Origin of the sequence: Flavobacterium seoulense (assembly GCF_000695795.1) — a bacterium.
In the GTDB taxonomy this organism is placed as follows: domain Bacteria; phylum Bacteroidota; class Bacteroidia; order Flavobacteriales; family Flavobacteriaceae; genus Flavobacterium; species Flavobacterium seoulense.
In genome coordinates this window covers 1-115,343 of sequence record NZ_JNCA01000016.1, presented here as the reverse complement: position 1 = coordinate 115,343, position 115,343 = coordinate 1, and the positions used below count along the sequence as shown (strand labels likewise).

Below are 115,343 nucleotides of genomic sequence, written 5' to 3'. Positions count from 1 at the left end.
ATATTTTTTTTGTCGTTTGATAATCCAAGGGCTGTTATTCGACCTAATTGCCACAGCAAACTAGCTGTCATTTTATTTTGAGTCATTATTTTTAGGGCTACAATTGTTATGGGAGTATAAAAATAAGTAATTTAAAATTGCTTTTTTTGCTTCTGGACTGATATGAATTAGAAATTACAAGAAATTCATTGGATGAATAATTAAAAAAAGTATTTTTACTTCATGTAAATTCTGGTTGATTTAAAACGTTTGAATTTTCAATAAGTTACAAAATAGCATTAAGAGCAGACAATAAATGGCAACAAAAATCACTTCAAATTCAGCAAATAAAAGACCTGTAAAAAAACGATCTGGAGGTTTTATGGGATGGTTAAAGGCGATTGTGATTAAAATATTTTTGTGGTTTATTGGACTTTCTGTGCTTTCTGTAGTGTTTTTTAAATTCGTTCCGGTGCCTTTTACACCTTTGATGTTAATTCGCGCTATAGAAAATAAGGTGGCAGGAAAGCCGGTTTATTTTAGTCATGACTGGGAACCTTTAGAAAATATTTCGGTTAATTTACAAAAAGCAGTTATTGCCAGCGAAGACGGAGCATTTCTAAGGCACAACGGATTTGATTTTAAAGCGATACAAAAAGCCTATAAAAACAACGAAAGAGGCCGAAGAATAAAAGGCGGAAGTACGATTTCGCAACAAACGGCTAAAAATGTTTTTTTATGGCAGGGCCGAAGCTACATCAGAAAAGGATTAGAGGCTTATTTTACAGTTTTAATCGAATTGATTTGGGGCAAAGAACGCATCATGGAAGTGTATCTTAATAGCATCGAAATGGGTGATGGGGTTTATGGAGCACAGGCTGCAGCTGAACATTGGTACCGAAAAGATGCAGCAAATTTAACACCAAGACAAGCCGCCGGAATTGCAGCTATTTTGCCAAGTCCCAGAAAATATACAGCAACAAGTTCTTCTTCTTATGTCAATAAAAGAAAAGATAAAATAGTACGTGTGATGCGTACTGTGGGAAAAATCGAATATTAAATGCGGTCAAAATCAGTACTTTTTATTTGTTTTTTCCTGTTGATTTCGGTTGTTTTACGCAGCCAGAATAAGAGCGTTGAAATAGGTGTTGTTACCGAAAATGATTTGTATACTTCATCAAAAAATGACCAGTATTATACCAATGGTCTGGAGATTTTCTACAGGTATTTATCTAAAAAAGAAAAACCTAATCTTTTAAAAAAAGTCAACGAAATCAGAGCAGGACAATATATGTACAGTCCGCGTGATATTTATAAGGATGAAGAAGAAATGTTTGACCGTCCTTTTGCAGGTTATCTTTTTGGCGAATTTAGAACTACGAATTTTTACGCTAATCAGGGAATTTTAAAAAAGTATTTTCAGGCAGGATATGTTGGTCCTAATTCTTTTGCCGATCAGGTGCAATCTACCACGCATCGAATGTTTAATTATACTGCTTTTGATGAATGGGATTACCAAATTAAAAATGCTTTGGCACTTCAGGTTTATGTCATGTACGCAAAACCATTTTTAGGCGGAATAAATAGTACAAGAATTGATTTTCAATGGCAATCGGAAGCTAAATTAGGAACGATATTTACTTCTTTTTCGGCTGGATTTGTAACCAGAATTGGTTTTAAGAAATTAGTTCCTCTTGTGGATTCTAATTTTTACGGAGCTTCATTAAATGCTGATGGAAAATCTCCGGAGAGTGAATTTTATTTTTACATGGCGCCTTATTTTAATTACCAGCTTTATGACGCCACGATACAAGGAAGTTTATTTAATGATAGTAGCCCTGTAACTTTTGATATTAAACCTTTCCGATTTAATGGAGAAGCAGGACTACGGTATAGAACCAAAAATCTGAATCTTTCCTATGCTTTTGTTTACAGAGGAAAAGAGCACAAATCAGAAAGAATGACTGGGTATTTTTATGGATCTATCGGAGTTTCTTATATTTTTAGGTAAATGAACAAGCCTTAAACAACATGTTTAAGGCTTGTTTGTGGAGAATACCGGATTCGAACCGGTCGCCTTCCCGATTGTTATCGGGACGCTTTATTCCTTATTTTCAATTAAACTTTCAATATATTTTCTACTTTTCATTCTTTTGATTTGCATTTCCCTTTGATAAGCTTCACTTCTAGAAGAATAGGTTTCAAAATATTTTAATTCCCAATCTTTAGCCTTTTTTGTGTATTTACTTCTACTGTTTAAATGATCTTTAAGTCGTTCTTGAACATCCTGACAAGAGCCAACATAATATTTATTAATACTCTTTGAATAAATGATGTAAGTATAAAACATATTGATAGAAATAAAAAAGACTCAAACATTGTTTGAGTCTTTGTGGAGAATACCGGATTCGAACCGGTCGCCTCTACGCTGCCAGCGTAGCGCTCTAGCCAAATGAGCTAATCCCCCAATTTTATTCTGAACGGTCGTCTTCCCGATACTGTCGGGACACTCTAGCCAAATGAGCTAATCCCTCAGGTTTGGCAAATATAGTATTTTAAAGATTCAAAAAACTATTCTTTCTGTCGAATATTTTTAACTTTACCTAAAAACTATTCCATGAATATACAAAGTTCTAGCGGCTCATTAATTACAACAATAGAAAATAGTATTGCTACGGTTGAATTTGGACATCCGGCGAGTAATTCTTTTCCACGTTTTTTGTTGGATTCTTTAACAAAAGAAATCAATAATTTAAGTGTTAATGATGGGGTTAATGGAATTGTTTTAAAGAGTAAAGGAACCGCCGCTTTTTGTGCCGGTGCTTCTTTTGATGAACTTTTGACTGTAACTAATGAAGAAGAAGGATTAGCATTTTTCTCTGGTTTTGCTCATTTAATCAATGCGATGCGTAACTGTTCTAAACTTATTGTGGGACGCATTCACGGAAAAGCAGTTGGAGGCGGAGTAGGTATTGCCGCTGCCTGCGATTATACTTTTGCAACAGCGGAAGCTTCAATAAAGTTATCTGAATTAGCGATAGGAATTGGTCCTTTTGTGATTGAACCAGCCGTGAGTAGAAAAATAGGAAAAACAGCAATGACCGAAATGACTTTAGCGGCTCACGAATGGAAATCGGCAGCCTGGGCACAACAAAAAGGATTGTATGCTGCCGTGTTTGAAACTACGGAATTGTTAGATGAGGCTATTGCCAATTTTACTTCCAAATTAGCTTCTTATAATCCAGATGCTTTATTCGAAATGAAGAAAATTATTTGGGAAGGAACTGAAAATTGGGAATCACTTTTGTTTGAAAGAGCTGCAATAACTGGACAATTAGTTTTGTCAGATTTTACTAAAAAGGCTTTGTTAGAATTTAAGAAATAAAAAAAGATTCCAATATTTTAAATTCCAAATTCCAAAAAACTCAAAACGATTGGAATTTGGAATTTTTTCTTTATTTGGAAATTATTATTTAAACGGTTATTAATTCGTAAATTTGCAGTCAAAAAAATCAAGGATGAGTAATATCAGAATTACAAAACAATTTAGTTTCGAAACCGGTCACGCCTTATACGGTTACGACGGAAAGTGTAAAAACGTACATGGTCATAGTTATAAATTGTCTGTAACGGTTATTGGTAAACCTATTACAAACCGTAATGATGTGAAATTTGGGATGGTAATTGATTTTTCTGATTTGAAAAAAATCGTGAAAGAAGAAATTGTAGATCAGTTTGATCATGCAACTGTTTTTAACGAAACTACGCCACATGTCGAATTAGCTCAGGAACTAAAAAATCGCGGACATCACGTAATTTTAGTGAATTACCAGCCCACAAGTGAGAATATGGTGGTTGATTTTGCTGAGAGAATCATAAGTAGATTACCAGCAGGAATCACACTTTTTTCTTTAAAATTACAAGAAACAGAATCTTCGTTTGCCGAATGGTTTGCGAGTGATAATCTCTAAATAAGTTGTACGTTAAGAGTTAGAAGTTAAGGGTTTTACATAACCTAATTCATAACTCATAACCCATAACCCATAACTAATCCTATGAAAAAAGTCTACTTTGCTTCTGACCAACATTTTGGAGCGCCAACAGCCGAATTGAGTTTTCCAAGAGAACAAAAATTTGTTGCCTGGCTTGACGAAGTGAAAAAAGATGCTGAAGCTATTTTTCTTTTAGGTGATTTATTCGATTTCTGGTTCGAATATAAAACGGTTATTCCTAAAGGATTCGTGAGGGTTTTAGGGAAATTGGCTGAAATTCGTGATAGTGGAATTCCGATTTATTTCTTTGTTGGAAATCACGATTTGTGGATGGAAGATTATTTCGAAAAAGAATTAAATATTCCTGTTTATCACGATAATCGGGAATTTACTTTTAATGGAAAAACCTTTCTTATAGGTCACGGAGACGGAAAAGGTCCTGGCGATTTAGGATACAAACGAATGAAAAAAGTGTTTACGAATCCTTTTTCTAAATGGCTTTTTAGATGGCTTCATCCGGATATTGGTGTTCGTTTAGCACAATATCTTTCGGTAAAAAATAAGCTGATTTCCGGAGAGTCAGATGTGAAATTTTTAGGTGAAGATAATGAATGGCTCATCTTGTATGCCAAGCGAAAATTAGAAACCAAACATTATAATTATCTAATTTTTGGGCATCGTCATTTACCAATGATTCATCCTGTAGGTAAAAATGCCGATTATGTCAATCTTGGTGATTGGATTACGTATTTTACTTATGGTGTTTTTGACGGAGAAAATTTTGAATTAAAGAAATTCGAAAGTTAATTTCTAGCATCTCCATTCAGATACATTTCCATTTTAATTCGAAACAGAGTACCATTTACTAAATCTTTCAGGTACTTTAATTCGCCAATTGAAACCGATAAATCAAGTTGGTAGATTGGTGTTTTCAATAAAAATTTGCAGTTACTGTTTTTTAGCGCACAGCCTTCGCAACAGTTATTTTTTGCAATACTTTCGTCGATTAAATATTCAAAATCGTTCAATTCGTCAATAGTAAAGAATAGCCCAATTTCTTTAAAAATCAATTGTACCCTGTGAGGTATAACTCCTTCTTCTTTTTCCCAGTAAAAAGTAATTCCCAGGCTATTTAAATAGATTTGTTGTATCTGTTCCATAATTTCTAATGTATGAAACAAATATAATTATTTATTTGTATTGATTCTAAATAAAAATAATGAAAATGAAACCAATTTTAATTTTATTGTTATTTCAAACGACTTTTTACAATTTCAATCATTGATTCGAGATTAGTAGTATTAGTATCAATGGCGATACTGTTATTGCCATAAGGCTCGTATTTTTCAGGAATAGTAACCGAAAATAATCCTAAAACTGGTGTTTGGGATGCACAGGCTAAGTGCATAATACCACTATCGGCACCAATAAAAACACTAGTGTTAGCAATAAAGGCAGCGATTTCGCGAACATCTTTGCTGTAAAAATGAGGTGCTTTAAAATCTATTTGGGATACATTTTCTACCGGTAAAACTTCGACGATATTATAATCAGGAAATGTGGCTTTCAGTTTTTCATAAACTGGATTCCACCATTCTGGTGTATAACATTTTGCTCCGGTTGCAAAAGTAAAAATGGCAATTGTTTTTTTGTCACTTGGAACTATTTCGTCAAGAACAAATTTTGCATCCTGAAGTTCTTTTTCGCTCAATTTGATATTGATAGTTGGAACTTCTTTTTGTGTATCAATATGACCAAGTTGGTTTAAATAATGACGAAATTCATAAACAGGATATTTAGCCATGTGCTTATAATCCGGATATTTTTGAATTATTTCGTCATTCAATTCGCCAAAAAATTTAAAATTAGCATTAGCAAATTGAGTTGATAATCGACCTGACGAAGAACCTTTGTCAATATTAATCACTAAATCGTATTTCTTTTTCTTGATTTTAAACCAAACACGAAAATACTTGATGAGGTTATCAAAAGGTTTTCTGGGTAAAACGATATAATTATCTACTGTAGGATAATTTTCGAAAATAATAGGAGCTAAGCCTCCTTTTACAAATAAATCGATTTTACAATCTGGGAAAACAGCGTTGATTTCCTGAACCAGAGGAGTTATCAATAATAAATTTCCTAATCGGTGATTAGGACGTGAAATTAAAACGTTTTTAAAATTTATTGTCGAATTTGCTTTGTAATCGAACTTGTTTTGTCCAATATTCTTGGTCAAACCACGTGTAATTTTTCTTCTTACTGCATTAATTTCGCATTTTAAACTCATATCGATTTCTTTAAAAAAAAGTTTGAAAGTACTATAATTCCAATTCAAACCAATTATTTTAGTATTAAGAATTGTCTTTTGAGTTAAAAATAATTAATTCTTTAAGATTTATCTTATATTTTAAATTATCTTAATTTTGTTAAATTGATGAGGAATTTTTAAATATAGTTATATAAAACGTGTGTTTTAATTTAAAAAATAAGGATTAGGCTTTTAATCTTCTTTTTCGTGTTCTTCGATATCTTTAGTTAAATCTAATCTTCTAAAAGTTGGAGAAATAATTCCGGTAGTTAAAACAACTAAAAGCGTCATGCTTCCGCCAAAAACAACAGCGGTTACTGTACCCATCAATCGGGCAGTTAGACCGCTTTCGAAGGCACCTAATTCATTTGAAGAACCTACAAACATTGAATTTACAGAGGAAACCCTTCCTCGCATATTATCGGGAGTTTTAATTTGTAAAATTGTTTGACGAATTACTACCGAAATTCCGTCAAAAACACCGCTAAAAAATAAAGCAACAAGCGAAACCCAAAACAAAGTCGAAAGTCCAAAAACAATGATACAAACTCCAAAACCAAAAATAGCAGTCAAAAGTTTCATTCCGGCATTTTTACTCAAAGGAACATAAGCCGTAATTAGCATTGTCAGGAAAGCGCCAACAGCAGGAGCAGCTCGTAAAAATCCAAAACCTTCCGGGCCTACTTTTAGAATATCCTGAGCAAAAATAGGTAATAAAGCTACTGCACCACCAAATAAAACGGCGACCATATCCAACGTAATTGCTCCTAAAACCGTTTTGTTGTTAAAAACAAATTTGATTCCTTCTGACAAGCTTTGCATCACAGGTTCGCCAATTTTTGGATTCAAAATAGGTTTTTTACTTATTTGAGATAAAGCCAGCAAAGCCATTAAAGAACAGCTAAAAACCAGACACAAAGACCAGTGAACACCAATTAATGTAATTGAAAATCCTGCTACAGCAGGTCCAACTACAGCAGCAATTTGCCAAACCGAACTACTCCAAGTAGCGGCATTAGGATATATTTTTTTAGGAACAATTAATGATAAAAGCGAAAAAATAGTAGGACCCAGAAAAGCCCTTACTAATCCGCCCAGAAATACCAGAAAATAGATGAGGTATAATATAATTTGTTTAGAAAAACCTTCAACTACAATAGGCCAGGTCAATAAAAATAGTCCAAAACTAATGACTGAAAAGCCGAAAATACATTTTACTAATAAACCTTTTTTTTCATTTTGATCTACAATATGACCCGCAAATAAGGCTAACGAAACGGCCGGAATTACTTCCATTAATCCAATAATTCCAAGCGAAAGAGCATCTTTTGTAATACTGTAAACCTGCCATTCGATAACAATAAATTGCATTGACCAGGCAAAAACCATCGCAAAACGCAGGAATAAAAAAGTATTGAATTCTTTGTAACGTAAGGCTGCGTAGGGATCTTTTTTGCCTATTTTTTTAAATTCCATTATTGAATGCTTTTTAATCGTAATTGTGTTGAAACTTTGCCATTCCATTCATTTTCATCAATGCAATAAGCGGCTTGAAATGCTTTTTGATTCGTAGTTAAATCAATTTTATTTCCTAGTCCAAAACCAATGGCGCCAATGCCTTCGGAGTTATTTTGTTTTACAAAAAGTTTTAAATGTTCTTCTGCTGCACCTAGTTTTTTTGCATAACCCGTATCAATAACATTTTTAGTTAAAAATACCGGAGTCATGTTTAGAGGACCAAAAGGTTCGAATTGTTTTAAAATGCGTGTCAGTTTGGGTGTAATATCCGAAAAATTGATTTCGGCATCAATTTCTATTTCCGGAACAAGTTGATCCGGATGAATGGTTTTTTGTACTTGTTTTTCAAATGCTTCTTTAAAAATAGGATAATTTTCGGCTTTTAGAGTCATTCCTGCGGCATACATGTGTCCGCCAAATTGCTCCAGATGTTCCGAGCATGCTTCCAGAGCATTATAAACATCAAATCCTTTGACTGAACGTGCCGAAGCAGCATATTTGTCGCCACTTTTTGTAAAAACCAATGTAGGGCGATAATAGGTTTCTATTAATCTCGACGCTACAATACCTATGACGCCTTTGTGCCAGTCTTCCTGAAAAACAACAGTTGTAAAACGTTGCTGTTCCTGATTTTGTTCAATTTGCTGAAAAGCTTCTTTAGTAATTTGTTTGTCTAAATCTTTTCTGTCAGCATTGTATTTTTCAATTTCGGAAGCAAATTGCTGTGCCTGATCGAAATTAAATTCGCTTAACAATTCTACCGCATGATTTCCATGTTTGATACGTCCGGCAGCATTGATTCTGGGTGCAATTATAAAAACAACATCGGTAATGTCTAATGTTTTTTTCTTTACCTGATGAACCAGAGCTTTAATTCCAGATCTTGGATTGTTGTTGATGACTTGTAATCCAAAATAAGCTAAAACCCTGTTTTCACCTGTCATTGGAACAATATCGGCAGCAATTGCAGTAGCAACTAAATCAAGATAAGGTACTAAATCTTCGATGGTTTGATTTCTATTCAATCCCAAAGCCTGAATGAGTTTAAATCCGATTCCGCAACCACATAATTCATCATAAGGATAGTTGCAATCGGCTCTTTTTGGGTCGAGAACAGCGACTGCTTCGGGTAAAGTTTCTCCGGGTCTATGGTGATCGCAAATAATGAAATCGATATTTCTTTCTTTGGCGTAAGCCACATGATCTATGGATTTAATACCGCAATCCAGAGCAATTATTAGCGAAAATTCATTGTCGCTGGCAAAATCAATTCCTTTAAAAGATACACCATAACCTTCGTCATAACGATCCGGAATATAAGTTGCCACGTGAGGGTAAAAGCTTTTTAAATAAGAAGAAACTAGTGAAACGGCCGTAGTTCCGTCAACATCATAATCGCCAAAAACCAGAATTCGTTCCTCGTTTTCTATAGCTTTTTCTATTCGTTCTACTGCTTTTTCCATATCTTTCATTAAATACGGATCATGCAGATGATCTAACGAAGGACGAAAAAAAGCACGGGCTTCTTCAAAAGTTTCAATACCGCGTTGCACTAATAACTGTGCAACAAAATCTTCTACATTCAAGGCCTGCGCCAAATGTTTGATTTTGTCTTCTGAAGGTTTGGGTTTGAGAGTCCAGCGCATTTTGATTCTAGATTTTAGATATCAGATTTCAGAATGTAGATTTTAGATTTCTACATTCTGAAATCTAAAATATTTTTATTTTGCTTCTAAAGCTTGTCCTTCAAATTCGATTCCGTCCCAACCGTGAATCATGAAGTTTCTAATATTTTGATGATTTGTTCCTTCCGGATCTCCTAAAACTTCGTCATTATAAAAAGCACCAAAACAGAATAAGGTTTCCGCTTGCGATAAGTTTTGTAATTGAGCAAAAGCAAACAATTTACAAGAACCTGAATTAGTTCCTGCAGGATTGTGCGTTTCTCCATTTTGGAAAGCCGTTGGCGTAAAATTGTAGTTTTCTTCGATTACGGCAATGGTTTCAGGAAATGTTATTGCTTCTGGTGTTTCTTTTAATTTTTCTAAAAAGGCTTGAATGCTCATGATTTTAAATTTGGATTTTTTTTACAGTCTAAATCTGTAACGGAATTTTTATTCTTCTCTTTCTTCTTTCGAAAATTTATTTTTCTTCGCTTCTTTAACGATTGTTTTTCCGGCAACTACCACAACGATTTCACCTCGTGGAGGAGTTTTTTCAAAATGTGCCAAAACTTCTTTTGCTGTTCCTCTTCGGTTTTCTTCGTGTAATTTAGAGAGTTCTCTGGAAACACATATTTGTCGGTCTTCACCAAAATAAGTCACAAATTCAGCTAATGTTTTCACTAATTTATGAGGCGAAACATAAAGAATCATTGTTCTGGTCTCTTCGGCTAATTCTAAGTATCGGGTTTGGCGGCCTTTTTTCTCAGGCAAAAAACCTTCGAAAACAAATTTGTCATTTGGTAAACCACTATTCACCAAAGCAGGAACAAATGCAGTAGCGCCTGGAAGACATTCTACAGCAATACCATTTTCGACACAGGCACGAGTCAGTAAAAAACCAGGGTCAGAAATAGCAGGTGTTCCCGCATCCGAAATAAGTGCAATATTTTCACCTGCTTTTAATCTCGAAATCAGATTCTCAATCGTTTTGTGCTCGTTGTGCATGTGATGACTGTGCATGTGCGTGCTAATCTCAAAATGTTTTAAGAGTTTTCCGCTGGTGCGTGTGTCTTCGGCAAGAATTAAATCTACTTCTTTTAGAATTCGAATAGCTCTAAAAGTCATATCCTCAAGATTGCCTATGGGCGTGGGCACGATGTATAATTTTGACATAAATTAATTGAAACAGAAGTTACTGTTTGTATTTTAAAGGAATTTTTTTTCGATTATTTCCATAAAACGATCTTCATATTCTTCTTTTCCTTCCCAGTTATTGTAATCTGGTTTTACCATTTCGTCTATGAAGCTTTTGGTTTCATAAAAATTATCATAAGTAATCAATTGGTTCATAACGCGATTATAATCTTCATTGCTGTTACCAAAAAGGTGTTTTACAAACGCAATGCGGTCATTCAGGTCAATTTCAATTCCTTTAGATAATTTATCATTCAAAGAAACAGATCTTGATGCTGTTTTTTCGGTAGTTTCAACTGCTTTTTGTACTGGAGTTGGTGGTACTGCTTCAGCTTTTTCAAAAACAATTTCTTTAGCTGGAGCTGGAACTTCGTCTAACTTTACAAATTCAGGTTCGCTATAACTTAATCCTAATAAATCTTCGAAAGAAATTTGTACCGTCTCCGATTTTTTAACTTCTGCTTGTACAGTTTCAGGTTCTTCGGTTAGTTCGAATGCGGCTTTAAATTCCGGGATTTCTTCAACTATAGTTTCTGCTTCAATTGCTTCTTCGGCTTCTGTTGTATCTTCAATTTCCGGTTCAGACTCTTGAAATTCAATTGTGTTTTCCTCAACTTCTGTTTCTTCTTCCGAAACTAATTCTTCCTCTTCATTTTCAACCTCTTCCACAGTAGTGATTTCATCTTCGGTTACTACTTCAGGAACAACAATATTTTCTGTTTCTTCTTTTGATTCCTCAACTTGTTCTTCTACGGTAGTGTCTTGAAACATGTTGCTTTCGGGCATTTCTATTTCTGTTTCAATTGGTAAAACAGCATCTTTATCATAGAAACTTTCTACTTCTTTTTCAATTTCACTATAGCTGCCAATAGTGGGTTTTGTATCAGCATAATTTTCCTCTACAAATTTTAAAACCGACAGTTTTTCGTATAATTTTTGGGTTTCCAAATACAGTTGATTCACATCAGATTTATCTTTTATTTGTAATATTCTGTGAGCGATGCTAATTAAATCGGCTTCTAATCTTTTTTTCATAATGGTTAAATTATAGTATGTATTTGGCGAATGACTTTTGTTTATTGAACACAGGGCGGGTTTTTGAGATTGTTTTTAATTAAGTACTCACAAACCTCCGAATTGCTAAAATTTTTCTACTTTTGAGAAAGTGTAAAAGTATAAAATCTTAAGCCGATTTATATGTTTACAAAGTAATAAAAACTATTCATTTTTTAAGTTAGAAAAATACAAAATGTTTCTCGAAAATACAGTAAATCATAAAGAGCAATTTGGTTGGATTGAAGTTATTTGCGGTTCGATGTTTTCGGGTAAAACAGAAGAATTGATTCGTAGATTAAAAAGAGCGCAATTTGCCAAACAAAAAATAGAAATTTTTAAACCCGAGCTTGATATTCGTTACCATCAGGATATGGTGGTTTCTCATGATGCTAATGAAATTCGTTCCACTCCGGTTCCAGCTGCAGCAAATATTGCAATTTTGGCACAAGGCTGTGATGTGGTGGGAATTGATGAAGCACAATTTTTTGACGACGAAATTGTTAGGGTTTGTAATGATTTGGCAAACCAAGGTGTTCGTGTTATTGTTGCAGGATTAGATATGGATTTTAAAGGAAATCCTTTTGGTCCAATGCCTGCCTTGATGGCGACAGCCGAATATGTGACCAAGGTACATGCGGTGTGTACCCGAACGGGAAATTTAGCTAATTATAGTTTTAGAAAAACAGCTAATGATAAATTAGTATTATTAGGAGAAACCGAAGAATACGAACCTTTAAGCCGTGCGGCATATTTTGAAGCAATGCAAAAAAATGAAGAGAAATAAAAAAATCTCTTCCAGTATTAAAAATCCTGAAAGAGATTAGTTTCTGTTTTAAATATATTTTTTCTAAATCAAGATTAGCTTGTGATTGCTATTCTAGTTTTCAAATTGTTATTTTACATTTTAAAATCCTCTATATAAAGCCCTTTAGCAGTGTTTGTAGGGTTGAAAGCAGCAAGATTATCCATTGAAGGCAATGAGGTTTCGGTATTTTTTCCTGTAGTTCGCATCGTTTGTCCCGTAATTAATTCTAGGGCTTTCTTTAAACTAGGGTCTTTTACGTTTCCAAATTCTACCAGATTCAAGAAAGCGCTGTAAGGATTAATTGCATAATCAGGTTTGATTTTCGATGGATTTGCATCTTTATCTTTGTTATAATAGGAGAAAGTAATGGGTTGCAATTGCCATTTGTGTTTGGTGCTTCTATCAGCATACGAAGTATAATTACTCGAAGGAGAATCGTATAAGGTATTAGATCCTACAAATTTCCCTGTAGTTTCTTCTCCAATTGTAACTACGCTAATATATTTTTTAAGACATTGAACGGTGAGTTCGCTGGCAGAAGCAGTTTGGAAACTAACCAAAACATATATTTTTGTCAAAGCAAGGCTGTTTATACTTTCTTCTCTTTGAAAAGTAGGTTCATTGTCAACTAAATTAAAAACTCTTACTTTTTCAGAAAGATTCTCGTATCCGTCATTACTATTATGTTTGTCATTGAAGTCCAAATAAACATATGGTTTATTAGTAAAGTTTCCGTTAATCATTTGTGCCAAAGCAACTGCAGTTTCTAACGAACCGCCTCCATTGTATCTTAAATCTAAAACCAATTCGTTAATTCCGTCCGATTTCATTTTGGCGAAAGTCGCATTGAGTTCATCATTATAATCTGATTTAAAGCCATTATAAACCAAATAACCAATGTTTTTACTGCCGTATACTTTCTTTTCGTAATAAGCAACTGGGTTTTCGTCAATTTCAGTTTTTGTTACCGTTACAGTTGTGCCTTTGTCTGTGGTTACTAAACTAGCGTTTATAAATTGCACGCTTGCTGCTATAGTAAGTGTCAGTTGTGCGTTTTCTAGCTGGTCATAATTACTTGAAGTAAGCTGGCTTCCATTTATTTTTGTAATAACGTCACCTCTTTTTAATCCTGCCAAAGCTGCTGGCGAACCAGGAACGACGTAATTAACCAAGGCTACCATATTTACACTAGATGCATCTTTAGGATAGACCCCGTAACTGAAACCACCTTTTTTTTCGATTTCTGCAATTTTTGAAACATGCACTATTTCATTACTGTTTTCAATCCAGGAGAATTTATCAATAGTTCCTCTTTGATACAGCAGCGAATAAAAAAGAGCATCAGGGGCTTTTCCATTAATAAATTTAGTGTAGGTGGCAGTAGAAGCGATTTTGCTATCAGACAAATCAGGAACATTGGGCTGCCAGTAATACCAGGAATTCATGGCTTTCCAAACAAAGTTGTTAATCTCGTCTGGTTCGGTAATAGCAGTTTCATTAGAATCAGAATCCTTACTGCAAGCTGTAAAAATCAATCCTAGAAGCAATGTCTTAATGACATATTTTAATTTCATTATTTTAGTCGTTAATTTTATTAAATTTGAAGCTGTTAAAGCGCATAAAAGTATGAAAATTAGTATTTCAAAATCCATCTTTTTATTATTTTCTTTTGGAGTTTTTTTTCTTTTTTCCTGTTCCAGACAACTATTAGATGTTAAAAACCAAACATATAAAAGTTATAATAGGAATAGTGAGAAAGGGTATGTGGTTTCTTTTGATCTAAACAACACTACTGCTGTCCCAAAATCGGTTGTGATTAATGGTATTATTCAAGATATCTCAGCAGCAAACAAAATTGCTAATACGTACCAGGTAAATGTAATTGCACAAACTACAGTAATTCATGGCTACCAAGTAAAATTAGAAGAAAAAGAAAACGGAATTTATTTTAAAAAAGATTCTAAAGTATTTTTTCAACCGGTGAAGTTCAAATTAATTACCGATAAGTAATTAGATAGTAGTGAATTTTATCTAATTCAAATATAACTGCACAATAAAACTGCCGAATTATAGTTTTTGTAAAATCGATAGTCAGAATTAAATTTTGTAAAAAATAAAAAGAATCATATAAAATAGATTAGATGAAGATGTTCGTATCTTTGTAAAGTATTAAATTTTTAAAATTGTAAGTCATGAAATATGTGTATGTAATGTTAGCTTCTTTAATGATAGTTTCTTGTAAAAAAGCTGAAACTGCAGGAGTTGTTGAAGATAGTCAAGCTAGGATCGATTCTATGAAAATGGAAATGGTCAAACAAAAAACGATTGACTCTATGAAAATAGAAATGGCTAAACAAGAAGCTTCTCAAGCGGTTAAAGAAAAGGAAAAAGAAGTAATTGTTGTTAAGGAAAATGCACAGCAAGCAGCGGCTCCGGCAGCCCCGGCTAAAAAGAAATGGAGTAGTACTGCTAAAGGTGCTGTTATAGGTGCAGGAGTAGGTGCAGCTACAGGAGCTATTATTAGTAAGAAAAAAGGTCAGGGTGCTATTATTGGTGGTTTGGCTGGTGCAGGTGTTGGTGCAGGTACGGGTGCTATTATTGACGGAAAGAAAAAAGAATAAAGAATCTGAAATTCGTATAAAGAGAAAGGCTGTTTTAATTGAAACAGCCTTTTTTTTGTTTTCGTTTAAATCGAAAATTATATCTTTTTACGCATTCTTGCTACAGGAATATCGAGTTGTTCTCGGTATTTAGCGATGGTTCTGCGGGCAATAGGATAGCCTTTTTCTTTTAATAATTCGGCTAACTGATCATCTGGAAGGGGTTTTCTTTTGTCTTCTTCTTCGATAATATTTTGCAGGATTTTTTTTATTTCCAATGTAGAAACATCTTCTCCCTGATCATTTTTCATGGCTTCTGAGAAGAACTCTTTAATTAATTTGGTTCCATAAGGAGTTTCTACATATTTACTGTTAGCAACACGGGAAACTGTCGAAATATCAAGACCTACAACATCAGCAATGTCTTTTAGGATCATTGGTTTTAACTTGGTTTCATCACCATCAAGAAAATATTCTTCCTGATAATGCATGATGGCATTCATGGTTACAAAAAGAGTTTCCTGACGCTGTTTGATAGCATCAATAAACCATTTGGCAGAATCTAACTTTTGTTTGATAAACTGAACGGCTTCTTTTTGAGAATTCGACTTATCACGAGAATCTTTATACGTTTGCATCATTTCCTGATAATCTTTAGAAACGTGTAAAGAAGGTGCATTTCGACCATTCAAGGTTAACTCTAATTCATTATCAATAATTCGGATAGCAAAATCAGGAACTACATTTTCGGTTATTTTATTATTTCCTGTAAAGCCACCTCCTGGTTTTGGATTTAATTTTTCTATTTCGTAAATCGCTTTTTTAAGCTGTTCATTCGAAATATTGAATTTTTGAATCAGTTTGTCGTAATGTTTTTTGGTAAAAGCATCAAACTGAGTTTCGATAATTTCGGCAGCTAATTCAACAGAGTCTGTTGGTGTTTTGTGTTTTAATTGCAACAATAAACATTCCTGTAAATCGCGTGCGCCAACACCTGAAGGTTCTAGTTGATGAATAACCTGCAGCATGCGTTCGACCATATACTCATCAGTATAAATGGCCTGAGTAAAAGCCATATCATCTACAATATCAGGAATGCTTCTGCGTATGTATCCCATGTCGTCAATGCTTCCTACAAGAAATTCAGCAATTTCCCTTTCGTGATCGTCAAGGATAAAGGTATTAAGCTGGTTAATCAAATCCTGATGAAAACTGATAGGTGCTGCCAGTGGTGATTCGCGAGATTCATCGTCATCACTGTAATTATTAGCCTGAGTTTTATAATCGGGCGTGTCATCGTCACTTAAATATTCGTCGATATTAATATCATCGGCATCAATACTTTCAGAGTCATCGTAATCATCATAATCTTCGTTTTCAAACTCGTCTTTTTCATATTCTTCCTCTTTTCCGGTTTCTAATGCCGGATTTTCGTTCATTTCTTCTAAAAGACGTTGTTCAAAAGCTTGCGTAGGCAATTGAATTAACTTCATCAGCTGGATTTGCTGTGGAGATAATTTCTGTGATAATTTTAAATTTAAGAATTGCTTTAGCATATTTCTAGTTACGGGTTATGAGTTATAGGTTATGAGTTGAGTATTGCTACTTCTTAACTCATGACTTTTAACTTTAACTTCTAATTTTTATTATTTGAAGTTCTGGTTTGAGATTTTGTTTAACTTCTAACCTCCAATCTTCTGACTTCTAACTTTATTTTTAAAATTCGGCATTCATTGGTGTTCTAGGAAACGGAATTACGTCACGAATATTGGACATTCCTGTAACAAAAAGTACTAATCTTTCAAATCCAAGTCCGAAACCAGAGTGAACAGCACTACCAAAACGTCGGGTATCTAAATACCAATATAATTCTTTTTCGTCGATTCCTAAATCCTTCATTTTTTCGATTAGTACATCATAACGTTCTTCTCTTTGGGATCCGCCTACAATTTCACCAATTCCAGGGAAAAGAATATCCATAGCGCGAACGGTTTTTCCGTCTTCGTTCAAACGCATGTAAAACGCTTTGATATTGGCTGGATAATCAAACAAAATTACAGGGCATTTAAAATGTTTTTCTACCAAATAACGCTCGTGTTCCGATTGTAAATCGGCGCCCCATTCGTTAATGATATAACTGAATTTCTTCTTTTTATTTGGAGTCGAATCTCTTAAAATGTCAATCGCTTCGGTATAAGAAACGCGTTTGAAATTATTTTCTAAAACAAAATTCAGTTTTTCAAGTAAAGTCATTTCACTTCTTTCCGCCTGTGGTTTTGATTTTTCTTCTTCCAGAAGTCTTGCTTCTAAAAACTTCAAATCATCAGCACAATTGTCCAGAGCATATTTGATTACATACTGAATAAAATCTTCTGCCAAATCCATATTGGCATCCAAATCATTAAAAGCCACTTCGGGTTCAATCATCCAAAATTCAGCCAAATGGCGGGAGGTATTCGAATTTTCGGCTCTGAATGTTGGTCCAAAAGTATAAATCTGTCCCAAAGCCATCGCAAAAGTTTCGCCTTCCAGTTGGCCTGAAACCGTTAGATTGGTATGTTTTCCAAAGAAATCTTTCTTGTAATCGATATTTCCTTCTTCTGTTTTTGGTAAATTGTCCAATGGCAACGAAGTTACCTGAAACATTTCGCCGGCACCTTCGGCATCAGCTCCAGTGATAATTGGTGTATTCACATATACAAAACCTTTTTGTTGGAAATAACTATGTACTGCAAACGACAATACCGAACGAATACGCATAATAGCACCAAAAGAATTCGTTCTTACTCGCAAATGTGCATTTTCACGCAGGAATTCCAGCGAATGTTTTTTCGGTTGCATCGGGAATTTCTCAGGATCTGAATCGCCAAGAATTTGCAGTTTCGCTACCTGAATTTCATATTGCTGACCAGCACCTTTACTTTCCGCCAAGGTCCCTGTTACCGAAATCGCTGCACCAGTGGTGATTCGTTTTAAAGTTTCTTCAGGAGTGTTTTCAAAATCAACCACACATTGAATGTTGTTAATAGTCGAACCATCATTCAAAGCAATAAATTGATTGTTTCTAAATGTTCTTACCCATCCTTTTGCATTTACTTCCTGTAACGTTATCGAACTATTAAGCAAGTCTTTAACTTTTGTATGCTTCATCTATGTATAAATAACAATTAAAATACTCTTGTTTCTCTGACACAAATATAATTCATTTTTTTAAAGCAGTAAATTCAATCTGTCTATTTAGGAGCTAATCCCGCTATTCGTTACAATCTTTTGTGTCTCGTCCGAAAAGACGAGATACAAAAGGATTTTCACTTCTATCGGGGCTAGGGAGTTGTGGAATTATAAATTGAATAGGAAATTGATTTATATGCCGTCCCTACGGGACTCTAAAAAATGAATCGATTTCTCCCCGAAATAAATTTCGGGGCTACAAAATAGGTCGTTCCTACGGAACTTTTCTGTGTAGATTTGGTAAAGAAATTTAATTCATTTTATAGAAGTATGTTAAAGAGCCGTAGGCTCGGCATATTTTATAGGGATGGATTTTAATGCATCCAAAAAATGATGGATACGGTTTTGAGTTTTTTTCCGAGTAGAAAATCCCATATTGTTCTTAAAACAAGACGGGATTTTTAAATATCTTAAAAATGAAAATTAACTATTCTTCTCTAATTCTAAAATTAAATTAGCAATCAAAGCGGTCCATCCGGTTTGATGTGAAGCACCGAGTCCTTTTCCATTGTCGCCATCAAAAAATTCATAGAATAAGTGTTCGTTTCTAAAATGTTCGTTGTTGGCAAAATGATTTTCGGAGTCATCAGCATGGTATTGAAATTTGCCTTCTGGATTTCTTTCGAATAATTTAATTAATCGTTTCGTTAGTTCGTTAGCAATTTCTTTTAAATTTAATTTATTGCCCGAACCCGTTGGGAATTCGTAGATATATGTTGGACCATAAAAAGTATAATATTTACGCAATGATTGAATAATCATATAGTTCAATGGCATCCAGATAGGACCACGCCAGTTGGAATTTCCGCCAAACATAGCCGAACGGCTTTCACCGGGTTCATACTGGATTTGGTGCGAACCGTTGAAAACAAATGGATGATCTTTGTGAAACTTAGAAAGCGAACGAATTCCAAACTCAGATAAAAACTCATTTTCATCTAACAAGCGTTTTAACAAATGTTCTAACCTGAAACCACGCATGATCGAGAATAGAAAATTACCCTCTTCATTGGTTTTTTCTAAATTAGAAATCAACGAAGCCAAATCAGGTCTTGTTCTTATAATTTCGTTGGCTCGTCTTCTAAAATCTTTCAATTCCTCAAACAAATCTTTATGCATGATTTCGACTGCAAACATAGGAATTACACCCACTAAAGAACGTACTTTTAAACGGTCGGTTTTTCCATTTGCCATTTCGACCACATCATAGTAGAAATTGTCTTCGTCATCCCAAAGCGAAATATCTTTTTTCCCAATATGGTGCATCGCCCAGGCAATATTTAAAAAGTGCCTGAAAAATTTAGCCGATACTTCTTCGTAGATTTTATTGGTTTTTGCCAGTTCGAGTGACATTCGAAGCATATTCAAAGAAAACATTGCCATCCAGCTCGTGGCATCAGCTTGTTGCATTTTCTTAATTCCTTCGGGCATGTGGTTGCGGTCGAAAACTCCAATGTTATCCAAACCTAAAAATCCACCTTCGAATAAATCAGTTCCGGAAGTATCTTTTTGGTTTACCCACCAGGTAAAATTGATTGTGAGTTTTAAGAATGCTTTTTCAAGAAAAGCAGTATCAGCTACACCGGTTCGGTTTTTATCTTTATCATAAACATGCCAAACCGCCCACGAATGCACAGGAGGATTCACATCGCTAAAATTCCATTCGTAAGCAGGAATTTGCCCGTTAGGATGCATGTAACTTTCCTGTAAAACTAACAGCAATTGTTGTTTGGCAAAATAAGGATCGATTTCTACAAAAGACGCCATGTGAAAAGCCAAATCCCAGGCGGCATACCAAGGGTATTCCCATTTGTCAGGCATGGAAATCACGTGACGGTTGTTGAGGTGCTGCCAGCTAAAATTACGCAGATTAGTTCTATTGGCCGGGTTTTCTTCAGTTCCGCCAAAAAGCCATTTGTGAATATTGAAATAATAAAACTGCTTGGTCCATAACAAACCTGAAAAGGCACTCTTGGCTATTGCTCTGTGTGCTTCAGGAATTTTTTCATTTATGGTTTCGTTATAAAAAGCTTCACATTCCTGTTTCTTTTGGTCAAATAGATTTTCAAAATCGGCCCAGGGATTTTCAAGTGAAGTATTGCTTAATCGTAATCTAATGGTTTTACTTTCGCCAGGTTTTAGATCCAGTTTGTACCATATAGCGGCTTTCGTTCCGGTTTTATTTGGATTTACTGATTCTGCTCCGTTGATAACGTGATTGTTGATTCCGTCTTTAACGTATTGGTATTCGTTTGGGACATTATAAATACGTTCGTTGTTAGTTTCATTTTCACAAAACAATTGTTGGCCATATTCATGATAAAGATAAAAATCACCAATTCGGCTGCTTTTAGAAAGTATCACATTTTCGGAAACTGATTCCATATCAGGTCGCGGATGCCTATTATTATGTTTCCAGAAATTACGAAACCAAAAATGAGGTAATACGTGTATGCTGGCATCATTTGCTGCTCGGTTCACCACGCTAACTTTCATTAAAATATCATCAATACCTGCTTTGGCATATTCGATATAGCAATCAAAATAAGCGTTGTCTTTAAAGGCTTCGCTGTCTAGTAATTCAAATTCGGTTTCCTCACGGCTTCGTCTGTTGTTATTAACTAAGTCGCTGTATGGAAATTCGTTTTGCGGATATTTGTAAAGGTATTTGTTGTAAGTATGTGTAGGGGTAGAAATCTGATGAAAATAGAGCTCTTTTACGTCCTCGCCATGATTTCCCTGATTATTGGTTAAACCAAATAAACGTTCTTTTAAAATAGGGTCTTTACCATTCCAAAAAGCAGGAGCCAGACACAAAATTTCGCGGGAATCACAAAAACCGCCGATACCTTCTTCGCCCCATCGGTAAGCATTACTGCGTGCCTTGTCGTGATCAATATATTCCCAGGCTTCCCCATATTGGCTATAATCTTCGCGAACGGTTCCCCATTGTCTTTCGGCCAGATAAGGTCCCCATTTTTTCCAGTTTTTATAGTTGTTAGCAACGGCTAGTCTTTCTGATTCTGAATTGGTATTCTCCATATTATTAGTATGCTATTTAGTGGTATTTAGTGCTAAGACCTGTTTTTAGAAAACTCATTTTTAAGCTAAGTTTCTATGAGGTCATTAGTAAAAATAAAAATTTTTTCCAGAACTGCACATCCGATGAAGAACTATTGTTTAATTGCTTATATAGTCAGGAATCTTTTAGATTATCTAAAATAAATCTGTTATTTTTTTGATGAAGTAGTACTCGTTTTATTCTACTAGAACACCATCACGATAACTGGATTTTTTTCTCCGTTGTTTTTGTATAGAATTCCGTTGAATTCTTTTCTGTCTTTCCATTCGCCTACGAATTTTTCTCCATTGGCGTAAAACATAGTTCCTTGACCAATTCGTTTATTTTTTATAAAAGAACCAATGTATTTATCGCCATTTGGCCAAGTATAAGTTCCTTGACCTGTTCGATAGCCTTCTTTCCATTCTCCGGTATATTTTTCTTTGTTTTCGTATGAAATTGTTCCTTGACCATTCATTCTGTTGTCTTTAAATTCCCCAATGTATTTTTGTTTTGTATCAATGTAAGTTCCTTTGCCGTTAAGCTTTCCGTCTTTCCAATCACCAATATAACTGAAGCCTATTGTAGTATTTGTAAGTGTACCTTTTCCATCAAATTTGCCTTCCTTCCATTGACCAGTATATTTCCGGCCATCTTTATAAGTTTCTATTCCTTGACCATTTGGTTTTCCATCTTTAAATGCACCTGTATAAACAGCTCCATTTGGGTATTTTCTAATTCCTTGACCATTTGATTTTCCATTTTTAAAATCGCCTGTATAAATATCTCCATTTTGGTTTATTCTAGTTCCTTTACCGTTATATTTGGTGCCGGTATACACTGAGTTTTTAATAAAAATAACAAATCCTAAGTCATTACCTATGCCAGAATTCCATTTGCCAGCATATTTAGTGCCATTTGATGTGTAAAAAACACCTTGTCCGTAGAATTTACTGTCTTTCCATTCGCCAATATATTTGTTGCCAATATTATAAGTTATTGAGCCTTGCCCGAAAAACTGGCCGTCTTTAAAATTGCCAATATATTTATATCCATTTTTAACTTCATAAGTTCCATAACCTTCTAGTCTATTGTTTTTCCAGTTGCCTTCTGCAATACCGCCACGTAAATTCGCTTTGCCTTTTCCATTGGCTTCATTTTTTTCGTTTTGAATGGTGTATCCTCCTTTATAATAACCACAATTGTTAGGAAAAGGACAAATTAAGATAGAGTCATTTTCTGTAGTATTAAGTTTTTCTTGAGTTGTTGTATTTTGTGCATTGCAAATAATACTAATTAGTAAAAGTAGAAGGATGAGGTTTTTGGTCATTTGGTTATGGTTTATTGAATTAGATTGGTATTCAAATATATAATTTTTTCGAATGTTTTGTAAGAAAAAACTATTTTTAAATAAAAAAACTTCCCAACTTGAATAAATTGGGAAGTTCTTTGTTTTATTTGTATATGCTTTTACTGAATAGGAGTGGTGCCAGGTGGTATAGGAATGTTGAGGTTGTAATTGCCAAATTTAGTATATACTTTTTCATTCATATCAAAAAACACCCCCCAGTAATCAGGGCTGTTAACCCAAACTCTCACTGTAAAATTAACCGAAGTATTAGCTAAAGCTGCAAGTCCTATAAAAGGAGCCGGATCTTTTAAAATTCTAGGGTCTTCAGCAATAAAATCCTGAATTGCTTTTTTTAGATTTTCTACGTTATCACCATAAGAAATACCGAAAGTCCAATCTACTCTTCGGGTTGATTCGGCAGAATAGTTAGTTAATGCTCCTGTTGAAAGTGGTCCATTAGGAATGATAACCAGTTTTTTATCGGCAGTGTTGAGTAATGTTGAGAAAATAGTAATTTCTTTTACTGTTCCTATAAATCCTTGCGCTTCGATAGTATCACCTATTTTAAAAGGTTTTAGGATTAAAATAATTACTCCTCCGGCAAAATTTTGAAGTGTTCCTGATAATGCCATACCTACGGCTAAACCTGCAGCTCCCAGAATTGCCACAAAAGAAGTCATTTGGATACCAATCATTCCCATTACCGTAACACCCACCAGCACTTTTAAAGTGATGTTAGTTAAACTTTTTAAAAATGGAACCAGAGATTGATCAATTTTTGATTTTTCTAATGATTTCCCAACGGCTTTAGTCACGATGTTAGTAAACCATAAACCTACCACAAGAACTATAATTCCACCAACTAATTTAGGAGCATATTCAACACCAAAATCGATAGTTTTTTCAATGTATTTGTTTACCAATGTAACTTGTTGGTCTATTGCCATTTTAATCTGTTTTTTTATTAGTTTTTAATTTGTTATCCGTTGAATACAACGGACTTTTTCGGCGACAAAAATAATAATTATGTCCTAATTTCAAGAAGTAAAATAAGTGTGTTTTTACTACTGCAATTCTGTTTCATTACAAAGTTTTTCTGTGTTATTACATAATTAAAGTACCGTTGTTGTGCCTCAGTTGATTTTGTTATAAAATTGTCCTGATTTTATTGAATAAACACTCTGATTGGACTGGTTTTTAACTACAAAAAGCCATTCATAAAAGAGAGTATTAAACTAAAAAATAGATGAAAAATTTAAGAAACAGTATTTTTTATGTAGGTATTATTGGTGGATTTTCCGTTTTAATGTATTGGATTGTTCTGATGGGAATAAAGCTGGAAACGGGAAGAAACCTTAAAATTCCAACATCAGACAAAAGTGAGTGGAGCGAATTTGTAGATTCTTTACTTAAAAACTTACATCATCCATTAGCACTTTTATTAGCTCAGATTGTTACCATCATTTTTGTTGCCCGTATTTTTGGATGGATTTGTATTAAAATAAAACAGCCTGCTGTAATTGGTGAAATGATTGCAGGTATCGTTATGGGACCATCGCTGGTAGGAATGTATCTGCCAGAGTTTTCGGCAGTATTATTTCCTGTAGAATCGCTTAGTAATCTTCAGTTTTTAAGCCAGATTGGTTTGATTTTGTTCATGTACATCGTGGGAATGGAGATTGATATGAAAATTTTAAGGAATAAAGCCCATGATGCTGTTGTAATAAGTCACGCCAGCATTATTATTCCTTTTGTTTTAGGAATGGGATTGGCTTATTTTATTTATGACGAATTTGCACCTGCCGATGTTCAGTTCATTTCCTTTGGTTTATTTGCCGGAATTGCCATGAGTATTACTGCTTTTCCTGTTTTGGCAAGGATTGTTCAGGAACGCGGAATTCATAAAACAAAACTGGGAACTGTTGTAATTACCTGTGCCGCTGCCGATGATATTACGGCCTGGTGTATCCTGGCAGTTGTAATTGCTATTGTAAAAGCAGGTTCTTTCGGGAGCGCTATTTACACGGTGCTTTTAGCCTTAGGTTATGTACTTTTAATGATTAAAGTAGTGCGTCCGTTTTTGAAGCGAATAGGCGATTTATATGCAACTGGCGAAAAATTAAGCAAACCTATCGTAGCTATCTTTTTCCTAACACTGATTGTATCTTCTTATTTAACAGAAATAATCGGAATTCATGCTTTATTTGGAGCTTTTATTGCTGGTGCAATTATGCCTGAAAACATTCGATTTAGAAACCTGTTTATAGAAAAAGTAGAAGATGTTGCCCTAGTATTATTGCTTCCTTTATTTTTTGTGTTTACCGGATTAAGAACCCAAATAGGTTTGTTAAATGAACCACATTTATGGAAAACAGCTGGTTTAATTTTCCTCGTGGCTGTTATTGGTAAATTTGTAAGTAGTACGCTGGCGGCAAAATTTGTGGGCCAAAACTGGAAAGACAGTTTGTCTATTGGCGCTTTAATGAATACCAGAGGATTAACCGAATTAGTAGCTTTAAATATTGGTTATGATTTAGGTGTTTTAAGTCCTGAGTTATTTTCGATGATGGTAATTATGGCATTGGCTACCACTTTTATGACCGGGCCAATGCTTGATTTGATCAATTGGATTTTTAAATCAGAAAATAAGACCGAAGCAGATACTGTTTTGCAAAATAAGTATCGAATTTTATTATCATTCGACCGACCAGAATCGGGGAGGGCATTACTTAAAGTAGCCGATAGTTTGACTAATAAAAGACCCGATAGTTCTGAAATTACAGCGATGCATTTTCTACCTACCGAAGAGGTTCATCATTATAATACCGATACTTATGAAGCCGAAAGTTTTAAAGAAGTCATTCAGGAATCGATTGATTTGAATAGAAATATCATAACGATGTTTAAAACTTCGTCAGATATTGATAGCGAAATTGTAAATACGGCTAATAAAAGTAAACATGATTTATTATTGATTGGGCTGGGAAGATCAATTTATGAAGGAAGTTTATTGGGGAAAGTATTAGGTTTTACCACCCGTATTATTAATCCTGAAAAATTGATTAATACCGTTACAGGAAAAGAAAATATTTTAGAATCTGCACCATTTGATGATGGAACAAGACAAATAATTTCTAAATCGCAAGTGCCGGTAGGCGTTTTAATCGATAAGAATTTAACGGATATTTCGACAATTTTCATTCCTATTTTTACAACTAAAGACTGGGAAGTAATTCAGGATTATGTTCAAAAATTTATTCGAAACATAGGAGCAAAAATTGTCATTCTGGACATAGAAGGAAAAATTACCACCGATTTAAGTATCAAAGAAAAAATCAGACTGATGGAACAAGCCGTTCCTGACCAAATTGTTTTAAAGAAAGAAAAAATTATTGAAAAGGAATTTCTGGAGCAACAAGATTTGATGTTAATTACCATAGATGGCTGGAAACATTTAGTAGATTCTAAAAGTCCATGGCTGGCTAATATTCCTTCAACATTAATTATTTCAAAAGATAATTAAAACCTACTCAGTATTAATAAAAAAGCACAGTCCGAAATTACTTTTAGACTGTGCTTTTTTATTAAACAGATTTTACTGAAGAAATCTATAAAACCATTAAGCTGTTAAGAGATTTAAGCTTAATTTCTTAATGATAAATTAAGTTTGATTTTTATTTTGTCTCCTTTTCTTTTGAATTATCCAGCGCATCAATTTCTTCATCGCTGTGCTCAATAATATCAATTTTTGGTTCGATAAATTCCTGTTCGTTGGCCAATGTTTTATTCAATGTTAATACTAGTGAAGGCAGTAACATTAAATTAGATAACATTCCGAATAATAAGGTAATCGAAATTAATCCTCCTAAAGCGATGGTTCCTCCAAAACTAGAAAGCATAAATACCGAAAATCCAAAGAACAATACAATCGAAGTATAGAACATACTTAATCCGGCATCGTTAAAAGTGGCATAAACTGACTTACGGATTTTCCAGTTGTTCTTTTTTAATTCTTCTCGGTATTGAGCCAGGAATCGAACAGTATCATCAACTGAAAGTCCAAATGCAATTCCGAATACTAATATCGTTGATGGTTTTAACGGAATGTCTAAAAAGCCCATGATTCCTGCGGTTAACATCAACGGCAATAAATTAGGAATAATAGAAACTAAAATCATTTTTCCTGATCGGAACATAAACCCAATTAAAAGTGCCGTTAAGAAAAAGGCAAAAACCAGTGACGAAAGTAAATTGTCCAGTAAATAACCGGTTCCTTTCTGGAATACCAATGCTTTTCCGGTAATAGTTACATTGTAGCGGTCTGGCGGGAAAATTTTATCCGCTTCTTTTCTAATTTCGGCTTCAATTTTAGGAATTGCTCCTCCGTTATCATCTCGCATAAAAGTCGTGATTCGGGCGAATTGTCCAGTTGAATCCACATAACTTTTCATTAAATTATCTTTGGAATTTTTAGTCGCATTTTTGGCATAAGACAAAATGAAACCTTGTTCCTGTGAAGTAGGTAAATCATAATATTCCGGATTTCCGTTATAGTAAGCCTGTTTTGAATATTTAACTAAATTAACAATCGAAATAGGTTTAGATAATTCGGGAATTTCAGTAATTGCCTGTTCCAGTTCATCCATTCGCTTTAGCGTAGACAATTTCATAACACCTTTTTTATGCTTGGTGTCAATCATAATTTCTAGAGGCATTACACCGTCAAATTCATTTTCGAAGAAAACAATATCCTGGAAAAAGTCTTCTTTTTTAGGCATATCTTCAATCAAACTGCCCGAAATTCGCATTTTGTAAATCCCGATAATGCTAATAACAAGCAGCGAAATCGCAACCACATAAATAGAAAAACGATTGTTTTTTACATTACGTAAAATCCAGTCCATAAAGCTTTTTACCGAACCACGATCCAGGTGTTCAATATGTCGGTCTTTTGGTGCCGGAATATAACTATGGAAAATAGGAATTACGATAATGCACAAAAAGAACAATGCCATAATGTTGATGGAAGTTACGTTTCCAAACTCTATAAGCAATTTATTATTCGAAGAAACAAAGGTGAAAAAACCAATAGCGGTAGTAACATTGGTCATCAATGTAGCCATACCAATTTTAGTCGTTACCCTTTGTAAAGCCTTCACTTTGTTGCGATGTACTTTGTATTCCTGATGGTATTTATTGGTAAGGAAAATACAATTCGGAATCCCGATTACGATAATTAACGAAGGAACTAAAGCGGTTAAAACGGTAATTTCGTAGTTGAATAATCCTAAGAATCCAAAAGACCACATAACTCCGATAATTACAATTACAATCGAAATTAAAGTGGCTCTAAAACTTCTGAAAAAGAAGAAAAATAACAGCGAAGTCACTAATAAGGAAGCGCCAATAAAAACACTAATTTCGTCAGTAATCGTTTGCGCATTCATTGTTCGGATGTACGGCATTCCCGAAACACGCAAATCAATATTCGTGTCTTTTTCGAATTTTTCTATCGCAGGAACTAATTTGTCTAAAATGTATTCTTTACGCGCTTTAGTATTTACAATTTTCTTGTCCATGTAAATCGCTGAGCGAATACTTCCTGAACGCTTGTTGAACAATAATCCTTCGTAAAAAGGCATATCGTTGAAAAGTTCTTTTTTTACATTTTCAAGATAAGTTTTGTCAACTGTTTTGCTTTGGTCAATAAAAGAAACCAATTCAAATTTTTGAAGCGAATCGTTTTTTTGAAGTTTTTTTAAATCGTTTAGTGAAACCACAAGATCGATAGCCTTATCTTTTTTGATTTCTGTCATCAAAGTATTCCAGGCTTTGTAAGCTTTTGGAGTAAAAAAAGTATTGTCTTTTACACCTATGATGACCAGATTTCCTTCTTCGCCAAATTTATCTAAGAACGCATTGTATTCAACATTAGCAATGTTGTCATCAGGTAACATATTGGCTTCTGTAAAAGTGAAATGGATGTTTTTCCATTGCATACTTAAAAAGACAGTTATCGCAACAATAATCGATAACATTAAAATTTTATTTCGAAGAACAACGCGAGCGATTAACTCCCAAAATCCCAAACTAAACCACTTAATCATAACTGCTATTTAAAGGCTGCAAATGTATTAAAAACCACAGCAAAGGAGCGGTTTATTTGTAAATTTTAAATTAAATTTAGGTTTTTTTAGGCTAGTTTTTTAGCATCTTTGTAATTGTAAAAAAAATCAGAAAACATGAGTTGGTTATTATTGATAATAGGAGGTTTGTTTGAAGTTGCTTTTGCTTCTTGTCTTGGCAAAGCCAAAGAAACTGCCGGGGCAGAATCCGTCTATTGGATGATAGGATTTTTACTGAGTTTAACCACAAGTATGTTTTTATTGTACAAAGCCACACAGGAATTACCTATCGGGACTGCTTATGCGGTTTGGACAGGAATTGGCGCTGTAGGTACTGTACTTGTTGGAATTTTTGTTTTTAAAGAACCCGCTACTTTCTGGCGATTGTTTTTTATAGTAACACTTATTGCATCCATTATTGGGTTAAAGTTTGTGTCTAGTCATTAAAACCTAGCCAAAATCAATATGCAAAAAAACTATAACATTACTTTTATTCTTTTAATCATCATTTTACTTTTGGTAGTAATTATTGGTTTTATGATTTACCAATTAATTCAAACCCGAAAAGAAAAAAATGAGGCTCAAAAAAGTTTTTTTGCGCTCGAAATGAAAGTTAATGACCTGCAGCTGGAAACTTTAGAATCCAAATTGAATCCGCATCTTTTTAAAAATATTCTCAATTCGATTCAGTCACATGCGTACCAAACTTATTTTGCTCTTGATAAATTAGCCAATGTTTTGGATTATATTTTGTACGAAAGCAAGAAAAAATTTGTCACTCCAAAAGAAGAAATTGATTTTGCACTGAATTTAATCGAAATTAACAAAATCAAGATCAGTCCGCTTTTCGAATTAAAAGTGAAAACCAACATTCATTTTGAAGATAAATTGTACCATCAGTCTTTGTTGGCACCTTTAATTTCGATAGATCTAATCGAAAATGCCTTTAAACATGCCGATTTGCAAAGTCCAGATGCTTTTATTTCGGTGTTTTTTGAATTTAAAGACAATACTTTTTCGATGACGGTTTCGAATAAAATTTCGGATAAAAAAATCCTGAAAAAAGAACGAAGTGGAATAGGAAACACTACCTTAGAACAGCGTTTGAAAATTATTTACAGAAATAATTTCAAGCTCGAAAAATTCATAGAAAACGATATTTATATTGCCCATTTAAAGATTAATTTACTTGACTACAAAACTGAAATGCTTGCTGCTAGATGATGAGTTGCCCGGCTTAACGTATTTGAAAATGCTTTGCGAACAAATTCCCGAAGTAGAAATTATCAAAACGTTCAATGATCCGGAGAAACTTTTAGCCGAAATTCCTAATCTCGATTTTGATTTATTAATTACTGATATCGAAATGCCAGGAATTGACGGATTGTATTTGGCAAGTTTAGTTCAGGATAAAATGGTGATTTTTTGTACAGCATACAAAGATTATGCTGCCGATGCTTTTACCATTGATGCTGTAGATTATATTACAAAACCAGTACGTTTAGAGCGATTGCAAAAAGCGGTTTCTAAAGCTTTTGAACGTTTCAAAAATAACACGATTAGTATCAGGAGATTTGTTCAGTTAAATACTGACAGAGGTAAAAGTTTGTTGTATTTTGACCAAATTGCATATATCAAAACGGCTCAGGGCGATAGCCGCGATAAAACCGTATTTTTGACTGACGGAAGCGTACTTAACCTGAAGAATATTAACTTTGATACGCTTTTAAAAGAATTACCTGAAGCTGATTTTTGTCGGGTGAACAAGAAGGAAATTGTGGCGATAAAAGCTATTAAATTTTTTAACCACACCGAAATTGTTTTGCATCATTTAGATGAAAATGAGAAAAACAGCAGCGTCTTGTTAAGTGAAACCTATCGTGCTGATTTTTTGAAAAAAATAAAAAATGAATTATGAATAACATCAAAAATTCTCTGTTTTATATTACTGTTATCGGTGGTTTTACCGCTTTAATATATTGGTTGATTTCAATAGGACCTTCTCTGGAAGTAGGTCGCGGTATTGTTCCTAAAAAAATAGAAAGCAATCACTGGAATGATTTTTTGCATTCGATGATCGAAAATTTACAGCATCCTTTGGCTATTTTATTAGCTCAAATTGTGACTATTATACTGGTTGCACGTTTATTTGGCTGGCTTTTTAGAAAAATTGGTCAACCATCCGTAATTGGGGAAATGATTGCAGGGATTGTTCTTGGACCATCATTAGTCGGGATGTATTTTCCGGAATTTTCAGAACTCTTATTTCCTGATGAATCTTTAGGAAATTTACAGTTTTTAAGTCAGATAGGACTAATCTTTTTCATGTTTGTTATTGGGATGGAATTAGACTTGAAAGTGCTTAAAAATAAGGCTAATGATGCGGTTGTTATTAGTCATGCCAGCATTGTGATTCCGTTTGCTTTAGGACTCACTCTGGCGTATTTTATTTATCCCATTTTTGCGCCAATGGGCGTGGAGTTTTCTTCTTTTGGAATGTTTATTGGAATTGCCATGAGTATTACCGCATTTCCCGTTTTAGCCAGAATTGTTCAGGAACGCGAAATGCAAAAAACAAAACTGGGAACTATTGTTATAACCTGTGCCGCTGCTGATGATATCACGGCCTGGTGTATTCTGGCAGTTGTAATTGCAATTGTAAAAGCGGGTTCATTTACCAGTTCGCTATATGTAATTGGACTGGCGATTTTATATGTAATTATAATGTTGAAAATAGTGCGTCCGTTTTTAAAACGTGTGGGCGATTTGAATTCCACCCGCGAAAGTCTGAATAAGCCAGTAGTGGCTATTTTCTTTATCACGCTTTTAATTTCGGCTTATGCATCAGAATTAATTGGGATTCACGCTTTGTTCGGAGCTTTTTTGGCTGGAGCCATTATGCCTGAAAATAATAAGTTTAGAAACATTTTTATCGAAAAAGTTGAAGATGTTGCTATCATTGTTTTGTTGCCGCTGTTTTTTGTATTTACTGGTTTGCGTACCCAAATAGGCTTAATCAACGATCCTTATTTATGGAAAATTACAGCAATTATTATCGCTGTGGCTGTAGTAGGGAAATTTTTTGGAAGTGCCTTTGCTGCTAAATTTGTTGGACAAAGCTGGAAAGATAGTTTAGCGATTGGTGCTTTGATGAACACCCGTGGTTTAATGGAATTAGTGGTGTTGAATATTGGTTATGATTTAGGTGTTTTATCTACGGAGATTTTTACCATGATGGTAATTATGGCATTAGTAACTACTTTTATGACAGGACCAGCCTTAGATTTTATTGATTTTATCTTTAAAAATAAAGCGACGATAATTCCGGAAGAAATTAGCAATAAGAGCAAATACAAAATTTTATTTTCGTTTTCCAGTCCCGAAAAAGGAAAAAAATTACTCAAGATTGCAAATGGTTTAGTTAAAAAACAAGCCGATAGTTCAATTATTGCAGCAATGCACTGTTCTTTAAGTACCGAAATACATTCGTTTGATGTAAAGGATTATGAGCGAAAAATGCTGGCGCCTATTATCAAAGAATCTCAGGCATTGAATCAGGAAGTGGTTAGCGTTTTTAAAGTAACTAATGATATTGATACTGATATTATTGATACGGCAAATCAGGGCGAATATGATTTATTGTTGGTAGGTTTAGGCCAATCTATTTTTGACGGAACTTTGTTGGGTAAGATTCTCGGTTTTACAACTCAAATTGTAAATCCTGACCGATTGATTGATAAGTTTACAGGCAAAGAAGGATTGTTTGAAAACTCCCCTTTTGACGAAAGTACACGCCATATTATTGCCAAAAGTAAAATGCCTGTTGGAATTTTTATTGATAAGGATTTGGAAGAAATCGATCGGGTATTTATTCCTGTTTTTAAAAAGGAAGATATCTTTTTAATGGATTATGCTAAAAAATTAATCAATAATAATGGTTCTCAAATTACGGTTTTGGATGCTGTAGGCGAAGTAAAAAATACGCGTGATATCCAGGAAACCATTCGATCAATTGAACAAATTGCTCCAAATCATATTATGATTATGCACGATCGCGCGATTAATAAAGAATTTTTAGAAAATCAAAATTTGATGATTATAAGTCTCGAAAGCTGGAAACATATTCTTGATGCGGCAGATACTGACTGGTTAGTTGATATTTCTTCGGTTCTTATTATAAAACCTTAAAACCCTAGATTCAGCACATAACTTAATTTAATAGCGATATTATCTTCCAGTTTTGGTAACTGATTAGGACCATAACGGAAAAAAGTAGTCAGTCCTAAACCATTAAAAATTTGATTCAATTCGATTCCGGATTCAAAAAAACCTTTGTCTAAAGTTTTGAAATTTAATCCTAAATGCTGTTCTGGATTGTCTAAATTTCCATACGCCATTCGGGTTACAATGACTAAGGATGGTTTTATTTTTTTTAATAAAGTTACCCGGTTAAAAGCGTGTTTGAATTGAAACATCGCATATTTATTCGAGAAAAATTCATTGAAAAACATGGTTTCAAAACTGTTTTTTCCGCTAAAAGTAATTCTTTGAATAATAGTTTCTTTGGTAATATTATTAGGCGAAGTATTGTACAAATGCGTCAGCGGAACATCGCCTAAAGCATAACCCGCCTGAAGTAATAAAGAGGTTTTTTGTCCGCTTAAATATTTCTTTTCGTATTCAGTTTTAAAGTCAAACTTGCTGAAATCAAAATCATTATTCCATAATCTGCCCAGGGATTGCGTGTACTGAAAAGTAAATTTAGGAAAACGTTTTTCGATTTCGATCCGTCCGGTAGGCGTAAGCATAAAATCGCTAAACGGGCTCCATTGTAAAGAAACCATGGCAGTAGTCATGGTATAATAATCGTATAAATTGTTCTTGTTAAGAAATACGTAATTAAATTTTGGGTCTATTTCACTATGGGCAATTTCCCAGATACTTTCAGTTTTTGGAATTTGTTTGGTTTCATAGTAGGCTTTCCAACTCAAATAATTGTAAAAAGTACTAATGTTAATAGGTCTTGGATCGTAAATTTTAAAAGGCTTTTTTTCGATTGAAAACGAAGTACTCGCAATTTCGCGAACATCATCAGTATAAGAAATTCCAAGCCATGAATTTGCTTTTTTGTCTACTTTTGCGGCTGCTCCCAAACTTCCTTTAAACATGCCGTCTTTTGTTCCGTAAGCATAATAACCTTCAATTCTAAAGTCTTTCGAAAGTCGGTCATTTGTTACACCGCCCAGGCCCAATCTAAAACCTTCGTAATTATTATAACTGAAAATTTTTCGTAAATCCATGTCGAAAAAACCAATTGGTAAATAACCATTGATGATTTTTTTTCCTAATTGTACACGGTTTGCAATTTTTTTTCGAACGGCAATACTGTCTAAATCGCTGTAGGTTTTTTTGGTTCGAATATCAATGCTGTCTTTTCGATAGGTTTCCCAAAAAGATTCGTCTTTAGTTATAGCATTTTTACCAATTTCAACAGCATAATAAGGTTTTGGAATCTGAATATTGGTATTGTTTTTTATATCGAAATTATTGCTTTCAGAAAGTAAATAAATATAATCCGAGGGCTGTTTTTTTCGGGTGCTTAAATCCTGTTCTACGTCGCCATCAAACTGAATGGTCCCACCTAAGATTTTAATATCATCATCATTTTTACCTTTGATAATCTGGAAATTTTTATCACTAGGAAACCAGATGTTTTCCTCTGGTAGATAATTGAAATTATGAGTAGAACTAATGTCTAATAATCCTCTGATGCGCAGAATCGTTTTTGCAATAGCATAATTTTCCTGATCGATATACAATATGCCTTCGAGACCTTTGGCTTTACTTTTCTTCTTGTTTTTAAAGTAAATCATGTAGGTATTTCGATCGTCAATAGTTACTGTATCCAGTAATTTATAGTTGTAATCTTTGAGCGAATTATTAGCTATCGGGCTGTTGTATTTGGTTTCAAAAAGCTCGTATTTTGGATCATAAATAGAGAAATTTTGCAAATTAAAAGTCAGGATTTCATACAGCGGTTGCTTTAATCCTGCCATTTTAGTTCCTAAAATAGTCTCTTTTAATTTGTTGTTGGCAAACTGATATTGCGACACTTTTTCGGTTTGAAATAAGTGACGTTTGTTTACCGTTGATTTGAATTTATAATTGGTCGAATCAATTTTAAAATAAACCCCTTTTTTAGTTCTTCGTACAACAATCGTGTCAATTGCTGCAGCAATCGAATCAGGATTTGCCGAAACAATTAGTTTATTGTAAGTTTTAAATTCAAAACTGTTGAGTCTTTTTTCGGGGTCGTTATTGTCTTTTAGAGCAATTGTTTTCTTAATAATTCCTAAAGCAGCGTTTTCCGGATTAATTACAATTTCGTTTAAGTTTTGTGTAGTTTCTTTTAATTGAACATTATAAAAAACAGTGTTTTTTTGAATGCTGATTTTAGTTTTGGCATAGCCAATGTATGAAACAGTAAAATAAAGTATTGGCGTACCGGAATTGATACTGAATTTTCCGTCAACATCGGTAATGCTGTAATTGCCATTGTCAGTAGTTATAGAAGCAAAAGGAAGGACTTGATTCGAATTAGATTTCTTTACAATTCCATTAATTTGAAATTGCGCCTGAAGCGAAAGCGTGAAAAAGAAAAACAATAAAAGCTGCTTCATAGTTGCTATTTGAGTCAAAACGCTAAAAAATGCAATTTGGTATGGCAAAAGTAGTAATAAAAAATCCGTCTCGTTCTGTTTTAACTTTTTAGAAACAGCGTCGGGACGGATTTTAAATATGTTTTTTAGAAAGTTATACTTTCATAATTTCGGCTTCTTTCAGAGCAAGAAGTTCGTCAATTTTTTTGATAAAACTATTCGTAAGATTTTGAACTTCTTCTTCAGCACTTTTGCAAACATCTTCTGAAGTTCCTTCTTTTTCTAGTTTCTTAATGTCAGTATTAGCATCTTTTCTGGCATTTCTGATTCCAATTTTAGCATCTTCGGCCTCAGCTTTAGCTTGTTTTGCTAACTCACGACGACGATCTTCTGTCAATGGCGGAACGCTAATAATGATTACATCACCGTTGTTCATTGGGTTAAACCCAAGATTAGCAATCATGATGGCTTTTTCAATAGTTTGCAACATACTTTTTTCAAAAGGCTGCAAAGTAATTGTTCTTGCATCAGGAACGCTAATTTTAGCCACCTGATTAAGTGCTGTAGAAGAACCGTAGTAATCTACAAAAACACTTCCCAGCATAGCAGGAGATGCTTTTCCAGCACGAATATTTAGAAATTCTTTTTCAAGGTGAGCAATAGAACCTTCCATAGATTCTTGCGTACTATCTAATATAAAATCAATTTCTTCAGTCATTTCTTTAATGTTTATAGTTTGTTGTTTATAGTTTGCTGTTGTTTTATTGTTCTGATTCAGATGTTGTCTTTCGGAATATTACTGAACTATAAACAATAAACTCAAAACCATAAACTATATATTTACTACAGTTCCTACGTTTTCGCCATCGCAGATTTTTTCCAGATTTCCGCTTTTATTCATGTCAAAAATAAGGATTGGTAATTTGTTTTCCTGGCTTAATGTAAATGCGGTAGTGTCCATTACATTTAAACCTTTTTTGATTACATCATCAAATGAAATAAAGTCAAATTTTACTGCCGAAGCATTTTTTTCAGGATCTGAATCGTAAACACCGTCAACGCGGGTTCCTTTTAGGATTACGTCGGCATTGATTTCGATTCCACGTAAAACAGCTGCTGTATCAGTTGTAAAATAAGGATTTCCGGTTCCGGCTCCAAAGATTACAATTCTTCCTTTTTCAAGGTGACGATCGGCTCTTCTTTTAATATATGGTTCTGCAATAGATTCCATTTTTAGGGCTGTTTGCAAACGTGTTTTCATTCCTTTTTCTTCCAGCGCACCTTGTAAAGCCATTCCGTTGATAACAGTAGCAAGCATTCCCATGTAATCTCCCTGTACTCTGTCCATGCCGTTGCTTGCTCCCGAAACTCCTCTAAAGATGTTTCCTCCACCAATAACGATAGCGATTTCTACTCCTTTGTCGTGAACTTTTTTGATTTCTTCAGCATATTCAGCTAATCTTACAGGATCTATTCCATATTGACGGTCTCCCATTAAAGCCTCACCGCTTAATTTTAGAAGAATTCTTTTGTATTTCATGTCTTTGTTTCGTTGATTGGTGCAAATATAGGGATATTCTTTTTTCCTGAAATAGCACGACTTAAAATTTATAAATTTTGTTTTGGTTTACGAATTTTGATATTACAACCTTAGTTTTAAAACCAGTAATTAGTTAGAATCTAATCCTAAAGACTCCTCAAAAAGCGTAACATCAATAGCGTTTTTTACATCGAAATCGCCAATTTTTGTTCGGCGTAAAACCGTTAAGTGCGAACCTGAATTCATGGCTTTTCCAAAATCGTAGGCTAGCGAACGGATGTAAGTTCCTTTGCTGCAAACTACTCTAAAATCGATTTCAGGAAGTGCAATTCGGGTAATTTCAAATTCGTGAATGGTAGTTTTTCTGCTCGCAATTTCTACTTCTTCGCCTGCACGGGCGTGTTCGTATAAACGTACACCGTCTTTTTTTATAGCAGAAAAAATAGGTGGTTTTTGATCTATTTCGCCTAAAAACTTTTTTACAGTTTCATGAATTAGAGCTTCATCAATATGTTCAGTTGGAAAAGTGGCATCGATTTCCGTTTCTAAATCATAGGATGGAGTAGTAGCTCCAATGTAAAACGTTCCTGTATATTCTTTGGCCTGACCCTGAAGTTCGGCAATTTTTTTGGTGAATTTTCCGGTGCAAATTAATAACAATCCCGTTGCCAGCGGATCTAAAGTTCCGGCATGACCAATTTTGAATTTTTTAGGAAGTCCAACTTTATTAATTAAAAGGTATTTTAATTTATTGACTGCCTGAAACGAACTCCATTTCAACGGTTTGTCTATTAGTAAAACTTGTCCTTCCAGGTATTCTTCGGGTGTCATTATATAATGCTAAGCGGGTGAATGAAAAAATGAATCAGTAATAAAATGATTCCGGCAATGATTCGGTAATAACCAAAAACTTTAAAACCATTTTTAGTCAAAAATCCAATGAAAGTTTTAATGGCTAAAAGTGCCACAATAAAAGCAACTACGTTTCCAATGATTAGTAAATTAGTCTGATCCTGAGATAATTCGAAACCTGCTTTGTAATAATCGTAGCATTTTTTTGCAGTCGCGCCTAACATTGTTGGAACTGCAAGAAAAAATGAAAATTCAGCAGCAGTTGTTCGGGTTAGTTTTTGAGACATTCCACCTACAATGCTGGCACCGCTTCGGGAAACTCCTGGAATCATTGCTAAACATTGGAATAATCCAATTTTTAAGGCTTGTAAGTAAGTGATTTCTTGTGAGTTTTCGGCTGAATTTGGATTGTTAAACCATTCGTCAACTTTCAATAAAATCAAACCTCCTATTAAAAGAGAAACCGCAACTGTAACGGGATTTTCTAATAAATCATCAATAATATCACTCAATAATAATCCTAAAACTACGGCTGGAATAAAAGCAACCAAAAGTTTAAAGTAAAAATCGAAAGTTTGAAAGAAACGTTTGAAATATAAAATAACAACTGATAGAATTGCTCCCAGCTGAATTACAATAGTAAAAAGTTTGGTGAAATCGTCTTGTGCTATTCCGTAAAAAGAAGAAGCGATAATCATGTGGCCTGTAGAAGAAACAGGTAGAAATTCAGTAATTCCTTCAATAATTGCCAGAACAATAGCCTGTAATGTGTTCATTTTATTTCTGATTTTAGAGTGTAGATTTTAGTTTCAATTTTACCAACTGAAAACTGCATTCTGAACACTGCAAACTATTTTTTAGGATTTTTAAGAATAGCATAAACGGTAATTCCGAAACCAATTAAAACCGTTGTAGGAGCTAATCGGATTCTTCTGAAATCAAAAATAGCATCGCTATAGACTTTAGGATCATCACTGCCTCCGCCTGACATTAGTATAAATCCAAGTGCAATTACCCCAATTCCAATTAATAGAATTTTATAATTGATTTTATCGAATAAGAATTCTTGTTTATCGTCTTTCATGTTTTTTATATTTTTAATTCTGCAATCTAAAATCTGCAATCTGAATTCTTAGATTAATAAAGATCGTCAGTTCTTAGATTTAAGAAACGTTGTGTTGCAAAGTGTGTGCTAATCCAAGGAATAAAAACACCAAATCCAAAAACAGCAGCAAAAACTAATACAATAAGTATTTTATCTTCCAGAATTCCTAAATCAGGGAAATTAGCATTGATGTAAGACAAAAGTCCGATTAATGCTAAAATCGCTAGTGCAGCTCCAAGCATTCCTAGTTTTACGCTTCGCATCACAAATGGTTTTCTGATAAACGATTTGGTCGCACCTACCATTTGCATGGTTTTAATGATAAAACGGTTAGAATAAATAGATAAACGAAGCGAACTATTAATCAATAATACAGCAATAAAGGTCAGGAATCCGCTGATAATTAAGATCCACATACTTACTTTGTTGATGTTATCGTTAACCATATTGACTAATTGTTTGTCATAAACAATATCCGAAATCATTTCGTTTTTACGTAAATCCTGTTCAATTTTAGCTACGCTGTCTTTTTCTACATAAGCCGCTTTGATATGGATATCATAAGAGTTTTGTAACGGATTTTCGCCAAGGAAAGTCAGGAAATCTTCACCAATAATATCCGTATGTTGTTTGGCAGCAGCTTCTTTACTTACATAAGAAATTGATCTTGCATAAGGTGCTTTTTTTATTTCGGTTCCAAATTGTTTCAGAATCGTATCATTGGCTTCATTTTTAAAGAAAACAGTCATGGCGATTTTTTCTTTAAAATCATTCGCTAATTTATTCGAATTAATAATAAAAAGCCCTAGTGTTCCCAGCAAAAATAAAACTAAGAAGATACTTAAAACTACCGAAAAATAAGAGGAAATTAACCTGCGTTTTTGAAACTTATCAAATGAAGAACTCATAGTTTATTTTAATTATGGGGTAAAAATAATAAAGAATTTCTTTATATGAAGTTAATAACGGTCAAAGTTTTAACTTTCGTACTATAAAACAGTACTTTTAAAAAGATTAATCGATTTTTGTAAGGATAGGATTGAAAGCTTTTGAAGCAATTAATACTTTGTTGCCAATGTTTAGATTCTGAATTCCTTCTTCCATTGCAATTATTTTAACCACATTATTGCCAATTAAAACAGCTACGATGTAAATGAAATTCTCTTTTTCGATTTTTAAAATTTCGCCCACAAATTGAAATTTACCGCTTACTAAGCGGCTCGAAAAAACCTCATTTGCAGTTCCATGTTTGCTTATTTTTCCGTTTTCCAATACAATCACTTTGTCTGACATTTTATAAATTTCGGCAATATCATGACTGACTAAAATAGTGGTAAGCTTGTATTTTCGATGTGCCTGAATAATGTAATCCTGTAGTTTGACACGCATTTCGTTATCCACTGCCGATAAGGGTTCGTCCAGTAATAAAATTTGAGGTTTTTGTACCAAGGCTCTTGCCAGCGCCACTCTTTGTTTTTGTCCGCCTGATAATTGCGCCGGTTTTTGATGTTGCAATTGAGTGAGTTCCATTAATTCTAGTAATTCTTCGATAATGGATTGATCCTGTCCTTTTTCGAGTGCATATTTTAGATTTTCTCTTACGCTCATATTTGGAAACAGAGCATAATCCTGAAAAACATAGGCAATTTTTCGTTTTTGCGGAGCAAGAAGGATTTTTTTATCAGTATCAAGCCAGGTTGAATTATCTACTGTGATTTTTCCCTGATCAGTTTCTGATAAACCCGAAAGTATTCTTAAAGTAGTTGTTTTTCCTGAACCTGATGCGCCGTATAAGGTCACAAATTCATTTTCTTTGATTTCGAAATCAAGATCTAAAAGAATTTCGCCCGATGCTGACTGGAGTTTCTTTTGGATTTTTAGAGTAATCATTGCAATAAATTGGTTTTACTAAAACGATGATTAATACTGTAAACACACAAAAGCACTATAAAAGCAAAGGCAAATAAAATGCCTGCATACACATTAGCATTGTGGTAATTCATAGCCTGCACTTCGTCATAAATAGCTATCGAAACGACTTTGGTTTCGCTGGGAATACTTCCGCCCACCATTAAAATTACTCCAAATTCACCAATAGTATGGGCAAATGTTAATACAATTCCAGTAAGAATGGCTTTTTTAATATTGGGAATCAAAATTTTAAAAAAAGTTTCGATTTTGCTTTTTCCTAACAAAAAAGAAGCTTCAATTAGTGATTTTGAAAGCGATTTAAAGCCATTTTGAATGGGCTGCACCATAAAAGGCAAACTGTATAAAACCGATGCAATGACTAATCCCGGAAACGTAAAAACCAGGCGAATGTCAAAATACTGATCGAGAAATTTTCCAAAAGCATTTTCGGGACTAAAAGCTAATAATAGATAAAACCCTAAAACTGATGGAGGTAAAACCAGTGGCAAACTCACTACGGCTTCGATAATTACTTTTGCTTTCCACTTACTGTAAGTTAACCAATACGCCAGAGGTAAACTGAGTACTAACAATATTGTTGTGGTACAAAATGCTAGTTTTAGCGTGAGATATATGGGTTCGAAATCAATCATGAGTAGCCAAACTTATTTCATTTGTTTTTATCATCGCCTGTACCAAATCGTTTTCCTGAATGTCGAGTTGGTCAAAAGCATTTCGGGTAATAACCGAAGCTATTCTGGTATTTTGAAATTTTAAAATGATTTTGCAAAGCAACTTTCCTTTTTCGAAAGAATGAACGCTGCAATCTAATTTATTTTGAAGACTGATTGTTCCCGAAAATGCTTTCGCCAGAACCACTTCAGTTTCTTTGAATAGAATTTTTACGCTGTTTCCAATAGCTAAATATCCAGCACTTTCGGGCGTGTCAATTACAATAGAAGTAATCGGGCAATTTTGCACCATCACTTTTACTAGGGACAAAGAGCCTTCAGTTTTTATTTCGGATATTTTGCCTTCTAATAGGTTCATTTTGTTGATTGTATGGGCTTAACATGTTTAAAAAAAACGATTTTACTGGTAATTGTGTGAAAGAAAAAGATTTAAACCATTAAGTTAGTGAAGAGATTTAAGAGTACTGTAAGCCTAAATTTTCTTCACTAACTTAATGGTAAAAAAAGTTTCATATATTTCCAATAAAACCCAAAAAAATTATTTTTGAGAATAGCCGTAATATTTTAAAATTGCTTTTGCTTTATCCGATGAAATATAATCATAAAATTTTAAAGCAGTTGCATTTCCTTTACCGTGTTTTAAAATCACACAACCTTGTTCTAACGGAGCATGATTTTCCTGCGGAATCACATAATATTTACCTCGTTCTTTTTTCATTGCCGGAGACAAAGCATCAGATAAGGCAATAATCCCAATATCGGCAGCACCAAAAGCAACAAATTGTGCAGTTTGTGCGATGTTTTCGCCAAAAACCAGATTGGTTTTTACGCTGTTGTAAATTTTATTTCGGCGTAAACTTTCTAGCGCTTTTGCTCCGTAAGGCGCCGTGATAGGATTAGCAATCGAAATTTTCTTCACTTTTGGATCCAATAATGAATTCATTTTTTGAATGTTCGGATCTATTTTTTTACTCCAGATAGCAAGTCGGCCAATGGCATATAATTTTACAGTTGAAATGGCAAAACGGGTTTCTTTTAACTTGGTTGGGAAACCCATATCGGCAGAGAAAAACACATCAAATGGCGCTCCATTAGCAATTTGCTCATAAAATTTCCCCGAAGCTCCGTACGAAATCTGGATATTATCAGCAGGATATTTTTGCTTGTAAGTTTTAGCAATCGAATCCATCGCTGTTTTCATATTGGCAGCAACAACAATCATTGTTTTTTCCTGAGCAAAAAAAGTGGTTGAACTTAAGAGTACAAGAAAGAATAATAAGGATTTTATATTTTTTAGCATCGAATGTATAGTAGTTGTTATTTGGAAAAATTAAATAAATCGGGTTTGAAAGTGATCATGACATAACTCCAGATAGGAACAATCGAACTGCTTCCGTTTTTTAGTGTTTCCATACTTTTTTCGGCAGCCATATAGGAGAATCCAAAATCAATGCTGGTGAAATCATTGTATTTGTATTTTAGGGACAAATCATTTTCGAAACCTAAATAAGGATTAATTGTATTGCCTAAATCGTTTTTTATTTTGTTTCCTAAATAGAATAAATGAAAATCAGAACGAACAGCTAGTTTTTTATTCCATTGGTAAAGAAAAAATAAATAGGGATTGAACAAACCTCCTTTTTTGACATCATTAGGAAACGAAGTAAAATAATCCATATTTCCCATAAATCGCCAGGCTACACCATATAATGGAACAAATGATTTAGAGATATCACTTGCTTTTTCGGTGTTTTCACCGCTGATGAATTCGCCACCTAAACGAGTTGTTAATTTGTTTGTTCGAAGTTGAATTTCGGGCTGAAAATAATAAGCCGAAATATGTTCTCGGGTTTGCAATTGCCCAAATTGATAATAACCACTAACAGTTGCATACAAGTTACCTCTTTCATACTCTAAACGTCCACCTGTGGTTGCTCTGGCGTACATAGTTCCGCTGTAAGTTTTACTCTGGTAGCCATCGACAGCATTGATGGTGGTTAGCGAAAAATGTTCGTTCAGTCTGGCTTTTAGATAATGTATATTTAGTAATTTATAATTAGTAAAAGTGGTGGGAGAAAATTCAGTATCAAAAATACGTTCTGAAGTTTGATTGAAAGAACCTATAAGTTCCGAATGAATGCTGTTACTGTTGAAAATAATATTTACTGCATCATGAGCTCTTCCAGCCTGACTCCAGTTGGCTGCTGAGAAAAGTCTACCATTGTCTAATTCTATTTTTTGTCGTCCTAATTTTACTGAAAAAGCACCAGAAATAGAAGTTTCGGCATAGGCTTCAAACACATTTAAAGAACCAGCCGTTGATGTTTGACCGTATTGTCCCCACACGCGAATGTCCTGAATAGAAGTGTGGAATTTGAATTTGGGCTGGCTATAATTAAAATACAATCTACTTCTGTGTGTTCCAAAAAAAGCCGCTTTGTTTTCACTGGTTCTTAATTCTCTGTAACCATCCCGATATTCTGCTCGGGGCCTGAATTCTAATCCAATCGAAAAGTTTTTGTTTTCTGAATTTACTTTTTGTTTAAAAACATTTAAAACACTTAAAGAATCCGCTTCACGTTGCGTAATGATCTTTTTTTCGAGTAATAATTGGGTAAGGTTGCTGTCTATTTGTGCCAATAGCGAACTACTGGAAAATAAAGTAAGCATTGTAATTACAAGGGTATAAAACGTATTTTTAGTTTTTTTCATCAGAATAAGTGACCATTATGAAATGATTGTCTTTTTAAACTAGTTTAGAAAGACAATCATTTTCAAGCATTTAATTTTTTGCAAATATAGTCTGTTTTTTTAGTTATTTTACTTTATGTATTTCAACTGATTATGGCTCAATTTATCAATAATAGTTGTTGGTTTTTTTCTATATGTTTTAAAATGAATACTGCTAAATAAAAAAGCTAGAACTTTAGATTTCGAGTTTCTTTTTCAGCAAAATCTTTAATGCGTTTTTCGATTTCGTAAAAAGTGGCAATGGCTTTTTCTCCAGCTTCAGTCAATCGGGCACCACCTCCGCCTTTTCCACCAAGGAGTTTTTCGACTAGCGGACTTTCGGCACGTTGGTTCATTTCTTCCACTAATTGCCAGGCTTGGCGGTAAGCCATTTTCATTTCTTTGGCAGCATTAGTAATCGAACCTGTTTTGCGAATGTTTTCGAGTAGCCAGATTTTACCAATACCTAAAAAAGGACCTTCAGTCTCTTCAATCCAAAGACGAACTTCAATTTTATACTTTTTGCTAGTTGTCATAAGTATGTTTTCTAAAACATAGCGCAAACATACGTATTTTTACTTAGTAAAAATGTTTTTTATGATTTTTTTTTATTGTAAATAAATTATTTTCGTAGCCCGCACAATAAATGTAAATTTGCCAACTGAAAATCAAGTGAGAAAACCTTAGAAACTTTGCAACTTTGCAACTTTGAAACTTTGAAATGAAATACAATCCGAACGAAATTGAAGCCAAATGGCAAAAATACTGGGCTGATAATAAAACTTTTGCTGCCGAAAACAATTCAGCTAAACCAAAACATTACGTTTTAGATATGTTTCCTTATCCTTCGGGAGCAGGATTGCACGTGGGACATCCGCTGGGTTATATTGCTTCGGACGTGTATTCTCGTTTTAAAAGACATCAGGGTTTTAATGTTTTGCACCCAATGGGTTATGATAGTTTTGGATTGCCAGCGGAACAATATGCTATTCAGACTGGGCAACGTCCGGAAGATACTACCCGCGTGAATATTGACGGCGGCGTGGATAAAGAAGGAAACCAAATTGCAGGTTATAGAAAGCAATTAGATAAAATAGGATTCTCATTTGATTGGGACAGAGAAGTTAGAACTTCAAATCCGGATTATTACAAACATACACAATGGATTTTTATCCAATTATTCAATTCCTGGTACAATAAAAATTCAGATAAGGCCGAAGATATTTCGACTTTGATTTCGATTTTCGAAAAAGAAGGAAATGCTAATGTGAATGCTGTTTGCGATGATAATATAGAAGCTTTTTCATCTGAAGAATGGAATGCTTTCGCAAAAGAAAAGCAAGAGAAAATCTTGTTGCAATACAGACTGACTTATCTGGCAGAAACCGAAGTAAACTGGTGTCCGGGATTAGGAACGGTTTTAGCAAATGACGAAATCATCAATGGCGTTTCAGAGCGTGGTGGATTTCCGGTTGTTCGTAAAAAAATGACACAATGGAGTATGCGAATTTCTGCTTATGCGGAACGTTTACTTCAAGGATTAAATGATATTGACTGGAGTGAAAGTATTAAAGAATCACAAAGAAACTGGATTGGAAAATCAGTTGGGGCTATGGTTACTTTTAAAGTTAGAAGTCAGGAGTTAGAAGTTAGAAGTGAGGAATTGCAGATTGACGTTTTCACTACTCGTCCTGATACCATCTTCGGAGTAACATTTATGACTTTGGCGCCGGAACACGAATTGGTAGCTCAAATCACAACTCCTGAACAAAAAGAAGCTGTTGAAGCTTATATTGAAAAAACAGCTAAACGTTCTGAACGTGAGCGTATGGCGGATGTAAAAACAATTTCTGGAGTTTTCACTGGAGCTTATGCTGAACATCCGTTTACTAAGGAAGCGATTCCGGTTTGGATTGGGGATTATGTTTTGGCTGGTTACGGAACAGGTGCTGTAATGGCGGTTCCTTGTGGCGATGAAAGAGATTATGCTTTTGCTAATTTCTTTAAAGGAACTAATGGAATGCCTCCGATTAAGAACATTTTTGATAAAGACATTTCGGAAGCAGCTTTTGGAACTAAAGAAGGATTTCAATTAGTAGATTCTGATTTCTTAAATGGCTTAAATTATAAAACAGGAACTCAAAAAGTTATTGAGGAGCTGACAAAAATAAACCAAGGTTATGGTAAAGTAAATTACCGTTTGCGTGATGCGGTTTTCTCCCGCCAAAGATATTGGGGAGAACCATTTCCGGTGTATTATGTGAATGGTTTGCCACAGATGATTGATGCGCAACATTTGCCAATTATTTTGCCGGAAGTAGAAAAATATTTACCAACTGAAGACGGTTTACCTCCATTAGGAAACGCTGCAGTTTGGGCTTGGGACACAGTTCAGAATAAAGTTGTCAATACAGATTTAGTTGACAATACTACTATTTTTCTTTTAGAATTAAATACTATGCCAGGTTGGGCGGGAAGTTCATGGTACTGGATGCGTTATATGGATGCTGGAAATGAGAATGAATTTGCATCGGCAGAAGCATTGAAATATTGGGAATCTGTGGATTTATATATTGGCGGAAGCGAGCACGCAACAGGTCACTTGTTGTATTCCCGTTTTTGGAACAAATTCTTAAAAGACAAAGGTTTTGCTCCAACAGAAGAACCATTCAAAAAACTGATTAATCAGGGAATGATTTTGGGAACGAGTGCTTTTGTTTATAGATTGGAAGGTACAAACACATTTGTTTCTAAAAACAAAATTGAGGGACAATCGGTTCAGCCAATTCACGCTGATGTTTCAATGGTTAATTCTTCTGATGAATTAGATATTGAAGCTTTTAAAAATTGGAGAGAAGATTATAAAGATGCTGAATTCATTTTAGATGAAAACGGTAAATACATTGTAGGCCGCGAAGTCGAAAAAATGTCGAAATCTAAATACAATGTCGTAACACCAGATAACATTTGTGCTGAATACGGTGCTGATACTTTGCGTTTATACGAAATGTTCTTAGGTCCATTAGAGCAGGCAAAACCCTGGAATACGGCTGGAATTTCAGGAGTTTTTGGTTTCCTTAAAAAATTATGGCGTTTGTATTTTGATGATAATGGTTTAATCGTAAACAACGACGAACCAACAAAAGACAACTTGAAATCATTACATAAAACCATCAAGAAAGTTTCAGAAGATATTGAGAATTTCTCTTTCAATACTTCGGTTTCTCAATTTATGATTTGTGTAAACGAATTGTCTTCTCAAAACTGTCATTCAAGAGCAATTTTGGAACCGTTAGCAATTGTGATTTCATCTTATGCGCCGCATATTGCCGAGGAATTATGGTTAGCATTGAAAGATTTAAAAATTGAAGAATTAAAAGATTACAAAGGAATTTCGCAAGAGCCATTCCCAGTTTTTGAAGAAAAACATTTAGTAGAATCAGAAAAAGAATATCCGGTTTCGTTTAACGGAAAAATGCGTTTTACTATCAATTTGCCTTTGGATTTAACTAAAGAACAAATCGAAGAAATCGTAATGAAAGATGAAAGAACCCAAAAACAATTAGACGGTAGAACGCCTAACAAGGTGATTATTGTTCCGGGGAAAATTATCAACCTAGTAGGTTAATTTCAATTTCAAAATTCAATAGCAATGATGATGATGAAGTAAGATAATTAAAATTCAATATTCTAAAATTCCAAATTCCAATTGTCGCACTGAGCTTGTCGAAGTGTTATTGGAATTTGGAATTTTTATTTTTTGAAATTGTTATTGATTCTTGCCATTGCTATTGATTTTTTGAAATTGCCATTGCCATTGAAATTGTATTTTTTTTAACAGCTGTCAAATTGACATTTTTGTAAATTGGTTTAGAATTTGTTGATTCTGATTTATAAATTAGAAACAAAAAAATAAAAAAATATGGGAAGTGGTTATTTAATTCTGGCTGGTGCAATTATGTTGTTCAGTTGGTTAGTAAGTTCGAGGTTAAAGAGCAAGTTTGAGCATTATTCGCAGTTGCATTTGCAAAATAATATGAGTGGTGCTGAAATTGCTGAGAAAATGTTGGCAGATAATGGAATTCGTGATGTACGTGTGATTTCGACTCCGGGGCGTTTGACAGATCATTATAATCCGCTGGATAAAACGGTTAATTTGAGTGAGGCGGTATATAATGAGCGCAATGCGGCTGCGGCTGCTGTAGCGGCGCATGAATGCGGTCACGCAGTACAACACGCGGTAGGTTACGAATGGTTAACTATGCGTTCTAAATTAGTGCCGTTTGTAAATGTAGCGTCAAGCTTTATGCAATGGATTTTATTAGCCGGAATTATTATGCTGAAAACTTTTCCGCAATTATTACTTATAGGGATTATTTTGTTTGCTGCGACAACGGTATTTTCGATAGTGACTTTACCTGTAGAATATGATGCCAGTAATCGTGCTTTGGCCTGGTTAAAAAATAAAAATATGCTTAATCCTGCTGAATACGCTGGTGCCGAAGATTCTTTAAAATGGGCAGCCAGAACTTATGTAGTAGCGGCTTTAGGTTCTATTGCTACATTATTGTATTATCTTTCAATTTATTTAGGAGGAAACAGAAGGAACTAACAATAGCAAAAATCAATTTCAATATTCAATGGTAATTAGAATAATGCCTGTTGAGGAGAAATAGGTATTAAAATAAAAAATCCAAATCCCAGTTAATAACAATTATTGGAATTTGGATTTTTTTATTGAAATTGAATTTTGCAATTGGTATTGCAATTCAGTTAATTATTTAGTTTTGTTGGCTTCGGCAACATATTTTTCAAGTGCCATAGTCATAGAAGGTGTTCCTGGAGCTGGAGCCATAATATCAACTCTTAATCCGTGGTCTAAAGCTTCTTTTTGAGTTGTAGGTCCAAAAACAGCAATTCTGGTGTTGTTTTGCTCGAAATCAGGGAAGTTTTTATATAATGACTTAATTCCTGTTGGACTAAAGAAAGCTAAGACATCATAATAAACATCTGCTAAATCAGATAAATCACTCATTACTGTTCTGTAAAAAGTAGCTTGTGTCCAGTCTACTTTTAAACTATTTAAAGTTTGTGGAGCATCAGCATTTAATTGATCAGAAGCTGGTAATAAGAATTTTTCGTCTTTGTATTTTTTGATTAGCGGAGATAAATCGGCAAAATCTTTTGCGCCAACATAAATCTTGCGTTTTCTATATACTACATATTTTTGCAAATAGAAAGCTACTGCTTCTGACTGACAAAAATATTTTAAACCTTCAGGAACTTTAAAGCGCATTTCTTCAGCCACTCTAAAAAAGTGGTCAACAGCATTTCTACTCGTTAAAATAATTGCAGAATAGTTGTTGAGGTCAATTTTTTGAAGTCTAATTTCCTTCGCGCTAACGCCTTCTATATGTATAAAAGGGCGGAAATCAATTTTGATTTTATGTTTCTGTTGGAGTTCAAAGTAAGGAGAGTTCTCTACTTTAGGCTCTGGTTGCGATACCAAAATTGTTTTGACTTTCATATTGTAACATTTTCTAAGCGCTCCCTTTTGTAAACAAATAATACATGAAAAAATAAGGAGCTATTTCGAGAGTGCAAAGATATAAAATAAAATAAAACAACTTACTGAATATTAAACTTTGATATTTTTTTATTGAAAGGGAGTAAGTTATAACGCTGAGACCAAGTATAATACTGATTATTGCAATAGGAATATTCTGTGATACAGTGTTATAGTAAAACAAAAGTATGTTGACAGGTAAAATAATAAGTCCGATATAAGTTCGGTAAGTGATTTTTTGAAGGTTGAATTGCTCCATAAATTCTTCAATATTGAAGGTAGTGGCAATAATTTTTTCGACCAAATACTTTGATAAAATGAAAAAGATGAGCAGTGTAATAATTTGTATGTATAAAAGCCAGTCGGTTTTTGAAGCATAACCAAAAATACTCAATGAAATTTGGATAAAAAAAGCAAACGAAATGACCTGTACAAAGAACAACGAAATAGTAAAACTGCTCTTAAGCTGATTACTATCACGATACACTTTTGAATATTTATCTGAGAAAATAAGATTGATAAAATCGCCAAATCGATTGCCATAAATTGCTCTTGTAAAAGCAATAATAGCAAAGGCTAAAACAAATAAAACGGTTGCCCAGTCTTTGTTTTCGGTAATTCTCGGAAGTAGGAGATATTCTGTCATAACGAAAGCAAAATTAGTAAAATTTTATTTCAATATTTTTATTATAGTATTATTATGAATCAAATGGTATAAAAAGCGTTACTTTTGCGTTGAAATTTCCAAAAGCATGAATAATTGTATTGTTATAATTCCAACCTATAACGAGATTGAAAATATAGAGAGCATTATTAGAACGACGCTTTCTCAGCATAAGCATTTTCATGTTCTTATAGTGGATGATAATTCCCCAGATCATACAGCAGATAAGGTTCGGTTTTTACAAACGGAATTTGAAGGGCGTTTATTCTTGGAAAACAGAAAACAAAAATCAGGTTTAGGAACCGCTTATGTTCATGGTTTTAAATGGGCATTAGCAAGAAATTACGAATTTATTTTCGAAATGGATGCCGATTTTTCACATAATCCTCATGATTTAGAAAAACTATTTAATGCAGCTCATTTTGGCGATGCTGATTTGGTTATTGGTTCGCGATATGTAACAGGAGTGAACGTGGTGAACTGGCCCTTGAACCGGGTTTTACTTTCTTATTTTGCTTCGGTTTATGTTCGAATGATTACCGGAATGGAAATTCATGATGCAACAGCAGGTTTTGTTTGCTACAAAAGAGAAGTTTTAGAAAAAATCAACTTAGACAAGATAAAATTTGTGGGTTACGCTTTTCAGATCGAAATGAAGTACCGTACATTTTGTAATAATTTTAAAATTACCGAAGTGCCCATTATTTTTACCGACCGTACTAAAGGGCAGTCTAAGATGAGTAATTCAATAATAGTGGAAGCCGTTTTTGGTGTAATTTCACTTCGATTAAAAAAATTAGTTAATAGATTATAATATACAAACAATGAATAGGGTTTTAATTAAGAATGCCAAAATAGTAAATGAAGGGGTAATTTTTGAAGGCGATGTTTTAATTGAGAATGACTTAATCGTTGAGATTTCAGAAAGCATTAGTGCAAAATCATCCGATTGTAAAATTATTGATGCCGAAGGGAATTATTTGATTCCGGGAGCTATCGACGATCAGGTGCATTTTAGAGAACCGGGCTTAACGCATAAAGGCGATATCGAATCAGAATCCAGAGCTGCGGTTGCGGGAGGAATTACTTCGTTTATCGAACAACCAAATACAGTTCCTAATGCGGTAACTCAGGAAATTCTGGAAGAGAAATACCAGTTGGCAGCCGAGAAATCGTATGCGAATTATTCGTTTATGATGGGTGCGACGAATGACAACTTAGAAGAAGTTTTAAAAACTAATCCAAAAAATGTTGCCGGAATCAAGATTTTCTTAGGTTCATCGACTGGAAACATGCTGGTTGACCGAGAAGAAACTTTAGAGAAAATTTTCTCAAGTACGCCACTTTTAATTGCAGTTCATTGTGAAGATGAAGCTACTATTAAAGCTAATACTGAAAAATACATCGCTGAATACGGTGATGATGTTCCGGTAACGGCACACCATTTAATACGAAGTGAAGAGGCTTGTTATTTATCTTCTTCAAAAGCGATTGCTTTGGCTAAGAAAACCGGAGCCCGTTTACATATTTTTCATCTTTCGACAGCTAAAGAAATGGATTTGTTTACCAATAAAATTCCATTGGAAGAAAAGAAAATCACGGCTGAGGTTTGTGTGCATCATTTATGGTTTACCAATGATGATTATGCAACCAAAGGCAATTTTATCAAATGGAATCCAGCGGTAAAAACAGCTGCCGACAGAGACGCATTGTGGAAAGCATTGAATGATGACAGAATTGATGTTATTGCTACCGATCATGCGCCTCATACATTAGAAGAGAAAAAACAATCGTATTTAAAAGCGCCTTCAGGAGGACCATTAGTACAGCACGCTGTTGTGGCTATGTTTGAAGCGCATCATCAGGGGAAAATTACCGTAGAGAAAATTGTTGAAAAAATGTGCCATAATCCGGCTAAAATTTTCAAGATCGAAAAGCGTGGTTTTATCAAAGAAGGTTATTATGCCGATTTGGTAATCGTAAATGCAGGTTTGCCTTGGGGTGTTAAAAAAGAAAATATTTTTGCTAAATGTGGCTGGTCTCCATTTGAAGGATACACGTTTAAATCAAGAATTACACATACTTTTGTAAACGGACAATTAGTATATAATGCTTTCAAAGTGAAGAATGTTCGTGCTGGAAAAAGACTTTTATTTGATCGATAGAGAATGAAAAAAACGGTATCATTTTTAGTAATTGTAATATTGCTTTTTAGCTGTAAGAAAGATGGGGTCGAAAAACCAGATCGTCTTATTGATAAAGAAGTGATGGAAAATATTATATATGATATGTCGCTTCTGGATGCGATAAAATACAATGAACCCAGCATTACTGAAAAATACAAAGTCAATCCGAAAGAGTTTATCTATAAAAAGTACAAAGTAGACAGTACACAATTTGCACAAAGCAATATTTATTATGCTTCCGATTTTGATGGCTATAAAGCTATGTATGATAATGTAATAAAGCGCATTGAGGCCAAAAAAACAGTTTTAGATTCTGTAATCAAAAAAGAATTTAAAAGAGATTCTTTGGTTAAAGTAAAAAAAGAACAAGATTCTATCAAGCTGGCTAAGAAAGCGGCTTTAGTCAAGAAGAAAGATTCTTTACAAAAAATAAAGAAAAAGGATAGTTTGCTTTTACTGAAGAAAAAACCAAAGAATAAAAAAGAAGTTCCGACTACAATAAAATCAAAAGTGATTAAAAACGGAGTTCAAATTAATTAACGGCAAATTTTTCTTTGATGTATTGATGTACATCTGTGAAAGAAGTGTTTAATGTGGTTTTGATTTTGTTATTCGAATAGTGGTCTTTGCTTAAAAAAGAACGAGCTGTATCTCTGGATAAATTATTTGTTTTTTGAGTAAATAAACTAAAAATCCAGTGCAATCTCCAGGTGATTCCTAATATAAAAGGCTTGGCTTCTATGCTGGGTCTTTTTACTTTTAAAGTATCGGCAATGGTGTTGAAAATATCTTTAAAAACAATATTTTCGGCAATAAGAATGAATTTTTCGTTAGTTATGGTGCTTTGCATTAATTGATACATTATTCTAACCACATCTTCTACACTTACAAAACCGGTACTTCCTGAGGTGTAAAATAATAAACCATCGGCGATTTTTTGTATCAACTGTCCGCTGCCTTGTTCCTGAAATCCGGGACCTATGATTACACCGGGATTAACAATAATCACGTTTAAACCTTCTTGCTGTCCACGCCAAATTTCCATTTCGGCACCATATTTAGAAATAGCATAGTCGTTATGGTATTTTTCCGGATTCCATTCGGTTTCTTCGGTGATAATGGTTTCGTGAGCAGCTAAGTCGCCAAGCGCTGCAATCGAACTTACATAACATAACTTTTCTATTTTTTTAGCCAGACAGAAATTGACAATATTTGCCGTGCCTTCGATATTTGTTTTTCGAAGTAGTTTTTCGTCTTTTGGATCAAATGAAATTATCGCAGCACAATGATAAACTTTGCTAATATTGACAAATGCATGTTCTAATGAAGGAATATCAAGAATATCAGCATGCACCCATTCGACAGCATCAAACAAAGCACTTTTGTTATAAAGCTGAAATAAGGATTTTGTTTTTTGAATGTGGTTTTTCTTTCGATAAATAGCACGTACTTTTTCTCCATTTTCAATTAAATGAAGTAATAAATGTGCGCCTACTAAACCTGTTCCTCCGGTAACTAAAATCATAGTATTGCAAATGTAGCAATATCAATATGAATTTCAATGACAATAACAATAACAAAATTCAATAGCAATATCAATGGCAAAAAAGTAAATCCCAATTTTATAAATTCCAAATTCCAATAAAAGGGTGTTAAGTCAGATTTTAGAAGCTAGAATTTAAATATTCTCATTAAAAAAATGAAATTGTTCTTCTAGTTGATATTGCTATTGTAGTTTACTTTTGCCATTGCCATTGATTTTTGAAATTGAATTTAGCCATTGAATCATTATATTTGCGTCAAAATTGATTAAAAAGATGAAAAATTTTATTGAAGAAGTAACTTGGAGAGGAATGCTCCACGATGTTATGCCAGGCACAGAAGAACATTTGATGGAACAAATGCGTGCGGCGTATGTGGGAATTGACCCAACTGCCGATTCATTACATATAGGTCACCTGGTTGGAGTAATGTTGTTAAAACATTTTCAATTAGCGGGACACAAACCATTAGCTCTGGTAGGCGGAGCAACAGGAATGATTGGTGATCCGTCAGGAAAGTCTAACGAAAGAAACTTATTAGACGAAACTACTTTGCTTCACAATCAGGAAGCGATAAAAGGACAACTGGCTCGTTTCTTAGATTTTACTTCGGATGCACCCAATGCTGCCGAGTTAGTAAATAACTACGACTGGATGAAGAATTTCTCTTTTCTGGAATTCATTCGTGATGTAGGGAAACACATTACCGTAAATTACATGATGGCAAAGGATTCGGTAAAGAAACGTTTGTCTTCTGAATCTGCTGAAGGAATGTCGTTTACTGAGTTTACGTACCAATTAGTTCAAGGTTATGATTTCCTGCATTTGTACAGAGAGAAAAGCTGTACGTTACAAATGGGAGGAAGCGACCAGTGGGGAAATATCACAACGGGAACTGAATTAGTGCGCAGAATTGCCAGCGGAAAAGCTTATGCTTTGACTTGTCCATTGATTACAAAAGCTGATGGAACTAAATTTGGAAAATCTGAAGGTGGAAATATCTGGTTGGATGCAGCTAGAACTTCTCCTTATAAATTTTACCAATATTGGTTAAACACTTCTGATATTGATGCTGAAAAATACATCAAGATTTTTACTTTCTTATCGAAAGAAGAGATTGAAGATTTGACTGAAAAACATAAAGAAGCACCGCATTTGCGTTTGTTGCAAAAACGTTTGGCAGAAGAAATTACTGTAATGGTACATTCGGCTGCTGATTTAGATAATGCAATTAAGGCTTCGAATATTCTTTTTGGAAATGCTACTGCTGATGATTTGAAACAATTAGACGAAGCGACTTTCTTAGAAGTTTTTGACGGAGTTCCGCAAGCTGAAATTGCAAGAACTGAAATCGAAGCTGGAATTAATATTGTGGATGTTTTAAACGAAAAAACAGGCTTTTTTAAATCAAACGGAGAAGCAAGAAGAGCTTTGACTGCAAATTCTATTTCGGTAAACAGAGAAAAAGTAAAAGAAGATTTCTCGCTTTCGAATAAAGATTTAATCAACAATCAGTTTGTTTTGTTGCAAAGTGGAAAGAAAAATTATTTTGTGGTAAGAGTCCTTTAAAAAAGAAATTTTTAGCATAAAACATATAAGTGAAAAAAACCTGATGACATAATGTTATCAGGTTTTTCTATTTTTTAATGGATGTTTTTCTATTTTTGAACTTTAATCATTGGTCATGAAAAGAAACTTATTTATCGAAATGGTATGAAAAAGCAACAAATTTGGTTTTGCATAGTTTCTTTCTTTGTATTTTCTCTCTTGTCTTTGTCAGGATTGAAAGCCCAAAATCTATTTTTCGAAAAAATATCTGGCCGGGATGCCAATCCTGTGACTCAAATTCATGGAATTACTAAGGATTCCATCGGTTACATTTGGTTTGGAAGCTGGAACGGAGCTTATCGTTACGATGGAAAAACATTCGACTTTTTTTATCACAATCCAAAAGACAAAACTTCATTACCTAATAACCGAATCCGCAATCTTGTTTCTGATAAAAAATTAGGACTTTGGTTTTTAACCTTCGATAGAAAATACGTTCGGTTTAATTATCAGCTGAATTCTTTTAAAATTGTTGCTGATACTAAAGTTCCTAAAATCATCATAGAGAAGCTGGCGAGCAATTCCAGTGAGTTGAATAAAAACCAAATTGTAAACGGAAAAAGGTATTATTTATCCTCACATTTATTTACTTCCCTCGATGTAAAATCCGGTCTGGAATATCATTATATGGCTAATATTAATCAGCCGGGACAATTGCTGGATGATTATATTACGAGTTTTTTTATTGATGATGAAAATATCATTTGGCTAGGAACCAGAGGCGGTGATATTTACAAAGCAAATCCAAGCAGAAACCCTTTTGAATTACATTACAGCTATAGAAAAGCGAGCGAAAACACGAAACTAGCGACTGTTAAAGCCATTTTAAAAGTAGATGATAAAATCTGGTTAGGCACTGATGAAGGAATTTTAATTTACAATAAAAGCGGATTAGATTATAATCATCCTTTTTATCATTCGAATAGTAAAATCAAATTTGTACGCAGTTTTTTTAAGGACAGTAGCGGTAAAATATGGATAGGCGGCGTAAATGGATTGGAATATTATGATCCAAAAACAAATCAGTGCAGGACTTTAATCAATCGCGCTTTAACTCCTAATTTAACAATTTGGTCCGTGTATGCCTTAGAACCTTCGGGTAATAATCGTTTATGGGTGGGTTTGTACAATGGAATTGCCTGCGTGAATTTGGCAAATAATAAAATTGATTTTTATGAGTTAACCGCAACAGTCAATAACGGAAGTGTCATGGATGTTTTAGCTGCTAACAAGAATGAATTGTGGTTAGGTACAGAAGGAAATGGCGCTATTAGATTAAAAATAAATAATCAGGGTAAGATATATGAAAAACTCTTACTGAATACTTTTGATAAACATCTTAAAAATAAGATTTCAGGAAATATTATTTATGCTTTACACAAAGATAAGCAGGGAGCAATCTGGATAGGTTCTACCGAAGGCTTGAATAAAATTGATACAAAGACAAATCCTGTAACTATTGAAAAAATTCAATTACAATCAGATAGTCCTAATATTTATATCGCTGCCATTACTGATGATGCCAAAGGAAATCTTTGGGTAGCGCACAAACAGGGAATTTCGATGATTGACATTGGGACCAATAAAATTTCGAATTACAGAAGAGAAGATCAGTTTGGTTCCTGGACATTTTCAGAAAGAGCTTTTTATAATGATAAAGCCAATCAGTTAATCTATTTTGGAGATAAAAATGGCTATTTGTCTTTTCATCCTAACGAAATTAGAGCTAATTCGGTCAATGATAAATTGATTTTTAAAACGTTGTATCTATCGAATGAAAAAATCAATCCGATGGATACGATTAATGGTAGCGTAATTTTGACCAAAGATTTATCGCAAACTCAATCCTTAGAATTAGATTATGAAAACAGAAGTTTTTCGATAGAATTAGCTTCACTTAATTACAAAAACACCAACAAAACTGTCTACGAATATGCGTTGGAAGGCTATGAAGATAAATGGATTAAAACCACAAATAGTAAAATAACCTATAATAAACTGCCTCCGGGAAATTACGTTTTTAAGGTTCGAATTGTTTCACAAAATGATACAAAATCCCCAATAAAACTATTGAATATTGAAGTCAACGCACCCTGGTATGGAACCTGGCTGGCTAAAATTTTATTCCTGAGTTTTTTATTAGCCATTGCTTATTGGTTTTTTAAGGCTATGTTGTACCGAGACCGTTTGAGAAATGAAATCAAACTGGAACGACTAAATAACGAAAGACAAGAAGCTTTAAATAAAGAGAAAATTGAGTTTTTTACTAATATTTCGCATGACTTAAAAACACCATTGACTTTAATTGTCGATCCATTAAAAAGGATTCAGGACAATAAAGTGGCATCAGAAGATAAGGAAGCCTATTTTTCGATAATTAATAGAAATATCAATTATCTGACGAAACTGATTCATCAAATTTTAGATTTTCGAAAATCAGAAATGGGTAAATTGCAGCTGAATCCCAGCTCTCAGAATTTCAATCTTTTTATGGAAGAATGTTATACTTCGTTTCAGTTCATTGCCGAAAAGCGAAATATAGAACTTCAGCTCGATGTAGAAAAAACACCTTTGTATTGTTCTCTGGACTTTGAAAAACTACAGCAGGTTATTGTAAATATTGTTTCGAATGCTTTTCAATATACTTCAAATGGAGGTTTGGTTAAGCTTGCTGCAAAACATAACATAGAAAAATCGATTCTTGAAATTGTGGTTGAAGACAACGGGATAGGAATGAGTGCAAACGAATTAGAAAAGATATTCGAACCATTTAATAATGTTGGATCAAGTCCGTATCATGGTTATTCTTCAGGAATTGGTTTGTCATTAACCCGTAATTTAATTGAACTTTTAAAAGGAACAATTGCAATAGAAAGTGTGCCGAACAAAGGAACAAAAGTGCTAATTAATCTGCCTTTCGAAGAAACTAAAATAGAAGAAACAGCTCCAATAAAAATTCAGCCAATTATTCAAAATGAAGAAAAAGAGAATGATTTAGCAGAGAAAATAGCTCTTTTTGAAACTACTAAACCTACATTGTTAATTGTAGAAGATAATTTAGATGTTCAAACCTATCTGAATAAAGAATTGAGTAAAGAATATACTTTGATTCAGGAATATGATGGAAAAAAAGGACTGGAAGCTGCCATACAATTTGTTCCGGATATTATTGTTTCAGACATTATGATGCCGGAAATGGAAGGAACGGAGTTTTGTAAAATGCTTAAGTCTAACGAAAATACAAATCATATTCCGCTTATTTTCTTAACAGCAAAAGGCGCTGACGAAAACCAAATTGAAGGCTATAATCTGGGTGCCGAAGCTTATGTTATGAAACCTTTTAATGTTGATGTTTTAATTGCTCAGATTCGAAGTGTTCTGGAGAACAGAATCATTTTGCAGAATAAGTTAGGAACAATTAAAAAAATTGATCAACTACAAAAAGAAGTCCCAGATCAGGATAATGTATTCCTTGAAAAAGTAATTGAAAAAATTATTCTTAATATCGAACAAACTGATTTTACTTCTGAAGAATTAGCTCAGGCATTAGGAATTAGTCAAAGGCAGTTGTATCGAAAATTAAAAGGAATAACAGGAAATACGGTCCATGAATTTATTACCAAAGTAAAAATGAACAAAGCCGAAGAACTTCTTAAAGATTCCAGTTTGAGTATTTCTCAAATTGCTTATCAATTAGGATTTTCAGAACCGTCTAATTTTTCACGTACTTTTTCTAAGCATTTTGGCTGTAGTCCTTCACAGTATTTGAAGTAAATGATGATCTTTTTGGCGTCAAATTTTGCCAATTCCTGTCATGTCAAGCCATTTGTCAAGATATGACTGGTAATGACAATCAGTGATAACTCAGGATAAAGTGAGAAATATACTTTTGTAAAGGATTAATGTAATGCAAGATAAAAGGAATAAACCCTAATAACAATTAACCAATGAATTTGAAAAGAGTTTTATATGCATTCAGTTTTGCAATGCTATTTACAAATGCGGTAGATGCGCAGGATACTAAATCCGACAGAGAAAAATACAACTTTAATTACGGTTGGAAATTAAATGTTGGCGATGCTCCTGAAGCGAGTAAGCCAGTTTTTGATGATCAAAAATGGAAAGCTGTCAATTTGCCTTTTGCATGGAATCAGGCCGAAGCATTTAAATTAGATATTTCTCATTTGTCAACGGGAATAGCCTGGTATCGAAAAACATTTCAGTTGCCTAAAGAAGCTGTTAATAAAAAAATATTTATCGAATTTGAAGGTGTTCGTCAAATGGGCGAAGTGTATGTAAACGGACAATTTGTAGGACTTCACGAAAACGGAGCAATGGCTTTTGGAATTGATATTTCTAATGTTGTAAAGCCTTTTCCTCAGGAAAATGTGATTGCCGTTAAAACCGATAACGATTGGAAATACAGAGAGAAATCTTCGAATTCTCCATATCAATGGAACGATAAAAACTTTAATGCTAACTACGGTGGATTGCCTAAAAATGTATTCCTACATATAAAGTCTAAGGTGTATCAAACGTTGCCGTTGTATTCTTTTTTAAAGACAACAGGAACTTATGTATATGCTTCTGACTTCAATATTAGTAACAATAAAGCTACTGTAAATGTTGTTTCTCAGGTGCGAAATGAAGAAAATAAACCAGTAAAAGTACAGCTAAAAGTGAGCCTGAAAGATATGGATGGTAAAGAAGTAGCTTCATTTTTAGGAGATGCAATTTCTTTAGTTCCAAATGAAACCAAAGAGTTAAAAGCTGCTAAAGCTTTACAAAATTTGAATTTCTGGAGTTGGGGTTATGGATATTTATATACTGTTACTTCTGAATTAGTAGTTGACAATCAATCGGTTGATAAGGTAGCTATTAAAACAGGATTTCGTAAAGCGGAATTCAAAAACGGAATGGTGTATTTAAATGACCGCGTGATCATGATGCACGGTTATGCGCAACGTACTTCTAATGAATGGCCGTCTATTGGAATGTCGGCTCCAGCCTGGCTGAGTGATTATTCGAATAGTTTAATGGTGAAAAGTAACGGGAATTTAGTACGATGGATGCACATTACTCCTTGGAAACAGGATGTGGAATCTTGTGACAGAGTGGGGTTAATCCAAGCTATGCCTGCTGGTGATGCTGAGAAAGATGTTACAGGCAGACGATGGGAACAACGTACCGAATTGATGCGTGATGCAATTATTTATAATCGTAATAATCCGAGTATTATGTTTTACGAATGTGGTAACGAAAGTATTTCGGAAGAACACATGAGCGAAATGAAAGCCATTAGAGATAAATATGATCCTTTTGGAGGTCGCGCTATTGGAAGCCGTGAGATGCTAGACAGCAAAGTTGCCGAATATGGTGGCGAGATGCTATATATTAATAAAAGTGCTAATATCCCAATGTGGGCAACTGAATATAGCAGAGACGAAGGTTTGCGTAAATATTGGGACGAGTTCACACCACCTTATCATAAAGAAGGAACAGGAGGAACGACTCATTCAAATGTCAATGGTTCTAAGGTAGCCGATGCGAGTGCCTATAATCACAATCAGGATGCACATGCAATCGAAAGTGTAGAACGCTGGTATGACTATTGGGAAGCACGCCCAGGAACTGGTGAACGTGTAAATTCAGGAGGAGTAAATATTATTTTTAGTGATTCGAATACTCATTACCGCGGACAGGAAAATTACCGTAGAAGTGGAGAAGTAGATCCAATGCGTATTCCTAAAGATGGATTTTATGCGCATCAGGTTATTTGGGACGGATGGGTTGATACCGAAAAACCGGCGGCTCATATCATCGGACATTGGAACTATGAAAAAGGAGTGACTAAAGATATTACTGTAGTTTCAACTGCTGATGCTGTGGAACTGTTTGTTAATGGTAAAAGTTTAGGTAAAGGAGTTCAGTCAAAAAGATTCTTATATACTTTTAAAAATGTAGCTTTTCAGGAAGGAAGTATCAAAGCTATTGGTTATGACAAAGGAGGAAAAACCATTTGTGAAGACGAAATCAAAACTGCCGGTAAAGCTGTTGGCTTAAAATTAACTTCAATTACCAGACCGGGAGGTACTTTGGCCAATGCTAATGATTTGGCACTTGTTGAAGTTGAAGTGGTTGATGACAAAGGCAATCGTTGTCCTACAGCGATGGATATGATTGATTTTGAAGTGGAAGGTAAGGGAACTTTTGTAGGCGGAATTGCGCAGGGACCAGATAATTACATCGGTTCTAAAAATCTTCCGGTGGAATGTGGAGTGAATAGAATCTTTGTTAGAGCAACAGATGTAGCCGGAGAAATCAAGGTCAAAGCTACGGCTAAGAATCTTAAAGCCGATGTATTGACGATTAAAACAGTTCAAACGGATTTACAAAAGTTGTCTACGGTTTTACCATCCGATAATTTGCCATCTTATGTTGAAAAAGGACCAACACCAACTACATCTTCGTTTAAGAAAACAAGAAATACAATTAAAATAGCTGAAGCAAAAACAGCTGCCAATCAGGCTGATGCTGCAAAAAGTTTTGATGATAATGAATTGAGCGAATGGTCTAACGGTAACGGAAGCCCAAAAATTGAATATACATTAGAACGTAAGGCTACGATTAGTCAGGTAGTTTTGAAATTGTCCGGATGGAGAAGTAAAAAATACCCGCTTAAAATTTCAGTAGATGGGAAAAAAGTTTTCGAAGGAATAACGCCAACTAGTTTAGGCTATGTTACCCTTGATGTTACACCAACAAAAGGTAATAAGGTTCAAATTGAGTTAATGGGAACTTCTAAAGATAGTAATGATATTAATCTGGTTGAAATTACAGGAAAAGTGGACGAAGCCGGATTGAAAAAGACAAAAGCAAAAATGCCACAACTGCCTATTGTAGAAGTGGAGTTTTACGAGCCTATTCGATAAATTTTTATTAGATTGAATTAATCAGACCTGTCTAAGCATCTTGTTTAGATAGGTTTTTTTTATGATAGCCTGAATTATAATTGTTCATGAATTCGTGAAATTCTACAATGAACTTCTGTTAATCAAACTGCTTTTGTTTTCAATTTGTTCTTTTCTATGATTCATGATTAATTCTGCCAGTAGTTGTCCCATTTCGTTAAAATCGGTAGATATGGTTGTGATTCCTTCTGCAACCACTTTTTTTAGCGGAGTATCATTGTAAGAGATAATGCCTACGTCCTGACCGATAATCAATTTTTGTTTTTTAGACTGCTCAATTACGTTTACCAGATGGCGATCATCAGGAATGATGTAAAGATCTCCTTTCTGGATTTCGTTATTTTCAAAATTATTGATGATGTCGTAGCGGAATTGGTGTTTTTTGCAAAACTCAATAAAACCTTCTCTCATGCCGATGGGTTGTTTGTAGCTGGAGAAAATCAGGATTAATTTTTTGTATTTTTCGATTTTGCTTTTGCCTGATTCCAGAGCATTAAAAATATCTAAAGCATGATTTTGATGTACTGAAGGATAGTTTTTTAGTTCTGGATTGGTTTGATCTAAGATGAATACATCTTCTTCGGGTAAAGTTTTAATTACCGAAGCCGCATTAGTTAAATTAGTAGGCATAATAATGTACTTAGAATAATTTCCATTATTATCGTGGATGAGTTTTTTAAAAACCTCGGGATTGAAATAATGGAAGAAAATATCTATTTGTGCATTCCTATTAATGGTTTCCATAAAAGAATTATAAAGGTCTTCTTTAAACGCATTCAATTCGTCAAACAATAAAAAAATACGTTGTTCGAAACTAAAATCTTCACTTTTTACATAATAACCCTTACCTAATATGGCATAAATGATTCCTCTTTTTTTAAGTTCGTCATAAGCAAGTAAAACGGTATCTCTGGATATTCCAAACTCTAAGGAAACTTTATTGACTGAAGGCAGTTTGTCTCCTCTTTTTAACCTTTTTTCAGCAATAGAAATTTCTATAGACAAAATAATTTGTTTGTACTTTGGGAGATTTTGTCTTTTATTAATAGAGATTATTTTCATCCTGAAATTTTAAGGTCATAAATATATAAATAACTGGTATATACTAGTATGGTTTTTAAAGTATAATTTAGAGAAACTGCAATAATTTTTTGTTTACTAATTATAAGTTTATTTATCTGGTAGATAAAGTGACAAACTGGTTGGTACTGGTTTGTATTTGTAAATGTTGTACATAAATTTGTTAATTAGTCCATAAAAAAATCATTGAAAAAAAATAGATTTGTTATTTTATTCTAATTTTTTTAATGCAATTTTCTGTAAGCAGTATTAATTAGGATTTATACAAGGTAATAAATGAATATAAGTTGTAATAATCAATTAAATCAGCAGGTTTTCATAATTAAGATTTTGTTCTTAGCGGTCTTGTTTTTTTCTGTAGTAGCCAATGCTCAGTTGAAAACGAAAGAAAGCGAAATTGGTTTAGGCTGGAGCAATAATTCAGTGAATACTGTTATTTTTAGAAATAGTGCGCTAACTAGTTTCAAAGGAATTCAATATACTGCTTATTATAATCCTGAAGGCAAAATGGTTTTAGCAAAGCGAAAACTGAATGCTAAAAAATGGGATGTGCTGGAAACTCCTTACAGCGGAAATGTAAAAGATGCACATAATGATATTAGTATTGCTATTGATGTTGACGGTTATCTTCATGTAAGCTGGGATCATCATGATACACGTTTGCGATATGCTAAAAGTAAAGCGCCTTTTAGTTTAGAATTGGGTAATGAAGAAGCGATGACGGGTAAAGACGAGGCGAAAGTAACCTATCCTGAATTTCATAATTTGCCTGATGGTAAATTGCTGTTTTGTTATAGATCTGGAGCTTCAGGAAGAGGAAATATGATCATGAAAATGTATGATGTGAAAACACAAAAATGGACTTCATTGCAAAATAATCTAATTGATGGCGAAAATCAGCGCAGTGCTTACTGGCAAATTTGCGTAGGCAAAAAAGGAATTTATATTTCCTGGGTTTGGAGAGAAAGTTGGGACGTTTCGACAAATCATGATATTTGCTATGCTTTTTCAGCTGATGGCGGGAAAACCTGGGAAAAAACTACCGGAGAAAAATACAATTTACCAATTACTAAAGCTACTGCTGAACACGCCTGGGATGTACCACAAAAAAGCAGTTTAATTAATCAGACTGCCATGACGGTGGATGATTCAGGGAATCCATATATTACAACCTATTGGAATAATGACGGTATTCCGCAATACAAAGTGGTTTATTTATTAGATGGAAAATGGAATTTACTCAATACTAATTTTCACAAAAACGCATTCAGTTTAGGAGGCGGAGGAACAAAGAGAATTCCTATTTCGCGTCCTGAAATTTTAGTTAATAAATCGATGTTGTATTTGCTTTACAGAGACGAAGAAAGAGATAACAAAATAACTTTGGCTTATACTAATTTGGATAAAAAACAATGGGAATTACAGGATGTTAGCCAGTTTACTGTTGGTCAATGGGAACCTAATTTCGATAAAGAACTCTGGAAAGAGAAAAAACAATTACATATTTTTTCGCAAAATGTAAGTCAGGCAGATGGAGAAGGATTAGCCAAGGTAGTTCCTCAGCCGGTAAAGGTCATAGAATTAAAAAAACTACCTTTATTGCAAGCTAAATAACTAAAAAACACATACACTAAACCACTAAAATAGATTGAGAATGAAAAGAAAATTAATTTTTGCGTTCTTGCTCGTCGTACAGTTCATTACGGCACAGCAACAAAATGAATGGGAGAATCCCAACATTGTGGATCGAAACAAAGAAACTGGGAGGACTTCTTTTGTTTTGTTTCAAAATGAAACCGCAGCCGTTAGTAACAAACCAGAAACTTCAACGTATTATCAAAGTTTAAATGGCGATTGGAAATTTAATATTGTTAAAAAACCAGTTGATCGTCCTGAGGATTTTTACAAAACAGATTTAGATGATAAAAAATGGGCAACAATTCCTGTGCCGTCCAACTGGGAATTACAAGGATTTGATATTCCTATTTACACTAATATTACCTATCCTTTTCCGCGAAATCCACCTTTTATTGGTGAAAATTACAATCCGGTAGGAAGTTATAGAAAAACCTTTACTGTACCTGAAAACTGGAATGGAAAAGAGGTAATTCTGCATTTTGGATCTATTTCAGGTTATGCCAGAGTATTTTTGAATGGAAAAGAAGTTGGGATGACCAAAGCCGCAAAAACAGCAGCCGAATATGATGTCACTTCGTTTTTACAAAAAGGTGAAAATCTATTGGCAGTTCAGGTTTTTCGCTGGCATGACGGAAGTTATTTAGAAGATCAGGATTTCTGGAGACTAAGCGGTATTGAGCGCGATGTATATTTGCAGGCGACGCCTAAATTTACCATTTGGGATTATTTTGTTAATGCCGATTTAGATGAAAATTACACTAACGGACTTTTTAAAACGACTGTTCAGTTAAGAGCTTTTAAACAGAATAAAATTAAAAATGGGAATCTAACTTTGACATTAGTAGATGCTCAAGGCAAAAATATATACAGCGAAACTAAAAAAGTAAACAGTACCACTAAGGAAGTTGTTTTTACTTCAGTTGTAAATAATGTAAATAAATGGAGTTCAGAAACCCCATATTTATACCGTTATGTTTTAAAATTAGAAAGCGCTAATCCTGACGAAAATTCAGTGATTTATGGAAAAACTGGTTTTAGAAAAGTAGAACTAAAAAACGCCCAGCTTTTAGTTAATGGTAAGGCAATATTGATTCGTGGTGTAAATACTCAGGATCATCATGAAACAAAAGGACACGTTCCAGATCACCCAACGATGCGCAGGGATTTAGAATTGATGAAACAAAATAACATCAATGCTATTAGAATGAGTCATTATCCACATGATCCTTACTTATATCAATTGTGTGATGAATACGGAATGTATGTGGTGGACGAAGCCAATATAGAAAGCCACGGAATGGGAGTAGAAGGACAAAACATTTCGGTGGAGTCTAAACATCCTTCTTATGTGCCTATGTGGTTTCCTGCACATTTGGATCGTATTGCCCGAATGGTCGAAATAAACAAAAATCATCCATCGGTTATTATTTGGTCTATGGGTAATGAATGTGGCAACGGACCTGTTTTTCATGAAGCTTACAAATGGTTGAAAAATAGAGATGCATCTCGACTGGTACATTCTGAGCAGGCTAAAGAAAATGCCAATACTGATATTGTAGCACCAATGTATCCAAGTATCAAATACATGAAAGAATATGCTGCTGCAACTGATAAAACAAGACCTTTTATTATGTGTGAGTATGCTCATGCTATGGGAAATAGTAGTGGTAATTTTCAGGAATATTGGGATATTATCAACAGTAGTCCGCACATGCAAGGTGGTTTTATCTGGGATTGGGTAGATCAGGGAATTAAAACTCATGATAAAGAAGGAACTCCTTTTTATGCCTACGGAGGCGATTTAGGATCAGGACATCTTCAGCATGATGAAAATTCTGGATCTGATGGTTTAATAAGTACTAATCGTATTCCGCATCCGGGATTGGCTGAGGTTAAAAAGGTATATCAGGATATTTTATTTAGCCTAAAAGGGATAAATCAGTTAACGATAAAGAATATCTTCCATTATACTAATTTGAATCAATACCAATTCAAATTCGAATTAGTGAAAAATGGTCAGTTAGTTCAGGAAAAAACATTCAATGTAGATTGTGATCCTCAGGAAACTGTAGTTGTCGATTTGCCTGTTGAAGCATTAAATACAAAAGGAGAATATTTCTTAAATGTGTATGCTTATACTAAAACTGCGACTGATTTAGTTCCTGTAAATCACGAAATAGCCAGAGAACAATTTGCCATTGGTAAAGGAAATTTCTTTGCTGAGAAAACAGCGGATATTTCGAAAACAAAAGAATTAAAAATCAAGAAAAACGGAAGTCTTTTGTCATTCGAAACAAAAGCAATCGCGGGAACTTTTGATTTGATTAAAGGAGAAATAAAAAGCTATCATTTTAAGAATGCAGATGCGAAAATCATCACTAATTTCCCAACTCCTTATTTCTGGAGAGCGCCTACGGATAATGATTTTGGAAACAAAATGCCTGAAAGATTAGGTGTGTGGAAAAATGCGCATTTGAATTTAATGTTACAATCTGTTACTTTAGGAAAACAAACGGATCAGGGTTTACCTATAGATGTTAAATATGCTTTGGCTGGCTCTTACATGCCTTACACGGTAAGTTATTTGATTCAAAATGACGGAGCAATAAAAGTAACTGCAAGCATAGACAAAACAGATAAAAATTTACCGGAAATCCCGCGTTTTGGAATGCGTTTACAGCTTCCGGGGAGTTATGAAAATTTAAATTATTACGGTCGTGGTCCGGTAGAAAATTATTCGGATAGAAAATCAGCTTCTTTTTTGGGAACTTATCAAAGTAAAGTAGACGATCAGTTTGTTTGGGAATATATGCGTCCGCAGGAATGTGGAAATAAAACAGATACACGTTGGTTCAGTTTACAAAACAACGATGGATTAGGTTTGAAAATCACAGGAGATCAGGCTTTAAATTTTACTACGCTGAATGTTTCAACAGAATCTTTAGATCCGGGAATAACTAAAAATCAACGCCATCTTAATGATGTTAAACCACAAGATACTGTTTTTGTGCAAGTAGATTTAGCACAACGCGGTGTGGGTGGAGATAATAGCTGGGGAGCTTATCCACATGAACAATATTTACTAACTGCTCCAAAATATACTTATAGTTATACTTTGAGTTTGATTGCTCCAAATAACTAATTAACATACAATATCGCCACTTTCAATTGATTTTATTATAATTGAAAAGTGGCGATAATTATTACTTTTGAGAAATAAAATTGAATATATGAAACGAATACAATCTGCATTTTTAAGTACTTCAATAAGTCTGATTTTAGTATTATTTGCTTCCTGTGGTGCGACCAAAAAAGTAACCGAAAATAACAGCGCTTACTTATTTGTTTACTTTACCGGAAATGCAAAAACAGAAGAAGCCATTCGTTTTGGACTAAGCAAAGACGGTTATAATTATTATGCTTTAAATGATAACAAACCCGTTATTGCTTCTGAAACCATAAGTACTACAGGCGGTGTTCGTGATCCTCATATTTTAAGAGCTGCTGATGGCAAAACGTTTTACATGACGGTGACCGATTTGCAAACTGCTAATGGCTGGGATAATCAGGCTATGGTGCTTTTAAAATCGACTGATTTAGTGAATTGGACTTCTTCAAAAGTTGATATTTCAAAAGTATTTGATGGTTTTAAAGATGTAACCCGTGTTTGGGCGCCGCAAACTATTTATGACGCTAAAGCTAAAAAGTACATGGTCTATTTTTCGATGTTACAGCCTGGAGGAAAAGACATTGTTTATTATTCGTATGCGAATGCAGATTTTACGGCTTTAGAAACAGTTCCAAAACAACTGTTTTTTAGTCCAACAAACGGATCTTGTATTGATGCTGATATTATAGAAAAGGACGGAAAATTTCATTTGTTTTTAAAAACTGAAGATACAGCCGATAAAGGAATCAAACTAGCCATTTCGGATAAGCTGACTTCAGGATATGTTTTGAAAGACGAATATGTAGATCAAACCAATGAATCAGTGGAAGGTTCAGGCGTTTTTAAATTAAACAATTCCGATACTTATATTTTGATGTACGATATGTATAGAAAAGGAAAGTACCAATTTACGTCTTCGACGGATTTAGAAAATTTCAAAGTCATTGATGAAAGTGTTTCAATGAATTTCCATCCAAGACACGGTACAGTTTTACCAATTACAAAATCGGAAGCACAAAGGTTAATCGATAAATTTGGTTGGTTTCCTAACAGTGAAATTCTGGGAGTACAATCGGCGGTAATTAAACAAAACAATGTTATTGTTGATGTTCAAAACAAGAAGATGTTTCTTCCTGTGAAAAACGGAACTGATTTGAAAAATTTTGATCCCGAATTCAAACTAAGCCAAGGAGCAAGAGTGAGTCCAGCAGGAGCGCAGGATTTTTCGAAACAAGCGGTAAAGTATGATTTTGAAATGACTGATTTAGGCAAAATGACCTTTGATGTCGAAGTGGCGGTTAGAAATAATCCTTCATTGACGGGTTATTATGCCGATCCTGAAATTTTGTATTCAAATAAAGACAATCGCTTTCATTTGTATCCTACCAGCGATGGTTTTCATGAATGGAGTGGTGATTACTTCAAGAGTTTTTCGTCAACGAACTTAGTGGATTGGGTGGATGATGGTGTGTTGTTAGATTTGAAAAAAGATGTTTCCTGGACAGATGTAAAAGCCTGGGCGCCTGCAGCAGCCGAGAAAAAAATAAACGGAAAATACCAATATTTCTTTTATTATACTGGTGATACAAAAATTGGCGTAGCCGTGAGCGATAATCCGCAAGGACCGTTTACCGATATTGGAAAACCATTAGTAGGAACAAAACCTAACGGAATTACAAGAGGTCAGGTTATTGATCCGGATGTATTTACTGATCCTGTTTCGGGAAAAAGTTATTTGTACTGGGGTAACGGATTTATGGTAGGAGCCGAATTGAATGATGATATGATTTCGTTAAAGGAAAAAACATTAACTGTTTTAAAACCTGACGGAACTTTTAGAGAAGGAACAGAGGTTTTCTACAGAAAAGGAAAATACTATTTTATGTGGTCGCAAGACGATACTCGTAGCGAAAATTACAGAGTTCGTTATGCTACTTCAACTTCTCCATTAGGAAATTTTACTATTCCTAAAGACAATTTGGTATTGGCTAAAGATCCTTCACAAGGTATTTATGGAACAGGACATAATTGTGTGATTCAAATTCCTGGTACCGATGAATGGTATATTATTTACCATCGATTTACGCTTCCAAAAGGAATTGCAATGGGACGTTCTGCCGGATATAACAGAGAAGTATGTATTGACCGACTTTATTTTGACGAAGAAGGAAATATTATTCCTGTAAAACCTACACTAGAAGGAATTCAGCCTGTTAAGAAATAAATTAAAATATTTTTTACCATTAAGGAATTAAGAAACATTAAGTCTAAATTCTCTTAATGCCTTAATGGTAAAATTAAAAATTAAAGGAATGTTAGTGTTATGAGGAATTATGTTGGTTTAATTTTTAAGTATTCATTGATGTTTTTGTTATTTTCAATATCGGCTAATGCCCAAAATGAATCAGCAAAAATTTCGATAAAAAACAACCTTGATTTCACACGAAAGGAAGTTGTATCTGTTTCGGGAAAACAACTTTCGAATTTGCTGAAAGGGAAAAAAGAAAAGGAACTTCGAATTAAAAAAGCAGGAACATCTGAGTTTGTGGTTTTACAATGGATCGATTACAATCAGGACGGAATTGCTGACGAATTGTTGTTTCAGGCTGAGGTTTTGGCAAAATCCAAAGCTAATTTTGAGGTATTTTTTGATGCGAATATTCCATTGGTAGAAAGTAAAATTACAACCTATTCCCGTTTTGTTCCTGAGCGAACTGATGATTATGCCTGGGAAAATGATAAAGTGGCTTTTAGAACCTATGGTCCTGATGCTCAAAAAAGAGTCGAAGAAAAAAGACCGGAAGGAACATTAACCAGCGGAATTGATCTTTGGTTAAAAAGAACCGATAAACCCATTATCAATAAATGGTATGCCGAGAATGCTAAAAAATCAGGCTATTATCATATTGATCACGGCGAAGGTTATGATCCGTATCAGGTGGGGCCAAGTCGTGGAACCGGAGGAACCGGAATTTGGGAAGATGATAAACTATTGGTTTCTAAAAATTTCGTCAATTATAAAACCATTGCTGTTGGACCATTACGTACTGTTTTCGAATTGGTGTACGCACCTTGGAGTCCGTATGAAGTGAAGGAAACTAAAAGGATTTCGCTGGATTTAGGTTCGAATTTTTCTAAGTTTGAAATTTCGATTGATTCCCAAAAACCGATTCCAAATTACGCCACAGGAATTTCTCTGCATGACAATAAAGGTGAAGTGAAAATCAATAAAAAAGAAGGCTGGTTTCGTCATGCCGAGAAGATTGACGGCGTTTTATTAGGCGAAGGAATTGTACTGAATCCAAAGTTAGTTAATGATGCTTTTTCGAATGTTTCAAAAGAAAAAGATCGTAGTGATTTGTTGGTTGTAACCCAGCCAAAAGAAAATAAACTAACTTATTATGCTGGTTTTGCCTGGCAAAAAAGCGGTCAGATTTCGAACGAATCAGATTGGGATGCTTTATTACAAAAAAAGGCTAAAATGTTAGCTAATCCCCTTCGGGTGACTATAAAAGGAAATAAATAAATCTTTTTTTGTAGTTTCGCTAAAACTTAGAAAAAAACTAGAATGGACATAATTGCAGGACTAAAAGATAAGGTAGTCGTAATAACCGGAGGTGCTGGAGTATTAGGTGCTGGATTCACAAACGCATTAGCAAAACAAGGAGCTAAAGTAGCAATATTAGGAAGAGACTTAGTAAAAGCACAAAAATTAGCTGAAGAAATTAATAATGCAGGCGCAAAAGCTTTAGGAGTTTCAGCCGATGTTTGTGATGAAGCGAGTTTAAGAAAAGCACATGCGGCAATTAATGAGCAATTAGGTTTAGTTGATATTTTAATCAATGGTGCTGGAGGAAATCACCCAAAAGGAACTACTGCCGATGTTTTTTTCGATAGAAATAATACATCAGGATTGCAAACATTTTTTGGTTTAGATACTGAAGGTTTACGTTTTGTATTCGACCTTAATTTTATTGGTACCTTGTTACCAACTAAGGTTTTTGCTGCCGATATGATAGGGAGAGAAGGTTGCAGTATTTTGAATATCTCTTCGGTAAGTGCTTTTCATCCTTTGACAAAAGTGGTTGCTTACAGCGCTGCCAAAGCCGCTATTAGTAATTTAACCGAATGGCTTTCGGTGTATTTTGCTAAAGAAGGAATTCGTGTTAATGCACTTTCACCAGGCTTTTTCTTAACGGAACAAAACAGAACTTTATTGACTAACGAAGACGGAAGTTTGACAGAAAGAGGAAATAAAATTCTTTCTCAAACTCCAATGGGACGTTTTGGTCAGCCAAATGATTTAGATAGTACCTTACTTTGGCTTTGTAATCCTGACTCTCGTTTTGTAACAGGAATTGTTGTTGCTGTAGATGGAGGATTTTTAGCTTATTCAGGAGTTTAATACACATACACATAATCAAAATACAATGGGAATAGAACAAACATGGAGATGGTACGGACCAAAAGATACGGTGCCGCTTTCTCATATTAAAATGGCAGGAGCTACAGGAATTGTAACAGCTTTACACCATATTCCAAACGGAACGGTTTGGACAGTTGAAGAAATTCAAAAAAGAAAAAAAGAAATTGAAGATGCCGGATTAACCTGGTCAGTTGTTGAAAGTATCCCAGTTCACGAAAATATCAAAATCCGTAAAGGAGATTATAAAAAGTACATTGAAAACTATTGTCAAAGTATCCTGAATCTTGGAGCTTGTGGTATCGATACGGTTTGTTATAATTTCATGCCGGTTTTAGACTGGACAAGAACTGATTTGTCTTTTGAAGTAGAAGATGGTTCTAAAGCCTTGCGTTTTGATCGTATGGAATTTGCAGCTTTCGAATTGTTTTTGCTAAAAAGAAAAGGAGCTGAAAACGATTATACAGCCGAAGAAGTGGCTAAGGCGACTAAGGTTTTCGAAGCCATGAACGAAGACCAAAAAACATTATTGGTTAAAAATATTATTGCTGGATTACCGGGAGCTGAAGAAGGTTACACGGTAGAGCAACTGCAGGTAGCTTTAGATGATTATGCTGAAATAGGCGATGCTGAGTTGAGAAATAATCTATACGAATTCTTAAAAGAAATTATTCCTGCGGCTGAAAAAGCAGGAATTGTAATGGCAATTCATCCTGATGATCCGCCTTATGCTATTTTAGGTTTGCCAAGGGTAGTAAGTACTGAGGCTGATGCCAAACAACTAATCGAAGTTGTAGATAGCAAAAGCAACGGATTGTGTTTTTGTACTGGTTCTTACGGTGTAAGAGAAGACAATGATTTAGTTGGAATGGTACAACGTTTAGGACACCGTATTAACTTTATTCACTTAAGAGCTACAAAACGTGATGCCGAAGGTAATTTCTACGAAGCAGATCATTTAGATGGCGATGTGGATATGTACGGAGTAATGAAAGCAATCGTAGAAGAGCAACAAAAACGTATTGCTAATGGACGTCCTGATTACAGATTACCAATGCGTCCGGATCACGGTCACCAAATGCTGGATGATTTAGATAAGAAAATGAATCCGGGTTATTCTGCTATCGGTCGGTTAAGAGGTCTTGCTGAGTTAAGAGGTCTTGAAAGAGGAATTAGAGGAAACCAAAAATAATAGTAAAAAGGAGCAATTTTTTTGCTCCTTTTTTGTTTAAATAGTGTAACAGTTCTATCCTAAAACAGTTAATTTTACCATTACTAAATTTAGACTCAATGAATCTACTTCTCGCCCCATTTAAAGGAAAAATATTTTTTAGTATTTTGCTGTTGTTGTCTTTTTTCAGTGCTTTTGCACAGGAAGAAATAACTAAGCCGGAATTACAGGAAATAAAAGTCGATTCTTTATATAGAGAAGATCAGTTCTATTTTGCTTTTACTTATAATACTTTGCAGCAAAAACCAGTTGGTTTGTCGCAACAAAAATTTTCCATAGGAATTTCGGGAGGAATTCTTCGGGATATGCCAATTAACAAAGCCAGAACAAAAGCTTTTGCAACCGGTTTAGGCGTGAGCTATAACAATTACAATCAAAATATAGGCATTAGCGGAACAGCTCAAAATGCTGCTTATGAAATTATTCCAAATTCTGATTTTGATAAAAATAAATTTACCCAGCTATTAATTGATCTTCCTATCGAATTCAGATGGCGAACATCAACCTATCAAAGTTATAAGTTCTGGAGAATTTATGGAGGAATGAAATTCAGCTATTTAGCTTACAGCAAATCAGTGTTAAATAATGAAGACGGAAAAACCGTTATTACAAACAATCCTGATTTTAATAAATTCCTTTACGGATTGTATTTATCAGCAGGTTATAATACGCTAAATGTGTATGCTTATTATGGTTTGAATCCAATTTTTAAATCGGCTCAAATTGATGGAGAAAAGATAAAAATGAACTCTGTAAATGTGGGAGTCATTTTTTATATTTTATAACCATAAAAAAAGAAAAATAATCTGTGGAATACTTCCTAAAAGTACTCCCATAATCAATTCTCGAGGCGTGTGTGCTTTCATAACTAATCGTGATGAAGCCACCACACCATTCATTAAAACTAAAAGAATAATCAGGAATGTATTATTGATATGATGATGCAGACTCAATCCAAAAACAAAAAAAGTCAAAGCACTTAATCCCATCATGTGCAGACTTGCTTTTTTATTGATAAATAAAAGTAACAGCGCAATAAGTGTACTGAATAAAGCACCTAACAGGAAAAAATGAAGTTCAGGATAACGTTCAATAGTGATGCTTTTTCGAACCAAAAGAATCAATAAAAAACACTGAATAATCAAAGGGAATTTCCTTTCGGAGAGTTCAGGAACCATGATAGAACTAATTTTTCCGGTAAGTCTAAGCAGGAAGAAAAATAATATCGGAAGAAGGAAAGTAATAACCGTTACCTGAAGTAAAACCAGGTATTTTTCTTTATTCAAAGTATACGAATGATTCGAAAAAAGATAGAAAAGCGTGGCATATATCGGGATAAAAACCGGATGAAATAAATAAGAGAAAAAAGGAAATATTTTTTTTGGCATTGTAAAATAGCTTTAACTCACAAATATAACGAATCTTATAAAAAGAGATTGTCTCATGCGGATTAGATTTGTTCTGAGTCCCTTTTTTTAACGCATTCTGTGTGGGTTCAATTTAAAAAGAAGTCTTATTTTTGATAAAGTATAGTTTGTTTTAACTTCTTTCAATTCGATGAGTATAATAATAAAAAATAGCATTCCAATCCTCAATGCAAAATGGCAGGGAATTCATCCCGAAGCAACAATAGATAACATATCAATCGATAGCCGTTCTTTGCAAAATAGCGAACAAACCTTGTTTTTTGCCTTGGTTGGACCCAATAATGATGCGCACCATTATATCAAAGATTTAATTGCTATTGGAGTTCAAAATTTTGTCGTAACTCATGTTCCTGACGAATGTGTAGATCAGGCTAATTTTTTAATTGTCGAAAATACGCTGGTTGCTTTGCAGCAATTTGCAGCATATTATCGCAGTCTTTTCCATTTTCCGGTTATTGGTTTAACGGGAAGCAACGGAAAAACCATTGTCAAAGAATGGCTTAATTTCTTGTTGAGTCCTGATTATAATGTGATCCGAAGTCCTAAAAGCTATAATTCGCAAGTTGGCGTTCCGCTTTCGGTAATTGCGATTAATGAGAAACACAATCTAGGGATTTTTGAAGCAGGAATTTCTACCATTGCCGAAATGGATAAGCTCGAAAAAATCATCAAACCAAATATTGGTGTTTTAACGAATATTGGTTCTTCTCATGACGAAGGTTTTGCTGATTTAGAAGAAAAAATCCAGCAAAAAATGCTGTTGTTTCAGGACGCTGAGGTTTTGATTTACCAAAAAAATCTTCAGATAGAAAATTATATTTCGGCTAAAACAAAAGCTTTTTCATGGAGTTTTAAAGATGAAAATGCCGATGTTTTTGTATTCAAAAAAGAAACCGAAAACAACGAAACAACTTTATCTTATTTATATAAATCCAATTCGTACCAATTAAAAATTCCTTTTGTAGATAAGGCTTCTATCGAAAATGCCATTTCCAGTTTAATGGTTTTATTGCATTTTGAATATGAAAGCAGTGTTATTCAATCCCGAATGGAAATGCTTTTTCCTGTCGAAATGCGACTAGAAGTTAAAAACGGAATCAATAATTGTACGATTATCGATGATAGTTATAGTTCTGATTTTCAGTCATTAAAAATTGCTTTGGATGTGTTGGAAAGTCAGAATCAATTTGAAAAGAAAACGGTAATTCTATCGGATATTTTTCAAAGTGGTTTTCCTAACGAACAATTGTATGCTAAGGTAGCGCAGTTGATTGTTTCGAACAAAATTAACCGCGTTATCGGAATTGGAGAAACCATTTCAGAATTTAAAGAGCAATTTTCGAATTGTATTACTTTTAAGAATACAGCCGAATTTATTGCTAATTTTGAAAAGTTGGATTTCTCTAATGAAAGCATTCTGATCAAAGGAGCGCGTTCGTTTCAGTTTGAGGAAATTGTGACTTTACTCGAAGAGAAAACGCATGAAACCGTTCTGGAAATTAACCTGAATGCGATAAGTTACAACTTGAATTTCTTTAAATCGAAATTGAAATCGAAGGTCAAAATCATGGTAATGGTAAAGGCATTTAGTTATGGAAACGGCGGACTCGAAATAGCTAAATTGCTAGAACATCATAAAGTAGATTATCTGGGTGTGGCTTTTGCCGATGAAGGAATTTCATTAAAAAATGGCGGAATCAAATTGCCTATTATGGTGTTGAATCCCGAAAGCACCAGTTTTTCGGCTATTATTCAATACGGTTTAGAACCCGAAATTTATAGTTTAAAAGGATTGTATGCTTTCCTGAAAATTGCAAAACAAAAGAACCTGCAACATTTTCCTATTCATATAAAACTTGATACTGGAATGCATCGTCTGGGTTTTGAAGAAAATACTGTTGACGAATTGATTGCAACTCTCAAAGGAAATTCGACGGTTAAAATTCAAAGTATTTTATCGCACATGGCCACAAGTGATGATCCTAAATATTATGATTTTGCGCATTCGCAAATCCGTTTGTTCGAAAAATTGTCTTCAAAAATTATTTCTGAGTTAAATGTTAATCCTATTCGACATATCTTAAATACTTCGGGAATTAGTAATTTTCCGGATACACAATTTGATATGGTGCGTTTGGGAATTGGGTTGTATGGAGTTTCGAATGACGCCTATGAACAGAAATATTTGGAAAATGTAGGAACATTAAAATCTATTATTTCGCAAATTAGAACTATTCCCGCAGGAGACAGTGTAGGTTACGGACGACGATTTATGGCTGATAAACCTACCAAAGTAGCAACGATTCCTATTGGATATGCTGACGGAATTTCGAGACTTTGGGGTAATGGCGTGGGATATGTCAACATCAAATCGCAAAAAGCAACAATCTTAGGCAGTGTTTGTATGGATATGTTGATGGTCGATGTCACCGAAATTGATTGTGCCGAAGGTGATGATGTAATTATTTTTGGCGAAAATCCTAATGTATCTTTTATAGCCGAAAAATTGCACACTATTCCGTATGAAATATTAACTAGTATTTCTCAGAGGGTTAAGAGAGTATTTTATAGATAGACCAATTTTTTTCGGTTTAAAGCCGTTTTTTGTCTAAAAAAAATGTTAATTTAGAAATTCAAAACACAAAGTTTAATTTTAAAAGTATCAAAATATGGGATTTTTCGCTGATTTTAAAGCCTCTCTAATGAAAGGTGATGTATTAAGTTTAGCAACTGCGGTAGTTATTGGCGGTGCATTTGGAAAAATTGTTGGTTCGGCAGTAGATGATGTTATTATGCCAATTGTAGGTATTTTGACTGGCGGAATCGATTTTACACAAAAATTCATTACTCTGGACGGAAACAGCTATGCTGATTTAGCTGCTGCAAAAGCTGCCGAAGCTCCGGTAATTACTTATGGTAACTTAGTACAGGCAATCATCAATTTTGTAATCATTTCGTTTTTCATCTTTGTAGTATTAAGAGCTGCTGAGAAAGCAAAAAGAAAAGAGGTTGTTGTTGCTCCTGCAGCTCCAGCCGGACCTACTCAGGAAGAATTGCTAATTCAGATTAGAGATTTATTGAAAGAAAAGAAATAAATACCGCTACACTATATGTTCAACTAAACCATGCGCCGATGTGCATGGTTTTTCTTTTATGTTATATTTATAACTTTTTGTTACTTTTTGTGAACGCGCTTGTTTTCGTTTGAATATTAATTACTTTTGCAATTCTAAATTAGAATTTAATAAAAAAATATATACTATGAAAATAGCAGTTGTAGGTGCAACCGGAATGGTTGGTGAAGTAATGTTACAAGTATTAGCAGAAAGAAATTTTGTTACTGCTAAGGACGAATTAATTCTTGTAGCTTCTGAAAGATCAGTAGGAAAACAAATGGAATTTCAAGGAAAAACATATTCTATCGTAGGATTAGCTACAGCAGTAGAAATGAAACCTGAAATTGCTTTATTTTCTGCAGGTGGAGATACTTCATTAGAATGGGCACCAAAATTTGCTGCAGTAGGAACTACAGTAGTAGATAACTCTTCTGCATGGAGAATGGATCCGTCTAAAAAATTAATTGTACCGGAAATCAATGCTGATCAATTGACTAAAGAAGATAAAATTATTGCTAACCCAAACTGTTCTACAATCCAGATGGTTTTGGCTTTAGCGCCTTTACATAAAAAATACAACGTAAAAAGAGTTATCGTTTCTACTTACCAATCCATCACAGGAACTGGTGTAAAAGCGGTAAAACAATTAGAAAACGAATACGCCGGAGTTGACGGAGATATGGCTTACAAATACCAAATTCACCGTAATGCAATTCCTCAATGTGATGTTTTTGAAGACAATGGATACACTAAAGAAGAGATGAAATTAGTTCGTGAAACTAAAAAAATCTTAAGTGATAATTCTATTGCTGTTACAGCAACTGCTGTTCGTGTGCCTATCGTGGGTGGACACTCTGAGGCAATCAATGTTGAATTCTCTCATGATTTTGATATCAGCGAAGTAAGAAGTATTCTTGAAAGTACTGAAGGAGTAATTGTTCAGGATAACTTAAAAGAATTCGAATACCCAATGCCACTTTTTGCTCAAGGTAAAAACGAAGTATTCGTTGGTCGTTTAAGAAGAGACGAATCACAACCAAATACTTTAAACATGTGGGTTGTTGCAGATAACTTAAGAAAAGGTGCTGCTACAAACACTATTCAAATTGCTGAATATTTAGTAGCTAACAATTTAGTATAATACTCAGTTATATATAAAGACAGAAAAGCTTCTCAATTGAGAAGCTTTTTTTTATGTTTAAAATTTTAAAAAAATTATTTGTAGGTTTATTGCCGTTGAAGTTTTCTTATGCTACAAGGAGTTTGGGATCAAACTATACTAAACTTTTGGATTTTCAATAAAGTGTTTAATTATAAATCCAATTATAAAACTAATTATAGCTATGTACCATCTAAACCGAATATCCCAATTACCAAGTCTTAAGTTGTCTCTAGTTAAGCTACGAATTTGATCTTCTTTATCTCTTATTGATTTTTGGTATTCAGCAGCTTCTTTTTGTAGTTTAAGAATTTCTAATTCTAAATTTTCTTTTATGAGATTTTTGTTTTCAAGATCTAGTCTAGATTTTTCATTATCACTTACATATTTTAACCAACCACCTAAATCAATTATTTCATATGCTCTTATTAATAATTGTATTCTACCAAAATTATCTGTGTGTATTAATGACTCTGAATTCATTTTTTTAAATAAGGCTAGAGACTTTTCGTCACTTAGCATTTCATTATCAGTATTTTTTAGTTCTAATGCACGAATATCTAAACCATCATTCAATAAGTTTAAATTAAAATCAATAAGTTCATTAAAATTCATTTTTTCTGTGTTATTAGTTCTTTAAACAGAGGTATAACTCGTTTATTGCTGCTATAAAATTAAATAAATACGCCTGTTTTGGGTAGATATAAACTATAATTGAATCCAAATATATCAATAATTATTTACAAATTATTTAAAAGACATTAAAGTAATATTTAAGAATTCTAGGAAGTTAGGATTTCTAAATCCCTCTGTTTACCTTTGCAACCAATGAAAAGGCAACAGCTCTTATTTAGTTTTACTTTGGCAACGGCGGTATTGTTCTCGATACTGTTTCAGTCTTTTCATGGTTATGCTCATTTAGAAGACCAAATTTCTCAGCATGTATGCCAGCATGAGCATTCACACAATAAAGCCGAAATCACGCACCAGCACAAAACTATTGAGCATTGTGCTATTTGTCATTTTGAATTTGGGAACTGTTTGTATCCAAAATTCATAAGTTATCACTTCTTTTCTGAGTTTAAATCCATCTCTTTTTTTAGTAAAGAGCAGAAAGCTATTATTTCTTTCTCGGGTAGTTTGTATGCCCATCGAGGACCTCCGGTAGGTATGGTTTAATATCATTTAAGTTACCGGATATAACCATAAACTTGTCATCCGACGAAGGAGGAATCTCTGCAATGTGAGTGACCGACGAAGGTTTCTCCTTCGTCGGAATGACAAACAGTACTCTTAAAAGGTATAATATTACTTTAGTTCACTAACAGCTTTGTTAAGTGAGTTTTTTAATTTATAACTTCTCATTGTCAACTATGAGAAATAAATAATACAATCATCTTCAATGAAAAAATATATTATTGCCCTATTTCTGGGGTTTTCGGCTATGCTGCAGGCGCAAAATACGCTTTCAGGTAAGCTTACTGATACTCAGAACCAACCAATTCCAGGTGTTTCGGTTTATTTGCCTGAACTACACAAAGGGACTACTACTGATACTCAGGGAAAGTACAGTTTTAAAAATTTGCCTAACGGGAATTTTAGAATTGCTTTTACTTATGTTGGCTTTAAAACGGTCAATCAGTTGGTTGAAAAATTAACTAAGGAAACAGTCTTAAATATCCAAATGGAAGAGGCTGTTATGGAAATTGATGAGGTAATTGTATCTACCCCGTTTAACAAAATGCAGTCGCAAAATGTCATGAAAGTAGAACATGAAAGCATCAAAAACTTGCAGCAAAAAGGAACTTCGACTTTGATAGAAGGACTGGCAACTATTCCCGGAGTTTCACAAATTTCGACCGGAACTTCTATTGGAAAACCGGTAATTCGTGGTTTGAGCGGTAATCGTGTTTTAGTGTATTCACAGGGTGTTCGTTTAGAAAATCAGCAGTTTGGTGGTGAGCATGGTTTGGGTTTAAATGATGCCGGAGTAGAAAGTGTCGAGGTGATTAAAGGACCGGCTTCGTTATTGTATGGTTCGGATGCGATGGGTGGCGTTTTGTATTTTAATCCTGAAAAATTTGCCGATGCCAATACGTTTAAGGCTAATTTTAATCAAAAATATTTCAGCAATACTTTAGGAAGTAATGCTTCGGTGGGAGTAAAAACTTCGACAGAGAATTGGAAATTTTTAGCCAGAGGAAGTTACAACACGCATTCCGATTATAAAATTGGTAATGGTGAACGAGTGACAAATACCCGTTATAACGAAGCGGATTTCAAGACGGGAATTGGCTATAACAATACCAAATTCTCAACGGTATTCAGATACAATTATAATAAATTAGATTTAGCGATTCCTGAAGAAGGCATAGCTGAGCAAACTTATAGTAAGAATCCCGAATTTCCGCGTCAGGGCGTTTTCAATCATTTGTTAAGTTTGAATAATGTGGTTTATTTTGGGACTTCAAAACTAGATGTTGATTTGGGTTATATTTCGAATAATCGAAAAGAATTTGAAGACAGCAACGAAGCTTCTCTCAACATGATGTTGAATACTTTGAATTATAATGCAAAGTATCATTTGCCAAAATTTGGAAAAGTAGAAACTATTGTGGGAATTCAGGGAATGCACCAAACCAATAAAAATTCGGGAGAAGAATATTTGATTCCAGATGCTACTACGAATGATTTTGGTGTTTTTGGAACAGCAAATTATGAGTGGAATTCGAATGTGATTCAGGCAGGATTGCGTTTTGATAATCGTAATTTAAAATCTTTAGCTCATGAAGCCGAAGAACATCATCACGAAGAAGAACATGATGATCATGACCACGATCACGAACATCACGGTGGTGATTTTGAAGCTTTAAACAGATCGTTCAATAGTGTAAATGCTTCTTTGGGATATAAAACGAATATTGCTAAAGCTGTAGTTTTAAGAGCTAATGTGGCTTCGGGATTTAGAGCACCTAATTTGGCCGAATTAACTTCCAATGGCGTACATCACGGAACCAATCGTTTTGAGAAAGGAAATGCTAATTTGAAAAACGAGCAAAACCTGCAAACCGATTTGAATTTAGAATATCAAAATTCTCATTTTGAGTTTTTTATCAACGGATTTTACAATCACATCAATAATTATATTTATGCTGAGCCAACAACCGAAGTTATTGATGATAATGTTGTTTTTAATTATGTTCAGGATAATGCAAAGTTGTATGGAGGCGAAGTAGGTTTGCATATTCATCCGCATCCGTTGGATTGGTTACATTTCGAAACCAGTTTTGAAACTGTTACAGGAAAAAAGGATAATGGCGAATATTTGCCTTTAATTCCGGCAAATAGTTGGAATAATACCATTAGAACCGAATTTAATATTAAAAAATGGCTTACTGAAGGTTTTGCGACTTTTAATGTGAGTTCTACGTTCAATCAAAATAATGTGAGTGGTTATGAAACCAGTTCTAAAGATTATACTTTGATAAACATAGGATTAGGAGGAACGGTTAATCTGGGAAGATTGGCATTCGATGTAAATATAAATGCTAATAACCTTTTGGATAAGCAATACATTGCCCATTTATCCCGATTAAAAACGGATGGAATTCCTAATATTGGCAGAAATATTGTTTTAGGATTGAATTTTAATTTGTAAGAATTGTTTTTAACCACAAAGTTCACTAAGGATTTCGCAAGGTTCGCAAAGCTTTGTGTTCTTCGCGTCTGCTTTGTGAACTTTGTGGTTAAAAAAAGTCAATTTGAATCATTAAGATGTTAAGAGTATTAAGTTTTATGCTTAATCTTCTTAATTTCTTAATGGTTTTTTTATTTTTAAATTTACTTGTATTAGCGGTATTTTTTATCCTTATTTTTGTAAAAATCAATAGTAACCTACTATGAAAAAATCAATTTTTATAATCCCAATTATAGCAACAGTAATGACCTCATTTGCTCAAAATTCAAAGCCCATTTCTTATCCTGAAACAAAAAAAGATCAAACTGTAGATGATTATTTTGGAACCAAAGTTAGTGATCCATATCGTTGGCTGGAAGACGATCGTTCAGCTGAAACGGAGGCTTGGGTAATTGCGCAGAATAAAATTACGAACACTTATTTGGATCAGATTCCTTTTCGAAATCAATTAAAAGAAAGATTGGAGAAATTGTGGAATTACGAAAAAATAGGTGCGCCTTTTATCGAAGGAAATTTTACTTATTATTTCAAGAATAACGGATTGCAAAATCAGTCGGTTTTATATCGAAAGGATAATTCGGGCAAGGAAACCGTTTTTCTGGATCCAAATACTTTTTCTAAGGATGGAACGACCTCGTTAGGCGAATTGGCTTTTTCTAAAGATGGTTCGAAAGTAGCTTATTCCATTTCTGAAGGCGGCAGCGACTGGCGAAAAGTCATCATTTTGGATGCTTTGACTAAAAAAGTAATTGGAGATACTTTAGTAGATGTAAAATTCAGCGGATTGTCCTGGTACGGAAATGAAGGTTTTTATTATTCGAGCTATGAAAAACCAAAAGGTAGCGAATTGTCAGCTAAAACTGATCAGCATAAATTGTATTTTCATAAGTTGGGAACTTCTCAAAAAGAAGACAAAATTATCTTTGGTGAAGATCAAAAACGTAGATATGTTGGCGGAAATGTTACCGAAGACGATCGCTTTTTGGTAATTACAGCTGCAACTTCGACCTATGGAAACGAATTGTACATTAAAGATTTGTCTAAACCCGAAAATCCTATTGTAACTATTGTAGGCAATTTTGAAAGTGATAATACGGTAATCGATACTGATGGAAATAAATTGTTGATTGTTACCGACTGGAAAGCGCCTAATAAGCGCATTGTAGCTGTAGATTTCAATAAGCCGCAACAAGAAAACTGGAAAGATTTAATTCCTGAAACTTCTCAGGTTTTAGAGCCAGCTACTTGCAGTGGTTATATTTTTGCACATTACATGAAAGACGCGGTTTCGGTAGTAAAGCAATATGATTATAAAGGTAAATTACTTCGCGAAATTCAGTTGCCGGGATTAGGAACTGCGAGTGGATTTAGCGGAAAGAAAAAAGATAAAACAGCATATTATACGTTTACCAATTATATCACTGCGGGAACTATTTTTGCGTTAGATCCTAATTCAGGAAAATCAGTAATTTATCAAAAATCGAAAGCGGCATTCCAATCAGAAAATTATGAATCGAAACAGGTTTTTTATACTTCGAAAGACGGAACTAAGATTCCGATGATAATTACACATAAAAAAGGATTAAAACTAGACGGGAAAAATCCAACTATTCTATACGGTTACGGTGGATTCAATATTAGTCTGACACCGAGTTTTAGTATTGCTAATGCCGTGTGGATGGAAAACGGAGGCATATTTGCCGTACCCAATTTACGTGGCGGAGGCGAATACGGCAAAGAATGGCATGATGCGGGAACGCAAATGCGAAAACAAAATGTATTTGACGATTTCATCGCTGCTGCCGAATATTTAATAAAGGAAAGGTATACTTCTTCTGATTTTCTTGCTCTTCGCGGAGGTTCAAATGGTGGTTTACTCGTAGGAGCTGTAATGACACAGCGCCCTGATTTGGCTCGTGTTGCTTTGCCTGCTGTTGGTGTTTTAGATATGTTACGCTACCATACTTTTACGGCAGGAGCTGGATGGGCTTATGATTATGGAACCGCTCAGGACAACGCAGCAATGTTTGAATATCTTAAAGGTTATTCGCCTTTGCATAATGTGAAAAGCAGAGTGCAATATCCGGCAACTATGGTTACTACAGGAGATCATGACGATAGAGTAGTGCCGGCACATAGTTTTAAATTTGCTGCCGAATTGCAATCGAAACAATCCGGTAACAATCCTGTTTTAATTCGAATTGATGTTAAAGCGGGTCATGGTGCCGGAAAATCAGTTGCGGCAACTATTCAGGAAAATGTCGATATTCAGGCTTTTACGTTATATAATATGGGAATTGATTCTTTACCAAGTCTGAAATAGTTTTTTAGGATAATTTTCAATTACTGAAGATGTTTTTTATTTCATAATTTTTTACTAATTCATTCGTTTTTTGATTTGCGGTTGGTTAACTTAGAGAAATAATTATAAACTAGGAAAACCATGAAAATTCAATTTAATACAGACAAATACGTAGAGGGAAACGAGAGATCAGAAGCTTATTTTGCTTCAGAATTAGAAACAACTTTGGCACGTTTTGAAGATAAAATTACCCGTATCGAAGTACATTTTGGAGATGAAAACGGAGAGAAATTCAGTTTAAAAGATAAAAAATGTTTAATCGAAGTCCGTCCTGCAAAATTACAGTCTATTGTGGTAACAGACCATGCCGAAAGTATCGAGAAAGCCTTTAGAGGTGCGCTTGTAAAAATTAAGAAAGCTGTAGAAACAACATTCGAAAAACAAAAGGCACATTAGGATATATTTCGATAACAATAAAAAGAAAAGACAGTTAATTGTAGTAACTGTCTTTTTTTATGGAGTGAATTTTAATTCAGTTTAAGATTATTGTTTGAACAATAAATTAGCCAATAATTCGTCTCTTTTATAAATGTCATTGTAAAAATTAATGGTTCCGTCATTGTCAACCCAGGCAGTAAAATAGCCAATATATACCGGAATTTTCTCTTTTAAAGTGTACCAGGTTTCTTTGCCTTTATGCATGGCCGAATCAATTTTTTCAGGAGTCCATTCGGGATTATCTTTTAGAATTTCCATCGCTAATTCTTTTGGTTTTGCTACACGGATGCAACCGTGGCTAAAAGCTCTGGTTTCTCTTTCAAAAAGACCTTTAGAGGGAGTGTCGTGCAGGTAAATATCATTCGAATTTGGAAATAAAAATTTAATCAGACCAAGAGAATTTTTTGGTCCGGGCTTTTGCCTGATGCTGTTGCCGTTCCATTCCATATTGTGTTCGGCTAAATAATTAGGATTTTTAGCAATTCCGGGAAGAATTTCATTCTTTTTAATACTCGCAGGAATATTCCAATATGGACTAAAAACAATGTATTTCATAGGTGCGCTGAAGATTACGGTTTTGTTCATTGTTTTTCCTACCACTACTTTAGAACGCAAAACAACTTCCTGGTTTTTAAAATACGATAACTGAAAAGAAGGAATATTGATGGCAATTAATTCTTTCGATTTAGGAATATCGCTCGAAACCCATCGGCAGCGTTCCATATTAATCATAATGGTTTTAATGCGTTCGCTAATAGGGATATTCAAATCACGGATTAATTCTTTTGAAATGGTACTGTTTGAAAGATAACCTCTTCGAAGTTTGTAATGCAAAACTCCCTTAGATAATTCCTTATCGTAAATAGCGCTTTTAGAATCAGATTTGATGTCATCCGAAATAAACAAACGTTCTCTTATCTGGGCAATGGCGGTTGCGCTGTCGCCAATTTTATAAGAGGTAACCGCTGTGTCAATAGTAATCGAATTCCATCCGCCTTGTTTTTCTATTTTGCGGTATTTTTTAAGTGCTTTTTTGAGTAAAAAATATTGGCTAAACAGATTCTTATCTTCTTTGTTAATCAGCGAAGGATTTGATAAAAGCGAATCAAGATAACTAATATAGGATTGTTGTTTTCGCGGAATATACCATTCGGCTTCTTTAGATTTTTCTGAATCTAAACCGTGATACACATTTGTAACATAGAAAAAATACAAAGAAGAGTGTAAAAGTTCGGTTTCGATATTAGGTTTTGAGTTTCCGTTTAAGTTGTTGTGAATAGAATCCAATTTGGTTTTATAAGGAACATTATTTGCAACACCTTCATCTTCCAGATTATTGGTTTTGTCGTATAAAAGATTAGCAAATTCGTTAATTCCTTTTTTGTCAAACCAAACATAATGGAAGTTATGTTTTTGATACAGTTTTTTTACATCTGCTTCATATTGTTGGAATAAAGGATGGTTTTTGAAAAAAGAAGTAACCATAGTGCTGTCGAATGTTTTTTGGTATTCTTCAATTACAATTTCGGGTTTGATGACTTGGTTTTCTTCCGATTTGTTTTTGCACGAAAATAAGCTGCTTATTATAAACATAGTAATAATCGAAAAAGCAAAAAGTGTTTTTTTCATGCAATAACTGTTTTTTTAAGGTTTAATAAAATGAAATAAAACCCACTAGACCGTTTTAATTCATGAAAATTTACAACTTTTTTTTCATATTTTAGATGTTTGGTTCTTTTTTGTTAGGATTTTTCGAAAAAGCAAAAAATGTATTTCTCATTTAAAAGAGATAAAATTGTGAGAATCGATAATTTTTTATGCTGATTTTTTGTTGCTAGTGTTAAAAAGGGGTTGTTTGTTGAGAAGTTTTTTATTTTTAGAGTATTTAGGCTGAAATGTAAATTATTTTTAAATTTGCCCCCGAAAATTAATGGGTTAAAGTAAAAAACTATGAAAATCGAGAAGCGTTGGATCATTTCTTTTATTGTTATTAGTATTGTTTGTATTTCAGGACTTTTTTGGCAGGTGCCTTTAGAGCCTAAATCAATTCATTCTCAATTTGGCACTGTTGATCAAATTGTGACTTCTGATGTGGCCTGGATGCTTACTTCTTGTTGTTTGGTACTTATTATGACTCCTGGTTTAGCCTTTTTTTATGGAGGAATGGTTGGAAAGAAAAATGTAATTTCAACTATGCTGCAAAGTTTTATTTGTATGGGAGTTGTTACCCTAATATGGGTTGTAGTCGGATTTAGTCTGGCTTTTGGAGAACCTATTGGAGTTAATATTGGTGAAGGTTTCTATAGTTTTATTGGTAATCCATTGTCATTTACTTTTATGGATTATGTTGGAGTTTTGCCTCATAAAGTTATTGCAAGTACGGTTCCATTTATGCTTTTTGCTTTGTTCCAAATGAAATTTGCAGTTATAGCGCCTGCTATTATTACAGGTTCGTTTGCGGAGCGTGTTCGTTTTATTTCCTATTTACTTTTCATTTGCTTGTTTAGTATTTTTATTTATTCTCCTTTGTGTCATGCGGTTTGGTATCCTACAGGGATTTTAGGCTCTTTCTTTGGAGTTAAAGATTTTGCAGGAGGAACAGTAGTACACATGAGTGCTGGATTTGCTGCATTGGCAGGAGTTCTTGTATTAGGAAAAAGAAAAAATAATAATCACGTACCTACAAATATTCCATTTGTTTTATTAGGAACAGGAATGCTTTGGTTTGGATGGATTGGTTTTAATGCAGGTTCTTCTATGGAAGCTAATGGTGTTGCTGCGATGGCTTTTGGAACAACTACTACAGCTTCAGCTGCAGCAATGCTTACCTGGATCTTTTTTGACAGAATAAATGGTAGAAAAGTTTCTGCTCTTGGTGCGTGTATCGGGGCGGTTGTAGGTTTAGTTTCTATTACACCTGCGGCTGGTTTTGTTACTGTTCCTGAAAGTATGTTTTTTGGATTTATTGCGGCTATAGTTTCTAATGTAGTGGTGTATTCTAAATATTTAAAAGGAATTGATGATACTTTAGATGTTTTTGCATGTCATGGTGTAGGAGGAATTATGGGAATGATTTTGACAGCTATTTTTGCTCATGGAGAAGATGCCAGTTTACTTCACGGTGGATGGGAAGTTTTTGGTCACCACATGACGGCCTTGTTGTTAGTTTCTGTTTATACCTTTTTTGGAGCTTATTTTTTGTTTAAAATTACCAATAGAATTATCCCAATGCGTGTTTCTGAAGAGTCAGAAATTATGGGACTGGATTTGTCACAACACGACGAAACCTTGTTTCCTATTGAATGTGCCGAATAATTAGTTGTAATTTCTGAAATTGAATAACCATTTATATTTTGCGAAAGCTTACCCTTGGTCTTAATATATTTGTTTAATTTTGCGCAAATATTTTAAAAACAGTGGGAAGTAAAAATAAATTAAAACGATTTAAGGAGAACGAAACATTTAATAACGTTTTTCAGCCAACAAGAGAAGAAGTAGTAGGTGATTTATTTCCATTGAAAGGGAAATGGAATACTGATTTTTTCAAGAATGATAATCCAATTGTTATTGAATTAGGTTGTGGAAAAGGTGAATATTCTGTTGGTTTAGCCGAAAGATATCCTAACAAAAATTTTGTTGGGATTGATATTAAAGGAGCACGTTTTTGGCGTGGTGCTAAAACGGCTGTAGAAACGGGATTGCACAATGTGGCTTTTATTCGTGCTCAAATCGAATTAATCAATCATATTTTTGCAGAAAACGAAGTGGATGAAATTTGGATTACTTTTCCAGATCCACAAATAAAATACAAGCGTACTAAACATAGAATGACCAATTCATCGTTTTTACAATTGTATAAAAAAATCCTTAAAAAAGACGGTGTTGTCAATCTTAAAACCGATAGCGAATTTATGCATGGGTATACATTAGGATTGCTTCATGGTGAAGGTCACGAGGTTTTGTATGCGAATCATAATGTTTATGTAAATGAAGGAAGTCCTGAAGAAGTGACTGCTTTTCAAACTTTTTACGAGAAACAATATTTAGAGATAAACAAAGCCATTACTTATATCCGTTTTAAAATTAAAGAGTAATTTCGGGAATTTTAAAACCCACTTTAAGTCCTTTCTATGAATCTAATTATATCCTTGTTTTCTGGTTTTATTTCGGCGTTCATAGGGATTACTCCTCCTGGATTGCTTAATATGACAGCGGCTAAGGTGAGTTTAAAGGAAGGAAAGCGCAATGCTTTTTGGTTTGTTCTGGGAGCAGTATTTGTTATTTTTATTCAGGTCTATCTGGCGGTTTTATTTGCCCGAATTATCAATTCCCGTCCGGATATTATTCTCTTATTGCGTGAGTTAGGACTTGGAATATTTACTTTGCTGACTATTTATTTTTTATGGGTTGCCAAAAAACCAAAATTGAAGCAGCCCAAAATTAAAAAACACAGTAAAAAGAAGCGTTTCTTTTTAGGAATGTTGTTATCAGCTTTGAATTTTTTTCCTATTCCTTATTATGTTTTTGTAAGCGTTACGTTGTATTCGTATGCTGTTTTCTCATTTGATATTACTTCTGTCTTTACCTTTGTTAGCGGAGCTGCTTTAGGCTCTGTTCTTGTATTTTACTTTTATATTGCTTTTTTTCAAAAAATAGAAAGTAAGGCCGATTATCTTCTTAGGAATATGAATGTTATAATCGGTTCTATTACAGGTATTGTTTCTGTCATTACTTTGATTAATATTTTAGAATATTATTTTCATTAGTCTGTATGATTAATGATATTGAATGGAGGTATTTCTATGTTAGAAATAATAGAAAATTCTCAAGAATAACGTTTTTTTGAACTATATATCGGATATTTTTTTGCAGGTCGTAGAAAAGTTGGATTATTGTATATCTTTAGTTTTCAACCATTAGAAAATCTAACCGAATATGTATTTGAGTGTTTTGTATTTTATGACAGCATTATTAGGTTTTCTGACTTTTACGGTTGTAATTGCTCAGTACAGAACTAATAATAAAGTTAATTTTTACCTCGTAATCTTATTGCTTTTTGGTGCTTGTCGTTTTTTCTTTGGAGGAGTCCGTATTTTAATTCCTTTTGCTATAAGTGACAATTTTATGATTGTTTTTAGGTCTTTTGGATTTATGATATTTCCTTGTCTTTATTTGTATTTTAAAAATCTCATTCTTAATAAAAAGGGTATTTATAAAACTGATTTGCATCATTTTATAATTCCGGTAGCATTTATAGCGGTAAATTTTTTAATAAGGCAATATGCTATGTATTTGCATATCTGTGTTTACTTTTTGTTTACAGGTTTAGGGTTGTTTTATTTTTATTTAAGTTTTGTTGAGTTAAAAAATAAAGTTTGGTTTAGGAATTCTAAAACTGAGACTGTCGATAAGCAAAAAATATTAATGCGAAACTGGACAATTTTTGTCTATGTTGTTTGTGCTTTGTGTATCTTACGTTTGTTAATTACGCTTATTTGTGACATTTATGTGGCAGGTTATTCAGATGGAACAAACTATTTTTGGCTCTCAGCAATTTTATGTTGTGTTTTGTTTTTTAAGATATTGCTGACTCCTGTGGCTTTACATAAACACGTTGGGCAAGGTTGTAAAACTAGTAAAAAAGAACATTTAGAATTGGTTTTTAGTGTTTTTTGGACATTTTCTACTGATTTTATCATCACTAATAATCAGGATTTAAAATTAAAAGAACGTATAGATGGTAATTTGGTTAACTATATTCATGAAATTGAAAGAAAAGCATTAGAGCATTTATGTTTTAGAAATCCAACGGTTTCTATGAGGGATTTTGCTATCAAGTTAGGGATTCCTAAAAGTCATTTAATTTATCTTTTTAAATACCATTCTGAAGTTAGTTTTATCGAATTTAAAAAAACAGTTCGTATTTATGATGCTATTAGTTTGATTGAGGAAGGTTTCTTGAAAACAACTGGAGTGACGTGTTTGTCTAAAAAAACTGGATTTTCTTCTATAAATGTTTTTATGGCCAGTTTTAAAGAAATTACAGGAGTTAGTCCGCAAGAATATAATAAAATGATTGAAGAATGAAAGTAAGTCAGGATACGACTAATTTTTTTGAAAAAGTCTATGAAGTAGTTAGGCTGATACCTTATGGGCGGGTAACTTCTTATGGTGCCATTGCAAAGTTTTTGGGAGCGGCGCGTTCGGCAAGAATGGTAGGCTGGGCGATGAATGCTTCTCATAATATGGAAGATGTTCCGGCGCATAGAGTAGTGAACAGAAAAGGTTTGCTTACTGGAAAATTCCATTTTGATGGAACTAATCTGATGCAACAATTATTAGAAAATGAAGGCGTAAAAGTAGTTGACAATCAAATAGTAGATTTCGATAAATATTTTTGGAATCCTCAAGAAATCAATTCTAAAAATTAACTTATAAAAATAACATCTGGGTGATTTATAGTTAGAACTGATTCAGGTATTAATAAATACAATTTAAATCCTTTAAAATAAGGATTTAATGCGCTATATTTGCATTCTCAAATCAGTTAGAATAAATCTATTGTTTTAACTGGTAAAAGCAATTGAAAAATAGATACTTAGTAATGAAATTAGATAGAAAAGAGATTCTTAAAGCATTAGAAACAATAACTATTGCGGGAGAAGGAAAAAATATGGTAGAAAGTGGAGCTGTTACTAATGTCATCACTTTTGGAGATGAAGTTGTAGTAGATTTAGTTTTACACACGCCAGCTATGCACATTAAAAAACGTGCTGAAGATGATATCAAAAAAATAATTCACGAAAAAATTGCTGCCGAAGCTAAAATTAAAGTCAATATAAAAGTTGAAGTTCCGGAAAAACCAGAAATTAAAGGAAAAGCAATTCCAGGAATTAAAAATGTTATTGCTGTAGCTTCCGGAAAAGGTGGAGTAGGAAAATCTACCGTTACAGCTAATTTAGCAGTTACTTTGGCTAAAATGGGATTCAGTGTTGGAGTTTTAGATGCTGATATTTACGGGCCATCTATGCCAATTATGTTTGATGTAGAAAACGAGAAACCGGTTTCGATTCTTGTTGACGGAAAATCAAAAATGAAACCTATTGAAAGTTATGAAATAAAAATGCTTTCTATTGGGTTTTTTACATCGCCAAGTCAGGCAGTAATCTGGAGAGGACCAATGGCTTCTAAAGCATTGAACCAAATGATCTTTGATGCCGACTGGGGAGAATTAGATTTCTTACTAATCGATTTACCTCCGGGAACAGGAGATATTCACCTTTCTATTATGCAATCGCTGCCAGTTACCGGAGCAGTAGTGGTAAGTACGCCGCAAGCAGTAGCTTTGGCTGATGCTAAAAAAGGAGTTGCAATGTTCTTGTCTGAAGCAATCAATGTTCCGGTATTAGGTATTATCGAAAATATGGCTTACTTTACTCCTGAAGAATTGCCAAATAATAAATATTATATCTTTGGACAGGAAGGAGCTAAAAACTTAGCAGAAGATTTAGCTGTTCCATTTTTAGGAGAAGTTCCAATTGTACAGTCTATTCGTGAAGCAGGAGATTATGGTCGTCCGGCAGCTTTGCAAACAGGTTCAGTAATTGAAACAGTTTTCGAAAATATAACACGTAAAGTGGTGGAAGAAACGGTAGCCAGAAATGAAAGTTTACCTGCTACTGAAGCAATAAAAATTACTACGATGGCTGGTTGTTCAGCAGTAAAAAAATAATTTAATAGAAGAAAATGACAACAGAAGAATTAACAATTGAAGTTCAAAAGGCACTGGAAGAAATTAGACCTTTTTTAGAGTCTGATGGAGGAAATATTACTCTTATTTCTATTGAAGAAGATAAACATGTAAAAGTGCGTCTTGAAGGAGCATGTACTAATTGTAGTGTGAACCAAATGACATTAAAAGCAGGAGTTGAAACTACTATTAAAAAGTATGCTCCACAAATAGAAACTGTTGTAAATGTCTTGTAAGACAAACGGGTTTTTTGCTTTAAATAAATTTTATTGTTAAAAACTGAATGTTGTTCAATCAATCAATTCCGCATAGTAAAAAATGGATGTATTAATAAAAATTAAAGACAGAGAAGGAGTCGTTCACGAATTGCAAGCTCCTACAGATATGGCCATGAATATCATGGAACTTTGTAAAGCTTATGAGTTGCCTGTAGAGGGTACTTGCGGTGGAATGGCTATGTGTGCTTCTTGTCAATGTTATGTTTTAAATGAAGTGGCATTACCAGAAATGGGAGATGATGAAGAAGCAATGCTTTCGGAAGCTTTTTATGTAAAATCGAATAGCCGTTTAGGTTGCCAAATTCCGATCACTGTTGATTTAGAAGGTCTGGAGTTAGAGTTGGCACCAGAGTATTAGTATTGAAACTGATATTTTAATAAAAATACAAACCTCAAATAATTTAATTATTTGAGGTTTTTTTTATGTCTAAATTTTATCTCATTTATTTAAAATTCCAACTGCTTTTGGTAATAATCTTTCGACAAAAAGAGCGTAAGCAGTTTCCGAAGGATGCAAACCATCATTTGCTACTAATTTTGGCTCACTAAGCCCTTTTCGGGTAATATCAGTGATGTCAATAAAAAGTATTCCGTTGTTTTGACAATAGGATTTTGCAAATGCATTATAGCGGTCAATTTCGGTTGAAATTGAGTTTGGGTTACCATAATTTTGCCCAAAAGGAGTATAAGCATAATCTGGTATAGAAACTACAATAAGTCTTGTTTTATCTCCTTTTGCAAGAGTAATACTTTTATTAACTAATTCAGGAAATTCTTTTTCGTAAACATTAAAATTGATTCCCTGATATTGATTGTTTACACCAATTAGTAAGCTAACCAAATCAAAATCAGTAACAGGTTTTTGTTGCTCGATAGCACTAATTAAATTGCTGGTTGTCCAGCCAGTTCGGGCAATGATTTCAAGAGAAAAATTGTTTTCCTGATTTAAGTTTTTCAAAGATTTTTTAAGTTGTTCAGGAAATCGGCAAGTTTCACATACACTTTGACCAATGGTATAACTGTCACCCAGAGCTAAGTATTTTATAGTTTTAGATTGGGTTGGAAGTTCTAATGAAGGATTTGTTACAGGAGGTATTATTTCAGACTCCATACTTGAATTTTCGCTGTTACAACTTGTTGTCATAGCAAAACAAAAAATCATAACTATTATTCTTATTGATGCTTTCATTTGGAATCAAATTAAAATTATCTTTAATAATAGTTACGATAAAATGTGTTGAGCGGTTTTATAACATCGAAACCTGTTGCGAAATTTCTTCTTCAATAGCGTTCCAAAGTTCGATTCTTCTTTCTAATGCTGTAATGGATACTTCTTCTACTTCTTTCCATTTTTGAGCGTCGTCTCCGCAAAGATCATTGATCATTTGCATTGCCATTGGACCGTGTTCATCAGCATCTAATTCAATATGTCTTTCGAAATAGTAAATTAGTTTTGTTAAATCAGTTTCAGGGAATTGTTCCTGAAAATTTCTCAAAATAGCATGAAACATACTCGGAATCAAATCTTCTCGACCAAAAGTAAATGCGGCAGCAATTTCATGCGGTTTTCCTTCTTCGATTACTCTAAAAGTAAAATCTAAAAAGGATTTAATATTTGGATGTAAATCACTCGTTTTAATAGCAACAAATATATTTTGCAACGATTGTACTTCAGCTAAAAAAGCTTTAATTTTTAAAGTATCGGCACCACAGGCTTCCATCGCTTCAATGTACATTTCGTAATGGCTTTGACGCTTTCCGTCAAGTGACAAATCAGTTTCTTCTGCTAAAACAATTTCGTTAATCAAATACCTTGTTTCTGGATTTTTAGTTGCAAACCAAGGTGTAGAAGTGCAGGTTAATCTGGCTTGCAAAGCTTTTAATAATGACATAAAATCCCACACAGCATATACATGACTTTCTAAAAAAGTATGTAAATCTTCGATGGTTTTTACCTTATTATAAAGCGGATGCTGTAATAAGACGTTTTTTTGGGCTTCAATGCTATTGTTAATGTATTGAATATTCATTGTCTGATAATTTTTGTGTAAAGATAAAAAAGCTACCACTTTTAAGTCGTGTTTTGTATCGATTTTATCAATACTTTAATAATTGTTTATTTTCTAAAAATCTTCCTTTCTAGTATTTACGAATTTATTTTATTTAAGGTTTTACAATTTAAATTCTATGAAAATTATTTTTACAAAATTACTTTTTCCATTAGTTTTTCGGGATGAGCTAATGAGTTAAAACCAAATTTTCGATATAAAAAATGCGCATCAGTAGTGGCTAATCTCCAAATTTTAATTTGCTTCAACTCAGGCTCATTCATCATTGCTTCAATCAGCATAGACGAATAGCCATTTCCACGATGTTTTTCATCAATAAAAACATCCATCAAATAAGCAAAAACCACATAATCGGTAATTACACGGGCAAAACCTATTTGTTTATTATCAAAATAAATTCCAAAACAAAAAGAGTTTTCAATACAAATTTCGACTTCCTCAATCGTTCTTGGCGCAGCCCAATAAATGTCTTTCAGGAAATTATGAATAAAAGGAATGTCTAATTTGCTCTTATCAGTAGAAACACTAATCATATAATTTTATACTTAATGAATTAATATTTTTAAATCTCTGAAATCTCAAATAAAACTGGTTTACTCGGACTTGCATCATTTTCGAATGAAGCAATTTGTAAATTCAATAAATAGCTTCCGTCCTGAACTTCGTTAGGAACAAAAATCATTTCGGTAATAGTACAATTCAATCGTGCATCAGCATTGAGATTGTTGACGTCTTTTACATTCCAAAACGCTTTGTGCGAAACTAATTTTCCTTCGTCATGTTCTTTATCGACACTTGGCAAATCAATTAATAAATGTTGAATTCCGCTTTCGCGAATAAAAATCGCCGCTTCTTCAGACAAATAGGGCGGATTAGTATTCGAATAATTCTGATGCTTTTTGTTTTCCAAATTTGGAAATGTTCTAATAATTAAAGCTTCAGTAGTTTTGCCATTCAATGCTTTTTCCAGCTGATTTTTAGTAATCACAGCATCTTCTCCCTGAATTTCTGGCTCAATTGAAACCAATTCAGCTAAAAAGAAAAACTGTTTTAAAACCTGATTGATACTGTAAAATTCTTTGGTAATATGCCCAAGGCATTCGGTATGCGTGCCGTGTCCATGCGGATTGAAATAAATATTGTTGAAATTAGTCGAAGCGCCCGCTTTTACACTTCCTGTCCAATCTCCAAAAACTACAGGTTTTATTTCCGGTTTGTCAATATACCAGGCAATAGGATTTTGTTCTGTATTCGATAACGGAATGGAAATATCAATGGGTTTTGAAAGATCTACTTGGAAATTGTTAATGTTAGCTACCATATAACTATAATTTTTTAACCACAAAGGTCACTAAGATTAACGCAAAGTTCACCAAACTTTGTGGCCATTGCGCCTTCTTTGTGTTCTTTGCGGTTAAATCATTTATTCCAAATTTAAGTAAAACAAATCACTTGCAATTCCATCCGTTAAAAACTTTCCTTTTTTAGTTGTTTTCAGGGTGTTGTTTTCAATAAAGAGTAAATCGTCGTTTAAAAATCGTTTAGCTTCTTTTAATAAGTAATCCAGATAATTTTGTCCAAATTCAGTTTGAATTCTGTCTAATGAAACGCCCCAAATAGTTCGTAATCCTGTCATAACATATTCATTATAGCGATCGGTAACGGATAAGATTTCGGTTTCATTTGGGAGTTGGTTTTCCTGAATGGATTTTAAATAAAGTGAATTATTGGCAACATTCCAACTTCTGGAAATGCCATTATAACTATGCGCCGAAGGTCCAATTCCGATGTATTTTTTACCCAACCAATACGCCGAATTGTTTTTCGAAAAATAATCAGGTTTGCCAAAATTCGATAATTCGTAATGAACAAAACTATTTGCTTCTAGCATTTCGACCAAAATCATAAAATGTTCCGAAGCCACTTCGTCTTTTGGAGCGGTTACTTTTCCTTTTTGGACTAATTTGTGCAATGCTGTTTTTGGTTCTACAGTTAAAGCATAGCTTGAAATATGCGGAATATTAAAACTCAAGGCAGTTTCAATATTTTGTTTCCATTTTTCGTTGCTCATACCCGGAACACCATAAATTAAATCCAGCGAAATATTATCGAAATATTTTGTGGCAATTTCCAAACATTTTTTGGCTTCCGCCGAATTGTGCGCCCGATTCATCATTTTCAAATCGTCTTCAAAAAACGATTGAATTCCAATGCTTAATCTGTTAATCCGATTATTTGATAATGCGATTATTTGTTCTTCTGATAAATCATCCGGATTAGCTTCGACTGTAATTTCGGGATTTTCAATGACTTTATAATTTTCATAAATCGAATCAATCAATAATCTCAAATCTGCAATCGCTAATATAGAAGGTGTACCGCCACCAAAATAAATGGTTTCTATTGTCTCATTTTCGAACTCATTTTTTCGAATGACAATTTCTTTGGCTAAAGCCAAAACCATTTCGTCTTTCTTTTTCATTGAAGTAGAAAAATAAAAGTCGCAATAATTACATGCTTGTTTGCAAAATGGTATGTGAATGTAGATTCCTGCCACTACTTATTAATTCGTTCTTCATTCTGTTTCACAAAAGCATCCCAACCTGAATAACTTTTTCCTGCTATAACTTTTCCAGAATTAAAAAAATGACAAACTGCTGCAGCCAAACCATCGGTGGAATCGAGATTTTTAGGTAATTCTTTTAAACCTAAAAGTTGTTGCAGCATTTTAGCAACCTGTTCTTTGCTGGCATTTCCGTTTCCGGTAATTGCCATTTTAATTTTTTTAGGTTCATATTCGGTAATAGGAATATCTCTGGAAAGTCCGGCAGCCATAGCCACACCTTGTGCACGACCAAGCTTTAACATCGATTGTACGTTTTTGCCAAAAAAAGGTGCTTCGATGGCAATTTCGTCTGGATTATGGGTGTCGATTAATTCAATAGTTCGTTCAAAAATGATTCTTAGCTTTTGGTAATGATTATCATATTTAGATAATTGCAATTCATTTAATTGCAAAAATTCCATTTTTTTATTGATAACACGTATTAAGCCAAACCCCATAATAGTGGTTCCCGGATCAATACCTAATATGATGCGTTCTTTTGTCAAAAGTTGTATTTAAAGTTTGTGGTTTCAAATTGCTACATTTTCAAATTGTTTACTTTTGCAGCATGATTTCAATTCCTCACAAAACTAAGCAATTCCTTGTACTTCTAACTAAAGTTTTGATAGTTGCTGCTGCGTTTTATTTTATTTACAATCAACTGGCAAATAACGATAAATTAGATTGGCAAAAATTTATTGTGTTGTTTCGAAAAAATCAATCGGTTTTAGGCATTGGATTTATTTTGTTGTTAAGTGTTTTAAATCGTTATTTCGAAATCCTGAAATGGCAAAATCTTGTTCAGCACATTCATAAAATTACTGTATCCGAATCGACAAAACAAGTTTTAGCTGCTTTAACCGCTGGATTATTTACGCCAAACGGTGTTGGTGAATATGCTGGAAAAGCTTTGTTTTTCAATAAATCAGAAACTAAAAAAGTGATTTTTCTGAACTTGATTTGTAACGGAATCCAAATGGTTTTAACGGTTGTTTTTGGGATATTTGGTTTGCTGTATTTCAATACATTGTATCATGTAATTACTGCAAAAACAGTTCTAATTCTGTTTGGAGCTTGTTTTTTGTTATCTGGGATTTTCTTTTTTTCGAAGAAAATAAATATAAAAGGGTATTCGATAGAAAAATTGATTCATAAAATTAATGAAATTCCGAAGTCCATTCACCAGCGAAATATCCTTTTGGGAGTTTGTCGGTATTTGGTTTTTTCGCATCAATATTACTTTTTGTTTTTAGCTTTTGATGTTGATTTGCCTTATTTGACGCTGATAACTACAATTTCGAGTGTTTATTTTCTGGCTTCCTCTTTACCTACTTTTCAATTTTTGGATTTCGCAGTTAAAGGAAGTGTGGCAATTTATTTCTTTGGAATATTAGGTGTTAATGAATGGATTGTAATTTTTATTTCGACTTTAATGTGGTTTCTCAATGTAGTGATTCCGGTTGTGATAGGGAGTTATTATGTGTTGAATTTTAAGACTAAAGAAATTGTATGATGTTTTTTTTGCTCTTCATAGCATTGTTTTATTGTATAGCGATTTGTCTTCTGATTTATGGTTTTACAAAAGTAAAAAACTATGACGCAATTGATTTAGAACCCAAAACAGCTTTTACGATTATAGTTCCTTTTCGAAATGAAGCCGGAAATTTACCAGTGCTTTTAGAAAGTATTTCGAAATTGAATTATCCAACGAATTTGTTTGAAGTGATTTTGGTTGATGATCAATCAACTGAAAAATTCCAAATTTTAAATTCCAAATTTCAAGTTTTACTAATCAATAATATCAGAGTATCAAATTCTCCTAAGAAAGACGCGATTTCGACTGCGATTCCTTTGGTAAAAACGCCTTGGATTATTACTACTGATGCCGATTGTGTAGTTCCTGAAAATTGGCTTTTAACTTTGGATAATTACATTCAAACACATGAAGTTGCTATGATTTCCGGAGCCGTTACTTATCGTTGTAATAATTCTTTTTTAGATCATTTTCAGCAATTGGATTTGGCGAGTTTACAAGGTGCGACGATAGGAAGTTTTGGAATTAAGAAAGGGTTTATGTGTAATGGTGCGAATTTAGCTTATACCAAATTGCTTTTTCAGGAACTAAATGGTTTTGAAGGAAACGATACTGTTGCCAGCGGTGATGATGTTTTTTTATTGCAAAAAGCAATTGCAAAGTTTCCTCAAAAAGTACACTATCTTAAATCTCAAAATAACATTATTACTACAAGTGCTGTTGTCAGCTGGAAAACTTTGTTTTATCAAAGAGTACGCTGGGCTTCTAAAACAAGTTCGTACCAAAGCAATTTTGGAAAACTATTAGCATTGGTTGTTTTTGCTGGAAATTTGAGTTTAATTATAAGTTATGGATTATGGATTATGGGGCTAGTCTCATTTTTATTGCCGTTTTCGCTGTTTTTTTCCAAATGTATTATTGATAGTATTTTGATTTATCAGGCAAATCGATTTTTGACAAAAGATAAGATAAGCTATTTGGTTTTAAGTAATTTGCTTTATCCTTTTTTTAGTGTAAGCGTAGCTTTATATTCACTATTTGGAAAATACGAATGGAAAGGCAGGAGATTTTAAGACTTTTGAATATCGAATCTCAATCGGTTTATTGCTATCTGTTAACTAAATATTAAAAACTACTCCACTTTAATAATTACAGGAAGAATAAATTGTGTTTTTACAGGAATTCCTTGTTTTAGAGCGGGATTTACTTTTGGGAAACCAACTAGTCGGGCGTGTAAAATGCTATCAATTTTAATCGTATCATAAGCAGCAGAATCTTTTGGGAATTGCGGTTCGAATTTCATTCTGGAATTAGGAAAAACAGTTACTTTCACTTCGATCGTGTCGAGTTCCGGGTAAAGAGATGAAAGTGTGTCGACTTGCAATTTGTCCTGAATGAGTTGCGTAAGACTGTCAAAAAAACATTGTTGACGCTGTACTTTTTCATCCAGTTTGTCGCAATCTACAAAGGAAGGGTATTCGTCTACTTCTTTCCAGTTTATTGCTTTCAGTTGCTTTTGCAATAATTCTTTTTCTGACGGCACTTGCTTTTCGAAGTATTGACAGGAATTGAAGAAAGCGAAGAGTAAAAAAAAGTAATAATGCTTCAAGGTTTTGTTTTTGAATTCGACCAATATTTTATAAAAATACAATTATTTTTTTGCAGATGCTTTAGAAAGTAAATAATCTTGATAATTTTCTGAAAGCCATTTTTGCTTATTGGCTTCGGCAATTTCTTTCTCTTTGGGATATAATTTTGCCAAGCGATCAGAATAAGCTGCGATTTTTACGGTGTAATTATAAAATTCTTCTTTTGATAAAATCAAATTAGGATCTGATTTCTTTTCGGAAAATTCGAAAAAAAGCTGATCGAAATCTTTCATGGAGAAATTCATTATTTTTTTCTTATTTGCCTCATAGATTTGCTCTTTCATGATGGCATCGGTACTTTTTTTGGGTTCGTTTTGAGCCAGAACTATTTTCGAAAAAAAGACTATAAAAAGGAATACTATAATTTTTCTCATCGTGATGTAGGAAATAAATGATTATCTTTATTTTTATCAAAATTAATAAAAATTAATAAAAATTAATTTATGGATATTTTACTTTTAATTCTGGGATTAGCCTGTATGCTAATTGGTGTTGTGGGAAGTTTTTTACCTGTGTTGCCAGGAATTGGTTTATGCTGGTTAGGAATTCTTTTTTTATATCTTACTAGTGTGGTTCCGGTCAATTATTGGGTTTTAGGCATCACTTTTTTAGTTGTTGTGATTTTTTTTATTGCCAATTATATTTTGCCAGCCAAAGGAACACAACGATTTGGCGGAAGTAAAGCAGGAATTTGGGGAACGAATATTGGTCTCGTAATCGGACTATTGACTCCAATTCCTTTTGGGTTTGTAATTGGGCCATTTTTAGGTGCTTTAATTGGCGAATTAGTATTTGATGCTAAAAATGCACAACAGGCAATTAGGGCAGCCACAGGTTCAGTGATAGGGATTTTGGCTTCTGCTTTTATACAGTTTATGCTTTGTATAATTTATTTCGGAATATTTATTTCTATTGTTTGGGACTACAAATCGCTTCTTTTTTAGTTTGAAAATATTACATTTGATAGATGAAGATAGAATCACAAATAGGTATAATTGCTAGTTTTCAGCATTTAGAATTACTTGCTAATCAAGTGGTAGAAGGTTTTATTTCAGGAATGCATAAAAGTCCGTTTCATGGATTTTCGGCTGAATTTGCTGAGCATAAAGTATATAATACAGGCGAAAGTACTAAGCATATTGACTGGAAGTTATTCGCAAAAACAGACCGATTGTATACCAAACAGTTTGAAGAAGAAACTAATTTGCGATGTCATATTATTATTGATAATTCTTCGTCGATGCATTATCCTAAATTAAATACAAATCAGAATTTTTATGAAAGTAAAATAGGTTTTTCTGTTTTGGCTTCAGCCATATTAATGAATCTTTTAAAGAAACAAAGAGATGCTGTAGGGCTTAGTGTGTTTTCAGATACGTATGAATATTATGCGCCCGAAAAAGGCAGTGATCGTCATCATCGTATGGTGTTAAATGCATTAGAAAATTTGTTAGAAGAACCCGTTGGTAAGAAAAGCACCGATACCATTACTTTTTTGCATCAAATTGCCGAAAAAATTCATCGTCGTTCGATGATTGTTTTGTTCACAGATATGTTTCAAATAGGGGAAGAAGAGCGATTGTTGACTGCTTTGCAGCATTTGAAACACAATAAACATAAGGTAGTCTTATTTCATGTAGTAGATGGAAAAACAGAGCTCAATTTTGATTTTGACAATGTGCCACGAAAATTCATCGATGTAGAAACCGGAGATGAAATAGTTGTTTTTGCTGATAATGTAAAAGAAGAATACGAAAAACAGGCAGCTTCTTATTTTAAAAGATTGGCATTAAGCTGCGCACAAAACAAAATAAAGTACGTTCCGGTAAGCGTGAGAGAAGATTTTGAAAAAATAATGCTAACTTATTTGGTTGAAAAACAAAAGTTTGGGTAATTATCAAAAAAATATATTATTATTTTTAGTAAAAAGGCTTGTTTAAATAGAAATCTATTGTATCTTTGCCACCGCAATAAAGCAGAGGTTTGGTAGTTCAGTTGGTTAGAATACATGCCTGTCACGCATGGGGTCGCGGGTTCGAGTCCCGTCCAGACCGCTAATATTGGGAAAGCCTTTCGTAACAGAAAGGCTTTTTTTTCCACTATACGGTATCTAAAGTTAGTTGTGTTGTTAGGTCGGCCTAGTTAGCTGACCTCGGTTTAGTAGTTAAACCAATGAAAAGCTTTTCACTTAAATGTGAATGGCTTTTTTGATTTTAAAGAGGTATCAAAAAAAAGAATTATTTTTTTAATTGAAGACTTGTTTTTAAAAGAAATTATATTGTATATTTGCACTCGCAATAAAGCAGAGGTTTGGTAGTTCAGTTGGTTAGAATACATGCCTGTCACGCATGGGGTCGCGGGTTCGAGTCCCGTCCAGACCGCTAAAATTGTTAAAGCGATTCATTTTTGAATCGCTTTTTTTGTGTTTAATTTTTTGATTCTGAATAATTAAAATATGTAATATCATCTTTTAGTGATTCCTTTAAACTTTGGGGGAGAAAAACAATTTACCGCAAAGAACACTAAGTTTTAACCTTTAGCTTTTATAAAAGGCAAAGTTCGCAAAGCTATGTATATTGGATTAGCTTTGCGAACTTTTTGTTTTTAGAGACATTTTTAGATGAAAATCTTTGCGGTAAAATGTAATACAATTAGAGGAATATATTGTTTTATAATTCTCTACAACATTATTTACTTCATAAAAAAAAGGCTTGACTTTCGTCAAACCTTTTTCTCATATAAATCATAATCTTACGATTACAACAAAGCGTCTAAACTATCTGCGTAAGTTTGTTTAGGAGCAACTCCTACTTGTTTTCCTACGACTTCTCCGTTATGAAAAACTAATACTGTAGGTATGTTTCTCACTCCATATTTAGCAGCAAATTCCTGGTTTGCGTCAACATCAACTTTCCCTACAACAACTTTTCCGTCGTATTCAGTACTTAATTCGTCAATGATTGGTCCAACCATTCTACATGGTCCACACCAAGCTGCCCAAAAATCTACCATAACTGGTTTGTCTGACTTCAATACTACTTCTTCAAAAGTAGCGTCTGTTATTGCTAATGCCATATCTTTTTAAATTTAAAGTTTATAATTTGAAAGTCTTTAATTACTTAAACACTTATGCAAATTTAGAAATTTAAAACCAACAAACCATCATTCCAAAATTAGTTTTGGCTATTAATGTATTGTTAATTATTATTAGTAGCTATTCCTGCTGTACACTCTATCTTTTTCTAGTCTCGTCCAAAAAGACGAGACTAGAAAAAGGATGCCGCTTCCATCAGGGCTAGGGTATAGCGGTTTAATTCAGCTTGAAATTCACCTGCATTTTCTCTAATTCATGCAATAATTCATTCGAAATCTTGATTTTCAACCTTCTGCTGGCCATGCTTAGTTTAGTAACTACTTTTACTTCTTCGACCTCGGTAACTTGTACAGCCTTGGTTTCTGGTTCGTCCGAAGTTTCTTCGTTTTCATCTTCAAAAATGACTTCCTCATTCTCTTCAAGAACAGTAGTTGTTTCAATTAATTTCTTGATTCTTTCTATTTCCATTACTTCAAAAGTAACCTGATTGTCTCCTTTGTTTTCATTAAAAAGATGACTTAATTTATGAATGAATTCTGGCTGTAAATCTTTTATATTCAATAGTACAATGAGTCTTTTAGCCATTGCTTCTAAAACATCCTGCAATTGTTTTATTTCGACAAACTGTACTCTGGGTTCTCCTTTTTTTCCAGTATCCTGATTCATCCAGCCTTCTTTTACCGTCAGTTTCATGAAAGTAAAATTGTTCTGTATCAGGAAATGACGGAATTTTAAATACTCTTCACCAAAAATTCTAAATTCATAGCTCTCGTCATATCCTTCAAGAGAGAACATTCCCCAGCCTTTACCGTTTTTTGCTACACGATGTTGGACATCATTTATAATTCCGCCAAAAGTGAGTGTTTTGCCCACATGTGCTTCCAGATTTTTAAGAGCTTCTAGCTTCGCATTACAGAAATATTTCATTTCAAATTTAAAATCATCTAGTGGATGTCCTGAAATATAAATTCCAACAACTTCTTTCTCTTTAGCTAATTTTTCCATCGTACTCCAGTCTTCACATGGTGGTACAACTGGCTCAGCAATTTGTACTTCGCTGGCTTCGCCAAATAAACTTACCTGTGAGGAATTTTCGTTTTCCTGAAATTTAGAGCCATAACGCATCGCTTTTTCATAAAAGGTAATTCCGTCACCTTCATCGTGAAAATATTGGGCTCTATGAGTGTCTGCAAAACAATCAAAACCTCCGGCTAAAGCCAGGTTTTCAATAGCTTTTTTATTGGCAGCACGCAAATCAATACGTTTTGCCAAATCGAAAATCGATTTGTATTTAGCATCTTTTCTATTTTCTACAATTGTTGCCACTGCTCCGGAACCCACACCTTTAATAGCTCCCATTCCAAAACGTACTGCATACTCATCGTTTACGGTGAATTTGTAGAAAGATTCATTGACGCAAGGGCCTAAAACCTGCAATCCCATTCGTTTACATTCTTCCATGAAAAATGAAACTTGTTTGATATCGTTCATGTTATTCGAAAGTACCGCAGCCATATATTCAGCCGGATAATGCGCTTTTAAATAAGCAGTTTGGTAGGCAATCCACGCATAGCAAGTTGAATGCGATTTGTTGAAAGCATAACTCGCAAACGCTTCCCAGTCTTTCCAGATTTTTTCTAAAACTTTGGCATCATGACCTTTTTGAGCTGCCTGTTCGACAAATTTTGGTTTCATTTTATCCAAAACGTCTTTTTGTTTCTTACCCATCGCCTTACGCAAAACGTCGGCTTCACCTTTAGTAAATCCGGCAAGTGATTGGGATAGAAGCATTACCTGCTCCTGATATACGGTGATTCCGTAGGTTTCCCCAAGATATTCTTCGCAGGCATCTAAATCGTAAACAATAGGTTCTTCTCCGTTTTTTCTTCGAACGAAAGAAGGAATGTATTCTAAAGGTCCCGGACGATACAAAGCATTCATTGCAATTAAATCTCCAAAAACGGTAGGTTTCAGGTCCTTCATGTATTTCTGCATCCCGGGCGACTCGTATTGGAAAATACCTACTGTTTCTCCTCTTTGGAACAGTTCATAAGTCTTAACATCATCAATTGGGAAAGTATCCGGATCGAGTTGAATTCCTGTTCGGTATTTTACCAATTTGACAGTGTCTTTTATCAAAGTCAGGGTCTTCAACCCCAAGAAGTCCATCTTTAACAGTCCGGCGCTTTCAGCAACCGAGTTGTCAAATTGGGTTACATATAAATCAGAATCTTTTGCAGTAGTTACCGGAACGTAATTGGTAATATCCGAAGGCGTGATAATCACACCGCAGGCGTGAATACCTGTATTTCGCATAGAACCTTCGAGAATTTTGGCTTGCTGAATGGTTTCTCCGGCCAAATCTTCTTCATTGGCAATGGCTATTAATTGTTTAACAAGTTCAAATTCATCAGCCCCTTTTAATGCTTTTTTTACATCATCTTCTGATTCAGAAAGGAATCGCGCTAAATTCCATTTTCCAGGCATCATTGCCGGAATTAATTTTGCAATTCTATCGGCTTCAAATAATGGTAAATCCAGTACACGTGCCGTATCACGAATGGCCGACTTAGTTGCCATTTTTCCGTAAGTGATAATTTGCGCCACCTGATTAGCACCATATTTATTGATTACATAATCCATTACGCGACCACGACCCTCGTCATCAAAATCGATATCAATATCGGGCATGGATACACGATCGGGGTTCAGGAAACGCTCAAAAAGCAAATCGTATTTAATAGGATCAATATTAGTAATTCCTAAACAATAAGCAACGGCAGAACCCGCTGCCGATCCACGTCCAGGTCCAACTGATACGTCCATTTTTCGGGCTTCGGCAATGAAATCCTGTACAATCAGAAAATAACCCGGATAACCTGAATTTGAAATTGTCAATAATTCAAAATCCAAACGTTCCTGAATATCGGGAGTGATTTCTTCATAGCGTTTTTCGGCACCTACCATTGTTAGGTGTCTCAAATAAGCATTTTCTCCGCGAACACCATTGTCTTTTTCGTCTTCAGGATTAACAAATTCTTCTGGAATATCGTATTTTGGAAGTAAAACGTCCCGGTAAAGCGAGTAAATTTCGACCTTATCTACAATTTCCTGAATATTGATAATGGCTTCGGGTAAATCAGCAAAAAGAGTTTTCATTTCTTCTTCTGATTTATAATAATATTCCTGATTGGGTAAACCATAGCGATAACCACGACCACGACCAATAGGCGTTGCCTGTTTTTCACCGTCTTTTACGCATAATAAAATATCGTGTGCATTAGCATCCTCTTTATTTACATAATAGGTATTATTGGTAGCAATTAATTTAACTTCATGTTTTTGTGCAAACTCAATCAGGGTTTTGTTTACACGATTTTCATCTTCCTGATTGTGGCGCATTATTTCGAGATAAAAATCATCTCCAAATTGTGATTTCCACCAAATTAGGGCTTCTTCGGCTTGGTTTTCACCAATATTTAAAATCTTACTCGGAATTTCTCCATAGAGATTTCCCGATAAAACCATGATGTCTTCCTTGTATTTTTCGACAATACTTTTGTCAATTCGAGGAACATAATAAAAACCGCTCACATAAGCAATGGAAGCCATTTTAGCCAAATTATGATAACCATTTTTATTTTTTGCCAATAAAACAACCTGGTAACCATTGTCTTTTTTTGTTTTATCCAAATGGTTTTCGCAAATGTTAAATTCGCAACCGACAATAGGTTTAATTTCGGTTTCTGTTGGTTCTTCGCCACTTTCCACCAAGGCTTTATTTTTAGCAGAAGCTCCTTTGTTATGGTTCATAACTGCACTCACAAAATGGAAAGCTCCCATCATGTTTCCCGTGTCAGTCATGGCAACTGCAGGAAATTTATTTTTAGCAGTGGTAGTGACCAGCGGGGCAATACCAATGGTAGATTGCAATACCGAAAATTGGGTATGATTGTGCAAATGAGCAAATTTTGCTGCTGCAAAACCTTCTTTGTCAGCTTCGGAAATTATATTTTGTTCAGAAGCTGAATTAGTTTTTTGAAGTTGCTTTCTGATTTCGTCAGAAGCCGCTTTTAAATTGATATGTTTTAAACCAATAAGCTGAATTTCCTGCGGATTCTTAGCATTAAAATCCTGAAAATAAGAAGCAGGAACATCCAGTTCTTCTTTGGTAAAAACTTCTCTTTTTATTAATTCTAAGAAACAACGTGTTGTTGCCTCAACGTCGGCAGTAGCGTTATGGGCTTCGGCAAAGGGAACGTTGAATAAATATTCGTGTAATTCGGTTAGAGTAGGTAACTTGAATTTTCCTCCACGACCTCCGGGTAATTTTAACAAATTAGCTGTTACTTCGGTACAGGTATCTAAAACCGGCATCGAAGCCATAGACGAATCAACGCCCATTCGATAGAATTCAGCGCCCATAATATTGACGTCAAAACCTACATTCTGACCCACAATAAATTTGGCTTTACCTAAAGCAATATTCAATTTTTCTAAAACTTCATTTAAAGAGATTCCATCGGCTTCTGCCAATTCGGTTGAAATTCCGTGAATACGTTCAGCATCATACGGAATGTTAAACCCTTCAGGCTTTACCAAATAATCCTGATGTTCGATGAGATTTCCCATATCATCATGCAGCTGCCATGCGATTTGGATACAGCGAGGCCAGTTATCAGAATCGCTTATTGGAGCATTCCAGTTCTTTGGTAATCCAGTAGTTTCGGTATCGAATATTAAATACATAGCTGTAAATGAGGAAATTGAATTTTTGTGAAATCAAAAAATCTGAATTCCAAATTTAGTTCTTTTTTAAAGGAAAATAAAGTGAAGTTATGAACAAAAAAAGGCCTTGATTACTCAAGACCTTATGTTATAAATTAAAAGAAGAGATTATTTAAAGTTCCACCCGAAAGTCAAACCAAAAGCTACAGGTCTTATTTTTGCATCTTTATCAGTACTGTACAATCCATTTGCTTTTCTGTCATTCACAGATGTTGAGTTGTAGCCAATATAGGATTTGTCTTCATTTTGATCAAGAATGGTTCCGTAAGCATTCTCAACAAAGATTGCAGTATATAATGCATTATTTTTGTTGATATCAAAAGTAAAACCTAGTTCATAAGAAGCCATTATAGTTCCTTTAGTATTGTATTCTCCTGATGCGCTATAATTACCCTGACCTCCAAAACCATATTCCGGTAGATCATCGATATACAAATTAACATCTGGATAATAAGCAGTACCATTTACAAAAGCTGCTGAAGATTTAATTTTATAATCTACAGGTAAAAAATATTTAGCACCTGCTCTAAAGTTAAAATCAACACCTTTAGCAATATTAGTTTTATACTGTAAAAATAATGGTATTTGAATTGCATGTAAGGTTTGTTCCTCTCTATAATTGCTTGTTGTAATATTGTAGATAAAAGCAGAACCTGCCGGATCAACTTCAAAATTGGTTAAAGCTTCTGATGAATTGTTTAAAGTAACATTTTGTTTATACTGAGAAAATTCTAATCCTGTACCTATCCCAAAATGATTAGTTATCGAATAAATGTAACCTGCTTTTACTGCACCTGAGTGTTGAATTTGATAGCCGGGAGTTGCAGCTTTAATATCATTTTTGATATGTCCAATTCCTGTTTGCACACCTACATAAAACTGAGCAACCATTGCCTGAGAGCATAAAAGTACAGTAATCCCTAATGCATGTTTAATATTAAATTTCATATTTGTGTTTTTGTTTTAGAATAATCCATCCTCATTTGTAAAAAAATGAGGATTTCATATTCTTGAAGATTCTTAATTTTTAACTAAAAGGTTTTTCGTAAAATACTTACCATTTGCTAAGGTCATTTTTACTATGTAAACTCCCTCAACGCTTGGTGCTTTCAAATTAACAGTATTTTGACTTGTTCTAACATCAATTAACATTGATCCAGTTACACTATATACTTCAATATGTGCATTTTGTAATCTATTTACACTTACATTAGTGATAACCTGGAAGTCTCCATTGCTTTTAGCCGGATTAGGTACAATTTTGATGTTTTCATCCTCTACAGTAGGCGATAAGGTTATTGGACAAGTAGTAACTTGTATTCCGTCTAATCTTGTAGCCACTGCATGATAAGTACCGTTTAAAGCACCATTTTCTTTAAAATACTGATCTGTTTGACCAGGAACTAGTACTCCATTTTTATACCAAGTATATGATTGGAAATTTTTAGAACTATTGTCAAAGAAAATGATATTATCAAATTGTTTTCTAATCAAATTCGGTTGGCTGTTAACCAATGGTAAAACTACTGTTGGAGCTGGATTGTAATTGTTATTTCCTAGCTGAGCAGCAGTGACATTTACCGAACCATAGTTTAACAAATTCAATGTATTTCCTGAAACAGCAACTAAATTAGTATTAGAAGAAGTGTAGTTTACTGGTAAACCACTACTAGAAGTAGCTGTTAAAGCAACAGTAGTTTCTCCTTCACAACCGTATGTTAAAGTTTGATTCCAAGTGATGGTTTGATTAGCTTTTACAATTGTAAAATTACTACCAACATAAGTCAGGCTGTAATTTGTTCCTGCATTTAATGTGCCTTGTGTAATTGGATATACACCTGTATCATTTCCAGCAGCTCTTGAAAGTGCTCCTGTAAATACATCTCCACTTACTAAAGCAGGTGAAACTGAATAAGTAAAAATAGGATCGGCTGTTCCATATACCTTAGATTGAGAAGCATTAGCTGTCACTGTAATTGGTTTTGCAGTGATAACAAAATTATTAGTTACATAAGTCAGCGTATAATTACCACTTAAAGCCAATGTTCCCTGATTGATGGTATAAGTTCCTATGTTTTCACCTGCAGATCTGTTAAGATTTCCAGAGAAAGCATCACCAGTTACTAAAGCCGGAGCAAAAGTATAAGTCAAGGCAGGATCTACATCACCATAGGTTTTGTTTTTCGCTGCAGCAGTTACAGTTATGGTTTTCTTACCAATAGTTAAATCAGCACCAACATAAGTCAACGTATAATTACCACTTAAAGCCAATGTTCCCTGATTGATGGCATAAGTTCCTACGTTTTCACCTGCAGATCTGTTAAGACTTCCAGAGAAAGCATCACCAGTTACTAAAGCCGGAGCGAAAGTATAAGTCAAGACAGGATCTACATCACCATAGGTTTTGTTTTTTGCTGCAGCAGTTACAGTTATGGTTTTCTTACCAATAGTTAAATCAGCACCAACATAAGTTAGCGTATAATTACCACTTAAAGCCAATGCTCCCTGATTGATGGCATAAGTTCCTACGTTTTCACCTGCAGATCTGTTAAGACTTCCAGAGAAAGCATCACCAGTTACTAAAGCCGGAGCAAAAGTATAATTCAACTCAGGATCCACATCACCATAGGTTTTGTTTTTTGCTGCAGCAGTTACTGTTATGGTTTTCTTGCCAATAGTCAAATCAGCACCAACATAAGTTAGCGTATAATTACCACTTAAAGCCAATGTTCCCTGATTGATGGCATAAGTTCCTATGTTTTCACCTGCAGATCTGTTAAGACTTCCAGAGAAACTGTCTCCTGTTACTAAAGCCGGAGCAAAAGTATAATTCAACTCAGGATCCACATCACCATAGGTTTTGTTTTTCGCTGCAGCAGTTACAGTTATGGTTTTCTTACCAATAGTCAAATCAGCACCAACATAAGTTAGCGTATAATTACCACTTAAAGCCAATGCTCCCTGATTGATGGCATAAGTTCCTACGTTTTCACCTGCAGATCTGTTAAGACTTCCAGAGAAACTGTCTCCTGTTACTAAAGCCGGAGCGAAAGTATAAGTCAACTCAGGATCCACATCACCATAGGTTTTGTTTTTGGCAGCAGCAGTTACTGTTATGGTTTTCTTGCCAATAGTCAAATTAGCACCGACATAAGTCAACGTATAATTACCACTTAAAGCCAATGTTCCCTGATTGATGGCATAAGTTCCTATGTTTTCACCTGCAGATCTGTTAAGACTTCCAGAGAAACTGTCTCCTGTTACTAAAGCCGGAGCAAAAGTATAAGTCAACTCAGGATCCACATCACCATAGGTTTTGTTTTTCGCTGCAGCAGTTACTGTTATGGTTTTCTTGCCAATAGTTAAATCAGCACCAACATAAGTTAGCGTATAATTACCACTTAAAGCCAATGTTCCCTGATTGATGGCATAAGTTCCTATGTTTTCACCTGCAGATCTGTTAAGACTTCCAGAGAAAGCATCACCACTTACTAAAGCCGGAGCAAAAGTATAAGTCAAAGTAGGATCTACATCACCATAGGTTTTGTTTTTGGCAGCTGCAGTTACTGTTATGGTTTTCTTGCCAATAGTTAAATCAGCACCAACATAAGTTAGCGTATAATTACCACTTAAAGCCAATGTTCCCTGATTGATGGCATAAGTTCCTACGTTTTCACCTGTAGATCTGTTAAGACTTCCAGAGAAACTGTCTCCTGTTACTAAAGCCGGAGCAAAAGTATAAGTCAACTCAGGATCCACATCACCATAGGTTTTGTTTTTCGCTGCAGCAGTTACAGTGATTGGTTTGGCAGTTATGCTAAAATTGTTGGAAACATAAGTAATCAAATATTTATTTCCTGCAGAAAGGGTTCCTTGAGTTATTGTATAAGAACCAATATCTTCTCCTGGAGCTCTTGTTAATGAACCTGTAAAAGAATCACCTGGTAATAAAGCAGGAGACACACTATAGCTAAGGATAGGGTCATTTGATCCATAAACTTTACTTTGTAATTCATTTGCTGTAACTGTAATAGGTATTTGATTTAATTTTAACGTAAAGTTTTGAGTAACTACACATCCATTTGCATCTGTTGCTCTAACAGTAAAATTACTATCAGCAACCTGAATTGATGTTCCAGAAATTGTTCCTGAAGGAGATAAATTAAATCCTGAAGGTAAATTTCCTGATGAAATATCAAAAATTTTAGTACCTGTTCCACCTGTTACGTTTACACTTTGGCTGTATAAAGTATTATAATCATAACCAGCTAATGATATAGTTGTGAATTCTATAGGAGTTGGTTGAGTAATTGTAAATGATTTAGTACCCTGACATCCATTTGCATCAGTTACTGTTACAGTATAAGTTCCTGCTGCAAGTCCAGTTGCTGTAGCAGCAGTACCTCCTGATGGAGCCCAAGAATAGGTATAGGAAGGAGTTCCTCCTGTTGGAGAAACCGTTGCAGTACCATTAGAACCACCATTACAAGAAACATCAGTTTTTCCACCACCTGTAGTTAGGCTTAAAGCAGTTGGCTGTGCAATAGTGAAAGACTTTGTACCCTGACATCCATTTGCATCAGTTACTGTTACAGTATAAGTTCCTGCTGCAAGTCCAGTTGCTGTAGCAGCAGTACCTCCTGATGGAGACCAAGAATAGGTATATCCTGGCGTACCTCCTGTTGGAGAAACCGTTGCAGTACCATTGGAACCACCGTTACAAGAAACATCAGTTTTACTTCCTGCTGTAGTATTTAGAGCAGTTGGTTGCGTAATTGTGAATGATTTTGTACCCTGACATCCATTAGCATCGGTTATTGTACAAGTATAAGTTCCTGCAGCTAAACCTGTAGCTGTAGCAGCAGTACCTCCTGACGGAGCCCAAGAATAGGTATAGGAAGGAGTTCCTCCTGTTGGAGAAACC

At 34.1% G+C, this 115,343-nt stretch carries 95 protein-coding genes and 3 tRNA genes (1 of these 98 running past the window's edge); 49 read left to right on the top strand and 49 right to left on the bottom strand.

The features are described 5' to 3' along the window. Positions 1 to 86: the 5' end (the start) of a S9 family peptidase gene (locus tag FEM21_RS08475; protein WP_051627539.1), read on the bottom strand. 1,768 nt of this gene lie to the left of the window's left edge; the window shows 86 of its 1,854 coding nt (coding positions 1-86); its start codon is at positions 84 to 86; the stop codon falls past the left edge of the window. Positions 87 to 295: 209 nt separating this feature from the next. Between FEM21_RS08475 and mtgA the strand changes: the two genes are divergently transcribed. Both mtgA and FEM21_RS08465 read left to right on the top strand, forming a co-directional pair. Beyond that, a complete protein-coding gene (gene mtgA / locus FEM21_RS08470) occupies positions 296 to 1,039 on the top strand; it encodes a monofunctional biosynthetic peptidoglycan transglycosylase (protein ID WP_035659516.1) in 744 nt (247 codons plus the stop codon). Beyond that, positions 1,040 to 1,990 (top strand): lipid A deacylase LpxR family protein, encoded by a 951-nt coding sequence (locus FEM21_RS08465; RefSeq protein WP_035659515.1) that lies wholly within the window; start codon positions 1,040 to 1,042, stop codon positions 1,988 to 1,990. A gap of 90 nt (positions 1,991 to 2,080) precedes the next feature. On the opposite strand, the gene FEM21_RS08460 is transcribed toward FEM21_RS08465, so the two are convergent. Further along, complete coding sequence (locus tag FEM21_RS08460) at positions 2,081 to 2,329, bottom strand: GIY-YIG nuclease family protein (RefSeq protein ID WP_035659512.1); 249 nt, start codon at positions 2,327 to 2,329, stop codon at positions 2,081 to 2,083. A gap of 43 nt (positions 2,330 to 2,372) precedes the next feature. Beyond that, positions 2,373 to 2,446: transfer RNA gene (locus FEM21_RS08455), tRNA-Ala, on the bottom strand. Positions 2,447 to 2,596: 150 nt separating this feature from the next. On the opposite strand from FEM21_RS08455, the gene FEM21_RS08450 reads away from it, so the two are divergent. From FEM21_RS08450 to FEM21_RS08440, 3 genes are all read left to right on the top strand, one after another. Continuing rightward, positions 2,597 to 3,364 (top strand): enoyl-CoA hydratase/isomerase family protein, encoded by a 768-nt coding sequence (locus tag FEM21_RS08450; protein ID WP_035659510.1) that lies wholly within the window; start codon positions 2,597 to 2,599, stop codon positions 3,362 to 3,364. A 133-nt stretch (positions 3,365 to 3,497) separates the two neighbouring features. After that, the gene (locus tag FEM21_RS08445) at positions 3,498 to 3,950 is read left to right on the top strand and encodes a 6-pyruvoyl trahydropterin synthase family protein (protein ID WP_035659508.1); all 453 of its coding nucleotides are present in this window, start codon (positions 3,498 to 3,500) and stop codon (positions 3,948 to 3,950) included. Between the two features lie 84 nt (positions 3,951 to 4,034). After that, positions 4,035 to 4,778 (top strand): UDP-2,3-diacylglucosamine diphosphatase, encoded by a 744-nt coding sequence (locus FEM21_RS08440; protein WP_035659507.1) that lies wholly within the window; start codon positions 4,035 to 4,037, stop codon positions 4,776 to 4,778. Here FEM21_RS08440 and FEM21_RS08435 read toward each other — a convergent pair. The 7 genes from FEM21_RS08435 to FEM21_RS08405 all read right to left on the bottom strand — a co-directional run bounded on the left by FEM21_RS08435 (position 4,775) and on the right by FEM21_RS08405 (position 11,693). Further along, positions 4,775 to 5,131, bottom strand: a complete 357-nt coding sequence (locus FEM21_RS08435; protein WP_035659506.1) for a hypothetical protein — start codon at positions 5,129 to 5,131, stop codon at positions 4,775 to 4,777. The genes FEM21_RS08440 and FEM21_RS08435 overlap by 4 nt on opposite strands. 89 nt (positions 5,132 to 5,220) lie before the next feature. Beyond that, positions 5,221 to 6,261: a glycosyltransferase family 9 protein gene (locus FEM21_RS08430; RefSeq protein ID WP_035659505.1), complete on the bottom strand. Its 1,041-nt coding sequence runs from the start codon at positions 6,259 to 6,261 to the stop codon at positions 5,221 to 5,223. Between the two features lie 213 nt (positions 6,262 to 6,474). After that, complete coding sequence (locus FEM21_RS08425) at positions 6,475 to 7,758, bottom strand: MFS transporter (protein WP_035659749.1); 1,284 nt, start codon at positions 7,756 to 7,758, stop codon at positions 6,475 to 6,477. After that, positions 7,758 to 9,446 carry a single-stranded-DNA-specific exonuclease RecJ gene (gene recJ / locus FEM21_RS08420; RefSeq protein ID WP_035659503.1) on the bottom strand — a complete coding sequence of 563 codons (1,689 nt, stop codon included), beginning with the start codon at positions 9,444 to 9,446 and terminating at the stop codon, positions 7,758 to 7,760. The genes FEM21_RS08425 and recJ overlap by 1 nt, the downstream gene beginning before the upstream one ends. Positions 9,447 to 9,521: 75 nt before the next feature. Beyond that, entirely contained in the window at positions 9,522 to 9,866 is a 345-nt protein-coding gene (locus FEM21_RS08415; protein WP_035659501.1) for a HopJ type III effector protein, read from the bottom strand. Positions 9,867 to 9,914: 48 nt separating this feature from the next. Then, a complete protein-coding gene (gene rsmI, locus FEM21_RS08410) occupies positions 9,915 to 10,637 on the bottom strand; it encodes a 16S rRNA (cytidine(1402)-2'-O)-methyltransferase (protein ID WP_035659499.1) in 723 nt (240 codons plus the stop codon). A 33-nt stretch (positions 10,638 to 10,670) separates the two neighbouring features. Next, positions 10,671 to 11,693: a hypothetical protein gene (locus FEM21_RS08405; RefSeq protein ID WP_035659496.1), complete on the bottom strand. Its 1,023-nt coding sequence runs from the start codon at positions 11,691 to 11,693 to the stop codon at positions 10,671 to 10,673. Positions 11,694 to 11,907: 214 nt separating this feature from the next. On the opposite strand from FEM21_RS08405, the gene FEM21_RS08400 reads away from it, so the two are divergent. After that, positions 11,908 to 12,498 carry a thymidine kinase gene (locus FEM21_RS08400; RefSeq protein WP_035659494.1) on the top strand — a complete coding sequence of 197 codons (591 nt, stop codon included), beginning with the start codon at positions 11,908 to 11,910 and terminating at the stop codon, positions 12,496 to 12,498. 113 nt (positions 12,499 to 12,611) lie between these two features. Here FEM21_RS08400 and FEM21_RS08395 read toward each other — a convergent pair whose 3' ends face one another. Next, a complete protein-coding gene (locus FEM21_RS08395) occupies positions 12,612 to 14,093 on the bottom strand; it encodes a S41 family peptidase (protein ID WP_051627538.1) in 1,482 nt (493 codons plus the stop codon). A gap of 52 nt (positions 14,094 to 14,145) precedes the next feature. Here FEM21_RS08395 and FEM21_RS08390 point away from each other — a divergent pair, with 52 nt between their 5' ends. Beyond that, positions 14,146 to 14,529, top strand: a complete 384-nt coding sequence (locus FEM21_RS08390; protein ID WP_035659745.1) for a hypothetical protein — start codon at positions 14,146 to 14,148, stop codon at positions 14,527 to 14,529. 182 nt (positions 14,530 to 14,711) lie between these two features. Next, complete coding sequence (locus FEM21_RS08385; RefSeq protein ID WP_035659493.1) at positions 14,712 to 15,140, top strand: YMGG-like glycine zipper-containing protein; 429 nt, start codon at positions 14,712 to 14,714, stop codon at positions 15,138 to 15,140. A gap of 77 nt (positions 15,141 to 15,217) precedes the next feature. Here the strand turns inward: FEM21_RS08385 and rpoN are convergent, their stop codons facing one another. The 5 genes from rpoN to FEM21_RS08360 all read right to left on the bottom strand — a co-directional run bounded on the left by rpoN (position 15,218) and on the right by FEM21_RS08360 (position 23,709). Beyond that, complete coding sequence (rpoN, locus tag FEM21_RS08380) at positions 15,218 to 16,675, bottom strand: RNA polymerase factor sigma-54 (protein ID WP_035659491.1); 1,458 nt, start codon at positions 16,673 to 16,675, stop codon at positions 15,218 to 15,220. A 160-nt stretch (positions 16,676 to 16,835) separates the two neighbouring features. Beyond that, positions 16,836 to 18,269, bottom strand: a complete 1,434-nt coding sequence (gene asnS, locus FEM21_RS08375) for an asparagine--tRNA ligase (RefSeq protein ID WP_035659488.1) — start codon at positions 18,267 to 18,269, stop codon at positions 16,836 to 16,838. Between the two features lie 504 nt (positions 18,270 to 18,773). Next, positions 18,774 to 21,392, bottom strand: coding sequence for an MGH1-like glycoside hydrolase domain-containing protein (locus FEM21_RS08370; RefSeq protein WP_035659486.1), 2,619 nt, complete (start codon positions 21,390 to 21,392; stop codon positions 18,774 to 18,776). A gap of 224 nt (positions 21,393 to 21,616) precedes the next feature. Then, positions 21,617 to 22,741, bottom strand: coding sequence for an MORN repeat-containing protein (locus FEM21_RS08365; RefSeq protein WP_051627536.1), 1,125 nt, complete (start codon positions 22,739 to 22,741; stop codon positions 21,617 to 21,619). Between the two features lie 140 nt (positions 22,742 to 22,881). Continuing rightward, positions 22,882 to 23,709, bottom strand: coding sequence for a mechanosensitive ion channel family protein (locus tag FEM21_RS08360; RefSeq protein WP_035659485.1), 828 nt, complete (start codon positions 23,707 to 23,709; stop codon positions 22,882 to 22,884). Positions 23,710 to 24,008: 299 nt separating this feature from the next. On the opposite strand from FEM21_RS08360, the gene FEM21_RS08355 reads away from it, so the two are divergent. After that, entirely contained in the window at positions 24,009 to 26,285 is a 2,277-nt protein-coding gene (locus tag FEM21_RS08355) for a cation:proton antiporter domain-containing protein (RefSeq protein ID WP_035659484.1), read from the top strand. Between the two features lie 151 nt (positions 26,286 to 26,436). On the opposite strand, the gene FEM21_RS08350 is transcribed toward FEM21_RS08355, so the two are convergent. Next, positions 26,437 to 28,869: an efflux RND transporter permease subunit gene (locus FEM21_RS08350; protein ID WP_035659483.1), complete on the bottom strand. Its 2,433-nt coding sequence runs from the start codon at positions 28,867 to 28,869 to the stop codon at positions 26,437 to 26,439. Positions 28,870 to 29,004: 135 nt separating this feature from the next. On the opposite strand from FEM21_RS08350, the gene FEM21_RS08345 reads away from it, so the two are divergent. The 4 genes from FEM21_RS08345 to FEM21_RS08330 are packed head-to-tail and all read left to right on the top strand — an operon-like array spanning position 29,005 to position 33,075. After that, entirely contained in the window at positions 29,005 to 29,334 is a 330-nt protein-coding gene (locus tag FEM21_RS08345; RefSeq protein WP_035659481.1) for a DMT family transporter, read from the top strand. An 18-nt stretch (positions 29,335 to 29,352) separates the two neighbouring features. Beyond that, complete coding sequence (locus FEM21_RS08340) at positions 29,353 to 30,111, top strand: sensor histidine kinase (RefSeq protein ID WP_035659479.1); 759 nt, start codon at positions 29,353 to 29,355, stop codon at positions 30,109 to 30,111. Further along, the gene (locus FEM21_RS08335) at positions 30,077 to 30,805 is read left to right on the top strand and encodes a LytR/AlgR family response regulator transcription factor (protein ID WP_035659478.1); all 729 of its coding nucleotides are present in this window, start codon (positions 30,077 to 30,079) and stop codon (positions 30,803 to 30,805) included. Before FEM21_RS08340 ends, FEM21_RS08335 begins: the two co-directional genes overlap by 35 nt. Further along, the gene (locus FEM21_RS08330; RefSeq protein WP_035659476.1) at positions 30,802 to 33,075 is read left to right on the top strand and encodes a cation:proton antiporter; all 2,274 of its coding nucleotides are present in this window, start codon (positions 30,802 to 30,804) and stop codon (positions 33,073 to 33,075) included. The genes FEM21_RS08335 and FEM21_RS08330 overlap by 4 nt, the downstream gene beginning before the upstream one ends. Here the strand turns inward: FEM21_RS08330 and FEM21_RS08325 are convergent. The 13 genes from FEM21_RS08325 to FEM21_RS08265 form a co-directional block, all read right to left on the bottom strand. Further along, positions 33,072 to 35,567, bottom strand: coding sequence for a DUF5686 family protein (locus FEM21_RS08325; RefSeq protein ID WP_035659475.1), 2,496 nt, complete (start codon positions 35,565 to 35,567; stop codon positions 33,072 to 33,074). The genes FEM21_RS08330 and FEM21_RS08325 overlap by 4 nt on opposite strands. A 133-nt stretch (positions 35,568 to 35,700) precedes the next feature. Then, complete coding sequence (frr, locus tag FEM21_RS08320) at positions 35,701 to 36,264, bottom strand: ribosome recycling factor (RefSeq protein WP_035659474.1); 564 nt, start codon at positions 36,262 to 36,264, stop codon at positions 35,701 to 35,703. Between the two features lie 114 nt (positions 36,265 to 36,378). Beyond that, the gene (gene pyrH, locus FEM21_RS08315) at positions 36,379 to 37,086 is read right to left on the bottom strand and encodes a UMP kinase (protein WP_035659473.1); all 708 of its coding nucleotides are present in this window, start codon (positions 37,084 to 37,086) and stop codon (positions 36,379 to 36,381) included. A 129-nt stretch (positions 37,087 to 37,215) separates the two neighbouring features. Next, entirely contained in the window at positions 37,216 to 37,917 is a 702-nt protein-coding gene (gene truB / locus FEM21_RS08310; RefSeq protein ID WP_035659471.1) for a tRNA pseudouridine(55) synthase TruB, read from the bottom strand. After that, positions 37,917 to 38,714, bottom strand: a complete 798-nt coding sequence (locus FEM21_RS08305) for an undecaprenyl-diphosphate phosphatase (RefSeq protein ID WP_035659470.1) — start codon at positions 38,712 to 38,714, stop codon at positions 37,917 to 37,919. Before FEM21_RS08305 ends, truB begins: the two co-directional genes overlap by 1 nt. Before the next feature lie 74 nt (positions 38,715 to 38,788). Beyond that, the gene (locus FEM21_RS08300) at positions 38,789 to 39,022 is read right to left on the bottom strand and encodes a DUF3098 domain-containing protein (RefSeq protein WP_035659468.1); all 234 of its coding nucleotides are present in this window, start codon (positions 39,020 to 39,022) and stop codon (positions 38,789 to 38,791) included. Between the two features lie 53 nt (positions 39,023 to 39,075). Next, entirely contained in the window at positions 39,076 to 39,951 is an 876-nt protein-coding gene (locus FEM21_RS08295) for a cell division protein FtsX (RefSeq protein ID WP_035659467.1), read from the bottom strand. A gap of 106 nt (positions 39,952 to 40,057) precedes the next feature. Then, on the bottom strand, positions 40,058 to 40,933 hold the full coding sequence (locus tag FEM21_RS08290; RefSeq protein WP_035659466.1) for an ABC transporter ATP-binding protein: 876 nt from the start codon (positions 40,931 to 40,933) through the stop codon (positions 40,058 to 40,060). Continuing rightward, positions 40,930 to 41,607, bottom strand: a complete 678-nt coding sequence (gene modB, locus FEM21_RS08285; protein WP_201448284.1) for a molybdate ABC transporter permease subunit — start codon at positions 41,605 to 41,607, stop codon at positions 40,930 to 40,932. Before modB ends, FEM21_RS08290 begins: the two co-directional genes overlap by 4 nt. Further along, on the bottom strand, positions 41,600 to 42,004 hold the full coding sequence (locus tag FEM21_RS08280; RefSeq protein ID WP_035659465.1) for a TOBE domain-containing protein: 405 nt from the start codon (positions 42,002 to 42,004) through the stop codon (positions 41,600 to 41,602). The genes modB and FEM21_RS08280 overlap by 8 nt, the downstream gene beginning before the upstream one ends. A 180-nt stretch (positions 42,005 to 42,184) precedes the next feature. Continuing rightward, positions 42,185 to 42,946, bottom strand: coding sequence for a molybdate ABC transporter substrate-binding protein (gene modA, locus FEM21_RS08275; protein ID WP_035659463.1), 762 nt, complete (start codon positions 42,944 to 42,946; stop codon positions 42,185 to 42,187). Positions 42,947 to 42,963: 17 nt separating this feature from the next. After that, the gene (locus FEM21_RS08270; protein ID WP_051627534.1) at positions 42,964 to 44,358 is read right to left on the bottom strand and encodes an alginate export family protein; all 1,395 of its coding nucleotides are present in this window, start codon (positions 44,356 to 44,358) and stop codon (positions 42,964 to 42,966) included. A gap of 206 nt (positions 44,359 to 44,564) precedes the next feature. Next, positions 44,565 to 44,912: a winged helix-turn-helix domain-containing protein gene (locus FEM21_RS08265; RefSeq protein WP_035659461.1), complete on the bottom strand. Its 348-nt coding sequence runs from the start codon at positions 44,910 to 44,912 to the stop codon at positions 44,565 to 44,567. Positions 44,913 to 45,097: 185 nt separating this feature from the next. Between FEM21_RS08265 and leuS the strand changes: the two genes are divergently transcribed. Both leuS and FEM21_RS08255 read left to right on the top strand, forming a co-directional pair. Further along, entirely contained in the window at positions 45,098 to 48,004 is a 2,907-nt protein-coding gene (gene leuS / locus FEM21_RS08260; protein WP_035659459.1) for a leucine--tRNA ligase, read from the top strand. 294 nt (positions 48,005 to 48,298) lie between these two features. Further along, positions 48,299 to 48,988 (top strand): zinc metallopeptidase, encoded by a 690-nt coding sequence (locus FEM21_RS08255; protein ID WP_035659457.1) that lies wholly within the window; start codon positions 48,299 to 48,301, stop codon positions 48,986 to 48,988. Positions 48,989 to 49,153: 165 nt separating this feature from the next. Here the strand turns inward: FEM21_RS08255 and FEM21_RS08250 are convergent, their stop codons facing one another. Together FEM21_RS08250 and FEM21_RS08245 are read right to left on the bottom strand one after the other, a co-directional pair. Beyond that, positions 49,154 to 49,903 (bottom strand): uroporphyrinogen-III synthase, encoded by a 750-nt coding sequence (locus tag FEM21_RS08250; protein ID WP_035659456.1) that lies wholly within the window; start codon positions 49,901 to 49,903, stop codon positions 49,154 to 49,156. Positions 49,904 to 49,916: 13 nt separating this feature from the next. Beyond that, complete coding sequence (locus FEM21_RS08245; RefSeq protein ID WP_035659455.1) at positions 49,917 to 50,588, bottom strand: DUF4271 domain-containing protein; 672 nt, start codon at positions 50,586 to 50,588, stop codon at positions 49,917 to 49,919. A 106-nt stretch (positions 50,589 to 50,694) separates the two neighbouring features. On the opposite strand from FEM21_RS08245, the gene FEM21_RS08240 reads away from it, so the two are divergent. The 3 genes from FEM21_RS08240 to FEM21_RS08230 are packed head-to-tail and all read left to right on the top strand — an operon-like array spanning position 50,695 to position 53,332. After that, on the top strand, positions 50,695 to 51,420 hold the full coding sequence (locus FEM21_RS08240; protein WP_035659454.1) for a polyprenol monophosphomannose synthase: 726 nt from the start codon (positions 50,695 to 50,697) through the stop codon (positions 51,418 to 51,420). A gap of 10 nt (positions 51,421 to 51,430) precedes the next feature. After that, positions 51,431 to 52,771 carry a dihydroorotase gene (locus FEM21_RS08235; protein ID WP_035659453.1) on the top strand — a complete coding sequence of 447 codons (1,341 nt, stop codon included), beginning with the start codon at positions 51,431 to 51,433 and terminating at the stop codon, positions 52,769 to 52,771. Between the two features lie 3 nt (positions 52,772 to 52,774). Further along, positions 52,775 to 53,332 (top strand): DUF4296 domain-containing protein, encoded by a 558-nt coding sequence (locus tag FEM21_RS08230; RefSeq protein WP_051627533.1) that lies wholly within the window; start codon positions 52,775 to 52,777, stop codon positions 53,330 to 53,332. Here the strand turns inward: FEM21_RS08230 and FEM21_RS08225 are convergent. Then, positions 53,325 to 54,317, bottom strand: coding sequence for an NAD-dependent epimerase/dehydratase family protein (locus tag FEM21_RS08225; RefSeq protein ID WP_035659452.1), 993 nt, complete (start codon positions 54,315 to 54,317; stop codon positions 53,325 to 53,327). The genes FEM21_RS08230 and FEM21_RS08225 overlap by 8 nt on opposite strands. A gap of 292 nt (positions 54,318 to 54,609) precedes the next feature. On the opposite strand from FEM21_RS08225, the gene tyrS reads away from it, so the two are divergent. From tyrS to FEM21_RS08210, 3 genes are all read left to right on the top strand, one after another. Then, positions 54,610 to 55,902, top strand: coding sequence for a tyrosine--tRNA ligase (gene tyrS / locus FEM21_RS08220; protein ID WP_035659450.1), 1,293 nt, complete (start codon positions 54,610 to 54,612; stop codon positions 55,900 to 55,902). A 144-nt stretch (positions 55,903 to 56,046) separates the two neighbouring features. Further along, positions 56,047 to 59,715, top strand: coding sequence for a hybrid sensor histidine kinase/response regulator transcription factor (locus FEM21_RS08215; protein WP_081824670.1), 3,669 nt, complete (start codon positions 56,047 to 56,049; stop codon positions 59,713 to 59,715). 173 nt (positions 59,716 to 59,888) lie between these two features. Further along, on the top strand, positions 59,889 to 62,873 hold the full coding sequence (locus tag FEM21_RS08210; RefSeq protein WP_035659448.1) for a glycoside hydrolase family 2 protein: 2,985 nt from the start codon (positions 59,889 to 59,891) through the stop codon (positions 62,871 to 62,873). A gap of 102 nt (positions 62,874 to 62,975) precedes the next feature. On the opposite strand, the gene FEM21_RS08205 is transcribed toward FEM21_RS08210, so the two are convergent. Then, positions 62,976 to 63,974: a GntR family transcriptional regulator gene (locus FEM21_RS08205; RefSeq protein WP_035659447.1), complete on the bottom strand. Its 999-nt coding sequence runs from the start codon at positions 63,972 to 63,974 to the stop codon at positions 62,976 to 62,978. A gap of 294 nt (positions 63,975 to 64,268) precedes the next feature. Between FEM21_RS08205 and FEM21_RS08200 the strand changes: the two genes are divergently transcribed. The 7 genes from FEM21_RS08200 (at position 64,269) to FEM21_RS08170 (ending at position 75,238) form a co-directional block, all read left to right on the top strand. Next, entirely contained in the window at positions 64,269 to 65,606 is a 1,338-nt protein-coding gene (locus tag FEM21_RS08200; RefSeq protein WP_035659446.1) for a BNR repeat-containing protein, read from the top strand. Between the two features lie 40 nt (positions 65,607 to 65,646). Further along, positions 65,647 to 68,772 carry a glycoside hydrolase family 2 TIM barrel-domain containing protein gene (locus FEM21_RS08195; RefSeq protein WP_035659444.1) on the top strand — a complete coding sequence of 1,042 codons (3,126 nt, stop codon included), beginning with the start codon at positions 65,647 to 65,649 and terminating at the stop codon, positions 68,770 to 68,772. An 88-nt stretch (positions 68,773 to 68,860) separates the two neighbouring features. Further along, the gene (locus FEM21_RS08190) at positions 68,861 to 71,023 is read left to right on the top strand and encodes a family 43 glycosylhydrolase (RefSeq protein WP_035659443.1); all 2,163 of its coding nucleotides are present in this window, start codon (positions 68,861 to 68,863) and stop codon (positions 71,021 to 71,023) included. A gap of 138 nt (positions 71,024 to 71,161) precedes the next feature. After that, positions 71,162 to 72,325, top strand: coding sequence for a DUF4861 domain-containing protein (locus tag FEM21_RS08185; protein ID WP_236353578.1), 1,164 nt, complete (start codon positions 71,162 to 71,164; stop codon positions 72,323 to 72,325). A gap of 42 nt (positions 72,326 to 72,367) precedes the next feature. After that, on the top strand, positions 72,368 to 73,204 hold the full coding sequence (locus FEM21_RS08180) for an SDR family oxidoreductase (RefSeq protein ID WP_035659440.1): 837 nt from the start codon (positions 72,368 to 72,370) through the stop codon (positions 73,202 to 73,204). A gap of 31 nt (positions 73,205 to 73,235) precedes the next feature. Further along, a complete protein-coding gene (uxuA, locus tag FEM21_RS08175; protein ID WP_201448285.1) occupies positions 73,236 to 74,414 on the top strand; it encodes a mannonate dehydratase in 1,179 nt (392 codons plus the stop codon). Between the two features lie 98 nt (positions 74,415 to 74,512). Then, on the top strand, positions 74,513 to 75,238 hold the full coding sequence (locus tag FEM21_RS08170) for a porin family protein (protein ID WP_035659438.1): 726 nt from the start codon (positions 74,513 to 74,515) through the stop codon (positions 75,236 to 75,238). Here FEM21_RS08170 and FEM21_RS08165 read toward each other — a convergent pair. Further along, positions 75,233 to 75,841: a hypothetical protein gene (locus FEM21_RS08165; protein WP_081824669.1), complete on the bottom strand. Its 609-nt coding sequence runs from the start codon at positions 75,839 to 75,841 to the stop codon at positions 75,233 to 75,235. The genes FEM21_RS08170 and FEM21_RS08165 overlap by 6 nt on opposite strands. 169 nt (positions 75,842 to 76,010) lie before the next feature. On the opposite strand from FEM21_RS08165, the gene FEM21_RS08160 reads away from it, so the two are divergent. The 3 genes from FEM21_RS08160 to FEM21_RS08150 all read left to right on the top strand — a co-directional run bounded on the left by FEM21_RS08160 (position 76,011) and on the right by FEM21_RS08150 (position 80,137). Further along, positions 76,011 to 78,455, top strand: a complete 2,445-nt coding sequence (locus FEM21_RS08160; protein WP_035659437.1) for a bifunctional UDP-N-acetylmuramoyl-tripeptide:D-alanyl-D-alanine ligase/alanine racemase — start codon at positions 76,011 to 76,013, stop codon at positions 78,453 to 78,455. Positions 78,456 to 78,549: 94 nt separating this feature from the next. Beyond that, positions 78,550 to 78,975, top strand: a complete 426-nt coding sequence (mscL, locus tag FEM21_RS08155; protein ID WP_035659436.1) for a large conductance mechanosensitive channel protein MscL — start codon at positions 78,550 to 78,552, stop codon at positions 78,973 to 78,975. 166 nt (positions 78,976 to 79,141) lie between these two features. After that, a complete protein-coding gene (locus FEM21_RS08150; protein WP_035659737.1) occupies positions 79,142 to 80,137 on the top strand; it encodes an aspartate-semialdehyde dehydrogenase in 996 nt (331 codons plus the stop codon). Positions 80,138 to 80,275: 138 nt separating this feature from the next. Here FEM21_RS08150 and FEM21_RS08145 read toward each other — a convergent pair whose 3' ends face one another. After that, positions 80,276 to 80,770 (bottom strand): hypothetical protein, encoded by a 495-nt coding sequence (locus tag FEM21_RS08145; RefSeq protein WP_035659434.1) that lies wholly within the window; start codon positions 80,768 to 80,770, stop codon positions 80,276 to 80,278. A 213-nt stretch (positions 80,771 to 80,983) separates the two neighbouring features. Between FEM21_RS08145 and FEM21_RS08140 the strand changes: the two genes are divergently transcribed. The 4 genes from FEM21_RS08140 to FEM21_RS08125 all read left to right on the top strand — a co-directional run bounded on the left by FEM21_RS08140 (position 80,984) and on the right by FEM21_RS08125 (position 86,610). Continuing rightward, on the top strand, positions 80,984 to 81,334 hold the full coding sequence (locus tag FEM21_RS08140; RefSeq protein WP_035659432.1) for a hypothetical protein: 351 nt from the start codon (positions 80,984 to 80,986) through the stop codon (positions 81,332 to 81,334). 223 nt (positions 81,335 to 81,557) lie between these two features. After that, entirely contained in the window at positions 81,558 to 83,813 is a 2,256-nt protein-coding gene (locus FEM21_RS08135) for a TonB-dependent receptor (RefSeq protein ID WP_035659431.1), read from the top strand. Positions 83,814 to 84,054: 241 nt separating this feature from the next. Beyond that, on the top strand, positions 84,055 to 86,175 hold the full coding sequence (locus tag FEM21_RS08130; protein WP_035659430.1) for a prolyl oligopeptidase family serine peptidase: 2,121 nt from the start codon (positions 84,055 to 84,057) through the stop codon (positions 86,173 to 86,175). Positions 86,176 to 86,295: 120 nt separating this feature from the next. Continuing rightward, a complete protein-coding gene (locus FEM21_RS08125) occupies positions 86,296 to 86,610 on the top strand; it encodes an HPF/RaiA family ribosome-associated protein (protein ID WP_035659429.1) in 315 nt (104 codons plus the stop codon). A gap of 87 nt (positions 86,611 to 86,697) precedes the next feature. On the opposite strand, the gene FEM21_RS08120 is transcribed toward FEM21_RS08125, so the two are convergent. Continuing rightward, positions 86,698 to 88,281 carry a L,D-transpeptidase family protein gene (locus tag FEM21_RS08120; RefSeq protein ID WP_035659427.1) on the bottom strand — a complete coding sequence of 528 codons (1,584 nt, stop codon included), beginning with the start codon at positions 88,279 to 88,281 and terminating at the stop codon, positions 86,698 to 86,700. Between the two features lie 321 nt (positions 88,282 to 88,602). Between FEM21_RS08120 and FEM21_RS08115 the strand changes: the two genes are divergently transcribed. The 8 genes from FEM21_RS08115 to FEM21_RS08080 all read left to right on the top strand — a co-directional run bounded on the left by FEM21_RS08115 (position 88,603) and on the right by FEM21_RS08080 (position 95,038). Then, complete coding sequence (locus tag FEM21_RS08115; protein WP_035659425.1) at positions 88,603 to 89,967, top strand: ammonium transporter; 1,365 nt, start codon at positions 88,603 to 88,605, stop codon at positions 89,965 to 89,967. 101 nt (positions 89,968 to 90,068) lie between these two features. Beyond that, positions 90,069 to 90,746 (top strand): tRNA (guanosine(46)-N7)-methyltransferase TrmB, encoded by a 678-nt coding sequence (trmB, locus tag FEM21_RS08110; protein WP_035659424.1) that lies wholly within the window; start codon positions 90,069 to 90,071, stop codon positions 90,744 to 90,746. Positions 90,747 to 90,782: 36 nt separating this feature from the next. Then, positions 90,783 to 91,418 (top strand): LysE family transporter, encoded by a 636-nt coding sequence (locus FEM21_RS08105; RefSeq protein WP_035659422.1) that lies wholly within the window; start codon positions 90,783 to 90,785, stop codon positions 91,416 to 91,418. Between the two features lie 169 nt (positions 91,419 to 91,587). Further along, on the top strand, positions 91,588 to 92,739 hold the full coding sequence (locus tag FEM21_RS08100) for a helix-turn-helix domain-containing protein (protein WP_035659421.1): 1,152 nt from the start codon (positions 91,588 to 91,590) through the stop codon (positions 92,737 to 92,739). Beyond that, positions 92,736 to 93,083 (top strand): MGMT family protein, encoded by a 348-nt coding sequence (locus tag FEM21_RS08095; protein ID WP_035659420.1) that lies wholly within the window; start codon positions 92,736 to 92,738, stop codon positions 93,081 to 93,083. The genes FEM21_RS08100 and FEM21_RS08095 overlap by 4 nt, the downstream gene beginning before the upstream one ends. A gap of 173 nt (positions 93,084 to 93,256) precedes the next feature. Next, positions 93,257 to 94,384, top strand: coding sequence for an Mrp/NBP35 family ATP-binding protein (locus tag FEM21_RS08090; RefSeq protein WP_035659419.1), 1,128 nt, complete (start codon positions 93,257 to 93,259; stop codon positions 94,382 to 94,384). A gap of 14 nt (positions 94,385 to 94,398) precedes the next feature. Further along, positions 94,399 to 94,638: a NifU family protein gene (locus FEM21_RS08085; RefSeq protein ID WP_035659418.1), complete on the top strand. Its 240-nt coding sequence runs from the start codon at positions 94,399 to 94,401 to the stop codon at positions 94,636 to 94,638. A gap of 82 nt (positions 94,639 to 94,720) precedes the next feature. Further along, on the top strand, positions 94,721 to 95,038 hold the full coding sequence (locus tag FEM21_RS08080) for a 2Fe-2S iron-sulfur cluster-binding family protein (protein ID WP_035659417.1): 318 nt from the start codon (positions 94,721 to 94,723) through the stop codon (positions 95,036 to 95,038). Positions 95,039 to 95,119: 81 nt separating this feature from the next. On the opposite strand, the gene FEM21_RS08075 is transcribed toward FEM21_RS08080, so the two are convergent. The 6 genes from FEM21_RS08075 to ruvC all read right to left on the bottom strand — a co-directional run bounded on the left by FEM21_RS08075 (position 95,120) and on the right by ruvC (position 99,860). Then, positions 95,120 to 95,869: an SGNH/GDSL hydrolase family protein gene (locus FEM21_RS08075; RefSeq protein ID WP_035659416.1), complete on the bottom strand. Its 750-nt coding sequence runs from the start codon at positions 95,867 to 95,869 to the stop codon at positions 95,120 to 95,122. A gap of 58 nt (positions 95,870 to 95,927) precedes the next feature. Beyond that, positions 95,928 to 96,710 carry a DUF3050 domain-containing protein gene (locus FEM21_RS08070; protein WP_035659415.1) on the bottom strand — a complete coding sequence of 261 codons (783 nt, stop codon included), beginning with the start codon at positions 96,708 to 96,710 and terminating at the stop codon, positions 95,928 to 95,930. Between the two features lie 170 nt (positions 96,711 to 96,880). Beyond that, the gene (locus FEM21_RS08065; protein WP_035659413.1) at positions 96,881 to 97,282 is read right to left on the bottom strand and encodes a GNAT family N-acetyltransferase; all 402 of its coding nucleotides are present in this window, start codon (positions 97,280 to 97,282) and stop codon (positions 96,881 to 96,883) included. 29 nt (positions 97,283 to 97,311) lie between these two features. Further along, complete coding sequence (locus tag FEM21_RS08060; RefSeq protein ID WP_035659412.1) at positions 97,312 to 98,070, bottom strand: cyclase family protein; 759 nt, start codon at positions 98,068 to 98,070, stop codon at positions 97,312 to 97,314. A gap of 102 nt (positions 98,071 to 98,172) precedes the next feature. Continuing rightward, positions 98,173 to 99,306: a radical SAM family heme chaperone HemW gene (gene hemW, locus FEM21_RS08055; protein ID WP_035659410.1), complete on the bottom strand. Its 1,134-nt coding sequence runs from the start codon at positions 99,304 to 99,306 to the stop codon at positions 98,173 to 98,175. Beyond that, positions 99,306 to 99,860 carry a crossover junction endodeoxyribonuclease RuvC gene (gene ruvC / locus FEM21_RS08050; RefSeq protein WP_035659409.1) on the bottom strand — a complete coding sequence of 185 codons (555 nt, stop codon included), beginning with the start codon at positions 99,858 to 99,860 and terminating at the stop codon, positions 99,306 to 99,308. The genes hemW and ruvC overlap by 1 nt, the downstream gene beginning before the upstream one ends. Positions 99,861 to 99,922: 62 nt before the next feature. Here ruvC and FEM21_RS08045 point away from each other — a divergent pair, with 62 nt between their 5' ends. Together FEM21_RS08045 and FEM21_RS08040 are read left to right on the top strand one after the other, a co-directional pair. Continuing rightward, on the top strand, positions 99,923 to 100,867 hold the full coding sequence (locus tag FEM21_RS08045) for a hypothetical protein (protein WP_035659408.1): 945 nt from the start codon (positions 99,923 to 99,925) through the stop codon (positions 100,865 to 100,867). After that, complete coding sequence (locus tag FEM21_RS08040; protein ID WP_035659407.1) at positions 100,864 to 101,961, top strand: glycosyltransferase family 2 protein; 1,098 nt, start codon at positions 100,864 to 100,866, stop codon at positions 101,959 to 101,961. The genes FEM21_RS08045 and FEM21_RS08040 overlap by 4 nt, the downstream gene beginning before the upstream one ends. 59 nt (positions 101,962 to 102,020) lie before the next feature. Here the strand turns inward: FEM21_RS08040 and FEM21_RS08035 are convergent, their stop codons facing one another. Continuing rightward, complete coding sequence (locus FEM21_RS08035) at positions 102,021 to 102,497, bottom strand: hypothetical protein (protein WP_035659734.1); 477 nt, start codon at positions 102,495 to 102,497, stop codon at positions 102,021 to 102,023. A 42-nt stretch (positions 102,498 to 102,539) separates the two neighbouring features. After that, positions 102,540 to 102,911: a hypothetical protein gene (locus tag FEM21_RS08030; protein ID WP_035659405.1), complete on the bottom strand. Its 372-nt coding sequence runs from the start codon at positions 102,909 to 102,911 to the stop codon at positions 102,540 to 102,542. A 69-nt stretch (positions 102,912 to 102,980) separates the two neighbouring features. Between FEM21_RS08030 and FEM21_RS08025 the strand changes: the two genes are divergently transcribed. The 4 genes from FEM21_RS08025 to FEM21_RS08010 all read left to right on the top strand — a co-directional run bounded on the left by FEM21_RS08025 (position 102,981) and on the right by FEM21_RS08010 (position 104,918). After that, on the top strand, positions 102,981 to 103,481 hold the full coding sequence (locus FEM21_RS08025) for a DUF456 domain-containing protein (protein ID WP_035659404.1): 501 nt from the start codon (positions 102,981 to 102,983) through the stop codon (positions 103,479 to 103,481). Positions 103,482 to 103,504: 23 nt separating this feature from the next. Continuing rightward, entirely contained in the window at positions 103,505 to 104,431 is a 927-nt protein-coding gene (locus FEM21_RS08020; RefSeq protein WP_035659403.1) for a DUF58 domain-containing protein, read from the top strand. Positions 104,432 to 104,517: 86 nt separating this feature from the next. Beyond that, positions 104,518 to 104,591, top strand: a tRNA-Asp gene (locus tag FEM21_RS08015). A gap of 253 nt (positions 104,592 to 104,844) precedes the next feature. Continuing rightward, positions 104,845 to 104,918: transfer RNA gene (locus FEM21_RS08010), tRNA-Asp, on the top strand. 376 nt (positions 104,919 to 105,294) lie between these two features. Here FEM21_RS08010 and trxA read toward each other — a convergent pair. The 4 genes from trxA to FEM21_RS16205 all read right to left on the bottom strand — a co-directional run. After that, on the bottom strand, positions 105,295 to 105,612 hold the full coding sequence (gene trxA / locus FEM21_RS08005) for a thioredoxin (protein WP_026708908.1): 318 nt from the start codon (positions 105,610 to 105,612) through the stop codon (positions 105,295 to 105,297). Positions 105,613 to 105,847: 235 nt separating this feature from the next. Continuing rightward, positions 105,848 to 110,380 carry a DNA polymerase III subunit alpha gene (gene dnaE, locus FEM21_RS08000; protein ID WP_035659401.1) on the bottom strand — a complete coding sequence of 1,511 codons (4,533 nt, stop codon included), beginning with the start codon at positions 110,378 to 110,380 and terminating at the stop codon, positions 105,848 to 105,850. Positions 110,381 to 110,527: 147 nt separating this feature from the next. After that, positions 110,528 to 111,367 (bottom strand): outer membrane beta-barrel protein, encoded by an 840-nt coding sequence (locus tag FEM21_RS07995; protein ID WP_035659400.1) that lies wholly within the window; start codon positions 111,365 to 111,367, stop codon positions 110,528 to 110,530. Positions 111,368 to 111,439: 72 nt separating this feature from the next. Continuing rightward, a partial coding sequence (locus FEM21_RS16205; protein ID WP_152547384.1) for an MBG domain-containing protein occupies positions 111,440 to 115,343 on the bottom strand: 3,904 nt, incomplete at its 5' end.

Bases quoted from the DNA above. Each gene is read 5' to 3' on its own strand.
- mtgA (WP_035659516.1), top strand. From the start codon at position 296: ATGGCAACAAAAATCACTTCAAATTCAGCAAATAAAAGACCTGTAAAA.
- FEM21_RS08465 (WP_035659515.1), top strand. From the start codon at position 1,040: ATGCGGTCAAAATCAGTACTTTTTATTTGTTTTTTCCTGTTGATTTCG.
- FEM21_RS08460 (WP_035659512.1), bottom strand. From the start codon at position 2,329: ATGTTTTATACTTACATCATTTATTCAAAGAGTATTAATAAATATTAT.
- FEM21_RS08450 (WP_035659510.1), top strand. From the start codon at position 2,597: ATGAATATACAAAGTTCTAGCGGCTCATTAATTACAACAATAGAAAAT.
- FEM21_RS08445 (WP_035659508.1), top strand. From the start codon at position 3,498: ATGAGTAATATCAGAATTACAAAACAATTTAGTTTCGAAACCGGTCAC.
- FEM21_RS08440 (WP_035659507.1), top strand. From the start codon at position 4,035: ATGAAAAAAGTCTACTTTGCTTCTGACCAACATTTTGGAGCGCCAACA.
- FEM21_RS08435 (WP_035659506.1), bottom strand. From the start codon at position 5,131: ATGGAACAGATACAACAAATCTATTTAAATAGCCTGGGAATTACTTTT.
- FEM21_RS08430 (WP_035659505.1), bottom strand. From the start codon at position 6,261: ATGAGTTTAAAATGCGAAATTAATGCAGTAAGAAGAAAAATTACACGT.
- FEM21_RS08425 (WP_035659749.1), bottom strand. From the start codon at position 7,758: ATGGAATTTAAAAAAATAGGCAAAAAAGATCCCTACGCAGCCTTACGT.
- recJ (WP_035659503.1), bottom strand. From the start codon at position 9,446: ATGCGCTGGACTCTCAAACCCAAACCTTCAGAAGACAAAATCAAACAT.
- FEM21_RS08415 (WP_035659501.1), bottom strand. From the start codon at position 9,866: ATGAGCATTCAAGCCTTTTTAGAAAAATTAAAAGAAACACCAGAAGCA.
- rsmI (WP_035659499.1), bottom strand. From the start codon at position 10,637: ATGTCAAAATTATACATCGTGCCCACGCCCATAGGCAATCTTGAGGAT.
- FEM21_RS08405 (WP_035659496.1), bottom strand. From the start codon at position 11,693: ATGAAAAAAAGATTAGAAGCCGATTTAATTAGCATCGCTCACAGAATA.
- FEM21_RS08400 (WP_035659494.1), top strand. From the start codon at position 11,908: ATGTTTCTCGAAAATACAGTAAATCATAAAGAGCAATTTGGTTGGATT.
- FEM21_RS08395 (WP_051627538.1), bottom strand. From the start codon at position 14,093: ATGAAATTAAAATATGTCATTAAGACATTGCTTCTAGGATTGATTTTT.
- FEM21_RS08390 (WP_035659745.1), top strand. From the start codon at position 14,146: ATGAAAATTAGTATTTCAAAATCCATCTTTTTATTATTTTCTTTTGGA.
- FEM21_RS08385 (WP_035659493.1), top strand. From the start codon at position 14,712: ATGAAATATGTGTATGTAATGTTAGCTTCTTTAATGATAGTTTCTTGT.
- rpoN (WP_035659491.1), bottom strand. From the start codon at position 16,675: ATGCTAAAGCAATTCTTAAATTTAAAATTATCACAGAAATTATCTCCA.
- asnS (WP_035659488.1), bottom strand. From the start codon at position 18,269: ATGAAGCATACAAAAGTTAAAGACTTGCTTAATAGTTCGATAACGTTA.
- FEM21_RS08370 (WP_035659486.1), bottom strand. From the start codon at position 21,392: ATGGAGAATACCAATTCAGAATCAGAAAGACTAGCCGTTGCTAACAAC.
- FEM21_RS08365 (WP_051627536.1), bottom strand. From the start codon at position 22,741: ATGACCAAAAACCTCATCCTTCTACTTTTACTAATTAGTATTATTTGC.
- FEM21_RS08360 (WP_035659485.1), bottom strand. From the start codon at position 23,709: ATGGCAATAGACCAACAAGTTACATTGGTAAACAAATACATTGAAAAA.
- FEM21_RS08355 (WP_035659484.1), top strand. From the start codon at position 24,009: ATGAAAAATTTAAGAAACAGTATTTTTTATGTAGGTATTATTGGTGGA.
- FEM21_RS08350 (WP_035659483.1), bottom strand. From the start codon at position 28,869: ATGATTAAGTGGTTTAGTTTGGGATTTTGGGAGTTAATCGCTCGCGTT.
- FEM21_RS08345 (WP_035659481.1), top strand. From the start codon at position 29,005: ATGAGTTGGTTATTATTGATAATAGGAGGTTTGTTTGAAGTTGCTTTT.
- FEM21_RS08340 (WP_035659479.1), top strand. From the start codon at position 29,353: ATGCAAAAAAACTATAACATTACTTTTATTCTTTTAATCATCATTTTA.
- FEM21_RS08330 (WP_035659476.1), top strand. From the start codon at position 30,802: ATGAATAACATCAAAAATTCTCTGTTTTATATTACTGTTATCGGTGGT.
- FEM21_RS08325 (WP_035659475.1), bottom strand. From the start codon at position 35,567: ATGAAGCAGCTTTTATTGTTTTTCTTTTTCACGCTTTCGCTTCAGGCG.
- frr (WP_035659474.1), bottom strand. From the start codon at position 36,264: ATGACTGAAGAAATTGATTTTATATTAGATAGTACGCAAGAATCTATG.
- pyrH (WP_035659473.1), bottom strand. From the start codon at position 37,086: ATGAAATACAAAAGAATTCTTCTAAAATTAAGCGGTGAGGCTTTAATG.
- truB (WP_035659471.1), bottom strand. From the start codon at position 37,917: ATGACACCCGAAGAATACCTGGAAGGACAAGTTTTACTAATAGACAAA.
- FEM21_RS08305 (WP_035659470.1), bottom strand. From the start codon at position 38,714: ATGAACACATTACAGGCTATTGTTCTGGCAATTATTGAAGGAATTACT.
- FEM21_RS08300 (WP_035659468.1), bottom strand. From the start codon at position 39,022: ATGAAAGACGATAAACAAGAATTCTTATTCGATAAAATCAATTATAAA.
- FEM21_RS08295 (WP_035659467.1), bottom strand. From the start codon at position 39,951: ATGAGTTCTTCATTTGATAAGTTTCAAAAACGCAGGTTAATTTCCTCT.
- FEM21_RS08290 (WP_035659466.1), bottom strand. From the start codon at position 40,933: ATGATTACTCTAAAAATCCAAAAGAAACTCCAGTCAGCATCGGGCGAA.
- modB (WP_201448284.1), bottom strand. From the start codon at position 41,607: ATGATTGATTTCGAACCCATATATCTCACGCTAAAACTAGCATTTTGT.
- FEM21_RS08280 (WP_035659465.1), bottom strand. From the start codon at position 42,004: ATGAACCTATTAGAAGGCAAAATATCCGAAATAAAAACTGAAGGCTCT.
- modA (WP_035659463.1), bottom strand. From the start codon at position 42,946: ATGCTAAAAAATATAAAATCCTTATTATTCTTTCTTGTACTCTTAAGT.
- FEM21_RS08270 (WP_051627534.1), bottom strand. From the start codon at position 44,358: ATGAAAAAAACTAAAAATACGTTTTATACCCTTGTAATTACAATGCTT.
- FEM21_RS08265 (WP_035659461.1), bottom strand. From the start codon at position 44,912: ATGACAACTAGCAAAAAGTATAAAATTGAAGTTCGTCTTTGGATTGAA.
- leuS (WP_035659459.1), top strand. From the start codon at position 45,098: ATGAAATACAATCCGAACGAAATTGAAGCCAAATGGCAAAAATACTGG.
- FEM21_RS08255 (WP_035659457.1), top strand. From the start codon at position 48,299: ATGGGAAGTGGTTATTTAATTCTGGCTGGTGCAATTATGTTGTTCAGT.
- FEM21_RS08250 (WP_035659456.1), bottom strand. From the start codon at position 49,903: ATGAAAGTCAAAACAATTTTGGTATCGCAACCAGAGCCTAAAGTAGAG.
- FEM21_RS08245 (WP_035659455.1), bottom strand. From the start codon at position 50,588: ATGACAGAATATCTCCTACTTCCGAGAATTACCGAAAACAAAGACTGG.
- FEM21_RS08240 (WP_035659454.1), top strand. From the start codon at position 50,695: ATGAATAATTGTATTGTTATAATTCCAACCTATAACGAGATTGAAAAT.
- FEM21_RS08235 (WP_035659453.1), top strand. From the start codon at position 51,431: ATGAATAGGGTTTTAATTAAGAATGCCAAAATAGTAAATGAAGGGGTA.
- FEM21_RS08230 (WP_051627533.1), top strand. From the start codon at position 52,775: ATGAAAAAAACGGTATCATTTTTAGTAATTGTAATATTGCTTTTTAGC.
- FEM21_RS08225 (WP_035659452.1), bottom strand. From the start codon at position 54,317: ATGATTTTAGTTACCGGAGGAACAGGTTTAGTAGGCGCACATTTATTA.
- tyrS (WP_035659450.1), top strand. From the start codon at position 54,610: ATGAAAAATTTTATTGAAGAAGTAACTTGGAGAGGAATGCTCCACGAT.
- FEM21_RS08215 (WP_081824670.1), top strand. From the start codon at position 56,047: ATGAAAAAGCAACAAATTTGGTTTTGCATAGTTTCTTTCTTTGTATTT.
- FEM21_RS08210 (WP_035659448.1), top strand. From the start codon at position 59,889: ATGAATTTGAAAAGAGTTTTATATGCATTCAGTTTTGCAATGCTATTT.
- FEM21_RS08205 (WP_035659447.1), bottom strand. From the start codon at position 63,974: ATGAAAATAATCTCTATTAATAAAAGACAAAATCTCCCAAAGTACAAA.
- FEM21_RS08200 (WP_035659446.1), top strand. From the start codon at position 64,269: ATGAATATAAGTTGTAATAATCAATTAAATCAGCAGGTTTTCATAATT.
- FEM21_RS08195 (WP_035659444.1), top strand. From the start codon at position 65,647: ATGAAAAGAAAATTAATTTTTGCGTTCTTGCTCGTCGTACAGTTCATT.
- FEM21_RS08190 (WP_035659443.1), top strand. From the start codon at position 68,861: ATGAAACGAATACAATCTGCATTTTTAAGTACTTCAATAAGTCTGATT.
- FEM21_RS08185 (WP_236353578.1), top strand. From the start codon at position 71,162: ATGTTTTTGTTATTTTCAATATCGGCTAATGCCCAAAATGAATCAGCA.
- FEM21_RS08180 (WP_035659440.1), top strand. From the start codon at position 72,368: ATGGACATAATTGCAGGACTAAAAGATAAGGTAGTCGTAATAACCGGA.
- FEM21_RS08170 (WP_035659438.1), top strand. From the start codon at position 74,513: ATGAATCTACTTCTCGCCCCATTTAAAGGAAAAATATTTTTTAGTATT.
- FEM21_RS08165 (WP_081824669.1), bottom strand. From the start codon at position 75,841: ATGCCAAAAAAAATATTTCCTTTTTTCTCTTATTTATTTCATCCGGTT.
- FEM21_RS08160 (WP_035659437.1), top strand. From the start codon at position 76,011: ATGAGTATAATAATAAAAAATAGCATTCCAATCCTCAATGCAAAATGG.
- mscL (WP_035659436.1), top strand. From the start codon at position 78,550: ATGGGATTTTTCGCTGATTTTAAAGCCTCTCTAATGAAAGGTGATGTA.
- FEM21_RS08150 (WP_035659737.1), top strand. From the start codon at position 79,142: ATGAAAATAGCAGTTGTAGGTGCAACCGGAATGGTTGGTGAAGTAATG.
- FEM21_RS08145 (WP_035659434.1), bottom strand. From the start codon at position 80,770: ATGAATTTTAATGAACTTATTGATTTTAATTTAAACTTATTGAATGAT.
- FEM21_RS08140 (WP_035659432.1), top strand. From the start codon at position 80,984: ATGAAAAGGCAACAGCTCTTATTTAGTTTTACTTTGGCAACGGCGGTA.
- FEM21_RS08135 (WP_035659431.1), top strand. From the start codon at position 81,558: ATGAAAAAATATATTATTGCCCTATTTCTGGGGTTTTCGGCTATGCTG.
- FEM21_RS08130 (WP_035659430.1), top strand. From the start codon at position 84,055: ATGAAAAAATCAATTTTTATAATCCCAATTATAGCAACAGTAATGACC.
- FEM21_RS08125 (WP_035659429.1), top strand. From the start codon at position 86,296: ATGAAAATTCAATTTAATACAGACAAATACGTAGAGGGAAACGAGAGA.
- FEM21_RS08120 (WP_035659427.1), bottom strand. From the start codon at position 88,281: ATGAAAAAAACACTTTTTGCTTTTTCGATTATTACTATGTTTATAATA.
- FEM21_RS08115 (WP_035659425.1), top strand. From the start codon at position 88,603: ATGAAAATCGAGAAGCGTTGGATCATTTCTTTTATTGTTATTAGTATT.
- FEM21_RS08105 (WP_035659422.1), top strand. From the start codon at position 90,783: ATGAATCTAATTATATCCTTGTTTTCTGGTTTTATTTCGGCGTTCATA.
- FEM21_RS08100 (WP_035659421.1), top strand. From the start codon at position 91,588: ATGTATTTGAGTGTTTTGTATTTTATGACAGCATTATTAGGTTTTCTG.
- FEM21_RS08095 (WP_035659420.1), top strand. From the start codon at position 92,736: ATGAAAGTAAGTCAGGATACGACTAATTTTTTTGAAAAAGTCTATGAA.
- FEM21_RS08090 (WP_035659419.1), top strand. From the start codon at position 93,257: ATGAAATTAGATAGAAAAGAGATTCTTAAAGCATTAGAAACAATAACT.
- FEM21_RS08085 (WP_035659418.1), top strand. From the start codon at position 94,399: ATGACAACAGAAGAATTAACAATTGAAGTTCAAAAGGCACTGGAAGAA.
- FEM21_RS08080 (WP_035659417.1), top strand. From the start codon at position 94,721: ATGGATGTATTAATAAAAATTAAAGACAGAGAAGGAGTCGTTCACGAA.
- FEM21_RS08075 (WP_035659416.1), bottom strand. From the start codon at position 95,869: ATGAAAGCATCAATAAGAATAATAGTTATGATTTTTTGTTTTGCTATG.
- FEM21_RS08070 (WP_035659415.1), bottom strand. From the start codon at position 96,710: ATGAATATTCAATACATTAACAATAGCATTGAAGCCCAAAAAAACGTC.
- FEM21_RS08065 (WP_035659413.1), bottom strand. From the start codon at position 97,282: ATGATTAGTGTTTCTACTGATAAGAGCAAATTAGACATTCCTTTTATT.
- FEM21_RS08060 (WP_035659412.1), bottom strand. From the start codon at position 98,070: ATGGTAGCTAACATTAACAATTTCCAAGTAGATCTTTCAAAACCCATT.
- FEM21_RS08045 (WP_035659408.1), top strand. From the start codon at position 99,923: ATGATTTCAATTCCTCACAAAACTAAGCAATTCCTTGTACTTCTAACT.
- FEM21_RS08040 (WP_035659407.1), top strand. From the start codon at position 100,864: ATGATGTTTTTTTTGCTCTTCATAGCATTGTTTTATTGTATAGCGATT.
- FEM21_RS08030 (WP_035659405.1), bottom strand. From the start codon at position 102,911: ATGAGAAAAATTATAGTATTCCTTTTTATAGTCTTTTTTTCGAAAATA.
- FEM21_RS08025 (WP_035659404.1), top strand. From the start codon at position 102,981: ATGGATATTTTACTTTTAATTCTGGGATTAGCCTGTATGCTAATTGGT.
- FEM21_RS08020 (WP_035659403.1), top strand. From the start codon at position 103,505: ATGAAGATAGAATCACAAATAGGTATAATTGCTAGTTTTCAGCATTTA.
- trxA (WP_026708908.1), bottom strand. From the start codon at position 105,612: ATGGCATTAGCAATAACAGACGCTACTTTTGAAGAAGTAGTATTGAAG.
- dnaE (WP_035659401.1), bottom strand. From the start codon at position 110,380: ATGTATTTAATATTCGATACCGAAACTACTGGATTACCAAAGAACTGG.
- FEM21_RS07995 (WP_035659400.1), bottom strand. From the start codon at position 111,367: ATGAAATTTAATATTAAACATGCATTAGGGATTACTGTACTTTTATGC.